The following is a 115,343-nucleotide window of genomic DNA, read 5'->3' as shown; positions in this document are numbered from 1 at the left end:
GCGTGCTATAATATACGATAGGTTTAGAAAGGAATGGTTAGATTGAACGAACAACAGCAATCAAAAGGTGTTCTCTACACGGCAGCATCTTTTACATTATGGGGATTATTCCCGTTATATTGGAAACTGATGGAACATATTTCGTCAGGCGAAATTTTAGCGCACAGAATTTTATGGTCATTTGTTTTTATGTGCGGTATTCTTCTGTATTTAAAACAAGTCCGGCCGGCAATGCAGACAGTGAAGGGTCTCATGCTCGATGGTAAGGCACTTTTTTCATTACTATTATCTGCTATTTTAATATCGGTTAACTGGTATGTGTACATTTGGGCAGTCAACCATCATCTTATGCTAGAAGCTAGTTTAGGGTATTATATTAATCCGCTTGTCTCTGTTTTACTAGGGATCATTTTCTTGAAAGAGCGGCTCAATAAATTACAAACCGTTGCGATTCTAATTGCCGCCGCTGGGGTGATTCTTTCTACGATTCAGTACGGTTCATTTCCTGTCGTTGCAATATTACTTGCCTTTAGCTTCGGTTTTTATGGATTGATTAAAAAAAGAATGAGCTTCACGAGTGCCATTGGTTTGACAATTGAAACGCTGCTTCTAGCCCCGGCAGCTCTTGTGTACTTATTGTTCTTCTTAAAAGAACCTGTGGTGACAATGAATCCTAACAGCTTCGGATCGCTTGGTCTCTTATTCTTTGCAGGGGTCTTTACTGCGGTGCCGCTTCTTTTATTCTCTGAAGGGGCAAAAAGAATTCCTCTTTATCAAGTGGGCATTTTGCAATACATTGCACCAACGATTACGCTGTTTTTGGGGTTGTTTGTGTATCACGAGCATTTATCTTCAGCTAAAATCGTGACGTTTCTTTGTATCTGGGTGGCGATTTTATTGTTTACGACCTCTCAATTACGCATGAAAAAAACAGCGAATTCTCATTAAGTCCTACGAGCAGTTTGCTTTTTTTTGAAGGCGGATCATGTCATAATAAGTTGTTACCAAAACTGTAGAGGTGATTACATGTCATCAGCCAATGAGCTTACAGCTGCTTATCAATCTTTATGGAAAAATCGTCAGCTTGATGTCGATGATATGTCTTCTTTACACGAGGCAATATGTGATGATTTAAGCGATGCGCGCACTCATCCGAGGGCGAGAAAATCATTTCATCAAAAATATGTACTCGCTGTAGAGAGAATATTAGAAAGTGGGCTTCGGCATGATCATCAGCTGCAGCTGATCAGCTTACATACAAAAAAGCTGCGCGAATTAATTCAAAATGAAGGAAGGAACCACTCATGAAACCAATTCAAACGGAAGATGTCACAGCACATCTTGAATCGTTTTTAAATCGTCCAGTCTTCGTTCATCTTGAAACGACCACTGGTTCTTATTCAGCTCATGTAAATGAACAAAATATGACGGTCGTTGCCTATATCCGCAATGCGAAAGTCGTCTATTCACAGGCGAAAATAAAAGGACAAGGTCCGTACCGTGTTGGAATGAAAACAGAAGATGGCTGGATTTATGCAGAAGGATTAACCGATTATGAGTTTGATGACCATGGCCGCCTGCTGTTAGCAGGGCACTTGCCAGACGGGAAACTAGCGATCTCATTACAAATTAGTGAAACACCATTTCAGGTGTAGAAGAAAGGGTGACGAGTCATGAATGAACATGTACTAGTGATGCTGCCTCACCCAGATGATGAATCGTTTGGGGTTGCAGGTCTCATTGCACAAAGCAGAAAACGCGGCATCCCAGTCACGTATGCATGCGGGACACTTGGGGAAATGGGCAGAAATATGGGCAGCCCAACATATGCCAATCGCGAAACACTTCCTGAGTTAAGAAAACAGGAATTAATCAATGCCTGCAAAGAAATGGATATCACAGACTTACGTATGCTTGGACTTCGTGATAAAACATTGGAATTTGAAGACGACGAGTATTTAGCTGATGTGATGGAAACCATCATTGATGAAGTCAAACCGACACTGATTGTGACGTTTTATCCTGGACACGGTGTACACCCTGATCATGATGCGACAGGGGAAGCAGTTATTCGCGCTCTTTACCGTAAGAAAAAAGAAGACCGTCCTGTCACATACTGCATGGCCATTACGAAAAATAGAGAAGAAGTGCTGGGTAATGCAGACATTACGATCGACATTACAGATGTAGCAGATATCAAATTAAATGCACTGAGAGCACATAGAACGCAAACAGAAGGCATGCTGAGAGAGCTTGAACAGAAGCTGAAAAACAAAGAACCTGTTGTTCAAAAATGGTTCGATGAAGAAATTTTCTGGACGTATCAATGGAATGACTAAATAAAAAAGCAGCTGACATCGATCAGCTGCTTTTTTTGTGTCGTATTTAGTGATTGGGCGCTTGCTGAAGCAATCGTTTTTCCATCAATCTGAGACGGATAAAGAGGACAATGGCACCTGCGGCAAGTCCGGCAATGAGACCAATCCAATAGCCAAATGCTCCAAATGAAGTATAGGTGCCAATCAGATAGCCGGAAGGAAGACCGATCACCCAGTATGAAACAAATGCGGCAATGAGCGTATAGTTCACATCTTTATAGCCCCGCAGTGCCCCTTGAATGGGTGCAGCAATGGCATCTGACAGCTGGAAAAAGATCGCATAAATCAAAAAGTGCTGTGTCATTTGTAAAACAGCCGATTCAGCTGTGTATAAACCAGCAATCTCTGGTCTAAATAATAAAATGAGTGCTGCCGTACACAAGGAGAATAATACCGCCGTTCCAATTCCGATATAGCTATAGCTTTGCGCGTCTTTATAACGCTTGGCACCAGCTTCAAACCCAACGACAATCGTTAAAGCCATCGAGATACTGAGCGGTAAAATATATAAGATAGAAGCAAAGTTCATTGCAGCCTGGTGACTTGCAATCGTCACAGTATCAAAGTGACCCATTAATAGTGTGACTGCTGCAAAGATACTCGTTTCAAAAAAGATCGCAAACCCGATAGGAAGACCGATTTTCAGTATTTGTCCCATACGGGAGATATTGATTCGAGGCAGTTTTTGAAACAAACGAAATGAGGCAAATGGTTCTGCTTTCATGACAATACAAATACTCATGATGAAAATCGCCCAATATGTCATCGCAGAAGCAAGACCAGCTCCCGCGCCGCCAAGCTTTGGGAAGCCGAAATTCCCAAAAATAAATACATAGTTTAAAACAAAGTTAATAGGAAGTGCTGTTAACGTGATGAACATCGTTACACGTGTTTTCCCTAATGCATCAATAAATGACCTGAGCACCGAATAACCAAACAGCGGGATGATACCAAAAGCAAGAAAACTTAAGAAATGCCGCGCAATATCTTCTACGGATTGCTCAAGTCCAAGTCCCCCTAATACGTAAGGGATGCTAATTGTTCCAATAGCAATCACACAGATACTTAAAAGAAAGGATAAATAAATCGCCTGAAAGACAGCCTTGGGAACATCCTTTTTATGCCCTGCGCCCATCAGTTGAGCGACAATTGGCGTAACGGCCATTAATATACCAGCAAGCCCTGTATAAACGGGTGTCCAAATACTTGAACCGATCGCAACACCCGCAAGGTCTTCTGCACTCACTTTTCCAGACATCACGGTGTCTAAAAACGTAATAAGCGAAAGACCCGCTTGAGTGATTAAAATCGGAATTAAAATGGTTGAAAATAGTGTCACCTTAGCTCGAATGCTATTTGTTTCTCTCATCATAAGTTCCTCTCTGAACAGAAATAACGAGAGGATTATATCATGCTATGTAAAAAAATCAATTCTCTGTCGGATTATTTTTCTTAGTTGGCTTCGTTTTTTTAAACATTTGGGCATAAATAAAGGAAAGACTGACAACACCTAAAATGCTGCAAGCATATTGAATCACTTTTTGAATGGTCATATTAAGTCACCTCCATAACAATAGAATGCGCATAACTTGTTATTTTATGACAACGAAAAGGAGGAGGGAAAAGATCCAATGATCAATCGTACGAATGAAGAAGTCCAATTTAAAGTGGGCATGAGAACACACTTGATGAAAATTATGAAAGATGCAAGTGACATTATCGATTCCCTTGAAGAGATTGAGCAATGTCTACTTTGTGATCTCGAATCATTACATGATGAGTTTAATGAAATGCATGCAGAGGCTTCCTCGTTTTATTTGCAATCGTATATGGAAGAATTCACACCTGGATTTGCGCAATTTTCGTTAGCCATTGAGAACTTATCAAAACAAAAGCACGGGGCACTGATTGTGATTCAAAGGCGGGATGAGGTCGAGGATTTTATTCAAAAAGGGACAAATCTTCATGCGAAAATTAGTGCTTCATTAATAGAAAGTATTTTCTACCCAGGAAATCCACTTCATGATGGTGCTCTTTTAGTCAAAGAAAATACACTTGTATCTGCGGCAAATGTGCTGCCGCTTACTTCAAAAAAAGTCAGTCCTTCTCTCGGGACAAGACACAGGGCTGCGATCGGACTCTCTGGTATGACCGATGCACTTGTTCTCGTCGTTTCAGAGGAAACGGGAAAAATGTCATTTGCGAAAGAAGGAATCCTTTATCCGCTCACTGTAAAAGAACCTGAAATAAGGAAATAAAAATGAATCGCTGCATTCTTCATTCGGAAGAATGCTTTTTTCATTCAAGGAGAAAAAACAGGCAATTGAGTAAAAAGTCATTTGATACAGAAAAATTTGTCATGTAGAATAGAACTATGAAACTAGCAACGTGCTTGTTTTGACAATTTTCTAAACGTCAACTTAAAAATTCCTTAAAAAATGTTTATAAATAAAGCAAACTGCCGATAGAAACGATATGGCTTTGTTTTAGCATTTTGAGTTGACTGCTTTAGCCTATTTGTTATTGCCCAACGTCTACATGTCTAGTAATATAATAGAAATAAAGATAAAATAGTGCAAGAGAAGCAGAATCATTAAATGCCAAACTTAAAACTAGTACATAAGTCTTATTGAATGAAATCATGAAAGGCGGAGATTCATCTATGAAGAAAAAAGTAGTAACCGGCCTCACAGTTTCAGCGATCGCTGGCTCAGCTGTGTTTGCTGCACCGGCAGAAGCACAGACGATCAAGGTGAAAAGCGGTGACTCACTTTGGAAGATTGCCGAACAGTACAATACAAGTATTTCGGAGCTTCAATCTCTTAATCAACTAAAAACGACGATGATTTTTGCAGGACAAAGCTTGAAAATTCCTGGCGCAAAAAGCAAAAAATCTAGCTCGTCAACTGGATCAAAAGCAACGAAATCAAATGCTTCAACGACATCAAGCTACACTGTAAAGCTTGGAGATTCTTTATGGCTCATTGCAAAAAATCATAAAATGTCAGTCGCAAGTTTGAAAAGTCTAAACAGCTTAAACAGTGACTTAATTCGTCCTGGACAAAAGCTAAAGGTATCTGGAAGCACGAAGACAAGCGGGGGCCAGTCATCAAACTCCTCTTCAAATTCCAGCACAAACAATAAGACAACGAACTCAAATAGTTCATCATCAAGTACATACAAGGTCAAATTAGGGGATTCACTCTGGAAAATTGCGAATTCGCTCAATATGTCGATTGGTGAAATCAAAACATTGAATGGGATAAAATCTGATATGATTTATCCAAATCAAGTATTGAAAGTAAAAGGGACGGCTACATCAAAACCAAGTCAGCCGAAAGCACCTGCTAAACCAAGCAACCCGCCTTCAAATGGGAAAGCGACATCTTATACTGTAAAATCAGGCGATTCTTTATGGAAAATTGCGAATCAATTTAAAGTGCAAGTTCAATCCATCCGTACAGCTAACAGCTTAAAAAGTGATGTGCTTAGAATTGGACAAGTTCTCAAAATTAATGGTGCAGCTTCAGGGTCGAATGGTTCTACGTCTAACGGTTCGACAACGCCGGTCAATAATAACAAAAATGATGTGCCGATGAATGCAAAAATCACGACGATGATCCAAGAAGGGAAAAAGCTGACAGGCATTCCTTACAGATGGGGCGGCAATACACCATCTGGATTTGACTGCAGCGGCTTTGTTTATTACCTCATTAATAAAGTTTCGTCTGTATCCAGATTAAGCACAGCAGGCTACTGGAGTATGATGAAACCTGTGAGCACACCTCAAGTTGGCGATTTTGTTTATTTCACAACGTACAAAGCGGGTCCATCTCATATGGGGCTATACCTTGGCGGAGGAGATTTCCTTCATGCAAGTGACAGCGGTGTGGGGATCTCGAACTTAAGCAACTCATATTGGAAAAAAGCCTACTTAGGTGCAAAACGTTTCTTCTAAAAAAGCCGATTTTCGGCTTTTTTTGTTTGCCTATTGATCAGGTTGTCCATACTGATATCAAAAGGGGGCAGTCATATGAAAAAGTCAATGTGGTTGATCATGATGTGTCTGGTCTTTGTCGCAACAGCATGTCATGCACCGCCGAAAAAAGAAATGACAGAAGAAACCATTGAAGTTGCAGCACCTAAACAAGCACCAGTTACCACGTCACTCATCAATGAAAACGGCCAAAAAATAGGAAGTATCGAAGTAAGAGACTCCTCAGAAAACGGGCTGGATTTACATGTGAAAGCAAAAAATCTGCCGCCAGGTCCTCATGGCTTCCATATTCACGAAACAGGAAGGTGTGAAGCGCCAGATTTTGAAACGGCAGGGGCTCACTTTAATCCAACACACCGGGAGCATGGCTTTGATAACCCAAAAGGCCACCATGCTGGAGATATGCCTAATTTAGAAGTTGGGGCAGATGGACAAATTGATGTTGTCGTGAATGTACCAGATGTGACGTTAAAGGGAGGATCGCACCAATTAATCGATCAAAATGGGCGTAGCTTTATCATTCATGCAGAAGCAGATGATTACTTAAGCAACCCTTCTGGAAATTCAGGGAAACGCATCGCATGCGGAGCGATCACAAAAGAAATGGTAAAATAACAGATGTCTAGCCTTTATGTATTGAGTGCATAAAGGTTTTTTTAGTATACTTGGTGAGGAAAATGATCGAAGAGAGGAATTAATCACTCATGTTTAACGAACAATCACTCCCAGAAGAAATTCAAGCAATGATTGAAGCAAAAGCAAAAGGACTAGAAGAAGAATTCCGTCCGCTTATTGGAACAGACGGCTATGAATCACAGGATACATCTATCATACAAGATGCGATGATTGCACTAGCACTCGGCAAAAACGTTCTTTTAAAAGGGCCGACCGGTTCAGGTAAAACAAAACTAGCAGAAACTTTATCTGCTTTCTTTCAGCAGCCGATGCACAGTGTGAACTGCTCGGTTGATCTTGATGCAGAAAGCTTAATTGGCTATAAAACCATTCACAATGATGGTCAAGTTGCTTCTATTGAATTTATTGAAGGACCCGTAACGAAAGCAATGAAAAAAGGCCATCTTTTATATATTGATGAAATCAACATGGCAAAGCCAGAAACTCTGCCTATTTTAAACGGTGTACTCGACTACAGAAAAATGATGACAAATCCATTTACAGGAGAGGTCGTTCGAGCAGATGAAGGCTTTGGCGTGATAGCGGCAATCAACGAAGGCTATGTCGGCACAGTGCCTCTAAATGAAGCGTTAAAAAACCGTTTTGTTGTCATTGACGTTCCATATATCGGCGGCGGCATCTTAAAGGATGTACTGCAATCTCAATCTGTATTAAAGGATGAACGTTTAATCGATCAATTCGTGCAGCTCTCATCAGACCTCATTACACAGGCGCACAACGGGCAGGTAAGTGAAGAAGCAGCATCCATTCGCGCACTCCTAGACACATGTGATCTTGCGCAATACATCCCGCCGCTTCGTGCAGTTGAACGAGGGATTGTTGAAAAGCTAGAAGATGACCGGGAAAAAGCAGCGGTAAGAAATATTGCCCAAACATTATTCGAGTGAGGTTCTGAGTTTTGAAATTCATCAAATTTAATGACAGCAGAATCGATTCATTTTTATTTATGGAATTAACGGATTTAGCCAAAACGTTAGCAAAAAGTGATGATGTCGAGCTTGAATACGGGGTGCAGTCCTACTATGATCCTTTTGAAAAGAAAATTTTCATCAGTCATTTTTGGGATGACCGTAAACAAGAAGACATGACAGCCGGACTGAAAAGTGATGTATTCCTCCGTGCAGTAGGAACCGTTTATAGTGATCTGACTGTCTTTCAGGAAATCATTCGCTATGCTCATACAATGTCCATTCCTGACCTGTGTAAACAATTGTTTATGCTCTTTGAAGATATCCGGATTGAAGAGCAGATTAAACGAGACCGCCCAGGAACAAAAAAGGTATTTAAACGAAGAAGAGAACTGTACCGGCGTCATTTTAAGACGCAATTAACGATTAACCAAGAGCGGAGCATTTTAACGGATGCACTCTATTGTGCAATGTATGTGAAGCTGACAGCGGATTCACCGCTAGAAGAAATTCCGCCTCTTCACGAGCGGATCAACCCAATGATTCCATTTATTGAATCAAGTCTTGAGCGTGTATATGAAGCGCGTTCAACCGGAGATATCGCGGTCATCGTCAAAGAATTAATGGAAGGCTTTGATGAGCTTCTTGATAAAGATATGCTGAATACGTACTTTTTCTTCCCAGAATTGGACTATGAAAAAGCGGCAAAAGAACCGCTGTTTCATGACTTAAAAAGAAAACCTAAATTAAGTGAAGACATCAAAGTCGACCGGGAAAAAGAGGGCGATGAAGACATCCACCAAGAGTATATGGAAGTGTGGCATCGAGAAACAGAAGCGCCGTCAAAAAGCTTCCTTCAATTTGATTTAGAGCACGGCGGGAAAAGTGATCTCGGGAAGGATGCAGCAAGAGAAGGCGATGACGGAGATCAAGCACTTGGCACTGTCCAAGGCTCTGCCAAGCAGACTCACCGAAAAGATTATTCAAAGCTTGAGGCGCTGGAAGAGGCTGAAGGCGAGGAAAGCGGAGCGGATGCTCATGAGAATGGAAAAGAGAACAAATATGCGTTTCCAGTCATGATTTCACCAGATCCTCCCGCGCCAGAACAAATCGATGTATACAAGCAGCACGCCAAGGAGATTGAGCCTTATCAGAAACGGTTAAAACAGATGATTCAAAAAACGCTCGAACATAAAAAAACATGGCCAAAAACGGATCTTCATGCAGGACGTCTGAGTAAAAAGCTCATTCGTTATTTTACAGAGTCGAATCCGCGTCTTTTCTATAAAAAACAGGCACCTTCTTCGGAGATTGATGCTGTTTTCACTTTATTAGTGGATTGTTCTGCCAGCATGTTTGACAAGATGGACGAGACGAAAAAAGGCATTGTTCTATTTCATGAAGCCTTAAAGTCCGTTCAAGTCCCACATCAAATTGTGGGGTTTTGGGAAGATACAAACGATGCATCAGAAACAAGTCAGCCGAACTATTTCAACACAGTCGTGTCGTTCAAAGATTCTTTATTTGATGCAGGTCCTTCCATTATGTCTCTTGAACCAGAAGAGGATAACCGGGATGGCTATGCAATTCGCCAAATGACAAAAATGATATTAAAACGAAGAGAAGAGCAAAAGTTTCTCATTGTTTTTTCCGACGGAGAGCCAGCTGCATTCAGCTACGAACAAAATGGGATCGTCGATACACATGAAGCAGTTCTTGAGGCGAGGAAAAAAGGCATTGAGGTAATCAATGTGTTTTTATCCAATTCACCGATCGAAGAAGCGCAGATGAAAACCATTCAAGATATGTATGGCAAGTTCAGCATTTTTGTACCAGATGTCGATACATTGCCAGATGTTTTATATCCATTACTGAAGAAATTACTGCATAAAAGCATTGGGGCATAAGGTTTTGCCCCTTTCTTCAAAATATTTTTCGGAATGATTTAAATTTTTTGTTTTTCTGTGAATTTTTTATCTTTAATTGAACAAAGAATGTAGAAAGTAATCCGAAACAGTGGTAGAATATTATTGGAAGCGTTTTATTACATAAATTTGGTCATTGTGTTCTGGAAGTTATATCGAGATAGTGTTCAATCACTTGATGATCAAAGTTGGGGGTAGTGTTCAAAATGTTTCAAAATGATGTGAAACAACCGTTGAGTTGGGAAGAATTTCATGGTCCGAACCTCGGCTATGTGCTCGAGCTCTACGATCAGTATGTCCAGGATCCTACTAGTGTTGATGAAGATCTAAGAGGCATATTTGATGAACTTGGTGCACCACCGAGTGAAATGAAGGAGGAAATTGGGAAAAAAGAAAATAGCGTAGTTACTTCTGAACAAATCCAAAAGATAGCATCAGTCGTTAAACTGGCAGAAGACATCAGAACGTATGGCCATTTAAATGCTTCCGTCAATCCTCTTCGCAAAGAAAAGGAATTACAAGAGCTGTTTCCTTTAAAGGAATACGGTTTAACAGAAGATGACGTCAAGAATATTCCAATCTCTATTATTAGTCCTGACGCACCAAAACACATTTCAAACGGCATAGAAGCCATTAACCATTTGAGAAATACGTATAAGCGTACCATTTCATTTGAGTTTGATCACGTACATGATTTCGAAGAACGGAACTGGCTCTCAAAATCAATCGAGTCTGGTGAACTATTTAAGAAAAAACCAGCCGATAAACTAGTTTCTGTATTCAAGAGATTAACAGAAGTTGAGCAGTTCGAACAGTTTCTTCATAAAACATTTGTTGGGCAAAAGCGCTTCTCGATAGAAGGTTTAGACGCACTTGTCCCAGTACTTGATGAAATTATTTCAGAGTCTGTTACACAAGGGACTTCAAATATTAACATTGGAATGGCACACAGAGGCCGTTTAAATGTATTAGCACATGTGTTAGGAAAACCATATGAGATTATTTTCTCAGAATTCCAGCATGCGCCAAATAAAGAGCTTGTTCCATCAGAAGGCTCTATTGGCATCAGCTACGGTTGGACAGGTGATGTAAAGTACCATCTTGGAGCAGATCGTCAAATTAAAGACGAAGATACAAAGAGTGCGAGAGTCACGCTTGCTAATAACCCAAGTCACCTGGAATTCATTGATCCAATCATTGAAGGAAGCACACGTGCTGCTCAGGAATTACGTACTCAAAAGGGCTATCCAGTACAAGACGTTGAAAAGGCATTAGCCATCTTAATTCATGGTGATGCGGCATTTCCTGGAGAAGGAATTGTGGCAGAAACATTAAATTTAAGTCAACTTGTAGGCTATCAAGTTGGTGGAACCATCCATATCATTGCAAACAATATGATCGGGTTCACAACGGAAAGCAATGAATCTCGTTCGACGAAATATGCAAGTGACCTTGCAAAAGGGTTTGAGATTCCAATTGTTCACGTCAATGCAGATGATCCGGAAGCATGTTTAGCGGCTGTTCAATTAGCTGTAGAATACCGCAAACGCTTTAAGAAGGATTTCTTAATTGACTTGATTGGTTACCGCAGATACGGTCATAACGAAATGGATGAGCCTTCTACAACTCAGCCAATGCTATATGATGCAGTCAGAAAGCATAAAACGGTCAAGAATATCTTTGCAGATAAACTTGTCACAGAAGGTCTTCTGACAAAAGAACAACGAGAAGAAATCGAGCAGGCTGTAGCGACAAGAATAGAAGAAGCCTATCAAAAGGTGCCTTCAAAGAAAGAGCATACGATTCAAGAAATTGAACTGCCAGAACCAGTATCAAATGGCTTCCCAGCAGTGGATACATCCGTAGAGTTTGATGTATTACGAAAGCTGAATGAAGAATTGATCAGCTGGCCGGACGATTTCCAAGTATTTGGTAAGCTTAAACGGATCCTTGAAAAACGTGCAAAAGTGTTTACAGATGACCGTAAAGTAGAATGGTCACTTGGGGAAGCACTTGCATTTGCATCTATATTAAAAGACGGTACGCCAATTCGAATGACTGGACAGGATTCAGAGCGCGGTACTTTTGCTCAAAGAAACCTTGTTCTTCACGACAGTCAAACTGGAGATGAATTTATTGCTCTTCATGAGCTGAGTGATGCAAACGCATCATTTACTGTTCATAATAGTCCACTGTCAGAGGGCTCAGTCATCGGGTTTGAATATGGTTATAATGTCTATTCTCCTGAAACGTTAGTCATTTGGGAGGCTCAATTTGGAGACTTCGCAAATGCGGCTCAAGTGTATTTCGATCAATTTATTTCAGCTGGACGCGCAAAATGGGGACAAAAATCAGGTCTAGTGATGCTCTTGCCTCATGGATATGAAGGACAAGGTCCTGAGCATTCAAGTGGAAGAACAGAGCGATTCCTGCAATCAGCTGCTGAGAATAACTGGACAGTGGCGAACTTGACTAGTGCAGCGCAATACTTCCACATTCTTAGAAGACAGGCGAAAATGCTGCTTCGTGAAGAGATTCGTCCGCTTGTCATCATGACACCGAAGAGTTTGCTTCGTAACCCGAACACATTGTCTGAAGTCCAGGAATTAACGGATGGACAGTTCCAACCAGTTCTTGAACAACCAGGCCTTGTGCATGATCACGAAAAAGTAACTCGACTCGTGCTATCTAGCGGGAAGGTATCAATCGATATTAGTGATCGTTTTACTCAAATGGAAGAGCCGAAAGATTGGCTTCACATTGCGAGAGTGGAACAACTATATCCATTCCCAGCCAAAGATATTAAAGCGATTTTATCAAAACTAACAAACTTAGAAGAAATCGTATGGGCGCAAGAAGAGCCACAAAATATGGGGGCTTGGGGATACATTGAGCCATATTTACGTGAAATTGCGCCTGAAAAAGTAAAAGTACGTTACATCGGCCGAAGAAGACGTTCAAGTACGGCTGAGGGTGATCCAACTGTGCATAAAAAAGAACAAGAACGAATTGTATCTGATAGCTTGACTCGCAAAAACTAAGGGGGAAATGAAAAATGGCGGAAATTAAAGTACCTGAATTAGCGGAATCGATCTCGGAAGGAACGATAGCTCAATGGCTAAAGCAGCCGGGCGATTATGTGGAGCAGGGAGAGTACCTGTTAGAACTTGAAACAGATAAAGTCAATGTCGAACTGACAGCAGAAGAATCTGGTGTACTCAAAGAAGTGCTGAAAGATTCTGGTGACACTGTACAAGTTGGAGAAGTCATCGGAACAATTGCAGCGGGTGAAGCTGGCGGAAGCGAGTCCGCAGCTCCAGCACCTGAGCAAGAGTCTGCACCAGCTCCGAAAGATGAACCGGCAGCTGCTCAAAAAGAAGAAGCAGTGAAAGAAGAGCCGAAATCTAGTAATGGCAGAACTATCGCTTCTCCTGCAGCTAGAAAACTAGCGAGAGAGAAGGGACTAGACTTATCTGAAATTCCAACCGTAGATCCGCTGGGCAGGGTACGAAAGCAGGATGTCGCTTCTTATCAAAAGAATGAAGCACCTGCAAGTGCACCAAAAGCCGCGCCAAAAGCAAATGCTGCGGTGCAAAATGAACAACCAGGAAAGCCAATTGAACGTGAGAGAATGTCGCGCCGCAGACAAACGATTGCAAAACGTTTAGTTGAGGTTCAGCAAACGGCTGCAATGCTGACGACATTTAATGAAGTAGATATGACGGCTGTGATGGACTTAAGAAAACGCCGTAAAGATGCCTTCCTTGAACAAAATGATGTAAAGCTTGGCTTCATGTCTTTCTTCACAAAAGCAGTTGTAGCAGCACTGAAGAAATATCCGCTGCTTAACGCAGAAATTCAAGGTGATGAGCTCGTCTTGAAGAAATTCTATGACATCGGCATCGCTGTTGCTGCTAACGAAGGACTTGTCGTACCGGTTGTCCGTGATGCAGACAGATTGTCGTTTGCAGGGATTGAAAAGGAAATTGGTCATCTTGCGAAAAAAGCACGAGATAATAAATTATCTCTAAATGAGCTGCAAGGTGGATCATTCACGATCACAAACGGCGGAACATTTGGTTCACTGCTTTCGACACCAATTTTAAACAGCCCTCAAGTTGGAATTTTAGGGATGCACAAAATTCAGCTTCGACCTGTGGCAATTGATGAAGAACGTTTTGAGAACCGACCGATGATGTATTTAGCTCTTTCTTACGACCACCGGATTGTCGATGGTAAAGAAGCAGTTGGATTCCTTGTCACGATTAAAAACTTACTTGAAGATCCAGAGCAGCTATTGCTTGAAGGATAATCTTCAATTTGAAAAGCTAGCACCCATTAAGGTGCTAGCTTTTTTTCTTTTCATTTTCAGCATTTCCTCTCTTTGACCAATACGTCGCAAGCCAGGAACCAGATAAATTATGCCACACACTAAAAATGGCACTTGGTACGGCTGCAAGTGGCGAGAAGTGTGCTGTCGCTAGAGCTGCACCAAGTCCAGAGTTTTGCATGCCTACTTCAATCGAGATGGCTCTTCGAGAAGGGATATCCATTTTGCACCACTTTGCAATAAGGTAACCAAATAAAAGACCAAGTCCATTATGTAAGATCACAACGGCCAATATCAGCAGCCCAGATTGAAGAATCTGCTCTTTATTTGCACTAACAACCGCTGCAATGATCACTACAATTCCGGCGACAGATACAAGCGGCAGTGCTTGAACCGCATAGGTCACTTGTTTTTTGAAAAACAATTTAACGATAACGCCTAAGATAATTGGGATCAACACAACTTGTACAATTGACAAAAATAGCGCTTCTGGCGATACAGGTAACCATGATCTTGCAAAGAGTAAAATAAAGACAGGTGTTAAAAATGGAGCAAGAAGGGTCGATAAGGTGGTGACGGCTACAGATAATGCCGTATTTCCTTTCGCCAAAAAGGTCATCACATTGGATGCTGTACCGCCTGGGCAGCAGCCCACAAGAATAACGCCTACTGCAATTTCAGAAGGAAGCTGTAATCCGTAAGCTAATAGAAAGGCGATAAGCGGCATGAGTGTGTATTGCGCTAGAACCCCAATCAGCACATAGAGAGGTTTTCGAAACAGCTCTTTAAAATCTTCAGCAGACAGGGTAAGCCCCATCCCAAACATAATAATACCGAGTAAAAAAGGAATATAAGGTCCAATCTTAGAAAATTCGGCAGGAAAGGCAAATCCAAGACACGCAAATAAAATGACCCAAATTGCAAAGGTTCTTCCTGCAAAGTGACTAATGGTTAATAAAATCTTCATTCATTGCTTCAGCTCTCTTTCCTCACATATCTTTCTTATTTTAAATGAATTTTCTGAAAAAACAACCCGTTCTTTTAGTTTTGATAATAATATTATGTAAACTATAAATACTCCATATAAGCAAATGCCTACATGGAGTAGCGTTTTTAAAAAGGGGCCCATTTCACTTGCTGAGCTTGCTTAAGACGTGCTTCTGGCTCACGCCAGTCAACGACATTCCACCAACGATCTACATATGTCGCTTTTTCATTAAGATATTGCAGATAGTAGGCGTGCTCCCATACGTCAAGAGTTAGAAGAGGGATTACATCCCATTGTGATAAAAATTGATGGCGTTCTGCTTGTAAAATCTCTAATCGCTGAGATCTTGGTGCCCATACGAGAATGGCCCATCCAACACCTTCAACTTGTTTGGCTGCAGCTGAAAATTGGGATTTGAATGCATCATAGCTTTCAAACGACTGTTCAATAAGACGAAGCATTTGCCCAGTGGGCTTTTGTTTCCCTGAAGGACTCATAGAAAACCAAAAAATGCAATGTAAATAGTGTCCCGCACCATTGAAGGCAAGCTCCCGTTCCCAATGCTTGATCATTTTAAAATCATTGGTTCTTCTTGCTCTTTTTAAGGCAAGCTCAGCTTGGTTCAGACCATCAACATATGATTGATGATGCTTCTGGTGATGCAAATACATAATCTCTTTTGAAATAAACGGTTCTAATGCATCATAGCGGTACGGGAGAGGGGGTAATTGATGGCCGCCAACTGCAACATCTCGCATTGCATCTTGTGGAATTATATCCTCTGCAATACTTTCAGCCAATTCGTACCACTCTTCTTCACTGGAATGTTCATCATTCATGATGAACGATAAATGTTCTGCTTTCTGACGGATGTTTTCATCTTGAACTGCACCTTGAATGGAGCTAAGCCAATCTTTAAGCTGCATGCGATATTCTTCCTTATTCATTTTTACGCCTCATTTCTTCTAAAAATGTGGAACAAGCCACCATTGGAAAGACAAATGGATAGCTATGATAGGTGATATAAAATTGCTTTGGAAGACCAATGCCTACTGGATAGTGCAAGGCTTCACTCGAGTGCTGATGTTGAATCAAAAATGAGATGGCTTTTAAAATCACTTTGTCATCTGGCTGCACATATTGTAAAAGTGCCTCAGCAGCCCAAGCCGTTTGAACCACTGTCCCAAATGGAAGCGGGACGTACCTTTTAACCTCTGCACTTTTACACGATTCTCCGAAGCTGCCATCTTCTAATTGAATTGTTTTTAAAAATCGACATGCTTTTTGAACAGCAGGATGCGATGAGGAGATGCCAGCAGCCTTTAGTCCTGTTAACGCAGCCCAAGTACCATAAATATAGCAAACGCCCCATCTGCCGAACCACGATCCGTTTTTCTCTTGATGATCAAGCAGCCATTTCACACAATGATCTTTTTGCCTTTGCATGAGTGGTGACTTGTTGTTCTCTTCAAGAGCGATAAGATGGAGCACACGACCTGTAATATCAGGAGTAGAAGGATCAATGGCCGCATCCTCAGCAGATTCGAGCGGGAGATGACGAAGCAAGAAGTGATTTTGATTTTTTTCAAAAGCTGAAAAGCCGCCATCCCGGTTTTGCATGGAAAGAAGCCAATCAAATCCTCGTTTCCACTGAACGGGAGCGTAAGTTTGAGGAATGGCTTTTAACACAATTTGCGTATCATCACAATCTGGGTTATTTGTGTTCAAATCTGAAAAACCAAAGCCTCCCGGAGCCGCATGCCGGTTATGGATCGCCCAATCTGCTTTCTTCATTTGCTGCCGGTTCAGTAAGTACGTAAAAGACTTTTTGATAACTGGATCATCTTGTGTTCTGCCTGCTCGCTGAGAAGCATAACTGACAAGCGCTGTATCCCAAACAGTGGATGTAGAATTCTCAGCATATTTCCTGCACCCACAGTCAGTGACTAGCTGTTTCATCCCTTTGACTGCTTTTAAAATGAGATGATGGCCCGGAGAGTATCCAAGACTCATGAGTGCATAGACCATAAAAATACTGGCACTTAAATAGCTGTACAGCGTGCCATCTTTTTCAAGGCGGTCAAACATATACCCCTTCGCTGCCTCATACCCGAAAAAGTCGAGCCGGCTGTCGAGTGCAGTATACGACCGCATGTATGCTAGAAAGTGGTGAGTGGAACGTTCTTCTCTTGCCATAAACCAGTCAAAAGGATTTTTAGACATGTTTGCATCAAGATGTGCTAAGTTTGGAAACTGTTCATGAGAGGTATATCGTTTGTTGAGTGCGATCATCATTGGGACAAAATGAATTCTTGCATATGCACTAAGATGATAGAAGTGAAGCGGGAAGTATGTAGGGATGAGTAAAAATGAAAGTGGTGCATAGAAGTATGGCCAAGGGTGCATGCCATTGACAGCAAGCATCCACTTTGTCATAAAATGAACGTTCTTCAAGCCGTCATTTGATCGAATAAAATGTGCTGCTTTTTCCATATGCGGCTCATCTTGTTGATACCTGCCTGACACGAGCATTCCACAATAGCCTTGCACAGTCGCGGTTACATGTCCCGCCTGATCATGATACAAAGAAAAAGAACCATCCTCATTTTGCTTTTCGCGTATAGCTTCTGCCAATTGATGAACGAGTGCCTGATCCGAATCGCCAACAGCCTTTAACAGCATAATCAAAAAAGCATTTGTCATCATTGGCCCTTCAAAGCAGAAGACAAAACCACCATCTTCTCGTTGTCTGCTCTGCAGTTGCATGTGCAATTCATCAATATATTCGTTTACTTTTGTTTTAAAATCTTGCATATTCGGCCATGCTCCTTTCCTTTATTACTATATTCAGGAGCCTGCCTGTCACATGCAATCATAAAAAAGCCGATGACATAGTCACCGGCTTTATAGGCGTCATTAGTCTTGGAGATTAATCCACACACTTTTGACTTCTGTATAGTTGTTAAGAGCGTATGATCCCATTTCTCTGCCTAAACCTGATTGCTTATATCCTCCAAACGGGGAGGCAGCATCAAAGACGTTATAGCAGTTGACCCAAATCGTGCCTGCTTCAAGACGTGCAGCAATATCATGGGCATGCTTTAAGTTTTCTGTCCAAAGTCCTGCGGCTAATCCATAGTCAGACTGGTTGGCTCTTTCGACCACTTCATCAATGGAATCGTAAGGAATCGCAGATAGGACAGGTCCAAAGATTTCTTCTTTTGCGATGGTCATGTCATCTTCTACATCTTTAAAAACAGTAGGGGAGACAAAATAACCAGCCTCATAAGGGCAATCGCCACCGACAACGGCTGTTGCACCTTCTGATTTACCTTTTTCAATATAGCCTAACACGCGCTCGTGCTGTTCTTTACTTACGAGAGGTCCGATTTGCGTATCTTGATGAAGACCGGCTCCTTGTTTGAGGGATGTCGCATATTCAGCCATTTGATCGACAACCTCATCATATTGACTCCGGTGAACAAAGACCCTCGAACCTGCAGAGCATACCTGACCTTGGTTAAACATGACGCCGTTTAAAGCACCTGGAATGGCTTTCTTTAAATCTGCATCTGGTAAAATAATGTTTGGTGATTTTCCGCCAAGTTCTAATGTGACCCTCTTAATGGATTTGGCTGCTTTCTCCATGATGAGTTTCCCAACACTTGTTGACCCCGTGAAGGCAAGCTTATTCACATCAGGGTGATCGGTTAACGCATTCCCGGCTGTTTCGCCAAATCCAGGTACGATGTTAATCACACCTTCTGGGAAGCCGGCTTTATCCACTAATTCAGCTAAATAAAGCGCAGAGAGGGGTGTTTGTTCTGCTGGTTTTAACACGATGGTGCAGCCTGTCGCAAGTGCAGCACCCATTTTCCACATGGCCATAAGCAGCGGGAAGTTCCAAGGTATGATTTGTCCAACAACGCCAACAGGCTCATGACGGGTATAATTAAAGTATCCTTGGCTGACAGGAATGGTTTGCCCACTTATTTTGGTTGTCCAGCCCGCATAATAGCGCATATGCTCGATTGCGAGTGGGATATCTGCATTTGTTGTTTCATTAATTGGTTTTCCGTTATCTAAAGTTTCAAGCTGAGCGAGCTCTTCTAGGTTTTCTTCCATTAAATCAGCAAGCTTAAACATGAGGCGGGCGCGTTCGGCGGCAGACATGGAGCGCCAAGGACCATGAAAGGCTTTTTTGGCTGCTTTTACTGCCTCATCAATGTCTTTTGCACCTGCTTCATATACATCAATAAGGGTTTCACCTGTGGCTGGGTTAGGAGTTGAAAAGGTTTTGTTATCGTGACTTGTGACAAACTGACCATTAATGTAGAGTTTTTTCGTCCCTTGGAGAAAAGATTCGAGTTTTGAACTAATTTGAAGTGTTGTAGAGCTCATAAATAAACAAACCTCCTTAAAGATATGGATTGTTCTGCGAGTTCTAGGTGAAAAAGCGGACCTGAAGCAAATGATCTAGTATACGCACATGGATGTAAACGTATACATTCATCATATTACACCACATGTTCGAAAGCAATCCATAACACTCATTGCATTTCATGAAAAATTGGCTACAATAAATTAAAAAGGAGTTTTTAAATCATGATCCATCAAAACTGGCAAACGGCTCAAACGTTAAAACAAGTAAAATGTATACATACGAATGCGAAAAAATATATGGTCGACCGTGCACTAACGGTTGGAAGCACATATGAAGTGCAAAATGAAACAGAAGAATTCCTGTTTGTCGTTGATAATACAGGTAAAGTAGGCGGGTATTATAAAGAGTATTTCGAAGACTTTTCTGCTGAATGATTTTGGTGATCATCACTCATACTAAGAAAAACAGTAAAGGGTGATGATGATGAAAAAGAAGCAAACAGATGAGCAGAATCAACAAAATGCTTGGCATGATAACGAAGATGCTGATATGGCAATTACGCTTGAGCAGATTTCCGATGTATATGCCGAGGGAACCATTGAAACACCAAAAGACGAATAGTCCAGATTGTTGACAAAGTGCTAAAATGATTTTTATTTTAGCACTTTGTCTTTTTTTTCAGCGTGACATGAAAACCTTTGCAGCCCTAGGAAGGACGAGTACCGGCGCGGAGCGAATTTGACATTCGTGAGCACCGGCTCGCAGGACTGACAAAGAATGCGAGGGTTTGTCTACACGCTGACAGTGATTTGAAAAAATCACTGTTTTTTTATTGGTCACAATTCAACCATTTTTCTCAAAAAGAACTGAAACTTTTTTCCTGCTTTAACTGTCTAAATAAGTAGAGGAAAGAGCATCGAATCAAAAAGAAAAAGTTAAATGAAATTTAATCTATTCGTAATGGAATAACGACTATTTATAGCGTATTCTATAAGTGAGAATAAAACGTACCCACAGAGCGTGTGGCCGTTTTTTCATAAAGGAATTTGATGGAGGAAGAGGGGGTTTACGTGGGTATTTTTTCTGTCAGTAAACAAAATGATAAGAAATTCGAATCCTTACTAATTGAAGGGGAAAGAATTGAAGCTGTTTACAGACTGCGTCACGACCAAATTTGTTTCACCAATAAACGACTGATCTTTGGCGATAACCGCGTATTTTCTAAGAAGAAAGTCAGGGTCTCCTTGCCGTATCGATCAATTGAAAGTTTTGCCATTCAAGAAGCTGGCGTGTTTGATCAGGACACAGGTATGCTGCTTGTCACAAGCTCAAAAGTATTTGAACTCGATTTTTCAAAAGAGACGGATTTGAGTGATGTGCAAGCCATTTTGACAAAACATCTTTGCTGATCAACCTTGCGATTACATAGATCACATGCACTTTTCTCATTCTACTTTTTTTAATAGATCGCACATTGCCTGAGCCCTTCCCCATATTTGCTGGGAGGGGCTTTTTTTGTTTAGGTGTTTGAATGATAGCAAAAAAGGATAAAGATGAAACAGATACAGAAAGGAGAATGAACAATGAAAGTATTAGTTGCTGGAGCAAATGGACATACAGGCAGGCTCGTCATTCGTTATTTAAAAGAAAAAGGACATGAACCTTTTGCTCTAATTCGAGATGAAAAACAAGCGGATGCGCTAAAAGAACTTGGTGCAGCACCTGTCATCGGTGATCTTGAAAAGGATGTGACAGATGCTGTGAAACAAGCAGATGCTGTCATCTTTGCAGCTGGTTCAGGCTCAAAAACAGGTGCAGATAAGACGATTGCAGTGGATCAAGAAGGTGCAAAACGTCTTGTTGACACAGCGAAAAAAGAAAACATTCAGCATTTTGTGATGTTAAGTTCCTATAATGCCGATGATCCAAACCAGGGAAAAGGGCAAGGAAGTATGGAAATTTATTATGAAGCGAAAAGAAAAGCAGATGAACATTTAAAACAGTCTGGGCTTTCCTACACCATTGTCCGTCCAGGTGCTTTGCTGCATGAGGAAAAGACAGGAAAGATCGAAGCAGCGGAGCATATTCAAGATGATCAAAACATTGAGATTTCAAGAGAGGACGTAGCCGCTGTACTTGTGGAAAGCTTAACAGAATCCAATGTGAAAAATAAATCCTTTGACTTAATTAAAGGGGATAAACCAGTAGAAGAAGCACTTCGCACCCTGTAAGAGAAGAAAGCTGCTGCCAAAAAGGCGGCGGCTTTTTTGATGTTTTCATTTCGTTTGCAGCGGGAAGGTAATAAGAAAGGAGTGATTGACCGTGGGCTTAACGAAAGAACAAAAAGCTGATTTATACGAAAGATTGAATCAATTAAAGGAAGATGTAAAAGGGTCAAAAAAGAAAGAAGAATCTATGCTAAGTGAATCCAGCGAGATTTCAAATGGTGTTGGAAACCATATCGCTGATCATGGGAGCATCTATTTAGACCGCATGACTGAACAAACACTGGACCAAGTTGATGGCCAGCTTGAAGACGAAATTGATGCAGCACTGAAACGAATGGAAGACGGAACATATGGGGTTTGTGAGAAAACAGGGAAAGACATTCCATATGAACGTTTAAAAGCAGTCCCATATACACGTTATTCAATTGATGCGAAGAAAAATGAAGAAACCACTCAAGACCCAAACGAGTTTGACCGTAATTTCTCTGATCAAATGCGTGATTTAACAAATAGACAAACAATGGATCAGATGCATTCAGATACGTATGAACGATTAGAGGAAGAGCAGGATGTTGACATAGACGATGAAAAATAGGGAAATAAGTGTAAGTTACATTTTTTTAGAATAATTTTTTCTTATGTGTACAAGGACAAAACTTTTGTATACACGAGTCTTTTATAGAAAAAAGATCTCTTGAAATTTAATAAACTTTCGTGTAATATAGTTTAAAGGCTGCGATGCGCGTAATGTTAATTAAGTTTTAACCTTTAAGCTGTAATAGGGAGTTTTATATTGAAGCCGGAATGTCATGCCTCTTTAGAGAGGAAGACAGGAACGTTTCTGCAAACACCCACTTTGAGGAGTGGTGGTTTAAAACTTTCTTACTTAGATTACGGCATCCGCAGCTTTTCCTAGGATGATTCAAGCCATTTTCCATTTCGGAAAATGGCTTTTTATTTTGTAAAAAGACGAAATTCAACTGATCGCCTGTAGAGGCAAGAATCTATGTTAAAATGGACAAAACAAATGACAGAGAGGGAATTGGATGTTAGAACAAGCAGAAGCACTCCTGAAACAATATTATGGCTTTGATGCCTTTAGAAAAGGACAGAAACAAGCCATTGAAGCGATTGTAAATAAACAAAAGGATACCGTCTGCATTATGCCGACAGGCGGAGGGAAGTCAGTTTGCTATCAGATCCCTGCACTAATGATGGAAGGTACAACGATCGTGGTATCTCCGCTTATTTCTTTAATGAAGGATCAGGTTGATGCGTTAAATGAGATGGGCATACGTTCTTCCTTTTTAAACAGCACTCTGTCCGCAGCTGAAATGAATGAAAGGCTGAAAAAATGCGAAAAAGGGGAATATGAACTGCTTTATATCACACCTGAACGCTTACAAAATGAACGTTTTTTTCAGCTGTTAGATCGGTTAACGATTCCTTTAATTGCGATTGATGAGGCGCACTGTATCTCCGAGTGGGGACATGATTTTAGGCCAAGTTATCGCTTCATTCAAGAATGCTTGAACAAGCTGTCAAAAAGACCGGTGATTGTCGCATTAACAGCTACAGCGACGAAAAAGGTCCATCAAGATATATGTGAACAGCTTGGTATCAACGAAGAAGAAACCATCTTTACTGGGTTTGCTAGAGAAAATTTGTCCTTTCAAGTGATCAAAGGAGAAAACAGTGAACGTTTCATCACACAATATATGAAGAAAAACAGTCTTGAGTCTGGCATTATTTATACCGCCACTCGTAAAGAAGCGGATAACATTTATCATCGACTGAAAAAACAAAAGATCAAAGCTGGTGTTTATCATGGTGGATTGGATGATCATACGAGAGAAGAGCAGCAAAACCTCTTTTTAAATGATGATATCCAGGTGATGGTCGCCACATCAGCATTTGGCATGGGAATCAATAAGTCGAATGTACGTTTTGTGATCCATCATCAAATTCCAAGGGATATTGAAAGCTACTATCAAGAAGCTGGCCGTGCCGGCAGAGATGGGCTTGAAAGTGAATGCATCTTACTGTTTTCACCTCAAGGAGTAAGAGTGCAGCGCTTTCTCATTGAGCAGTCAATAGAAGATGAGACGCGCTACCAGCATGAGCTGCTTAAATTAAGGCAAATGGTGGATTACTGTCATACTGAGCAATGTCTGCAGCAATTTGTGATGGATTATTTTGATCAAACAGCTAGTTCGCCTTGCGGTAAATGCAGCAACTGCCTTGATGAAAGAGAGCGTGAAGAGGTCACAAGAGAAGCACAGATGGTGTTATCTTGTACAGTGAGAATGAATGAGCGATTCGGTAAAATGATGATCGCCCAAGTATTGGCAGGCTCTAAAAACAAAAAAGTGCTAGAGCTAGGTTTCGATCGTCTCCCTACATATGCTTTAATGAAACAACATTCGGCTCAGCAAATCAGTGACTTCATTGAATTTTTAATTACAGAAGAATATTTGCACATGTCTGAAGGTGCTTACCCAACACTGAAGGTGACCCATAAAGGGAAGAAAGTGTTAGTTGGACAAGAGGCTGTGTATAAAAAGCAGGCGATCAAAGCAGAGGCTATTCAAGAAAACGATGCATTATTTGAGCGATTGAGATCGCTGAGAATGAAGCTAGCTAGAGAGCAAGGTGTCCCGCCGTTTGTTGTTTTTTCTGATCAAACATTGAAGGAAATGTCAGCGGTAGAGCCTAAAACAGATGATGAATTACTCCAAATTAAGGGGATTGGCGCTCAAAAAAGAGAGAAATACGGAGATGTTTTTTTAGAAGAAATTCGTTTTTTTATAGAAAAAGAGAAAAAATAAAGAGTTTGAAGAAGAAAAATAAATTTTTTTCACTGCACTTGGACACGTTTTCATCAGGCCGTTTTTGATCCTTTTAAAACCTTGATATGGCGGGGAATCAAGCCGTTTTGTGGTCTGATTTACCAATGGAGAGAGATGTTTCATGTAAAGGAACTGTAATCTAAAACATATCGTTTTGTTATTGAATTGACATTTACATGTGTTACGATAGCACTCGTTAGCCGCCATAAAAAGCTAACAAGGGAGGATTTACTTTATGAAGAAGACTATTATGTCCTTGGTTGCTGTTGCAGCAATCTCAACAACAGCATTTGGAGCGCAGCAAGCTTCTGCAAAGGAAATCACTGTACAGAAAGGTGATACACTTTGGGGAATCTCACAAAAAAATGATGTGTCTCTAAAGGACCTAAAGGGTTGGAACAATTTATCTACTGATATGATCTATGTAGGTGATAAATTGACAATCTCTTCAAAAGAGAAAACTCAGGAGCAGTATAAAGTCCAGAAGGGGGACAGCCTCTGGAAAATCGCTCAAAAATTCAATGTGTCAATTAGCGATATTAAGTCTTGGAATAACTTAAACTCAGATATAATTATGGTTGGTTCAACACTAAGTGTTGCTGGCCAAAGCTCGGCTCCGGTAAGCTCAGAACCTGTTCAAAAACAGGAACCTGTCCAAAAAGAGCAAACAACGAAAAAAGCTGCTCCTAAAAAGGAAACAGCTAAAGCAGAATCATCTTCTGCTAGTCAAAGTGTACAAAAAGAAATGACTGTTACGGCTACGGCTTATACAGCAAATGATGGTGGCATCTCAGGTATCACTGCAACAGGGGTAAACTTAAACAAAAACCCAAATGCAAAAGTCATTGCAGTAGATCCTAATGTCATTCCATTAGGAAGTAAGGTTTATGTTGAAGGCTACGGTGAAGCCATCGCAGCAGATACTGGCGGCGCAATTAAAGGTAACAAAATTGATGTACATGTACCAAGCAAATCCCAAGCGAAAAATTGGGGCGTAAAATCAGTCAAAGTAAAAGTACTTAACTAGTAAACAATTGTTTTTTGGAAGAAAGCATCAGGTGGCGGCCTGATGCTTTTATTGTACCCTTTTTTTGGTCAAAAATACACATATTTTTCTGAAAAATTTGCATTTTCGACAAAAAAACCAGCGCATATCTTATGATACACGCTGGTTTTTTGTCGTTAGCTGTCCACCCAATAAATTTCTCCGCTTTGTTCTTTCCAATTGATCTGGACATCAAATTGATGCTTTTCATAAAAATGAATCAAGCGGTCCACGTGATCCCAGTCTCTTTTGACGAGGTCGCCAGTAATCACGGGGATGTTCTGATCTCTTGCGATTTCTTTTAAATGCTTCATGCAGATGGAGCCATACCCATTATCTGGCGGACCTTTAATATCGGCAATATGAATCTTTCCTTCTTCAGGATATTCCGCAATTAAGGAAAAATCAGATTGTCCGCGAAAAGCTTTTTCACAATCGCTGAGCATAATTTTACATGTATCTGCACTTTCAATGGCAGAGACGATCAGCCACTCATCTTCTTTCGCTTGATCGATGCCAATGATTTTTGCTTTTTTCGAAATATCTTTCATATTTTCTTGCATTCGATACATTTGGAACTGCAATTGCTGTAATTCTTGCTCTAACGTCTTCACATCTTTGGCTGTTTCCTGTAAGATTGACAAGTCCATTACTCCTTTCCTATCAGAAATGATAAAAATCACATAAATTCCAATTTTAAAGGAAGTGGATGGATCTTTCAAGCCGTTAGAACGCCTGCAACCTGCAAGTTTGTCTAAAATTCGACGAAGACAGCGAATTCATTGACTTTATAGAGAAATTTAAATAACATACTCTTAGTCGGAACTAATAAAGAGAGGTTTTCAAACATGAACGAACAGAATCAAAAACCGAAAAATTTTACTGGTATTGTGATCATTTTAACAATTGCCATAAACGGATTAATCGCTTTATTATTTTTAATGCCAAAATCAGATAAATTTAGCCATCTGGATATTACATTTTTGCCGTTACTTAATGCCGTGATGAACAGCTTTACGTTTATATTTTTACTTTCAGCACTCATCATGATTAAACAAAAGAACATTAAAGCGCATCGACGATTTATCTTTGCTGCATTTTCAACGACACTTGTCTTTTTAATTTCGTATGTGACCTATCACTCAATGGCAGCTGATACCCATTTCGGAGGAGAAGGGATCATCCGTCCAATTTACTTCTTTATTTTAATCACACATATTGTCTTATCAGCAGTCATTGTACCGCTTGCCCTGATTACGCTGTTTAGAGGTGCACAGATGCAAGTCGAGCGTCACCGTAAAATTGCTCGCTGGACCATGCCGCTATGGCTTTATGTCAGTCTCACTGGCGTCATTGTGTATATGATGATTTCTCCATACTACAGCTAACGTATGTCCAACTGGACATACGTTCTTTTATTTACAAGATGCAGTGCTTTGGATAAAATGGGAATTGGGTATCCGACTTGCACGGTATCTTCCCATCTATAGATTCACATCATTTCTGGCCGTTTGCTCGTTTGGAGAACAACAATTGAACGAAACGGGGGTTATATGATGACTGAACAACTGCAGTATAAACCGGGGCTTGAAGACATTGTGGCAAGCGAAACGTCTATCTCATACTTAGATGTGCAGCAAGAAGAGATTGTAATTCGCGGGTATGACCTCATCGAGTTGGCACAAAAAAAGACCTATTTAGAAACAGCCTATCTGCTTATTTATGGAAGATTGCCAGATGCGATGGAATATCACCAATTTCAGCAAGACATTTCCTCACAAACCAACTTACATCCAACCATTCAAACCATTTTAACAAAGCTGCCAAAAACCACCCATCCGATGGATGCCATGAGAACATGCATATCTGCTCTTAGTGGGTACGATGATGCATTACAAGATCGATCAGAAGCATGCCAGCAAAAGCGTGCTGTTCGATTACTCGGCCAGCTGCCGGCCATTGTCGCTGGAAGCTACCATATTCTCACAAAAGACGCCGCTATTTCTCCAGATCAGACCAAATCCTACACTGAAACCTTTTTAACCATGCTAACAGGACGCACGCCAACCCAAGACGAAATCACCGCTTTTGACCAAACACTCACATTATATAGTGAACATGAGCTGCCTAATTCAACGTTTGCCGCTAGAGTCATCGCATCCACACATTCTGATATGTATGGTGCTTTTACTGGAGCAATTTCTTCATTAAAAGGTGACTTGCACGGAGGAGCGAATGAAGCTGTCATGCATATGCTTCTTGAAGGGAAAACCACGGAAGGCTTCCTTGCGCTGATTGAGCGAAAATTAGCAGCAAAGGAAAAAATGATGGGCTTTGGCCATAGGGTATACATGAGAAAAATGGACCCAAGAGCCGCTCTTTTAAAACGATCATTGAAAACGCTTACGGAATCAAAGGGAGATACAGCGCTTTATGACATGTGTGTAGCAGGAGAGGCATACATGAAAGAGAAGAAAAACCTCTATCCGAATCTTGATTATTACGCCGCACCTATTTATTACGAGCTCGGGATTCCAATTTCACTTTATACACCGATTTTCTTTGCTGCAAGGGCAAGTGGATTAGCTGCTCATGTCATTGAACAGCATTTGCATAATCGCATTTTCAGACCGAGAGTTCGTTATTTAGGGCCAAGAGGATTAAAAGTTTCAGATGATGATGGAAAAATGGGGGAATGAACATGAATAAAACAGCAGTCGCCAATCAAACGGATCAGCTATTAGAAGAAATCGCAGCCTATGCAGTAGACGGGGAAATTACGAGTAAAGAAGCCATTGAAACGGCACGCTATGTGCTCATAGACACACTTGGCTGCGGAATGCTGGCGCTCAATTTTCCTGAATGTACGAAGCATCTTGGACCGATCGTACCTGGAACAGTTGTACCTAATGGAGCAAGAGTTCCAGGTACTTCCTTTGTGCTAGATCCTGTTCAAGCGGCTTTTGATATAGGCTGTATGATTCGCTGGTTAGATTATAATGACACGTGGCTTGCAGAGGAGTGGGGACATCCGTCAGATAACTTAGGCGGAATATTAGCTGTAAGTGATTACATCAGCAGAACACGGCTTGCAAACGGAGAAGAGCCGCTTTCGATGAATGACGTACTGCATGCGATTGTCAAAGCACATGAAATTCAAGGCGTGCTGGCTTTAGAAAATTGTCTGAATCGCAATGGTTTGGATCATGTGCTATTTGTCAAAGTAGCAACAAGTGCTGTTGTATGTGCATTGCTTGGCGGAACAAAGGAAGACGTGCAGCATGTTTTATCGCAAGCGTTTGTTGATAATTCACCGCTTAGAACATACCGTCATGCCCCGAACACAGGATCAAGGAAATCATGGGCAGCGGGTGATGCAACAAGCCGCGGGGTGAGACTCGCAATGATGACACTCAAAGGGGAAATGGGCTATCAAACACCGCTTAGTGCAGAGAAGTGGGGCTTTGAAGATGTTCTGATGAAAGGGAAATCTCTCACACTTGCTCAGCCGCTAGGATCATACGTCATCGAAAATGTGCTTTTCAAAATTGCTTATCCTGCTGAGTTTCATGCCCAAACGGCTGCAGAGGCTGCTATGATCCTGCATGACGCTGTAAAAGGTCGATTAGATGACATTGACCGAGTAGAGATTACAACACATGAATCAGCGATTCGGATTATCGATAAGAAGGGACCGCTGTATAATCCAGCAGACCGCGATCATTGCTTGCAATATATTACTGCGATTGGATTGATCTATGGTGAGCTCACAGCTGACCATTATGAAGAAGAAACGGCGCAAAATCCGGTCATTGATCGTCTCCGGGATCAAATGGTCATCAAAGAAGATAAACAATATACAGCGGATTATTTAGATCCGAAAAAGAGATCCATTGCAAACAGTGTGCAGATCTTCTTTAAAGACGGGACGATGACAGACCGAATCGAAATTGAATATCCACTTGGTCATCGCAGAAGAAGGCAGGAAGGCATTCCTCTGCTTGAAAAGAAATGGCTCTATCATTTGAAAACGAGATTTCCACAAAAACAAGTGGATCAAATTGTGTCACTCTGTCAAAATCCAAATCAATTAAAAACAACAACCGTACCAGCATTTATGGACCTATTCGTCATATAAGGGGGGAACTAGTGTGTGGATCGTGAATGATGAATCAAGTCAAGCAGAATTAGCCGCAGCCTTTCAAGAACAAATGCACAAATCAGCTTTATTTCAAATCCCAGGCGTTCACGATGGAATGTCTGCGCTCTATGCAAAAAAAATGGGCTTCCAAGGGCTCTATTTATCCGGAGCCGCTTTTTGTGCCAGCAAAGGATTGCCTGATCTCGGCATGATCCATTCAACGGAAATGGCTGAAAAAGCGAAGGAAATCATTCGAGCTTCTCAGCTGCCGCTTTTGGTCGATATGGATACTGGCTATGGCGGTGTATTGAATGCTGCAAGGGCTGCAAAGGAAATGGTAGAAAGTAAGGTGGCAGCTGTTCAAATTGAAGATCAGCAAATGCCAAAAAAATGCGGACATTTAAACGGAAAATCGCTCGTTCCAGTAGAAGAAATGGTCGCAAAAATCAAAGCCATCAAACAAGCGGCACCAACGCTTTTGGTGATTGCGAGAACCGATGCAAGGTCCGTAAATGGGATGGAGGATGTCATCCGCAGGGCCAATCTTTACGTAGAAGCAGGAGCTGACGCTATTTTTCCTGAGGCACTCATCACAGCAGAGGACTTCACGCATGCGTCAAACAATATTAAAGGACCGCTTCTTGCAAATATGACGGAGTTTGGTAAGACGCCTTATTATCATGCAGACGAATTTTCTGTATTTGGCTTTCAAATGGTCATTTACCCTGTGTCATCACTCAGAGTTGCTGCAAAAGCGTATGAGCGTTTATTTACAGAAATCATGGAGAAGGGGACGCAGCAAGGAATGCTAAAGGACATGCAAACGAGACAAGAGCTATATGAAACGATTCATTATGATGAATATGAGGAAATGGATCAGCATTTAGCGAAAACGATCCTGCCGGAAATCGGAAAAGAACAGCGATAAAATGAAAAGCACTTCCATTTAGGAAGTGCTTCAGCATGTAGACAAACCCTCGCATTCGTTGCCAGTCCTGCGCTCCGGTGCTCACGAATGTCAAATTCGCTCCGCTCCGGTACTCGTCCTTCCTAGACTTCAAAGGTTTTCATGTCACGCTGAAAAGAAGACAAAGTGCTAAAATAAACATCATTTTAGCACTTTGTCCAATCTAAGCACTTCCATTTAGGAAGTGCTTTTTTTACGATGATGGTGAGGATGACGAAGCCAATTTCATCTTTTCTTCAACTGTTTTCGTTTTTTCTTTAACTTTTTCAGCATATGTGAAGTCACCGAAGCAATATGGGTAGCGGAAGTTATCTTTGTTGCCTCCGCACGTATAGACTTCTGGGTTTCGTTTCACTTGCTTTTTAGAGTATTGCTTTGCCAATTTCTCGGAATGTTTTCCCCCGTTTTTTGCAACAAAATCAATATAGCCAATTCCCATATTATAGCTTTGGATAATGGTTTCCAAATCAACGCCTTTTTTCTTCCCATGCTTGTACATAGTAGAAAAATGATGGACTCCTTGTCTAATGCTTTTCTGAGGGTCATTGATTTCATTTCGTTTCAAACCAAGAGATTCAGAGGACTGCATTGGATCTCCGCCTCTGCCTTTTGATTCTTGATACATCATACCGAGGATTAACGCGGTATATTGATCTAAATCTTGATCTCTTAACTCTGTTTCTACAAGCGGTTTGAAATCATCCAATCTCGACAAAACAATTGATTCCGTATCAATCGGCAGCTTTTTTAACTCCTTTTGATTAAAGGACATGACAATGGCTACTAATACGAAAACAAACAGAAAAATCGTGAAGCAGCCTGAAATGGCAAAACATCCTGTTTTTTTCTTTTTCAAGGTCAGTTCACCCCTGTTTTGCCCCGCTTTTAAAAGGGAAGTACAGCCTTTTTATTATGCCATATCCTGCACAAGATACCAAGTGAAAACCTTATAATCAATCGTACCCAAATGTAAATTCGGGTCTTGTTTTCAGTCTGTAGCAGAAATAAACAAAACCGATAATCAGCCAAAGCAAACCAATGATTAATGCATTTGTACTGATGCTCGTTAACAGCCATATACAAAAGGCCGTCCCGCACAGAGGAATCACTGCGTATCTCAATGTATTGAGTACACCTCTTTGTTTTTGTCTAATGAAATAGTACGCAAAAACCGATAAGTTCACTAATGTGAATCCAATCAACGCGCCGAAGCTGATAAAGGAATAAATGACTTCAAGTTCGCCAACGACTGCGGTTAAGGAGAAAGCACCAATTAATAAAATGTTAAAAACAGGGGTTTTTAATCTCGGATGAATATATCCGAAGAAACGCTTCGGTAACGACTCATCTCTACCCATTGCATATAATAGCCTTGCTGCACTTGCATGTGACGATAAGGAAGAAGAGATAACAGCGACCATTGTGCCAGCTAAAAAGAACGAGTGGAGAAAGGCGCCGCCCACAAATTCCGCAATTTCAAGTGAGGCCGCATCGGGATGCTTGAACTGCTGAAAATTTGGAAATACTTGCTGCAAAAAATAAGACGTCAAGGTAAACAGTACGCCTCCAATGGCGACGGTTAAAAAGATGGCAAGTGGGATCGTCTTTTTTGGCTTAATGGTTTCCTCAGAAAGGGTCGAAATCGCATCAAATCCTAGAAACGAAAAACATAAAATGGTTGCTCCTGAAAAAATAAGCGCTGGATCTAAGCTCGCCGAATAAAAAGGCCGGGCGGACAATAATTCTCCGCTGCCTGCATTTTGCGTGAGCCTATACATAATAAACCCAACAAAAGTGACGGCGACAATGACCTGAAAGGTCACAAATAGTGCCGTGATGTTGGCTGTAAGCCGGATACCGATTACATTGACAGTCGTTATGGCGATAGCAAGTATGATGATCCAAATGTAATGAGGTACATCAGGAAAGGCTGCGGTTAAATAAGCACTTCCAATCGCAAAATTCACCATAGGCAAAAATAAATAATCCAGTAAAAGTGTCCAGCCTACAAGAAAGCCAACATGAGGATGTATACTTTTTTGCGCGTATGTATAAGCAGATCCTGCTTTTGGAAAAGCCTTCACCATATTCCCATAGCTAAGCGCTGTCAATAGTAATGCAAGTAACGTAAATATATAAGCTGTAGCGACGTGTCCTTTCGTCAGTTGAGCCACAATGCCGTATGAATCAAATACGACAAGTGGATCCATATAAGCAAGCCCGATCACAACAAGTGGAAAGACAGTCAGGCTGCGTTTTAGTCTTGGCTCTTCAGTCAATTTGCCTATCAGCTCCTCTAAAAAAATGAATAAATAATGCTCATTTTAAAAAGAATGCTACCAAGTGTCAATGCTATTTGAGTAAATCTTTTTTCTAAAGTGTGCTCTCTTTGCACGCCGGACGTTTTGGTATATGATGATACATAGAATAAGTCGTGATTTGACGGACAAGAAAGGTGAAGAAAAATGAAGGAAGAACTGAATACAAATCAAGAACAGGAACGGATGGAGCTGGATGAAGAAAGTCTATTTCTTGTCTCCCAAACCTTTAAAGCTTTATCTGATCCGACACGTATTCGAATTCTGCACCTGTTGTCTCAAGGTGAACACTCGGTAAATGATATAGCAGAAACACTGAATCTCATGCAATCAACCGTTTCTCATCAGCTGCGCTTTTTAAAAAACCTTCGTCTCGTGAAATCTAGACGAGCAGGGACTTCGATTTTCTACAGTCCTGAAGACCAGCATGTGATGGAAGTGCTTGAACAGATGATTCACCATGCACAGCACGATTGATAAAAAACCTTCCTACTTTCATATAGGAAGGTTTTTATGCATGATGCACATGAGTTGATCTTTTATTTGCTTTCATCATGTGATAAGAAAAAACAATATAGTAAGCAGCTAGCAGAAAAAAGCTGAGCATGGTCAAGGCATCATCACTCACTATATGCTGATACAATTCAATGACATCGATCTTTGTCATTGAATGTTTTGTCAGTTCAACCAATTTAAAGGCAAATCTAGATAAAAACAAACATAAAATGAAGCTTTCAATCCATTTACTCGTTTTCATATACAGCCGGCCATTTTCTTCTTTCATGCGAATCGTCTGATAGGCATGAACAGCGAGGCTGCTTCCAAAAAGCATACCAATAGCGGCATAGATGATGATACTATGATTTTGCCATCCTTCTGATAGGAGAATAAGGGCAGAAAGTCCAAAGAGATACATTCTCATCAAAAGCCTGATAGGGCGTACAAGCTGATAGCGTCTCATTCGATTCATTCGAATGATCATGCAGATCAATATGATGAGCCCAATCATGAACAACTGCCACACGTTATGTGTCATGATGCAACCTCCTCCTGCACGTGCAGGGATGTAAACGAATGCTGGCTGTTACTTATCTTTACCATTCTTTCTTTTTTTATCAAATCAAAACCTACATTTATGAAAAAGAGGAAAAGTCATGAAAATTGATCGCATTTTGTCTATTGTGATGCTGCTCATTAGCAAGAAGCAAGTTCAAGCGAAAGAGCTCGCTGAACTTCATGAAGTGAGCGTGAGAACCATTTATCGTGATATTGATACCATCAATCAAGCCGGGATTCCTGTTGTGACAACGCAAGGAGCAGGAGGGGGCATTTCACTTGTTGAGGACTATCGTTTAGAGAAAAAATTATTTACTGATGATGACATCGAGGTCATTTTAACAGCCCTCGAAAGCATGACGAGTGCGTACTCCTTTAAAGAAAGCGAACATGTACTGAAAAAAATCAAATCGCTTATTCCCACGCATACGGATGAAAGCGAAAAGCAGCACCATATCTTCATTGATTTAAGCTCCTGGGGAAAAGACAGCCAGGCAGAGAAGAAGCTCCAGCTCATTCATACAGCTGCGGCAGCGCACCAATACATTCAGTTTACTTACCGCAATGCGAAAGGTGAAACACTTCCACGCAAAGTGGAGCCTTATACACTCGTTTTAAAAGGGAGACATTGGTATTTGTATGCGTTCTGTTGTGTGAAAAAAGCTTTTCGTCTGTTCAAGCTGACTAGAATGACGGGTCTTGTCACCATTTCAGGGTATTTTCAACCGAAAAGAATCAAAAACGAAGAAAAGCCTTGGAATGATTCATGGCAAAAACAACCGTCGGTCAGCTTTGTCACGCTCAGGTTAACGGAAGCATCAGTGGGGAAAGTGAAGGAATGGGTAGATGAGAACGAATTGAATGTTTGTTCAGACGGCACTTACCTTGCCACCATTACCGTACCTCTTGATGATTGGTTAAATAGTTTCCTATTCCATTTAGGTCCAGATGTTGACATTCTTTCCCCGAAGCATGTCAAAGAAGCGTTTGACATTCAGTTGAAACAATTTCTCAAACGAATAGAAACTTGACACAATGTTGTCAGGTTTCTTTTTATATGATAGAAAAAAAGGAGATGAGAATGTATGTACGATATCGTGACATTAGAGAAACAATGGATGAAAGGATTGTCTGTTCGAACAACAAACGAAATGGAGCAAACAAAAGAGCGGAAGATTGCTCCACTCTGGCAACAATTTTTTGCGCAGCAGCTTCACGGAGGGCAAGCGCCCGTCATAGGATTATATTCAGATTATGAAAAAGATGAGCATGGCTCTTATTTATTTACTGCTGGGCAATTCGTGGATCAGCAGTTAGAACATATCATAGAGATTCCTGCATCCACCTACGCAAAATTCCGAACGAGAAAGGGACCAATTGAGGAGGTTGTGTTGGAGACATGGCAGCAGATTTGGGCGTGGGATGAGCGACATTACCGCACATATACAGGCGACTTTGAATGGTATGATGAAAGATCTATAGATCCAAAAGAAGCGCAAATTGATATTTATATTGCGGTTGATGAAGAAATGCTCGCTAAAACTAATAGCATTAGTTAATATAAAACTAACAACATTAGTTTTAGGAGGACATATGATGAGATTGACAACTTTTGATCGCCTGCACCAGCTCACATTGATGCCGCGTCTATTTCCGGTAAATTGCTATGTATTTGAGGAAGAGAATGGACTGATATTAATTGATGCTGCTTTAAAAATGGCAGCAAGCTCGATCATTGAATTTGCGCACAAAAAAGACAAGCCAATCGATAAGATTATTCTCACTCATAGTCATATGGATCATATCGGTGCACTAGATGAAGTGAAAAAGGCTTTTCCAGAGGCAGTCGTTTATTTATCAAAACGCGATGCCCTCCTTTTTGAAGGTGATTTTTCCTTGCTTCCTGGTGAACCTCAGCAAAAAATTAAAGGCAGTTTTTCAAAAGACATTCACACAAAACCAGATGTGCTTGTCGAAGAAGGGGACGAGATTGGGTCACTTAAAGTCATCGCAACACCAGGACATACACCTGGAAGCATTTCTTTATACGATGAAAGGTCAGGGGTTGTCATTGCAGGAGATGCACTTGTGACAAAAGGCGGTTTATTCGTAACGGGTGAGTTTCGCTTGACCTTCCCGTTCCCGGCTTTTGCCACTTGGGATGCAGAAACAGCACTCAAAAGTGCCGAAAAATTGCTGGCACTTCCCTTATCTTGTCTTGCAGTAGGACATGGTGATCTTATCATGGAACCTCATGCAAAGCTTCAAGCTGCCATTACAAAAAGGCAACATCAGTTAAAGAAAGGGAGGCAGTAAATCGTGTCTCCAAGAATGGGTATCACGCAAGAAAAAATCATCGATACAGCTGCTGAATTTGTTGATGAAGAGGGATTTTCCGCTTTGACAATTGCTACATTGTCTAAAAAGCTGAACATCAGACCACCTTCTCTTTATAATCATGTATCTGGTCTTCATGAGATTCAGGCGGCTCTCTCAGTCAGAGGGCTGTCAATGCTTTGTGAAAAAGGAATTCAGGAAACGGAAGGGCTAGAAAAAGAAGTCGCCGTTTTAGCCTTTGCAAGACAATATGTTCAATTTGTCCGTGAACATCCAGGTCTTTATGAAGCCGCCTTTTCACAGATGAATGAAAAAGAAGTGAGTGTTGCTGCCGAGCGCCTTACTGAGTTTGTCCAATCCATCATGTCACGATTTGGTGTAAAAGAAGATGAAATGACGCATGTAGTAAGAGGACTCAGAAGCTTACTGCACGGCTTTGGAGACATTTCAAATAAAAAGGGATTTCAACGAAAAGAACAGCTTGAAGATAGTGTGAGTTATGCGGTCCGTCTTTATATCGCAGGCGTACAGCAAAAAGAAGATCTGTCTCATTGACAGGTCTTTTTTATGTAGTGAACCGATATCATGAAGGGGACGGCAATGTGGAGACCAAATTCTTTTGACAGAAAACCAATAAAGATTTGACAGTTTTGTGAAACATGGTATGCTTGTTATGTGAAATAATTCACATAGAGGAGTAGAGGCAGATGAAAAGAAAGCCTGTTTATGTGGAAACAACCATTCATGCACCGATAGAGAAAGTATGGGAATATACGCAAAATCCAAAGCTTCATGAACAATGGGATTTGCGCTTTTCAACCATTTCATTAAATGAACCTCAAAATGAACAGCCCCAATCCTTTTTGTATGAAAAGCATCTTGGGTTTGGTTTAAGTGTCACAGGGACAGGAGCTTATCGAACAAGAATGATGGATGAACGGAATGAGAGGGCATCCTCACTTCATTTCAAATCGTCACACCCATTGTCTTTTATCAAAGAAGGCAGTGGCTACTGGAAGTATATGAAAACAAGCGACCACATTGTGTTTCAAACTCAATTTGATTACAAAACGAAAGAAGGAAAAGGATGGACATGGGCAGACCGGATTCTTTTTCGCCCGATGATCGGGTTTATGACAGCCTTTAGTTTTGGTGCATTAAAGACGTGGCTTGAAAAGGGAACGCATCCTCGGTTATTACTAGAGAGAACACTTGCTCATTACGGGATTTGTTTGCTGTTTGCCATCGTCTGGCTATGCCAAGCGGTCATTCCTTTTTCACATTCGGCTTTTGATCATAGCACGAGTTTTCGATTGTTTTATGCGCTTTTAGGCGTATTATGGCTAATTCCCAAGCTATCAAAGAAATATCTCTACATTTTACAAAGTTTGTTTCTTCTCATTATGCTTTGTATAGGCATCCTATCCCCGCAAACGACGCTTCATGAGCCGCTTGTGATGAGTGCATTTTTCATTTTGTCGATTGCAGGTATGATCAACCTAAAAGATTGTGTAGATGTATTTTCTATCAAACGAAAAAGGGGAGGTAGACATGGTCGTTCATCGTCATCAAGTAAAGGATTACGATAAACTGCATCCAAAACTAAAAGAGAGATACAACTGCGCGTTTACTGCCGAAGGTACGATGGAGGAAATAGGCGGCGGGTCAAGACTCATTCGATTGATCTTCAGAATGGGTCCACTGTTTCGTTGTTTTTTCCCCGAGAGAGGGAAAAACATTCCTTTCCAAATTGTCAACGAGCCCTTTGTGACAAATAAGGGGGAGGAAGGGATGCACTGGTATCGAACGTTTTATTTCCCAAAGAAGGAGCGGCACTTTGATGCTGATATGATCATTGATCAGAAGAGTCATACAGTACTAGACTACTTTGGAAAGCCTAGACTTCTTGTGTCAGAGCTTCATTTTACAGTAACAAAGCATGGTTTCTTGCACATCCAATCCGGCCGGCAGAAGTTTTTGATGTTCGGCATGGAATGGCCGCTGCCTTCATGGCTTTATGGTGTGTCAGCTGTAACGGAAGGCTACGATGAGCATGCAGGTGAATATACCATTGATGTCCACGTGGAAAATCGACTGTTTGGTACTCTTTTTACATATAAAGGCCGTTTTACAGAAAGGGTGTCTCATGATGAATAAGTGGCATTTGACATCCAGTCTGATCTTCATGTCTTGTTTTATCGCCACCCGTTTCATGACAGGTTCGATAGCAGAATTTTTTGTTCTCATGGCAATTCTATTTTTTCTTCCCGCTGCCTTACACTTTTTTGAGAAAGAAGGGAAGAAACACAAGCCAGAGAGGCTGATCGGCTTTTTAATGAAAGCCTTTCCACTAGCAGCTCTTTGTGCAACCACTGCTTTTATCTATCATTCTGCTTGGTTTGCATCGGGATGGCTTTTATATACAATGTTATTGGCGTTATTTGGCTTTTGTCGTTTGCTGAAAAGAGGAATCTTTCCGCTTCATGAGCTGATGATTGATGGCGCATGGATGTATCTCGCTTTAGGCGGTCTGTGGTTTTGGCTGTACACAGCAGATATACAGGTGATGACATTTTCGCCGATCATTGTTCTTTTGACCGCTATTCATTTTCATTACTCTGCTTTTTTTATCCCGCTTTTTTATGGATTATTAGGAAGGCAGCAAGCAAAAGAGACAGCTTTATACAAAGCGGCGGGCTGGGTGATTTTGCTGTCGCCTGTGATGATTGCTGTGGGGATTAGCTTTTCCCGTCTATTTGATACGTTCAGCGTCATTCTTTATGTGATGGCCCTCTACATATATGGCATCCTTTGTATGAAAACAAGATTTCGGTCGACTTTGGCAAAAGGACTTGTTGTGTTTTCTAGCTTAGTTTTAATGGGGACGATCGTGTTATCACTTCTTTATTCCGCTGGTATGCTGATGCGTGTGACCTACATCAGCATTGATCAGATGATTTGGTTTCATGGCAGTATCAATGCTTTTTTTGTGATTTTGCCGGGTTTGATTGGCTGGCTGATTGAAGGGCCGAAGGATCAATTAAAGCAGAAGAACTTTCCGATTTCGAAAGTGCATGGCCGGTTTCAAATGATCTCTTTTCAAGAGGAAAGCGTGCATAACCCTGAGAAGCTGGGTTTAGTCGATTCGCTTGATGAATTAAATGGAACGACGTTTTCAGCTGATAGGGTCTCACCTGTGATTCGCAGATTTTATGAAGACCCTATGGCTTTTACATTAAAAGCAGCCGTCAGCTTTCATTGGTGGGTAAGGCCGTTCGTCTTTTTACTTCAGCCACTGTTTAAGAAAATAGGTCAGCTATATTTGGGGTTTTCTCGTCATCCATATGAGATGAAGGGACGTCTGACTAGATTTCAACATCCGAAGGAAGAAAGGGAAAATGTTCGGGCTTGGATACGTCACAATGTAAAAGGAGAGCAAGTCTTTTTTGCACTTTATGCTCTTCATTACGATGCAGCTGCGGGTTATATGAATATTACGCTGCCACTTCCGTATTCTCAGCTGACAGCTATTTTAAAACCTTTTAATGAGAAAGAAGATTTTCTATTAAAAAGCGCATGTCCAAAAGGCAGTACCGGTGACGAAGGATTGTATTTGCATACGCCTTTTATCACCATGAAACTGCCAATGGAAGAAAGCTTTCATATGAAGCCGGAGACGGATCAAAGTCTCACAGCGGTACATCAAATGAAGCTGTTCAGTATTCCTTTTTTAACGATTCATTATCATATTGACAGTGAAAGTCATCATGTTAGTCAATGATGTCACATGGTTCACCGTGCCGAATGATGTTCACAATCGCTTGCCCATCACTCGGATGATGATCTGCATACTGGACTGGCAGCAGTGCAAAAAATACATAGTAGACTGAGAAATAAGCAAATTGATAGAAAAATTGGTGCTCTGGCAGGAAATCATTGGCGATCATTGTATTCAGTATGAGAACACTGAGCAGGTTGCATAATGAACCGCCTAAGTAGACAAGAATGTGCGACAATCGGTTATTTTTCCTCATTTCTTCATAGTGGCAAAATGCATCTAGAAAATAGATTCGTCTAATTTCAACGACGCCTACTTTCAACACTTTTTTCCCTCTGCCAAGCGCAAAGGATACCTTTGCTCCAAACATCCACGCGACCACAATATGGCCAAGCTGATGAAGGATGGCAACAATAGGAAGAATGACAAAAAACGACCAGCAAAACGTCCACATATCCGATAATGTAAACAAGTGTGAACCCTCCCCAATATATTTGGGAGGAAGCAGTAGGATTATTTGCCATTTTACTGAATTCATTTTCAGGATGCAAACATTTAATACATGACAATAAATTTATTATGTAAACTATAAAGGCGATTTTAACGCTGTATAGGCTTTTTGAACCTCCTCTATGACAAAATGAATGTGCTACAATGGATAATCAATAGATGACGTTACCTTTTATGAAGGGGAGAGAGTCAGATGGCAGATATTGAACAGTTTTTGGCGTTAGATATTCGCGTTGGGACGATCATAGAAGCAGAATTTTTTGCAGAGGCAAGAGTGCCTGCGTTGAAGCTCAAGATTGATTTTGGTGAAGAAATTGGTGTAAAGCAATCTAGTGCTCAGCTGACAAAGCGTTATACTGCGGAGAATCTTATCGGCAAACAAATCGTAGCGGTCGTTAATTTCCCGCCAAGAAGAATTGCAGGGTTCAAATCAGAAGTGCTTGTCTTAGGAGGCATGCCGTCAAAAGAAGACGTGGTGTTGTTAGCGACAGATGAACCGGTTGAGAATGGAACAAAAATAGGGTAAGAAAAAAGACATCTTCCTAAGAAGATGTCTTTTGCGTATTGAGGCGGAATAACCACACGCCACATTCGTGTGTGTCTCAAAGAGACATGTTACCCGACTTACACAATTCAGCTCATCGCTTGATTAATATAGCATGGGATGAGCTTGAATGCAACCTTTAAATGAATTCTTTCAGATTTTCTTATCATTTAACAAGACGAATGACAAGAAATCAATTATTTGGATTATTTTTTCAAAATATATTGAAAAGTCAGATCAGATTTTATAAAATGAATTCATCTTAGTTTGTTTGGTCAATAAACTAAGATGAATTTCAAGTATTGATCCCTATATTGAAGGAGATGATTCTGTCATTCGACTGTTTTGCTGCGTATTTGGGCTAAGCTGAAAGGAAGAGATGTTCAGCTACATTTTTATAACAAATTGAAAGCGCTTTATATTTCCTGTATTGATTGCTGCTGCCCTCCATCATCTGTTCGTTAGAAGAGGTTAAGTGAAGAAGGGAGAAAGCTCATGGTTAGTGAGAATTTAAAGAAGATTCGTATGTCTGAAAAAGTGGGATATGCTTCAGGGGATTTCGCATGTAATTTGATTTATGCAACTGTCTCTACGTATCTATTATTTTTCTATACAGATGTGTACGGTTTATCAGCGGCAGCAGCAGGGACGATGTTTTTGGTTGTTCGCGCCATCGATGCGCTTGCAGATCCATTTATTGGTGCAATGGTGGACCGGACGAACAGCCGTTTTGGTAGATTCAGACCTTATTTGTTATTCGGTGCCTTTCCTTTTGTCGTACTTGCCATTCTTTGCTTTACAACACCTGATTTTTCCGAAATGGGTAAACTCATTTATGCCTACATCACGTATGTTGGTTTATCGCTTACATACACATTCATCAACGTTCCTTATGGTGCTTTAACTTCTGCAATGACAAGAAATAACCAAGAAGTTGTCAGTATTACGTCCGTTCGTATGGTGTTTGCCAATCTAGGCGGTCTAGTTGTGGCTTTTTTTGTACCTTTTCTTGCGACCTTTTTAAGTGATACGACAGGAAATACAGCACTTGGCTGGCAGATGACGATGGCTTTTCTCGGCGTTCTTGGCGGCGCATTACTGATTTTCTGTTTTAAAAGCACGAATGAACGTGTCACGCTTCAAAAGCCAGAGGAAAAGATTAAATTCAGTGATATCTTTGTCCAGTTACGAGTGAATCGCCCGCTTGTTGTATTAAGCATTTTCTTTATTATTATTTTTGGTGTGAACTCGATCAGCAACTCTGTTGGGATCTATTATGTGACGTATAACCTTGGCAGAGAAGATTTAGTGAAATGGTACGGACTCATTGGCAGTCTGCCAGCTTTAATGGTGCTGCCGTTTATTCCGAAGCTGCACAAGCTGTTAGGAAAGAAAAAGCTGCTGAATTATTCTTTATCGCTGAATATCGTAGGTCTCCTTGCTTTACTTGTGATACCGCCGAGTCAAATCACTTTAATACTGATTTTCAGGCTCGTTGCTGCTGCTGGGAGTATTACAGCCGGTGCTTACATGTGGGCACTCATTCCTGAGACTGTTGAATATGGCGAATATAAAACTGGAAAAAGGATGGGCGGACTGATCTACGCAGTCATTGGATTTTTCTTTAAATTTGGAATGGCATTAGGCGGAATTGTTCCGGGGCTTGTACTCGATCGATTTGGCTATGTTGCAAACCAAATACAGACGCCAGAAGCATTGCTTGGCATTTTAATCACGGTAACAGTGATTCCTGTATGCTTACTGATTTTAGCGATGATTGATATTAATTTTTATAACCTAGATGAAGAAGAGCACCAAAAAGTCGTGAGGGAGCTTGAGAATAGGGATCAAGTATATATCGATCATATGGACGATTTTAAAATGTAGGTCGTGAAAGAGGAGGAAGTTGAATGAAAATTACCAATCCAGTACTCAAAGGATTTAACCCAGATCCAAGTATTTGCCGTGTAGGAGAAGATTATTACATGGCGGTCTCTACATTTGAATGGTTTCCAGGGGTGCAAATTTATCATTCGAAGGATCTCGTCCATTGGCGGCTTGCTGCGCGTCCTTTGCAAAAAACGTCGCAGCTGGACATGAAAGGGAATCCTGATTCTGGCGGAGTATGGGCACCGTGCCTAAGCTATGCAGATGGTCAGTTTTGGCTCATTTATTCAGATATTAAAGTAGTGGATGGTCCTTTTAAAGATGGTCATAATTATTTGGTTACGGCAAGTGAAGTTGACGGTGATTGGAGTGAACCGGTTAAGCTTAATAGCTCTGGCTTTGATCCCTCTTTATTTCATGACCAAAGCGGGAAGAAATACGTCTTAAATATGCTGTGGGATCATAGGGAAAAGCACCATTCCTTTGCGGGTATTGCTCTGCAGGAATATAGCGTGACGGAAAAGAAACTCATTGGTGAGCGGAAGGTCATTTTTAAAGGCACACCGATTAAATTGACAGAAGCACCGCATCTTTATCACATCGGTGATTACTATTATTTATTAACAGCAGAAGGAGGCACCAGGTACGAGCATGCGGCAACAATTGCCCGTTCCCCGCAGATTGAAGGGCCTTATGAGGTTCATCCTGATAACCCAATTTTAAGTGCTTTTCACACGCCTGAACATCCGCTTCAAAAATGTGGGCATGCTTCCATTGTTCAAACGCATACAAATGAATGGTATCTCGCCCATCTGACTGGCCGCCCTATTCAATCAAGCAAGGAATCTATTTTTCAACAGAGAGGGTGGTGTCCTTTAGGAAGAGAAACAGCGATTCAAAAGCTTGAATGGAAGGATGGCTGGCCGTATGTTGTGGGCGGAAAAGAAGGAACGCTGGAGGTTGAAGCGCCAGCGATCAACGAAAAGGTTTTTGCTCCTACCTACCATACAGTCGATGAGTTTAAAGAATCAACGTTAAATAGACACTTCCAAACATTAAGAATTCCTTTTACTGAACAGATCGGTTCATTAACGGAAAAACCTCAGCATTTAAGGTTATACGGTCAGGAATCTCTAACATCTAAGTTTACTCAAGCTTTCGTTGCAAGGCGCTGGCAAAGCTTTTATTTTGAAGCAGAGACAGCTGTGTTGTTCTTTCCAGAGAATTTTCAGCAAGCCGCTGGTCTTGTGAATTATTACAATACTGAAAATTGGACAGCGCTTCAGGTGACATATGACGAAGAACTTGGCCGCATTCTTGAATTATCTGCCTGTCAAAACCTTTCCTTTTCTCAGCCATTGACACAAAAAATCGTCATTCCAGAGGAGGTCACCTATGTGTATTTAAAAGTGACCGTTCAGAAAGAAACATATACCTATTCTTATTCTTTTGATCAAAAAGACTGGAAGGAAATTGATGTGATATTTGAATCTAGCCATCTATCTGATGACTTCATTCGAGGAGGAGGATTTTTTACAGGGGCATTTGTCGGCATGCAGTGCCAGGATACAAGTGGTGAGCGTCTTCCTGCTGATTTCAACTATTTCCGTTATGAGGAAACAGATAAATAAAAAAGACAACACGGTAAGAGCTGTCTTTTTTATCTATGAATCTGTCACGGTGAGAGGGTGGCATCTTGCAGAAAAGCTTCAATGACGAGAGATGTCATCCCTAATACCGGTGCGTTGTGTCCTAATGACGAAGGAAGCAGCTCGACATGTGAACTGAATAGAGTGTCTATCCTTGAGGATACCTCCTCTTGAATCACACGTAGAACCGTCGGCTGCGCTTCAATCACTTTGTTTCGTAAAATAATCGCTTGCGGGTTAAAGGTATGCAGGACGTTTGTGAGGCCGACTCCAAGATAAAAACCAAAGTTGCGCAAGGCATTGAGCGTTTTCATGTCATTTAACATTGCCAGCTGTTCCACATCTTGGTGAGAGATGGGCTGATCATTTGTTTGAAGGGACTGAAACAAGGCTTTCTCAGATGCATACAGCTCCCAACATCCACGGTTTCCGCAGCTGCAAGTTGGTCCATTAAAGTCGATGGTCATATGTCCCATTTCACCAGAAAAGCCGTATGCACCTCTGTATAAATGATGATTGATAATGATCCCGATTCCAATGCCAGTGCCGATGCTGGCATAGATCAAATGATCATAATGTTTAGCGGCACCAAAGATTTTTTCACCATATGCACCAGCATTTGCTTCATTTTCAATGAATATGGGTACTTGGAATGCGTCTTGGAGCGTTGTTTTTAGGTCAACATTTTTCCATTTAGAATGCGGCGTAAACACGATTTGTTGATCGGCATCCACTAGCCCGGGTATACATAGGCCAATACCTATGAGCCCATATGGGGAAGAGGGGATTTGTGCCATCAACTGCTGTATTAATTCAGTTAATATGCGTATGGTCACATCAGGAGCGCTTGATGGGAGCCTGATCTGCTCTTCTTGAAGGATGGACCCTTCAAGGTCGGTTAAAATGCCATTGACATAATCAACGCCGACATCAATCCCGATGGAGCAGCCAGCACGTTTATTAAACATCAGTAAAACCGGTCTTCTCCCGCCGCTAGACTCACCTTGGCCGATCTCATAGACGAGTTGCTCTTTCATTAATGTACTCACTTGAGAGGAAACAGTCGATTTATTTAACCCAGTGCGTTCAGATAATTTGGCTCTAGAAATTGGCGCATGCTGGAGAATTTCTTTTAATAATAGCTTTTGATTTATTTTTTTCACAAAGTTCTGATCAGCGATATCCATGTTATCCACTCCATTTGTTTCGTCTTTAGATTAAGTGAAGAAAAAAGCTGTTTTTCTTCGCCTGTAATCTGTAAGAAGGATGATTTTAACTTTATTATAACGAAAATATTTCTAAAAAACTAAAAAATGTGGAAAATTCGAAGTGAATTGATCATCAATTGAACATTAGTTTGTTGAATCAACTTACTAAGATATTCATAGGAGGAATAAAAGATGGCCAACTCAAATATGAAAACGTTACACAGCTTAGAAGGAATCGGAAAAATACAATTTGAAGGAAAACAATCAAAAAACCCACTCGCTTTTAAACACTATGATCCAAGCGAAGTGATTGGCGGAAAAACTATGAAAGATCATCTGCGCTTCTCAGTCGCTTATTGGCATACATTGACTGCTGATGGAACAGACATGTTTGGAACTGGTACGATGCAGAGGGCCTGGGACTCCTATAGCGGGATGGATTTAGCAAAAGCTAGATTGGAAGTAGCCTTTCAACTGTTTGATCTATTGGATGTTCCGTATTTTTCCTTCCATGACCGTGACATTGCACCGGAGGGAGATACGCTTCAAGAGACGAATCAGCAATTAGACATCATTTTAGAAAGAATGAAAGAATACATGCGTGATAGCGGAGTCAAGCTGCTGTGGAATACGGCCAATATGTTTAAGCATCCTAGGTTTGTACACGGCGCAGCGACATCTTGTCATGCAGATGTCTTTGCTTATGCAGCCGCACAGGTGAAAAAAGGCATCGAAACAGCTAAAGAACTTGGCGCAGAAAATTACGTTTTCTGGGGAGGACGAGAAGGATACGATACTCTGCTGAATACTGATATGAAAAGAGAGCTTGACCACATGGCGTCATTCTTGCATATGGCTGTTGATTATGCAAAGGAGATTGGATACACTGGCCAATTTTTAATTGAGCCTAAGCCAAAGGAGCCAACCACTCATCAATACGATGCAGATGCAGCGACATCTATTGCCTTTTTAAAGCAATATGGACTAGATTCACATTTTAAATTGAATATCGAGGCCAATCATGCGACGCTTGCTGGTCATACGTTTGAGCATGAATTACGCGTCTCAAGAATACATGGATTGCTCGGTTCTGTAGATGCGAACCAAGGGAACACGCTGCTTGGCTGGGACACTGATGAATTTCCAACCGATTTATATGCCACAACTCTTGCCATGTATGAAATTTTGCAAAATGGCGGACTAGGAACTGGCGGTCTCAATTTTGATGCAAAAGTGAGAAGAGCTTCTTTTGAGCTTGAAGATATTTTGTATGCCCATATTGCGGGTATGGATGCATTCGCAAAAGGACTGCGGGTCGCTCATAGACTCATAGAAGATCGTGTGTTTGAAGATGTGATCAAGCACCGGTATCGCAGTTTTTCTGAAGGGATTGGCCGTGACATTTCAGAAGGAAAGGCAAACTTTCATACATTAGAAGAGTATGCGCTCAAACACCCTTTAATCAGAAACGAATCGGGAAGAGAGGAACAGTTGAAAGCCCGGTTAAATCAATACTTGTTAGAAGATTGATTGAAGAAGCGGACCTGTTTTGAAGGAGTGAAGACATGAAGTATGTGATGGGAATTGATCTTGGAACGAGCGGAGTCAAAGCCATATTAGTCGATGAGAATGGAAAGGTGTGCGGCGAGGCCACTAAGCCTTACCGCCTCATTCAACATAAACCTGGATATTGTGAACAGAACCCAGAGGATTGGGTTGAGCAGACAGTGGCTGCGATGAAAGAACTGATGGCAAGACAGCCTGTTCTTTCAAAGAAAGTAGAGGGCATCAGCTTTTCTGGACAGATGCATGGTCTGGTTCTTTTAAATGAATCCCGCGAGGTGCTCCGCCCTGCGATTTTATGGAATGATACACGAACGACTGCACAATGTACACGCATCACAAAAAAGCTGGGGAAACAGCTGCAAAAGATCACGAAAAATCAGGCGTTAGAAGGATTTACACTGCCAAAATTATTATGGGTAAAGGAACATGAACCAGAAATTGATCAACAAATCGACATGTTTTTACTCCCAAAAGATTATGTCAGATTTCGTTTAACAGGGACTGTTCATATCGATTATTCTGATGCGGCTGGCACATTGCTGTTAAATATTGGAGAGCAAGCGTGGAGTAAAGAAATTTGTCAGGCATTTAATATTCCTCCTCATATTTGTCCGCCGCTTATCTCATCAGAGGAAGAGGTTGGTACACTATTTCCGCACATTGCACGTGAGACGGGGATCGAAGAGGGGGCAAAAGTCTTTGCTGGCGGGGCAGACAATGCTTGCGGAGCAATTGGTGCTGGTATTTTATCCTCTGGCCGCACGTTATGCAGCATTGGTACATCTGGCGTCATTCTCTCTTACGAAGAGGATCATGAAAGAGAGCTTAAAGGAAACTTGCATTTGTTCCATCATGCAAAAAAAGATGCTTTCTACACAATGGGTGTCACCCTTTCAGCAGGATATAGCCTTAATTGGGTAAAACATTTACTGGCTCCAGAGGAATCGTTCCAATCACTTTTAGAGGGTGCAGTTGATGTCGCGCCAGGAGCGAATGGATTGCTCTTCACGCCATATTTAGTAGGGGAGAGAACACCTCATGCGGATTCTACCATTCGTGGAAGCTTGATTGGTTTAGACAGCCGACATGAAAGGGCGCATGTCGTCAGGGCTGTGCTAGAAGGGATTACCTTCTCGTTAAATGAATCTATTGCCTTATTCCGGCAAGCAGGAAAACACATAGATTCTATTGTGTCCATTGGGGGCGGTGCAAGAAGCCGGACATGGCTTCAAATGCAAGCAGACATTTTTCAGGCTGAGGTCATCCAGTTAGAAAATGAACAAGGGCCTGCTTTAGGTGCAGCTATGCTGGCCGCCGTTGGTTGCGGCTGGTATCCATCGCTTGAGACATGTGCAGATCAGTTTATTCATCAAGCTGCTGTCTATGAGCCAGAGCAGCAACATGCAAGTATATATGCTGATCTATTTCATCTGTATCAAAAGATCTATACACAAACAAGAGACATCCATGCCGGGTTAGAACAATACCGTTCCGTCTAGCAGAGAATGGTGATATGAAAGGAGGTGATGAGCTCGCTTCATCTTAGAGAAGGCAGAACAATTTTAATGAAAAAAGGAGAGGGATGGAAAATGAATTTGAAAAGATTGAGGCTGTTGTTTGTGATGTGTATTGGGTTTGTGTTGACACTAACTGCTGTACCAGCTTATGCGAAAACGATTTATAATAATGAAGTAGGTACACATAGCGGGTATGATTACGAATTATGGAAGGATCATGGAAACACCTCGATGACACTTAATAACGGCGGGGCATTTAGTGCAGGCTGGAACAATATTAATAATGCTTTATTTAGAAAAGGAAAGAAGTTTGATTCCACTAAAACTCATCATCAGCTTGGCAACATCTCTATCAATTACAACGCAAACTTTAACCCAGGTGGGAATTCCTACTTATGTGTCTATGGCTGGACACAATCTCCATTAGCAGAATACTACATTGTTGATTCATGGGGCACCTATCGCCCAACAGGAACGTATAAAGGATCATTTTATGCAGATGGGGGCACGTATGACATTTATGAAACGACCCGTGTCAATCAGCCTTCCATTATTGGAATTGCGACCTTCAAGCAATATTGGAGTGTACGTCAATCGAAACGTACGAGTGGAACGGTATCTGTCAGTGCACATTTCAAAAAATGGGAAAGCTTAGGGATGCCAATGGGCAAAATGTATGAAACGGCATTTACTGTAGAAGGCTATCAAAGCAACGGAAGTGCGAATGTAACGACCAACCAGTTGTTTATTGGTCAATAGAAAGCATTAAAAAGCCAGCAGTTTTTGCTGGCTTTTCTTCTGTCTATGATCATTTTTCAACTTCCACTCTGCCAGAAAAGAACGTCGCACCGCCGCCCATATCTGCTAGCCGATCAGGTGTTAGTCCGTTGACTAGCTGTTTTTTGCCTTTTTGATCTGCCCATAATCCTTGACTGACCACAACACCAGGTAATACATTGTGACCGACTGACACGACAAGCTCGCATTCTCCTCGGTCATTCAGCACACGCACCATGTCACCATCTTCAATCTCTCTTGCCTTTGCATCAACTTCATTCATGTGAAGCTTAGGAAACTTCTCGAGCTTTTGATGCTTTTCATGAAGTGAGAAGGTCGAGTTAAGGAAATTATGATTCGGTCCCGGTATAAAGGTAAGCGGATATTCGCTTTCCTGATAAAGGGGCACGTAGGTTGGCAGTGCTGGATATCCGTCTTTTTTCATTTGTTCAGAATAAAGCTCAATTTTGCCGCTCGGGGTAGAGAGCTTTAAGTCTTGGAAAGGTCCTCGTTTTGCTTTGATCCATTTCTTTTCTTTTAATGCCTCGTATGAAATGTCCTCATAATGCGGATTTTCTGGATGATGAAGGGCTTGTTCCATGAGTTCCGCATCTGTCTCGCGGAAGGCTTCATCTTCAAAGCCCATCGCATGGGCTAACAAGCGGAACACTTCCGTATTGGATTTGCTTTCTCCATAGCGTTCAATCACTGGCTCTTGAATTTGAATATAATGGTGCCAGTATGATGTATAGAAATCCTCATTTTCAAAAGCGGATGTGGCCGGCAGGACAATGTCTGCATACTTAGCTGTCTCTGTCAGAAATAGATCATGAACGACTGTAAATAAGTCATCTCTCAGCAAACCTTCTCTTACTTTATTTGCTTCAGGCGCGACAACGGCTGGGTTAGACGAGTAAACAAAGAGTGAATCAATGGAAGGCGCTGCATTTGTCAGCACACTGCCCAGCTGATTCATATTAAATGATCTTGGCGTGCGTTCCTTTAATAAATCCGGCCGCTGAAGAGCTGTTTCATTATAGCTGAGAAAAGAAGAGTTTGATTTCATCGCACCGCCGCCCTTGTGGAGCCACTGACCAGTTAGGGCAGGGAGGCAGGAAATGGTTCGAATACTCATCCCGCCATTATCATGGTGCTGCAAACCATTGCCAATACGAATAAGAGATGGCGATGTTTCTGCGTACATTCTTGCAAGTGTAAGGATATCCTCTTTAGAAACCCCCGTGATGCCCTCAACAGTGTCTGGATCATACTGCTTCACATGCTCACGCAGCTCCTTATGACCGGTTGTATAAGATTCTAAAAAGGCTTCATCTGTCAGTCCTTCTTTAAAAAGGACATGCATGATGCCAAGGGCAAGTGCACTGTCAGTACCAGGTCGAAGCGGAATGAACCAATCTGCCATCCGTCCAGTTTGGTTCTTGTGAACATCAATCACGACAATCTTTGCTCCTTGCTTTCGCGCTTTTTGTGCAAGGGTGATTTGGTGCATATTGGTCGACACGGCATTGATGCCCCAAAAGATGAATAGTTTCGTATGAATGGTCTCTTCTGGATCTGTCCCAATGCTTGCACCCATTGTATATTTATAGCCAGTCGTTCCTGCTGACTGACAGATGGTCCGGTCTAATTGACTTGAACCAAGACGATAGAAAAAGCGGCGGTCCATGCCTTCTGCATTCAGATTGCCCATATTCCCATAAAAGCTGTAAGGCAGAATACTTTCTGGACCTTTTTCTTCAATCAGTTTTGTCCATTTTTGCCGAATGGTTTCAATGGCTTCTTCCCACGTAATCGGGGCAAATTGTCCATCGCCTTTGCGGCCAACACGCTTCAAAGGAGTGGTCAGTCGCTTTTCATCATATAAACGGGCTGTGACATTCCGCACTTTGTTACATATGTTGCCTTGGGTGACGGGGTGGTCTGGATCTCCCTGCACTTTTACGATCTTTCCATTTTCTTTATGTATCAAAAGACCGCACTGATCCGGGCAATCTAACGAACAAACTGATTTGAATATTCCGTCTTTCATTGCTGTATAATCGGTCATGAATTTTTGGCTCCTTTTCTGAAATCCGTTATCACTTTATATGGACTTTATTTTAGCATGTTCGGAGGTGGAAGGTAAGAAAGAGATGATGAATTGAAGAAAATGAAAAAAAGCCCCTCAAAAGGGACTTTTAAAAACGGGTGACCTGTACAGGAAATTCTTTTACCCCAAAAACAAATGTGCTTTGAATAGGTTTTAGCTGATCTGCCGCACAGGTGATGTCTTGAAACGTCTGGAGTAAAACCTCAAGGGCAATGTTGCTCTCAAGGCGGGCAAGCGGTGCACCGAGACAAAAATGAATGCCAAAGCCAAAGCTCATATGTGGGTTTGATTTCCGGTCAAGACGGAACGTATCCGGATCGTCAAATTTCTGTTCATCACGATTTGCTGAAGCGACCCAGCTAATGAGATAGTCTCCTTTTTTAATTTTCGAGCCTGCAATCTCAACATCCTCGGCCGCGATTCGCCCAATGGCTTGAACAGGCGGGTAATAGCGTAACGTTTCCTCGGTCAATTGAGGAATAAGAGAAGGATCTTGCCGTACTGCTTCGGCGATATGCGGCTGCTCTGTTAGCAGTCTTACTGCATTTGTAATCAAATTGGTCGTTGTCTCATTACCAGCAACAAGTAATAGAATACAAAAACCAAGTAGTTCATTCTCGGTTAAACGCTCACCGTCGATTTCTGCTTGAATAAGAAGTGAGATCAGGTCATCAGCAGGGGATTCTTTTCGTTTTTGGATCAAGTGAGCAAAATAAGTGGACAGCTCTTCCTCTGCGCGTTTCTGCATATCGACTACTGCTTGAATGGCTTCTTTTGATTCATCCTTTGCACCTGCTACTAGGGCATCAGAATGTTTCTTAATGAACGCTCTATCCTTTACCTCTGCGCCGAGAAGCTCAGCAATAATCATGACAGGCAGGGGAGCTGCTAGATCTTCCGCGATATCAAACGTACGCTGATCCTTGACTTGTTGCAGCAGGTCATGTGTCAGGTCTTTAATGTTATCTTCTAATTGTTTAATCGCTTTTGGCGTGAATGCTTTATTGACGAGTGCTCTCATTTTTGTATGCTTTGGTGGGTCCATCGTTAAAATACTCGTTTTTGTCGTGCTTCTTCCTCGCTGTGATGAGAACACTTTTGGCTGCTTCAGAACAGACTGGATATCCGCATATCGAAAGAGATCCCAGCACTTTCTTGTTTCATCATATCTAATATCACTCTGCGCACGTAGCTCATTGTAAATAGGGAACGGGAAAAGAAGGTCATCGGTCGAACGGATTTCTTTCATTGGAATGACATTGATATAGTTTTCTTTCACTTTCATTATGAACGCTCCTTTTTCACTTAGTTTCCCTTTCACGGTATCACCCGTAAAATATCATTTCAACGGACATGTTTTCTAAAATATGTCAATAGTCTAATCGGAAGATTCAAGCACATTCGTCATATAGGAAAATAGAAATCCATTAGAAATGATAGCGCTTTCTATAAAATAGAATTGAAGTCACCGAAACCAAAAATAAAATGGGGAATTCAGTCGAACGAAAGGGTACTATGATGCAAATGCATATAGTTCTTTAGATCTAAAATGTTGTTTTGCAAAAGCGCAGTCAGTATACATACAGCAAGCGGTTGAACGCGTATTCGGGACTTTTGAAAAGCGCTGGCTCTTTCTTGACACGATTTCTCATCATGTTACGATAACTTACGTGCGAAAAACACGAACAAAAAGCGAACAAGGGAGAGGATCAATATCATTGATCAAAAGAAAGTTGCTTTCATTGGAGCAGGTTCTATGGCGGAAGGAATGATTGCAGGGATTGTACGATCAGGACAAATGCCGCTAGGCCAAATTTACGCAACAAACAGACAAAATCAACTTCGATTGAATGAACTAACGACACGTTACGGAATACAAACAGCCACAATGGATTCTTTTCCTTTTGAAGAAATGGATATGTTGATCCTGGCCATGAAGCCAAAGGATGCTGAAACAGCACTTGAATCGTTAAAACCTCATATTCAGAGAGACCAGCTGATCTTGTCTGTCCTTGCAGGCGTGAAGCAATCGTATATTGAAGATATGCTGCATGAAGGGCAGCCCGTGATGAGGGTCATGCCGAATACGTCAAGTACGATCGGGGCTTCAGCGACCGCTTTATGTGCTGGACGTTATGTGAAAGACGACCATATCAGCATGAGTCAGGCTCTTTTATCTGAAATGGGCGAAGTGTATACCATTCAGGAAGAGCAAATGGATATTTTTACTGGAATTGCCGGAAGCGGACCAGCCTATTTTTATTTCTTAATGGAAAGAATCGAAGAAGCAGGAGAAGAAGCAGGTTTATCTAAGGAATTGTCTCGCCAAATTGGCGCGCAGACACTTCTCGGTGCTGCGAAAATGCTGCAAGAAACAGAGGAAAACCCTTCTACTCTGAGAGAGAAAATTACGTCACCAAATGGAACAACAGCTGCAGGACTGAATGCATTAGATGATTTTGGCGGAGGAGAAGCAATCAAGCAGGCCGTCAAACATGCTACCAATCGATCAAAAGAGATCAGCAAACAGCAAAAACAAAAAGTATCTATATAAATAGAGCTTAGGTACAGGAGTGATAAGGTGTACGCAGATAAAGAGAGAAAACGAATTGTTGTAAAAATCGGAAGCAGCTCTCTTACTAGCTTTCAAGGAGAGATTAGTTTAAAAAAACTAGAAAACCTCGTCAATCAAATTGTGAAACTCAAAGATGAAGGGCACGAAGTCATTTTGGTTTCATCTGGTGCGGTTGCAGCTGGCTACCGAAAACTAGGATTTATCGATAGACCCAAAACACTGCCGGAAAAACAGGCATCTGCCTCAATCGGGCAAGGCCTTTTAATGGAATCATATTCTACTTTATTTTTATCACACGGTTATATTGCCTCACAGCTTTTAATCACAAGAAGTGATTTTTCAGATGAAACACGCTATCAAAATGTGCGCAACACGATGAATGTGTTATTAGATCGAGGCATTATTCCGATTATCAATGAAAATGATACAGTGACGATTAACCGCTTGAAGTTCGGAGATAACGATACATTGTCTGCAAAAGTAGCTGGACTCATTGATGCGGATTTCCTTGCCATTTTATCTGATATTGATGGCTTGTATGAAGATAACCCGCATACAAACCCAAATGCGAAGCGAATTCTGGAAGTCACAGACATCACAGAAGACATCGAAGCAGCGGCTGGAGATGCAGGCAGCAGTGTGGGCACAGGCGGAATGAAATCAAAGCTCGATGCGTTTAAAATTTCAATGGCCGCTGGTATCAATGGCTTTTTAGGAAAAGCGGATACGCCTCACATTTTAGACAAAGCCATTAATGGAACAGAGGACGGCACTTATTTTACTGCTGATGAAAATTTAGCACCGCTGAATTACAAGAAGCAGTGGATTGCCTTTCATTCTGGACCAAAAGGCGAGATCGTCATTCGTGAGAAAACACAGGAACTCCTCATGCACCGTGAGAGAAGCCTCGATTCCGATGGCATTGTCAATGTGAAGGGTTCGTTTAAAAAAAGGGATGTCGTCCGTATTTTAGATCAAGATGAAAGAGAAATCGGACTGGGCATTGTGAATTATTCGTCAGATGAACTCATCCAAAAGCGTGACTTCTTGCAGGATGAAGTAGTGCATGTCGTCGATCTTGAAGCATTTGTTTGTCATTTAGATCTATCGATACCAGTTTGCTAACCAAAAGGGAGGAATTCCATGACACTGACAGCTGAAGTTGTCACATCGGTCAAAGAAAAAGCAAAAAAAGCAAAGTACGTTTCAAAAAAACTAGGTTTACTTCATACAGAGGATAAAAACGAGGCACTGCTGAAACTAGCAGAAGCGTTAGAACAAAATAGCACGTTCATCTTGCAAGAGAATCAAAAGGATATAGATGCCGGGAAGGAAAAGGGCTTTTCAGAGGCACTCTTGGATCGTTTAATGTTAAATGAAGAAAGAATTCATGAGTTTGCCGAAAGCTTGCGGCTTGTGACGAGATTAACAGATCCTGTTGGAGAAATATTGGATGAATGGACTCTTGAAAATGGCTTGTATGTGAAAAGCCGAAGAGTACCGCTCGGCGTGATCGGGATGATCTATGAAGCGAGACCGAACGTCACTGTCGATGCAGCAGGGCTTGCCCTCAAGGTAGGCAACGCAGTGATTTTAAAAGGCGGTTCCTCCGCTATTTCTTCCAACAAAGCCATTGTGAGTGTGATTCATGAAGCATTGGATCAAACAAAGATCCCGCGTGATGCGGTGCAATTGATAGAACAAACAGACCGTTCATCGGTTCAAGCGATGCTTCATCTAAAAGAATGGATTGATGTCTTAATTCCGCGAGGCGGAGCTTCTTTAATTAAAACAGTGGTTGAACAATCTACCATTCCCGTCCTTGAAACAGGAACAGGAAACTGTCATGTCTTTATTGATCAAACAGCCAATGTGAAAAAAGCCATTGAGATTGTCATCAATGCAAAAACGAATCGTCCAGCTGTATGTAATGCACTTGAGACGCTAATCATCCATCGCGATTGGCTGAAAGAAAATGCGGCATCGCTGAATGAAGCCCTGCTAGAGCACCATGTCACCGTACATGGCGACGAGGCTGCACTGCCTCATTTTTCAAACGCCATTCCTGCTGTGGAAGTGGACTGGACAGATGAGTATTTAAGTCTTGATCTTGCCGTAAAGGTAGTCGATTCCATCGAGGAAGCGATCCACCATATTGAAAAGTACGGTACAAAACATTCAGAAGCCATCGTGACAGAGGATGAAGAGCAAGCACTCATGTTTTTAAACGAAGTCGATGCGGCGGCGGTTTATCATAACGCATCTACTCGGTTTACAGACGGCGGTGCACTTGGATACGGGGCTGAAATTGGTATCTCCACTCAAAAACTGCACGCCAGAGGTCCAATGGGGCTTCCAGCACTCACAACAACGAAGTTACTTCTGTCTGGAGACGGTCAGATTAGAAGCTAGATGAGATTCAAAAAACACTACCTTTTTTCATGGGGTAGTGTTTTTTTGATGCAGATATTTATTGGCTAGAGCAGGTTTTCTTCATCACTTTCTCAAACTTAAAAAATTCAAATTCCTCAGGTGCAGTATGCTGATTTTCTTGATCAGTTTCATGAGGTGCGTTCGGATCTGGATGTTTCATATGATAAAACTCCACAATTTGAAAGCCGCACTTATTGACATAGAAATGAATGTTGCGTTTTTCAAAATACGGAGTCACAACTTCCCAAACAATCGTTTCTGGATATTGCGCCTCGATGGCTTTCCATGCTGCCTGACCAATGCCTTTTCCGTGTGAGGATGAAGAGATGTATAATAAGTCAACTGAGTTGTGGTGGGTCTCGTGGTTGATTTTAATGACAACGCCGCCTGCTTTTTCGCCATTTAGCATAATATGATAAACAATGTGTTCATTCGAATGAAAAGATTCATCAATCACTTCACCTGGAGGAATCGGTCCATCATGCGCATCGCCAAATGCATCGATCACGCCAGCTGTAAAAGCTTTCTGCAGCTCTTTTTTCATTGAAGGGAAGTCCTCTTTTTTTGCCAGTTCTAATGTCACTTCATGTTGAGTGATGTTGTTCATGTTTTTATCCTTTCCAAGCGTAGTAGTGTTCTGCATGTTATCATAAAGGGTGGAGTAACTCCATAGTCAAGAGAGGAGCCTTAATGATGATGAATGATGTGCAAAAAACATTTTTCACTGGAGAATTTGCCAAGCTATTTGATGTAAAGAAAGATACCTTGTTTTATTACGATAAAATTGATTTATTTAAGCCAGCTGGTGTTCATGAAAATGGGTACCGTTACTATACACTTGAGCAATTTGATCATTTTATAGCGATTCAATCCCTTCGAGCTGTGCAATTTCCGATAAAAGAGTTAAAACAATATTTCACTGAGCCGTCCCGCGAAAGGCTCCAAAGCCTAGCAGCAGAACAAATAGACAAGGTCAAACAAGAGATTGAAAAACTTCAAGATATCCAGTCTTTTCTTATGCGGGTCATGGAGACGACGCATGAACTATCATCTGTGAAAATAGGGGAGGTCTTGTTTCAAGAGCTCCCAGAAGAACCAGTTGTATTAAGTGCACCGAACCCGATTGACATGAATACATCCGTAGAAGAAATATCTCGTATTGTTGGACATTTTCTAAAAGAAATTGGCATAAAAGGGGCTGCGGCAAATGGTGCTGTCTTAAAAAAGGAGCAGTTTCTTCAGCGCCACTATCATCAGTCAGATCAGCTGTTTTGCCGAATGGAAGCGCCGGGAGCAGTTAAAAAACCTGCGGGCCTTTATGCGGTGATGTATGATCAAGGATCATATGAAGAGATTGAATCTGCTTATTCGCGCTTGTTAGATGTAATCGAGAAAGAGGACATGATGCTGGATGGAGATGTCTTTGAGGAGTATTTGCTTCATTCACTCTTGTCTAAAAATGAAGCAGAGTATATAACGAAACTCAGTGTAAAAGTGAAAAAGCGTTTAGATTAACCAAAAAAGGATAGACCGCATGGATGCGTGTCTATCCTTTTTTATATTTAACCGACTTGATTCTCCGTAAATTGGCTCATATATAAGTCTGCATAGAAACCATTTTGTTTTAAGAGTTCTCTGTGCGTTCCTTTTTCAATGATGGTGCCATCTTTCATGACTAGAATAAGGTCGGCATCCTTAATCGTCGACAGTCTGTGTGCAATGACGAAGCTCGTTCTGCCTTTCATCAATTCATTCATCGCTTTTTGAATGTGCATCTCTGTCCGTGTATCCACACTGCTCGTCGCTTCATCTAATATTAAGATTTTTGGATCAGATAAAATCGCACGGGCGATGGTTAACAGCTGGCGCTGACCTTGGGATAGATTGCCGGCATCTTCTGTTAAGAGTGTGTCATATCCGTCTGGAAGCGTGCGGATGAAGTCATCAGCATAAGCATGTTTGGCGGCTTTGATGACATCCTCTTTTGAGACGTTCTGCCTGCCATAGGCAATATTATCATGAATCGTCCCTTCAAAAAGCCACGTATCCTGAAGAACCATTGCAAATAAGTCGCGTACTTGCTGACGGCTGAGATCAGTTGTTTTGACGCCGCCGATACGGATCGAGCCTTGATCTAATTCATAGAAACGCATTAAAAGATTGATGATGGTTGTTTTTCCAGCGCCTGTTGGCCCGACAATCGCAACCGTTTGACCTTCTTTGACATCTAAAGTCAAATCTTTAATAATTGGATGGTCTTTTTCATATCCGAATTGAACTTGTTCAAAGCTCACATCACCTGAAAGTGATTCAAGATCAATTGCTGCATCTTCCTCGGGACTTTCTTCTTTCTCATCCAGGATTTCAAACACCCTTTCAGCAGAAGCAATCGCTGATTGAACCAAGTTGGCGACGCTTGATGCTTGCACGAGCGGTTGAGACATTTGCTGCGTGTATTGGATAAACGCCTGCACATCTCCGACACGAATATTCCCGTTAATCACAAGAATACCGCCGGCTACACTGACTGCTACATAGCCAAGGTTCCCGATAAACGTCATCAATGGCATCATTAAACCGGATATGAACTGCGCTTTCCTCGATGATTCATACAGCTGTTCGTTTAATTGATCAAATGTATCGATCGCTTTCTTTTCGTAGCCATACGCACGAACCGTTTGATGCCCTGTGAACATTTCATTAATATGTCCATTGATCATCCCCAGCTCTTTTTGCTGCGCTTTAAAATGCTTTTGAGAAAATGACGTAATGCCGCGAATCGCAAACAGGCTGAGCGGCAGTGTTAAACAAACAAGCAAGGTCAACAGCGGACTAATCAATAGCATCATGACGACAATCCCAATGACCGTAATGACAGATGTAATCACTTGGGTGAGTGCCTGCTGAAGCGAAGTATTAATATTATCGATATCATTCATTACACGGCTCAGCGTGTCCCCGTGGGTTGTTTTATCAAAATACCGAAGGGGGAGACGTGTGAGCTTGTCATTTGCTTCTTGCCGTAATTCAGCAATGGTCTGTTGGGAGACACCCGCCATGACATATTGCTGTACGAATGAAAAGAGGGCAGCAACGACGTATAGCACGACAAGCAGCAATAAGATTCGTGAAATGACATCAAATTGTACAGCTGTTCCTTGTGTAAAGCTGTCAAACAGGGAAGAGGTGGCATCCCCTAGCAGCTTTGGACTAATGACGTTAAAGACGGTTGAACCGACTGCTGCAATGAAGACAATGATCAATTGAATCTTTCTTGGTTTTAAATAGCCAATCAAACGAAGCAGTGTTTTCTTAAATTCCTTTGGTTTTGCGACAGGTCCTCTAGGGTGGCCGCCTTTATGGCCCATGCCGGAAGACATTTTTTTACTCATCCTCGCTCCACCTCCTGACCTTCCTGTGATGCAACAATCTCTTGATAGACAAGGTTGTCCTTCAGTAATTGTTCATGTGTTCCGATACCTGCGATTTTCCCATCATCTAGTACGATGATTTTATCACTATGCTTCACTGTGCTGATTCTTTGCGCCACAATGATGAGGGCTGCATGCGCTTTTTCAGCTTCTAATGATGCCCGAAGCTTCGCATCTGTTTTGTAATCAAGTGCTGAGAAACTATCGTCAAACAGATAGAATGACGGTTTTCTCACTAGCGCTCTTGCAATAGAAAGACGCTGCTTTTGACCGCCAGATAGATTCGATCCGCCCTGGTCAATTTCCGCATTGATTCCGCCATCTTTTTGCAAAACAAATTCTTCTGCCTGCGCCGTGCGCAGCGCCTGCCAGACGTCTTCATCGCTTGCATTCTGCCTGCCGAAGCGTACATTATCGGCAATGGTTCCACTAAATAAAACCGCTTTTTGAGAAACGTAGCCCATCTGGCCTCTTAGTTTCTCCTGAGGCAGCTTTCTAATGTCTACACCATCTAGTGTAATCCGGCCTTCAGTTGCTTCGTAGAAGCGCGTCATTAGCTGGAGAAGAGTGGTTTTCCCTGAACCTGTACTTCCGATAATAGCTGTCGTTTCGCCAGTTTTGGCTTCAAACGAAATGTTTTGAACTGCCGGCTTTTCAGCATTTGAGTAATAAAATGACACATCCTCAAAGCGAATGGATTGTGCGGGCGCGTGCAGGTCAGTAACCGTTCCTTTATTGTCTTGAATTTTCGGTTCCATGTTTAACACTTCATTCATCCGTTTAGCTGATGCTTGTGCTCTTGGGACCATAATAAAACTCATCGACAGCATAATCAGTGCCATTAAAATCATCATCGCATATTGGATAAAGGCAATAAGATTCCCTACTTCCATCTCTCCGGCATCAATTCGGTTTGCACCTAGCCAGACAATGCCGATATTTGTGAAGTTCATGATGATGAGCATAAATGGAAACAAGTAAGCCATTAAACGGTTGACTCTCAGACCAGTATCCTTGTAGGATGTGTTGGCTTCTTGAAAACGCTCCTTTTCATTATCTACACGGTTAAAAGCACGAATGACCCGGATGCCTGAAAGAGATTCTCGCATAATTAAATTCAGCCGATCTGTTTTTTTCTGAAGCTGACCGAATAAAGGAATGGCTTTTCTCGACACCAAGTAGATAAATCCGCCAAGAAGGGGAAGAGCAGCTAGAAAGATGAGAGACAGGACAGCATCTCGGGATACAGCCAAAATAATTCCGCCCACAAGCATGAGTGGTGCTCTCGTCATCATTTGTAAGATCATGATCGTGACATCTTGGACTTGTTTCACATCATTTGTTGATCTTGTAATAAAGGAAGACGTCCCGATCCTTTGAAATTCTTCTAGTGAAAATTGTTCGACATGCACAAACAGCTGTCTTCTCATATCACGCCCGAAGCCAAGTGCAGTCTTTGATGACAAGTAAGACTTCCAGATCGTGAGTAAGATGGCAAGTAAAGAACAAGCCACCATCCAGCCGCCAACCTTCCATATGTAAGCAATATCTCCTTGGACGATCCCGACATCGACGATATCTGCCGTAAGCGTCGGTAAATACAGCTGGAGCATACTGCTTAAAAAGGTGAGGATCACAATGGACACAACGGATAGCCGATACGGCTTTAAAAACGATAAAATTGATTTCATACGAATACCTTTCTTCCATATAGTGTGTTGTTCTGTAACCCATCATATACAAAGAGGGATTATTTCCACAAATGAAATGTCTTGTTTTAATGAATTATTTATATTGTTCAATTTTAGAAAAGAAATCCTTCACGAACACATAAAAATCATGAGCAGAAGGTGACATTTCTCGTGATTTAGAAGCAATAATTCCAACAGTTCTTCTCACTTGCGGAAAATCGATCGGAATCTTCGCTGTAAAGCGCGGTGTGGTTTCATAAAAGGCACTTTCGGGTAATAAGGTAACGCCCATACCCGCTGATACGAGACCTTTAATAGCGTCTAAATCTTCTCCTTCTGATGAAATGGTTGGCTCATAGCCTGCCTGCTTACAAGCATCAACCGCAATTTGTCTCAGCACATAACCTTCTGGAAATAACACGAAATGATCTTTTCTTAAATCACTTAAATGAATACTCCTTTGTCCGCTAAAGGGGTGACTGACAGGCAGCAAGGCATAAATGCTTTCTGAAAACAAAATATTTCCTTCTATTTGAGGATCGTTTGTCGGTACAGGTCCTAAAAAGGCGAGATCAATATCTCGATTTTTTACAGCTTCAATGAGAAATTTATAGGATCCTTGACGAAGTAAAAAATCGACCTCTGGGTATTCATGCTTAAAGGCGGAAATAACAGAAGGTAGCACTTGGCTTGCTAGGCTAGTAGGAAAGCCGATATTGACGGTTCCTTTGTGCGGATCTAAATATTCATCAATTTGCTCTTTCGCATAATCAATGGCTTTTAGTGCCGTTCTGACATGATCTAAAAATTGTCTGCCGATCTTCGTTAATTTGATATTTCGTCCTTCTCGTTCGAATAAGGCCACTCCAAGTTCTTCTTCTAAATTCGCAATCTGCCGGCTGATCGCAGATTGGGCAACATGTAAGTTTTCAGCCGCTTCTGACACGTGTTCACGGTCTGCGACTTCTACAAAATAACGCAACTGACGAAGCTCCATTTTTACACTTCACACCCATCTATCTCAAAAAGAGATTGTTTTCATCTAAATTATATATTGTTTATATTAATTTGAAAACTTAAAATAAGTTACAGAGTTTGTGAGATTTTATTACTGTGAAAAAACGGATCTTTTAAACGGGGGAGAGAAACGATGACTTATAATCAACTACCACAACCACAAGGTCTCTACCGTCCTGAATTTGAACATGATGCATGTGGGATCGGACTGTACGCTCATTTAAAAGGGGAAGCGACACACAGCATCGTCAAAAAGGGATTACAAATGCTGTGCCAGCTTGATCACCGCGGTGGGCAAGGCAGTGATCCGTATACAGGTGATGGTGCCGGCTTAATGGTACAACTACCAGACGCTTTCTTTAGAAAAAGCTGCAAAGACTTTGCACTTCCTGAAAAGGGCCGTTACGGGGTAGGAATGGTCTTCTTTTCAAAAGAGGATGACGAGAAAACGCGCCAAGCCATCGAGCAAAAAATCAACGGGTTCATTAAACAAGAAGGTCAAACATTAATTGGCTGGAGAACAGTTCCTATTGATGCAGGGAAAATTGGTACTGTCGCAGCGAAGAGCTGTCCGGTTGTGAGGCAAGTCTTTATCGGGGCAAATGACAAGATCACAGATCGTTTGTCATTTGAAAGAAAATTATATGTCATTCGTAAACAGGCTGAGAACTGGGGGACAGCAGAGGAAAAACAATTTTACTTTGTCAGCCTGTCGAGTCAAACCATTGTATACAAGGGGCTTTTAACATCAGATCAAGTCGATGCTTTTTATCTTGATCTTCAGGATGAAACATTTGTTTCTGCATTTTCACTTGTTCATTCACGATTTAGTACAAATACATTTCCTACATGGGAAAGAGCCCATCCAAACCGCTATTTGATTCACAACGGTGAAATTAACACATTAAGAGGAAACATCAATTGGATGAGAGCAAGAGAACAACAATTCGTATCTGAAGCTTTCGGAGACGATTTAGACAAGATTTTGCCAGTGCTGAATGCAGACGGAAGTGATTCATCCATTCTAGACAATGCCTTTGAATTCTTTGTGCTTGCAGGCCGTACACCTGCTCATACAGCCATGATGCTGATTCCAGAGCCATGGACTGAAAACACGCACATGTCGAAAGAAAAACGGGCATTTTATGAATACCATAGTTCTCTCATGGAACCGTGGGATGGGCCAACAGCTATTTCCTTTACTGATGGTAAACAAATCGGAGCCATCTTAGACCGAAACGGATTAAGACCGGCAAGATACTATGTCACAAATGATGATCATATCATTTTCTCTTCTGAGGTCGGTGTGATCGACACAAATGAAGAGGATGTGAAGTATAAAGATCGTCTTGAGCCAGGTAAAATGCTCTTAATTGATTTAGAAGAAGGGCGAATTATTTCTGACGAAGAAGTGAAATCGACGATTGCCAATGAACTTCCTTATCAAAAATGGCTTGATGAAGAAATGGTGCACGTCAATCGCTCGGAAGAAAATTCAGAAAATTCTAGTATAATGGATGATTTATTGACGCGCCAGCGTGCCTTCCATTATACGTACGAGGACATTCAAAAGTATTTAATTCCTTTACTAGAAGAAGGCAAGGACCCAATCGGTTCAATGGGAAGCGACACTCCGCTTGCTGTGTTATCAGATCGTGCGCAGTCTCTGTTTTCTTACTTCAAGCAGCTGTTTGCACAAGTGACGAACCCGCCGATTGACGCCATTCGTGAGCAGCTTGTGACATCTACGATGACGTGGTTAGGTGCTGAAGGAGATATTTTACATCCGAATGAATATTCATGCCGACGAATTAAACTGTATACACCCGTCTTAACAAGCGGACAGTTTAACGGTTTGAGAACAATTGTTCATAATGCCTTTAAAAGCAAAACGATTCATACTCTTTTCACCGATGATTTAAAGCGCGGGCTGGATGCGATGTTTGAAGAGGCGGAAAAAGCGATCCGTGAAGGTGTATCTTTATTAATTCTTTCCGATCGTGAAATGACGGAAGAAAAAGTGCCGATTCCACCACTTCTGGCGCTAAGTGCACTGCATCAGCATCTTGTGCGTCAAGGCTTACGGACAAAGGTGAGTCTGATCGTTGAATCTGGAGAAGTCAGAGAGGTTCATCATTTTGCCGCACTGATTGGCTATGGAGCAGATGCAATCCATCCTTACCTTGTCTATGAAACGTACAAACAGTTGATTGCAGAAGAAGCGATCTCTTTCAGCTTTGATGAAGCAGTCACAAAGTTTGGTAAAAGCGTAACCGAAGGTGTCGTCAAAGTCATGTCTAAAGTGGGAATCTCCACTGTGCAAAGCTACAGAGGAGCGCAAATCTTTGAAGCCGTCGGCATTAGTGAAGACGTCATTCAGGCGTATTTCACGGGAACAGCTTCTCAGCTTGGCGGGATTGACCTTGAGACCATTGCACATGAAGCAAAACTTCGTCATGAAGCAGGGTATCAGGCAGCGACTGACCAAACACTCGAATCAGGAAGTGACTTCCAGTGGAGAAAAAATGGTGAGCACCATGCCTTTAATCCAAAAACGATCCATACGCTTCAGTGGGCATGCCGCAATGAAGATTACGATCTATTTAAGCAATATACAAAGGCAGCGGACGAAGAAAGAATCGGCTTCCTTCGAAATTTATTTGCTTTCCAGCCAAAACAAAAACCAGTTCGTTTGGAAGACGTTGAATCTGCTGAATCCATCGTGCGCCGATTCAAGACAGGCGCCATGTCATTTGGATCTTTAAGTAAAGAAGCGCACGAAGCACTTGCCATTGCCATGAACCGAATTGGCGGTAAAAGTAACAGCGGAGAAGGCGGAGAAGATCCTGCTCGCTTTACAGTTGATGAGCGCGGCGATGATCGCAGAAGTGCGATTAAACAAATTGCTTCTGGACGCTTTGGCGTAAAGAGTCATTATTTGGTCAATGCAGATGAACTGCAAATTAAAATGGCACAAGGGGCAAAGCCGGGAGAAGGCGGGCAGCTGCCAGGAAATAAAGTATACCCTTGGGTCGCCGATGTACGCGGATCTACACCAGGCGTCGGATTGATTTCACCACCGCCGCATCATGATATTTATTCCATCGAGGATTTAGCGCAGCTGATCCATGATTTGAAAAACGCGAACCGTGATGCCCGCATCAGTGTCAAGCTTGTGTCTAAAGCAGGTGTTGGTACGATTGCAGCAGGTGTTGCAAAAGGGACGGCGGATGTCATTGTCATCAGTGGATACGACGGCGGTACAGGAGCTTCGCCGAAAACGAGTATTAAACACACAGGACTTCCTTGGGAACTCGGTTTGGCAGAGGCGCATCAAACCCTTGTGTTAAACGGCCTTCGCGAAAGAGTCGTTCTTGAAACGGACGGAAAGTTAATGACTGGCCGCGACGTGGTCATGGCTGCGATTTTAGGAGCAGAAGAATACGGCTTTGCGACAGCTCCACTTGTCGTATTGGGCTGTGTGATGATGAGAGCATGTCATTTAGATACTTGCCCAGTCGGCGTTGCTACACAGAATCCAGAGCTTCGCAAAAAATTCATGGGGAACCCTGACCACATTGTGAATTTCATGATGTTTATTGCTGAGGAAGTAAGAGAAATCTTAGCGGAACTTGGCTTTACATCAATGGATGAATTAATTGGACGCACGGATGTTCTAGGAGTTAGCGAACGAGCAAAAGCTCACTGGAAAGCAGGCCAGCTAGACCTTGAAACACTGCTTTATCAGCCAGAAGGAGCTCGTACATTCAGAACACCGCAAAATCATAAAATTGATGAATCACTGGATATGAATGAAATCCTCCCTTATGTACAGGAAGCGCTGAATCATCAAACACCGGTTGATCTATCATTGAATATTCGCAATATCAACCGTGTGGCCGGAACCATTACTGGAAGTGAAGTGTCTAAGCGCTACGGGGAAGAAGGCTTGCCAGAGGATACGATCACACTAAGGTTCACTGGTTCCGCAGGACAAAGCTTCGGTGCTTTTGTGCCAAAGGGCATGTCTCTCTATTTAACAGGTGATTCAAATGACTATATCGGCAAAGGACTCTCTGGAGGCAAAATTGCAGTCAAAACATCTGATCACTTTGTACAAAATGGACATGAAAATGTGATTGTCGGAAACGTCGCATTCTACGGAGCGACAAGCGGAAAAGCCTTTATTAACGGGCGTGCAGGTGAGCGCTTTGCCGTTCGTAATTCAGGCGTGCAGGTGGTTGTTGAAGGAATCGGTGATCATGGATGTGAATATATGACTGGCGGACGTGTCGTCATTTTAGGAGACGTCGGGAAAAACTTTGGCGCAGGCATGTCTGGCGGCGTAGCTTATGTCCATACATCCGATGCGAAACAGTTCAAAAGAATGTGCAACATGGAAATGATCATGTTTGAAAAACTCACAGATCACGATGAAGAGCAAGAAGTGAAACAGCTGATTCAAGAGCACCTTCACTATACAAACAGCGCAAAAGCTTCGGCACTTTTAGAAAACTGGGCGCAAGAAAAGGATCAATTCATCAAGGTCATTCCGAGAAATTACAAAATGATGCTTCAAAGCATTGAAGAACAAAAACAAGCGGGCCTTAGTCATGAGGAAGCGGTCATGTATGCCTTTGAAGCAAACACGAAACCGAAAAATCAAGAAACGGCAAACGGGCAAAAAGCAGCCCTCGCTCATTAAGAAAGGGGAGAGGACAATGGGCAAAGCAACAGGTTTTATGGATTATAAAAGAGAAAAGCCAAATGAACGTGACCCTCTCACTCGTCAAAATGACTGGAAAGAATATTCAGCTCCTTATACAGATGACGTATTGAAGAAGCAGGGCGCTAGATGTATGGATTGCGGCACACCGTTTTGTCAAATTGGGATGGAGATCAAAGGCGGCGTGTCAGGCTGCCCGATCTACAATTTAATTCCAGAATGGAACGACCTTGTGTATCGCGGGAGATGGAAAGAAGCGCTCGAAAGACTGCAAAAAACAAATAATTTCCCTGAATTTACTGGGAGAGTATGTCCAGCGCCTTGCGAAGGGTCATGTACAGTCGCCATCAATGATCCAGCTGTTTCAATTAAAAATATCGAACGCACGATCATTGATAAAGGCTTTGAAAATGGATGGATCACACCGAGAATTCCTTCAAGCCGTACAGGCAGGAAAATTGCCATTGTCGGCTCAGGACCAGCAGGACTTGCAAGTGCTGATCAATTAAACCAAGCAGGTCACGCCGTCACAGTGTTCGAACGGTCTGACCGCCTTGGCGGACTGCTGACATACGGTATTCCAAACATGAAACTGGACAAAGAAGTAGTGGAGCGAAGAGTCAAACTGCTGAGACAAGAAGGCATTGATTTTGTAACGAACACAGAAATCGGCGTGGATGTCACTGCCGATGAACTGAAAGAACAGTTTGATGCGGTCATCCTGTGTACAGGTGCACAAAAGCAGCGTGACCTGTTGATTGAAGGCCGGGAAGCTAAAGGGATTCACCTTGCGATGGATTATTTAACCCTCGCAACAAAAAGCATGCTGGATTCAGGATTTAAAGACAAAAACTTTATTGATGCAAAAGGAAAAGACGTGATTGTCATTGGCGGAGGAGATACAGGTGCGGATTGCGTTGCAACTGCCCTTCGCCAAAAAGCAAAAAGTGTTGTTCAGTTCGGGAAGCATCCGAAGCTTCCGGATACACGTGTAGGGGATAACATGTGGCCTGAACAGCCTTACGTCTTCTCACTCGATTATGCTTATGAAGAAGCACAAGCTAAATTCGGGGAAGATCCGCGTCAATATTCCATTCAAACCACAAAAATTGTGGCAGATAAAAATGGAAAATTAAAAGAGCTTCATACGATTCAAATGGAAAAGGTGAAAAACGAACATGGGAAGTTTGAATTTCATGAGATTCCAGGGACAGAAAAAGTATGGCCGGCTCAGCTAGTCTTTATTGCAATTGGTTTTGAGGGAACTGAACAGCCACTCGTGAAACACTTTGGCGTGGACAGCAAAAACAATCGCATTGACGCAAAGTATGGGGAGTATACAACAAATGTAGAAGGCGTATTTGCAGCGGGAGATGCAAGACGCGGGCAAAGCTTGATTGTCTGGGCAATTAATGAAGGCAGACAAGTGGCGCACGAGGTAGACCGTTATTTAATGGGGAGTTCGGTTCTGCCAAAATAGGTCAAACAAAGGGTGTTTATGATATAGAAAAGCCATGATCCAATAGTGATCATGGCTTTTTATGATTCAGATATGGTTTGATTTACTATCACTTTTTCCCGCTCTAGTGGAGATGCAGCTAAAAGAACGAACTAAAGGCAGCGTGCTGGCTGAAGGAAGGGTGAGCTGATTGGAAAATCTATCTTTCATTAGGTAACGTTCAAGCACTAGATTTACGGGTATGTCAAAACGTGTGACATATTGGTTAGGAAGACGACGTTTTGATTTTACTGCCTTTGTATAACCGGTTTAGATCCTTCCTTTCATGTACATGCTGTAGATAAATGCAGTAAGAAAGGAAGGTAAGCTTGTGCCGTTTTTTAACATTTTGATTGAACTGTTTATCGGGTTTTTCGCCTTATTTTCTATTACAAAATTATTAGGAAAAACACAATTCGCACAAATCACGCCATTTGATTTTATTTCTGCGCTGATTTTAGGGGAAATGGTCGGAAACGCCATTTTTGACCCAGAAGTCAAGATTCAGCATATTTTGTTTGCTGTTGCGGTATGGGGCATTCTCATCTATACAGTTGAATGGTTTTCACAGCGCTTTAAAGGTATTCGAGCCTTTTTAGAAGGAAGACCGACACTTGTCATTGATCAAGGGAAGATTCACTACAATCGCTTGAAGAAAAATATGCTTGATCTCAATCAACTGCAGACACTGATTCGTGCGAAGGGTCATTTTGCCTTGAATGAAATTGAATATGCCATTTTGGAAACAGATGGATCGGTGAGCGTTCTTCCGAAAATGAAATACGCAACAGCCACCGCAGAAGATGTGAACGTGAAGGGAAAAGAAGTCAAATTGCCCAGAACGTTTATTATTGATGGTGAAATTTTAAAAAAAGATTTACAAGAAGCTGGCTTCGATGAAACATGGCTGAGTGAGCAATTAAAAAAGCAGCACATTTCTTCTTATCGAGACGTTCTATTTTGTGAATGGATTGAAAATGAAGGGATTTATGCAATGAAATATGAAAAGTCTAAAAAACATCCATAACATCTATAAGTGGGTGTTTTTTTGTGCGTGTCATGAATAGGATCAAAAAGAATGTTTGATTGAAAACGTTCACAAAGAGGAGGAGATGTACGATGAAGTATGGAAAGGTATGGCTTGTAGTCGTCTTGTCTTTATTACTATTGAACTCAGCAGCTTCACTTCAAGCAGCCGGACATCAGAATCAAACAAATCGCGTCCTTGTGGTCGATCAAAAGGGAAATGGCTCGTTTCGAACCGTTCAGTCTGCCATTGATACGATTCCAGTGAACAATCAACAGCGCGTAACGATCTATATTAAAAATGGTGTGTATAAAGAAAAAATCCTGCTTCCGCAAAATAAACCTTACGTGTCCTTTATCGGGGAAGACCAACACAAGACGATTCTGACGTATAATGATACAAATGCAAGTACTGGTAGCACAACAAATAGCTCAAGCACAATGATTCGTGCGAACGACTTTTACGCAGAAAATATCACCTTTCAAAATACGGCCGGCAGACATGCTGGTCAGGCGGTTGCACTATACGTGTCCGGTGACCGGGCTGCGTTCAAACAAATACGGGTCTTAGGCTATCAAGATACGCTTTATGCAACAGGTACAGGCCGGCAATATTATGAAAACTGCTATATCGAAGGCACGGTCGATTTTATTTTTGGATCAGCTACAGCCGTGTTTAAAAGAGCTGAAATAAAAAGTCTTGGAAATGGGTATATTACTGCAGCATCCACAACAGAAGCTCAAAAGTATGGATATGTATTCATCGATTCTACGCTCAAAAAGGGGACGGCTGCTGTTCAATCAGTTTATTTAGGACGTCCGTGGCGGCCTCATTCTGCTGTGACATTCCTCTATACAAAAATGGATGATCATATAAAGGCAAATGGATGGCATAACTGGGATAACCGTGATAACGAAAGAACAGCTAGATATAAAGAATACGGATCGACAGGGGCAGGAAGCAATTCGACAAACCGCGTAAAATGGTCCAGCATTTTAACGAAAAACGAAGCAAGTCAAATCACAGTGCAAGCTGTTCTTAGCGGAACCGATGGCTGGAATCCAGAAAAAAGGTAAAGAGCTTGTCAGTTTTCGTCAAAGAAAGCTGACTTTTCTGTTTAAAAAACCTTTGAGAACAAACGTTCTTTTGTGTATAATGAACATATTCTTCTAAAATTAGCTGCGACAAAAAAGGAGGGATTGGGTGAAGCGTTTTTCACAGATCTTGTTTTTACAAATATGCATCCTGTCGATTTTATTTCTCCCTTTTTCAGCAAAAGATGATCAACTTACAGCTCGTGACGACTCACTGCCGTGGGTAACAGCTTTAGATGAATTTATACGAACAGTACCTGATTTAGAGGGCGCGATCTCTGGCATTAGCGTCCGCAATACTTCTGACTCCTCTCTTCTTTATGAACATCAAGCCGATATTCGTCTTACTCCTGCTTCTAATATGAAACTGCTCACTTCAGCCATCGCTCTTGATATACTAGGAGAAACACACACATTTCCGACAGACATCTGGATAGATGGTTCTATTCAAAAGAAAACGTTACATGGCAACCTGTATCTTCGCGGCACTGGAGATCCGACTTTATTAGATGAGGATTTTGCAAAACTTGCCAAACAAGTCAAAAAGGGTGGAATACATACAGTTCGCGGGCAGCTTGTGGCAGATGACACTTGGTTTGATGACACGAGATATTCTATTGATCTGCCGTGGAGTGATGAGGATCAATACTACGGCGCACAAATATCTGCTCTCACAGCTTCACCGAATCAAGATTATGATGCAGGAACCGTGATTCTCGAAGTAAAGCCAGGCAAAAAAGCAGGGCAAAAAGCGACCTATGACATGATTCCGAAGACTTCTGTCCCTCAAGTTATCAATCAAGTAAAAACCGTGCCAGAAGGAGGGAAAAAGAAGATTTCTTTTAAGCGCTCTCACGGCACAAACAAAATCACTTTAACTGGCACCATTCCGGTGAAAGCTAGTGTATCTAGACAATGGGTAGCGTTATGGGAGCCATCCTCTTATGCGTTAGATTTAATGAAACGAGCGTTAAAGGCGGAAGGGATTCATGTAAAAGGATCGCTGAAAACAAAACAAGTCCCTAAAAAAGCCAAGAAAATTGCCACCCATTCATCGATGCCTTTATCAGAGCTCCTTGTTTCCATGATGAAACTCAGCAACAATACCCATGCAGAAATATTGCTGAAGGAACTTGGAAAACAAGTGAAGAATAAAGGGAGCTTTGACGATGGACTGGATGTCATGAATGAACGGCTTCCCGCCTTTGGCATCGATTCTTCCCATACTGTGCTGCGAGATGGGTCGGGCATCTCACCTATTAACCTTGTTTCTGCCAATCAGTTCACGTTATTTTTGACAAACATTCAAAAGGAAAAATGGTTTAAGACCTATGAACATGCGCTTCCGTTAGCAGGGGCAAGTGACCGAATGGTCGGAGGGACGTTAAGGAACAGATTAAAAGAACCTGCTACACTAGAAAAAGTTCGTGCAAAAACAGGTTCATTAACTACGGTCAGTACACTTTCTGGATATATTGACACAAAGAGCGGAAAGACGGTCGCTTTTTCCATTTTATTAAATCATCTTGTTGATGACGAGAAAGGGAAAGAGATAGAAGACCACATTGTCAGCATTTTAGCTGAGAATCTTTAGATAGAGAAGGAGAACCATCATGACGTTAGATAACAATCAATCTTTAGTAAAAACCATGTCCATTTTTCTCGTCCCGCTTTTGCTTAGCAATATTTTGCAATCAATCGGACAACTTGTATCCATCGTCCTTGTCGGCAGATGGATTGGAGAGGATGCAGTAGCTGCCATTTCTGCATTCTTTCCGCTTTTCTTTTTACTCGTTTCTTTTTCCATCGGAATTGGATCGGGAAGTTCAATCCTTATTGGACAAGCGTATGGAGCAAAAAATGAACAAAGATTAAAAGAAATTATTGGCACAACACTTTCATTCACTTTTTTGATCGGACTTTCTTTAGCAATCATTGGAGGTTTTTTTGCAACAGATATCTTAAATCTCATGGGAACACCTGCGAATATCGTGGAGGAAAGTGCGGCTTATGCCAGAATTCTATTCATCTCAATGCCGATCTTATTTCTTTATTTTGTTTACACGACTTTCCTGCGAGGGACAGGGGATTCAAAAACGCCTTTTTATTTCTTAATGATTAGTACGGCAACGAATATTTTAATGCTGCCCATTTTATTATTTGGCTGGCTGGGGCTGCCGGCATTTGGTTTATACGGCGCTGCGTATGCTTCTGTGATATCAACAATTGTGACATTTATCATTCTACAAATCTACTTATATAAAACAAAACACCCGCTTCGCATCGATGCATCGGTTAGAAAGCATTTTTTAATGAAAGGGGATCTACTAAAAACATTATTAAAGCTCAGCATTCCATCGAGCATTAATATGATCCTTATTTCTTTATCAGAAATTGCTGTTATTTCCTTTGTCAATGATTATGGATCACAGGCGACTGCTGCCTATGGTGTTGTCAATCAAGTTGTGAGCTATGTGCAGATGCCGGCAGTAAGTCTTGGCATCGCGGTCTCTATCTTTGCAGCACAATTCATCGGCGCAGGGAATATCAACCGATTGAAAGATGTGATAAAAATCGGGTTAGGGCTCAATTTTGCCATAGGCGGATTCATTATTATCATTGTTTATCTCTTCGCACCGCAGATTTTATCTATCTTTTTAACAGATTCTAAGACGATCGACATTGCCTATAGTTTAGTCGTCATTACATTATGGAGCTATCTTATTTTTGGAACAGCCCAAATTGTCGCAGCCACGATGAGAGCAAGTGGAACAGTTTTATGGCCAACAATCTTTAGTATTTGCTCGATTTGGCTTGTAGAAGTGCCAGTCGCTTATGTGCTATCGCACTACACAACCCTTGGCATCAAGGGCATCTGGATTGGCTATCCTGCGGCTTTCTTTGTGAACTTACTCCTTCAATACGGCTACTATCAGCTCGTATGGAAGAAAAAACAGATTGTAGCGCTAGTGCAGTCATAATGTAAAAGTGTGAAGCAGCATATACATACGAAGATCTATCACTTTTAAGGAGGTATGATTTTCTATGTATTTGAATCAAAGAAGTGAACTGAACTTGTACAATATCGGTGATTTTTCTTATGCCGGACCAGATTTCCAAGTGCTAACGTGGGGGGAAGGAACGACATTAAACATCGGAAAGTTTTGTTCCATCGCAAACGAAGTAAAAATTTTCCTTGGCGGTGAACACCGTACAGATTGGGTCACAACGTATCCGTTTAATCAAATTTTCAAGGAAGCTGCCCACATTAAAGGACATCCGAAATCGAAGGGAGATGTACACATAGGGCACGACGTATGGATTGGGTATGGCGCGACGATTATGTCAGGAGTATGTATAGGGAACGGAGCAGTGATCGGAGCAAATAGTGTAATCACAAAAGATGTGCCGCCATATGCAATTGCCGCAGGAAACCCTCAGAAGCTAATGAAATATCGTTTTTCTTCTAACACAATTGAAAAACTCCAATCATTGGAATGGTGGAATCTAGAGTTTTCAAGCATACAGTCCATTTTTCAGCTCTTACAATCAAATGATATCGAAACCTGTATAAACGCAATAGAAGAAATAAAAATGAAAGGCTAAAGTAGCTTTTCCAGATTGTTGACAAAGGGCTGAAATGATCTTTATTTTAGCCCTTTGTCTTCTTTTCAATGTAATAGAAAACTAAGAAGGACGAGCACCGAAGCGCAAGACTGACAGCGAATGCGAGAGGTAGTATACGTCCTGAAAAAGCCCGAGATGGGCTTTTTGTATTTATTCCAATCGTATGATGGTTAATGCCGCTCCTACCGATCCTCCGCCAAGTAATACAACTGCTGCGATCAATCCGAATATTTGGAGAGAAAGTTGGTTACCTGCTACAAGTGTTGTGATGAGAGATACGTTGTAGCTAGACGCAGATAAAGCGGGCGTTAAAATAGATCCAGGAATGGCAGAACCGTTGTTAATCACCCTTGTTCCAGCAAGAAGTCCTGCACTTGCATTGACTTGATACGTGATGAAATACCGACCTGAGACAGGTACAGTAAACACCGTATTTCCACCACCTACTGTAAATCCATCTAAACTTTGATTATTGGGTAAAGAAACTGACGTTCCACCTAATACAACTAGTACTGTACTTCCCGATGTATTGGACGCGTACATCGAATTAGCAGTTAAACTGGTACCTGTTGCACCCGTAGGGCCAGTTGCACCAGTGATACCCGTTGCGCCAGTAATACCTGTAGCTCCAGTGATACCCGTTGCACCAGTAATACCCGTAGCTCCAGTGATACCCGTTGCACCAGTAATACCCGTAGCTCCAGTGATACCCGTCGAACCAGTGATACCTGTAGCTCCAGTGATACCCGTCGAACCAGTAGGACCTGTTGGTCCCGTGCTGCCTGTAGCACCAGTAATACCGGTTGCGCCAGTGATACCCGTGGTTCCAGTAATACCTGTAGCTCCAGTGACACCCGTGGCTCCAGTAGGTCCGGTTTCTCCAGTAATACCCGTTGCGCCAGTAATACCTGTCGCACCAGTGATACCCGTTGCGCCAGTAATACCTGTCGCACCAGTAATACCCGTTGCGCCAGTAATACCGGTTGCGCCAGTAATACCTGTCGAACCAGTAGGACCTGTTGGTCCCGTGCTACCTATCGCACCAGTGACACCCGTTGCTCCAGTAGGTCCGGTTTCTCCAGTAATACCCGTTGCTCCAGTAGGTCCGGTTTCTCCAGTAATACCTGTAGCTCCAGTGATACCCGTTGCGCCAGTAATACCTGTCGCACCAGTGATACCCGTTGCACCAGTAATACCCGTAGCTCCAGTGATACCCGTTGCGCCAGTAATACCCGTCGAACCAGTAGGACCTGTTGGTCCCGTGCTGCCTGTAGCACCAGTAATACCGGTTGCGCCAGTGATACCCGTGGTTCCAGTAATACCTGTAGCTCCAGTGACACCCGTGGCTCCAGTAGGTCCGGTTTCTCCAGTAATACCCGTTGCGCCAGTAATACCTGTCGAACCAGTGATACCCGTTGCGCCAGTAATACCTGTCGCACCAGTAATACCCGTTGCGCCAGTAATACCAGTTGCACCAGTAATACCTGTGGCTCCAGTAGGTCCGGTTTCTCCAGTAATACCCGTTGCGCCAGTAATACCGGTTGCGCCAGTGATACCCGTTGTACCAGTGATACCCGTTGCGCCAGTAATACCTGTCGAACCAGTAGGACCTGTTGGTCCCGTGCTACCTATCGCACCAGTGACACCCGTTGCTCCAGTAGGTCCGGTTTCTCCAGTAATACCCGTTGCACCAGTGATACCTGTAGCTCCAGTGACACCCGTGGCTCCAGTAGGTCCGGTTTCTCCAGTAATACCCGTTGCGCCAGTAATACCTGTCGCACCAGTGATACCCGTTGCGCCAGTAATACCTGTCGCACCAGTAATACCCGTTGCGCCAGTAATACCGGTTGCGCCAGTAATACCTGTCGAACCAGTAGGACCTGTTGGTCCCGTGCTACCTATCGCACCAGTGACACCCGTTGCTCCAGTAGGTCCGGTTTCTCCAGTAATACCCGTTGCTCCAGTAGGTCCGGTTTCTCCAGTAATACCTGTAGCTCCAGTGATACCCGTTGCGCCAGTAATACCTGTCGCACCAGTGATACCCGTTGCACCAGTAATACCCGTAGCTCCAGTGATACCCGTAGCTCCAGTAATACCCGTTGCACCAGTAATACCCGTCGAACCAGTGATACCTGTAGCTCCAGTGATACCCGTTGCGCCAGTAATACCTGTCGCACCAGTGATACCCGTTGCACCAGTAATACCCGTAGCTCCAGTGATACCCGTTGCGCCAGTAATACCCGTTGCACCAGTAATACCCGTCGAACCAGTGATACCTGTAGCTCCAGTGATACCCGTCGAACCAGTAGGACCTGTTGGTCCCGTGCTGCCTGTAGCACCAGTAATACCGGTTGCGCCAGTGATACCCGTGGTTCCAGTAATACCTGTAGCTCCAGTGACACCCGTGGCTCCAGTAGGTCCGGTTTCTCCAGTAATACCCGTTGCGCCAGTAATACCTGTCGCACCAGTGATACCCGTTGCGCCAGTAATACCTGTCGCACCAGTAATACCCGTTGCGCCAGTAATACCTGTTGCTCCAGTAATACCAGTTGCTCCAGTAGGTCCGGTTTCTCCAGTAATACCCGTTGCGCCAGTAATACCAGTTGCACCAGTAATACCAGTTGCTCCAGTAGGTCCGGTTTCTCCAGTAATACCCGTTGCGCCAGTAATACCTGTAGCTCCAGTGATACCGGTTGCGCCAGTAATACCTGTAGCTCCAGTGATACCGGTTGCGCCAGTAATACCGGTTGCGCCAGTAATACCCGTTGCGCCAGTAATACCTGTTGCACCAGTAATACCTGTTGCTCCAGTAGGTCCGGTTTCTCCAGTAATACCCGTTGCGCCAGTAATACCTGTAGCTCCAGTGATACCGGTTGCGCCAGTAATACCCGTTGCGCCAGTAATACCTGTAGCTCCAGTGATACCCGTTGCGCCAGTAATACCTGTCGCACCAGTGATACCCGTTGCGCCAGTAATACCTGTCGCACCAGTAATACCGGTTGCGCCAGTAATACCTGTTGCACCAGTAATACCTGTTGCTCCAGTAGGTCCGGTTTCTCCAGTAATACCCGTTGCACCAGTGATACCTGTAGCTCCAGTGACACCCGTGGCTCCAGTAGGTCCGGTTTCTCCAGTAATACCTGTCGCACCAGTGATACCCGTTGCGCCAGTAATACCTGTCGCACCAGTAATACCGGTTGCGCCAGTAATACCTGTTGCACCAGTAATACCTGTTGCTCCAGTAGGTCCGGTTTCTCCAGTAATACCCGTTGCACCAGTGATACCTGTAGCTCCAGTGACACCCGTGGCTCCAGTAGGTCCGGTTTCTCCAGTAATACCTGTCGCACCAGTGATACCCGTTGCGCCAGTAATACCTGTCGCACCAGTGATACCCGTTACACCAGTAATACCCGTTACACCAGTAATACCCGTAGCTCCAGTGATACCCGTTGCGCCAGTAATACCCGTTGCACCAGTAATACCCGTAGAACCAGTGATACCTGTAGCTCCAGTGATACCCGTCGAACCAGTAGGACCTGTTGGTCCCGTGCTGCCTGTAGCACCAGTAATACCGGTTGCGCCAGTGATACCCGTGGTTCCAGTAATACCTGTAGCTCCAGTGACACCCGTGGCTCCAGTAGGTCCGGTTTCTCCAGTAATACCCGTTGCGCCAGTAATACCTGTCGAACCAGTGATACCCGTTGCGCCAGTAATACCTGTCGCACCAGTAATACCCGTTGCGCCAGTAATACCAGTTGCACCAGTAATACCTGTGGCTCCAGTAGGTCCGGTTTCTCCAGTAATACCCGTTGCGCCAGTAATACCGGTTGCGCCAGTGATACCCGTTGTACCAGTGATACCCGTTGCGCCAGTAATACCTGTTGCACCAGTAATACCTGTGGCTCCAGTAGGTCCGGTTTCTCCAGTAATACCCGTTGCACCAGTGATACCTGTAGCTCCAGTGACACCCGTTGCTCCAGTAGGTCCGGTTTCTCCAGTAATACCCGTTGCGCCAGTAATACCTGTCGCACCAGTGATACCCGTTGCGCCAGTAATACCTGTCGCACCAGTAATACCGGTTGCGCCAGTGATACCCGTTGCGCCAGTAATACCTGTCGAACCAGTAGGACCTGTTGGTCCCGTGCTACCTATCGCACCAGTGACACCCGTTGCTCCAGTAGGTCCGGTTTCTCCAGTAATACCCGTTGCTCCAGTAGGTCCGGTTTCTCCAGTAATACCTGTAGCTCCAGTGATACCCGTTGCGCCAGTAATACCTGTCGCACCAGTGATACCCGTTGCACCAGTAATACCCGTAGCTCCAGTGATACCCGTAGCTCCAGTAATACCCGTTGCACCAGTAATACCCGTCGAACCAGTGATACCTGTAGCTCCAGTGATACCCGTTGCGCCAGTAATACCTGTCGCACCAGTGATACCCGTTGCACCAGTAATACCCGTAGCTCCAGTGATACCCGTTGCGCCAGTAATACCCGTCGAACCAGTAGGACCTGTTGGTCCCGTGCTGCCTGTAGCACCAGTAATACCGGTTGCGCCAGTGATACCCGTGGTTCCAGTAATACCTGTAGCTCCAGTGACACCCGTGGCTCCAGTAGGTCCGGTTTCTCCAGTAATACCCGTTGCGCCAGTAATACCTGTCGCACCAGTGATACCCGTTGCGCCAGTAATACCTGTCGCACCAGTAATACCCGTTGCGCCAGTAATACCTGTTGCTCCAGTAATACCAGTTGCTCCAGTAGGTCCGGTTTCTCCAGTAATACCCGTTGCGCCAGTAATACCAGTTGCACCAGTAATACCAGTTGCTCCAGTAGGTCCGGTTTCTCCAGTAATACCCGTTGCGCCAGTAATACCTGTAGCTCCAGTGATACCGGTTGCGCCAGTAATACCTGTAGCTCCAGTGATACCGGTTGCGCCAGTAATACCGGTTGCGCCAGTAATACCCGTTGCGCCAGTAATACCTGTTGCACCAGTAATACCTGTTGCTCCAGTAGGTCCGGTTTCTCCAGTAATACCCGTTGCGCCAGTAATACCTGTAGCTCCAGTGATACCGGTTGCGCCAGTAATACCCGTTGCGCCAGTAATACCTGTAGCTCCAGTGATACCCGTTGCGCCAGTAATACCTGTCGCACCAGTGATACCCGTTGCGCCAGTAATACCTGTCGCACCAGTAATACCGGTTGCGCCAGTAATACCTGTTGCACCAGTAATACCTGTTGCTCCAGTAGGTCCGGTTTCTCCAGTAATACCCGTTGCACCAGTGATACCTGTAGCTCCAGTGACACCCGTGGCTCCAGTAGGTCCGGTTTCTCCAGTAATACCTGTCGCACCAGTGATACCCGTTGCGCCAGTAATACCTGTCGCACCAGTGATACCCGTTACACCAGTAATACCCGTAGCTCCAGTGATACCCGTTGCGCCAGTAATACCCGTTGCACCAGTAATACCCGTAGAACCAGTGATACCTGTAGCTCCAGTGATACCCGTCGAACCAGTAGGACCTGTTGGTCCCGTGCTGCCTGTAGCACCAGTAATACCGGTTGCGCCAGTGATACCCGTGGTTCCAGTAATACCTGTAGCTCCAGTGACACCCGTGGCTCCAGTAGGTCCGGTTTCTCCAGTAATACCCGTTGCGCCAGTAATACCTGTCGCACCAGTAATACCCGTTGCGCCAGTAATACCTGTCGGTCCAGTAGGTCCGGTTTCTCCAGTGGTACCCGTTGCGCCAGTGATACCTGTTGCACCAGTAATACCTGTAGCTCCAGTGATACCCGTCGAACCAGTAGGACCAGATGGGCCTGCTGGACCTCTTCTTCCAATCGTATGCCTTGGGTCATTTTCTTCTTTTGCAATGTGACAAGGGTGATTAACTTGAGGAACGCTTTGTTTTGGGTGTTTTTGTTTAACAAATGGACAGTCTCTTCTTTGATGACGGTCATGACGTGATCTTTTGTAATGAGGCTGTTCATGATATTTACCGCAAAAGGGACATTTGTGATCGAATTGATTGTACAAATTGCCCATCTCCTAAAATTGATATTTCATTCTATGAGCAAATTTTTAAATTGGAAGTAAAACCTAGAAAATCATCATTTCGAAAATCATCGAATCAAATCATTTAAATGTTTGATGATTTTATGTTATGGTGTTGAAAGTATGGAACTAGTATGATTTTTGACAGAAATGGGGACATCATTTATGAGTCAATCAGTTTTACAGCGCACAGCTTATTCCGTTTTAAATTTATCCTCTGTAACAGAAGGAGGCACCATCAAGGAGTCTTTTGAACATAGTATGGATTTAGCAAAAAAGGCGGAGAAGTGGGGTTATCATAGATACTGGCTGGCAGAACACCATAATATGGAAGGTGTTGCGAGTTCTGCAACGTCCGTTTTAATTGGGTATATTGCTGGCGGAACCGAAAAAATTCGAGTAGGATCTGGCGGAATTATGCTGCCAAACCACTCTTCACTTGTCATTGCTGAACAATTTGGGACACTTGAGACATTATATCCGGGGAGAATTGATTTAGGTCTTGGCAGAGCACCAGGGACAGATCAGTTAACGGCAAGGGCGCTTAGACGTAATCTTCATAATGGAGAAGATTTCCCTGAGCAGCTAGAAGAACTTCGGCAATATTTTAAACCAACCGGACAAGTCAAAAAACATGTAAGAGCCGTTCCGGGAGAGGGTCTAAACATCCCGATTTGGCTGCTTGGTTCAAGCGGTTTTAGCGCAAGACTTGCAGGAGAACTTGGATTGCCATTTGCCTTTGCGGCACATTTTTCACCTAAAAATACAATTCCTGCTTTAGAGTTGTATAGACAGTCATTTAGACCTTCTGATGTGTTAAAAGAGCCTTATGCCATGGTGGGGGTGACAGCTTTTGCTGCAGATCAAACAGAGCGGGCTGAATATTTGGCAACCTCTCATTATCAGCGGTTTTTGAGTCTCATTCGAAATACTCCAGGAAAACTCAAAGCGCCTGTCGACAGTATGGACGGCCTTTGGAGTCCATATGAAAAAGCGATGGTGGATGAACAATTAAGTTCGACAATGATCGGGGATAAAGAAAAGGTGAAAAAAGAATTGGAAGCCTTTATTGAAACCACTCAAGCAGACGAAGTGATGATTAATTCGGATATGTTTGACCATCAAGAAAGAATGCGTTCATATGAAATCATCGGCGAGATCTTCCAAGAAGCACAAGAAAAATAAACATAAAAAAGAACTGCACAAAGCAGTTCTTTTTTTACTTATGCTTTTGTAAAAATACGAAATGGTTGTCCAATTGGCAGTACAGTACGGCCAAAATGAGTATTGAGCACAACTGCTGCTGAACCATAAAATGAAAGTAGGGAAATGATCAATTCTGCAATGCCGGCAATGGTATGAGTCACGTCGTACATCACACCAAATGAGCTTAGGGAAAGACCAAGGAATAAGAAATCAATAAAGACGAAAATCAAAAATAATACTTTATGTGTTTCCATTGCACCAATCGTCATAAACAAGCTGAAAATTAAATACCCGATAAACGCAAAACCTAGTTGTTTTGGATCTGCTGCTCCCGCAAGCGTTTTCCCAAAAACGCCCGCTTGAATGAGCCAAGTCGTTCCAACGCCCATCCAAAAAAGACCGAATGCGCCAAAGGCAGTGGCTCCAAAAATATTGTGGTGCTTTGAATCTTGTATGGACGCGATCAGCTGCGCGATGCCTCCAAGGAAGATAGCCCAAGGTAAAATAAGGGAAGTGCCATCTGTAATTCCTAGTTTTTGTGAGGACGCAACGAGCGTCACCATTGCTAAACCAAACAAACCAAGTGGTGTTGGGTCTGCAATTGATAATCGATAAGCTTGAACATTCTGTTTTTCCATAATGACCTCCTACAATTTGCACTTACAAAAGATACTCGAATTCCACCGAAACGTCAAGCTCTTTTTTAGTAGACACTTGCAACGTCTTCCAAATAAATCTATATTTAATACATATCAAATGTGATAGAAAAAGAGGGATAAAATTGAGTAAAGGCTTAGCTGGAAAAACGATTGCCATTTGTGGAACGAGAAAAACAGAAGAAATGCGTACACTTGTCGAAAAACAAGGGGGACAAGCCGTTATTCGTTCTCTTCAAGGAACCGTATTTTTAGCCAAAGAGGAGTTAAAGCCAGGCATTGAAACCTTTGTGAAAAAAGGCGCCGATTGGGTGATTTTAACAACGGGTATCGGGACTGATACATTAATTGAGAGTGCAGAAGAGCTTCATTTAGGGGAAGAATTTATGCACATTCTATCAAATGCCCAGATTGCTTCAAGAGGATACAAAACCTATGCTGCACTCAAAAAACGCGGAATTCAGCCAGACGTGTCTGATGAAGATGGAACGGTGCGTGACCTAATCTCAAAGCTTGAAGGCAAAGAGTTTCAAGACAAACGTGTCATGGTGCAGCTGCACGGAGAAAACGCTCCGGCTCTCATGAAGTTTTTACATGACAAAGGGGCAGATGTATTGCAGCTTTTACCTTATCAGCACACACCACCTGAACCAGAAGCTGCAGAAACATTACTTCAAGAAATGAAAGATGGAAAAGTCCACGCCGTCTGTTTTACAACCGCTGTTCAGGTGCACGCCTTTTTCACACTAGCGGCAAAATGGGAAAGAAAAGAAGAACTCCAAGCGCTATTTGAGCATCACGTACTGGCAGTAGCTGTTGGAAAAGTCACAGCTGAAGCTTTAAAAGAAGAGGGAATTGAACGGCTTCTTGCCCCGTCACTTGAGAGAATGGGTGCAATGATTATGGAATTATCCCAATATATGAAAAAACAATCCTTACACTCATAGAAAAAACGCCTTTCACTAGATCAGTGGAAGGCGTTTTTCATTAGATTGTCCTTTTTCGGTTCGTACGAATTTTTTTAAAGACGAAATAGAGAACGATCAGGCCGATCGCAATGGCCATAATAGGGGTTGTATAAGCGTGAGCAACACTTTGAATGTGATCCCATTTTGTCCCGAGCTGCATGCCAAGATAAATAAACAAGATAGACCAAGGGATGGCAGCTAATCCCGTCAAGAGAACAAATTTCAAAAAAGGCATTTTGGCAATACCCGCTGGAATGGAGATGGCATGGCGCACAACAGGAATAAAGCGTGCTGTAAACACTACACCGGTACCATATCGATCAAACCAGCGCTCTGCAGTGGCGATATGATGCTCATGGATGAATAAGTATTTTCCGTACTTTGTTAAAAAAGGTCTTCCGCCATAAAGACCGATCCAGTATATAAAACACTGTGCGAGCGTACCTCCGATGACGCCAGCGATAACAGCTCCAACAAAACCGATTGTTCCTGTCGACACCATATATCCGCCATAAGCAAGAACAATTTCACTCGGAATGATTTCAATCATCAGACCTAGTGCTACACCTACATAACCAAGGCTTGTCAGCCAAGTTAAAATTTCATTAAACAAGGTTCCCATTCATTTCACTCTGCCTTTAAATACGAATTTTCTTCAAGCATCCTTTTAAAAGCCTATGCTTGTTTTACTTTTCTCATGAGTCTGCTTTCCGCTTACCTCTCTGAAGGTCAAACCGAAAAACGCCCATCAAGCAAACTTTATCATACCATATTTGCTCGCACCTAGACGATCTACTTGCTGAACACTTGTTATCATGATATCAGGAAAGAAAATATGAACAGGCGGCTTCCGTTTTTTTCAACAGATCATGATATAATTTGTTAGATGAAACGAACGGGTGGTGCATAAACATGTATTTAACAATCGAAGAAACAGCTGAATACTTAGAAGTATCAGAGGCGTATATTGAGAAATTAATTCAGCAAAAAAAGATCCGCTTTGTATTTGACGGAGAATCATATCTCATTTATCAAGGACAGTTTCAAACGCATATGAAGCAGCTTGAACAATACAAAGAGCTCGTCCAAGAGATTTTAAATGAACCGATTCCTGAAGATCTAGATGTAAAGGACGAAGATTAGATTCAAAGGAAGTGAATGGAGTGGAAAAAGTCGTCTTATGTGAAGCCTGTCAAAAAAACGCAATGGATTTGGTAGAAGATACTGATGAACCGAAACAACCTTATCAATTATGTCAGCCGTGTCACAAGAGACTACTCAACAATTCTTTACGACCGATTGAATGGTATAACTTAGCCGTTCTCCATTCTCCTAAACAATTTTTACTGCATGATGACTTTTATGGAGAGGATGGACAGGCTTTCCAATCAGAGGATGATGTCATCGTCACCAAAGAAGATAAAGCCCCCACATTACAAGACGTGCGGCAAGATTTGGCGTCTTTAATAAACTTCTCAATTACTAGGTGGTTTCTTGAGGATGATGTCATTGATGCGCTGAAACAGCATGATCAGCAAAGGACCTTAGACTCTGTTCAAAGCCAGTTTGATGAGACTCAGCATATCGAAGTGAAATCACGCATGTTAGAAATTGTGGCTGATGTTTTAGGTACATCTGCCGCTGGGTGGGTAAGGGAACTGGTGAATCAGGCTGACGAAGAATTTCTTTATCCACTTTCATGGGCAGCGGCCAGCAGTTTGCCAGAAGATGAAGGTTTACAACATGTAATAGAAAAATTGAAGTCGATCAGTGAAAAAGAATTACCGACAGCTGCTTTTATCTGTCTGTACCGTTTCCACTCTAACAAAGTATTAAATTGGATGGAGGTCACTTGCACTCATTTTCACGTTCATTGGGGAAGGCTGGCAGCCTTAAGCTGTCCAACCTGGGATAGAATGAAAACATGGCTAGACAAAGGAAGACCTTTCAGTTTAATTGCCCTTGAAACAATGACACACTGTGCTAAAGGGAATAGACCGGTCCTTGTGGAACAATGTTCACCTAAGATCCTTCACACAGATAAAAGTGAAGTAGAGAACACTTTAAATGACTATCTTCAAAAAGATGGCGTTCCAAGAGTCAAAACGAACGTGTCTACCATATTGAACAATAAAGAAGATATTTTTGAATAATTTTCAATTCCTTTATTGACTGACACCAGTTTGCACAATTTTCATATGGCATTTAACTTGTACATCCGCATCAGGATAGATTTCCTGCCATTTTTCTGGTGTCATGGATTTGTCTTTTGATCGATACCTTAAGCCTAGCCCAAGCGGATCAATATGTTGCTTTTTAAAGGACTGAACAAGGTCTTGTCCTTGCTGAACGACACGTTTTTCTACTTCTTTTTCGACTTGGTCCAATATATTCGGTTTATCAATTTTCTTGGACTTCATGAATTCTTTTAATTCGCCCTTCAGCTTGATATCAATCGTGATATGAGGCTTTTTTGTTAGGTTATTCGTTGGTTTGACCTGGTAGGACACATGTGATTTGATATTTTCAATGACGACATGGGTCTTTTCTTGATCAGCCAATTGAAACTCGTAGATACCATTTTTATGATTTTCAATCATCGCTTTAAATGTGAACGTGTCTTCTCCAGGGATATGACCGACCATTTTTTCCTGATCAAACAGAGCAACTCCTGTGACTTTAATGGCATTGCTCGTTTTCTTGATGTAAGGCAGGTAAGCATCGACTCCTTTTGCCAGCATCTGATTCATGAAAATATGCTGATTAGTGACAGGTTGATTGCCATTTCGCATATTTTGGGACAACAGATCAGAGAGATACACACCTATATTTAAGTTCGTTTGATTCATTTTTGTATATAATAAGTCTTCAACTTCTCCGCCTACAATCGCAAACACTTGGCGTGAACCAATGATAGGATCACGATAAATGTAATTCATTAAATCGATCATTCCGACTTCCTTTGCTAATTTTTCACTCACTAAAATAACCAGCACTTGACCCATGACGACTGGAAAAGGTGATTTTTCTGATACGAGAAACTGAATATTACTAATGGTATTTGACCTTGCGCTTAATATTTGATAACTTCCTTGTTCCTCACTTTTAAAGACAGGAAAGACAAAGAAGCCCTTCATTTCTCCATCTTCGATTAAATCAAATCCTGCCGCCTGAGAGATATTTAATTCATCTAAAAGGCGAGGCTGTGCACAGCTAGTTAAGAATAGACTAAACAACATGAGACCCGTGAGTATATAACGTTTCATGCTCGTTTTTTCACCCACCTTTTTTTCAGCATCAGTCCAATAACCATACAGACAATCAAGCCATATACAAGAAAGTATCCGCTATATTCCACCCATTGGTTAAAGGTTTCAAAAGAAGTTGCCCCCGTAAAAAATGAAAACATGACCAGAATGAGGATGCTGAGCCCGATGAACGTGACGCGCTGGCTTGTATGAAGCACTTGTTTTGCCATTCGGCTCGCAGCCCATAGTGGAATCGCGATATTCGGAATGATTAATAGCAGCCAAAGAGACACTTCGATAAATTCAAAGCGCTGGATAAACGGGAGCTTCACAATACTTGTTAACGTTAACGTCGGCCATTTTGTTAATTTAAGCTGAGCACTTGAGTAATACGCAATGGAGACGAGAAAGACGAGTAAATTTAAGCATGTCGTAAATAATGCCCCCATGTGAGCAAATTTTTGAGACGTCTGCGCATGTTTAATAAAGGGATAATAGACAAGCAGTGTGCCAAAACCAAACATGGATAATGAAGCATCTTTGACTCCCATCAACAGCTGCGAAAAAGTATGATCAAACATCGGGAACATGAAACGAATGTGACTATATTTCATGGCATAAAAACAAATAAACGTCATCCAATACGTCAGTACAATACTAAAAAATGCCCATCCAGCAATCGTTCTAAACCCGCCGGTATGAATGTAATACACGAGCAGCAGAAGTACAGACGCAAACAATAGACCAGGAATTTCTTTAAACAGCCATACATGGATCACATCCATATAGTGGACGAGAACGGTCAACGACAAAGAAGCAAAATATAAGATATAGAGAATGTTGAATAATTGCCCAACCCACTTGCCAAATACATATTGCGTGATATCACCAAATTCATCCGAAGGGGCCTTTTTAAACATCATGTACATAAGAAAGATCATGACATTGACACTGAAGCCAGAAATCAGAATGGCGATCCATCCATCATTATTCATAGAACGAACAAGGTTTGTTTGAAAGTTTAAAATGCCGACACCAACTTGATTGGCATTAACGAGAAAAAACACAAAAAAAGGGGAAACTTGAAATTTCTCTTTTACAGAAGAAGAACTCATGCTTTCACTTCCTTATTCATAAAAATCATTTTTCCCCTTACGGCCTTGCTTAGGCTTTTGTCGATGGATGGTTTCATTTTCCGGGCGTAAATTTTCCGGTCTTTTATTCAAAAATCGAAGCTGAGGACGAATCAAGCTGCCTTTTAAATCAGCTAGACGCAATGGGAAAATAGGCTCTAGATACGGACGTCCAATAGACGTTAATTTCATTAAATGGGTGAGAAGGAATGATCCCATCACTGCAATACCTAATGCGCCCCACACCTGTGCCGCAAGTAGAAATGGAAATCGCAGCAGCCGAATGGCACTGCCCATTTTGTATATAGGGGTGACAAATGAGGCAAGAGCAGAAAGGGCAACAATAATGAGTAAAATATTACTTGTTAATCCTGCTGCCACAGCAGCCTGTCCAATGACAATCCCTCCAACAATCCCGAGCGTTTGACCGACTTTAGCTGGAAGCCTTGAACCTGCTTCTCTTAGTAATTCAATCGAAACCTCTAAAAACAGAGCCTCAATGATTGGAGGAAATGGAACAAGATAGCGGGAGGACACAATGGTTTCTAATAAGTCTTTTGGAATTAGCTCATAATGAAACGTTAAAACGGCTACATATAAAGGTGTCGCAAAAATGGAAAATATCACAGCAAATATGCGTAACAGTCTAAAGCAAGAAGCCGCAATCCACGACATATTGTAGTCTTCCATAGTGGAAAAATACTCAAGTAAAATCGTCGGGGCAAGTAAGACATGAGGCGAGCCATCCACTAATATGGCAATTTTCCCTTCTGATAAACCTGAAGAGACGCGGTCGGGTCTTTCTGTATTTAAAAACAACGGAAAGATCGTATTGGACACATCATAAAGCATCTGTGCAAGGTAATTTGCATCTAAAATTTGATCAAAATCAATGTCTTCAATACGCTGGAGAACGGTTTCAATGTTTGCCGGATTAGCAATCTCTTCAATATATAACACCGCTACTTTTGTTTGCGAAAGCGTGCCAACCATCTTTTCTGACACTTTCAGGTTCGGTGTCGGCAGCCGCCGTCTGACCAAATTTAAATTGGTATCCAAAACCTCCACAAATGCTTCCTGTGCACTAATAATGCCAAATTCTATCTCGGGCGGACCTACTTGTCTGCCTTTCTTTTCTTCAATCGGGATCAGAAGCGCTTTACCCCAGTCCGTTTCAAGACGAATGGCCATATTCCCTTGATGAAGCGCTTTTTCCACTTCCTGAAGATCGGTCGTGATGACAGACTGTTCAATGGGAATTCGTTCTTTCAGCTCCTCAAGAGTGGGGGTGAGATGTAATTCTTTCATGCAGGGCAAAATTTGTTCATGGAGTAGATGCCCATTAATTAAAGAACGAAAAAAAGAAATTCGATAAAAAAAACCTTCACTTCGTGACAACTCGTTTGTAAAATCAGAGGAACGTGACAATGCCTCAAATACTGAATTTGGGTCCTTTTGATGTTGGTTGTTTTTCTTCAGCACTTGAACCATCTCCTTCCGCAATTTGCCTCTATTATCCAACCAATTGCCGGAAGATATGCATGAAAAAAAAGCGTTCAGCTTGATGTGCTGGACGCTTCTTTTCCATATTGAACCGCTTCTAATAATAAATCTACGAGATGAACAGCACGCATGCTGTTCGATTGTCCTGAACGTTTGATACCTGCTGCCATTTGCAGCTGGCAGCCTGGATTGGACGTGACAATAGCAGCCGCAGCTGTTTGACTAGCTTCTGTCATTTTATGATCTAAAATTTGCATCGACATTTGTGGCTGCAAGATATTATAAATTCCGGCGGATCCGCAGCAGCGGTCGGCATCCTTCATTTCTTTAAATGATACCCCTTGAATTGCTTTCATGAGCACCCTTGGCGCTTGCTGTACACCCATTCCGTTCCGCAAATGACAGGAATCTTGATAGGTGATGACTTGCTCTGGCAAAGCAAGCGGCGTACGGCCGTGAAATTCCAGCTCCACGAGAATGTCTGATATATCCGTGATTTTCTGTGAGAAGGCTTCACCTCGCTTTTGAAAAGACGGATCATTCTTTAGTAAATGATCATAATCACTTAAAAAGGCACCACATCCGCCCGCATTCATGACAATGGCATCTGCCTCAATCTCCTCAAATGCTTCAATATTCCGCCTTGCTAGCTCTTTCGCTTGCTCTTTTTCTCCACTATGACCATGAAGTGCACCGCAGCACGTCTGAACAGGAGGGACGACAACGTCACAGCCGGCCAGTTGCAAAAGCTGGATGGTCGCTTCGTTTGTGCTGGAAAAAACGGTATCCATTAAACAGCCAGTAAAAAAGGCGACACGTTTTCTTGCTGTGCCAATGGCTTTGTATTCTAACGCACGGCTTTTTTGTTGACGCGGCACCTTTGGAAGAGCCTCTTCCATCAGCTGTAAATGCGGCGGAAGTACCTTTAGCATGCCAGACTTGCGGGCGGCCGTTTGCAGACCAGAGGTTTGATAAAATCGCAGTAGTCCAGCCGCTTGACGCATCCGGCTTTGGGAAGGAAAGAGTCCTTTAAACACAACACGTCTCACAAATTTGACAGGAAGGGATTGTTTTTTGTGCTGCTGAATGATGTCTCTTGCATCCTCAAGTAAACGTCCATATTTGACGCCTGAGGGGCAGACCGGTTCACATGCACGGCAGCCAAGACAAAGGTTCAATGAATGTTCGACATCTTCATCAGGCTCAATCACGCCGTCTCTTACAGCCTTCATTAAAGCAATTCGGCCGCGGGGCGAGTGTGTTTCTTGTTGACCCGATTCAATATAAGTAGGGCAGGAAGGAAGGCAAAAGCCGCAGCGCATGCAATTGAGCAGCTCCTTTTCATCCATTTGCTGTTGAAATGTTTGCTGAATCTTTGTTTGTTTAGAGGAATTCATGAGATCACCACTCGCTTCCTTGCTGCTTTTCCAAACACCTTATCAGGATTCATGATATTTGCCGGATCTAGCGCTTGTTTGATCGCTTTCATTGCAGCGATTCCTTCTTTTTTGACCTTTAGCTCCAAATAGGGGGCTTTCATTAGACCCACACCATGCTCACCCGTAATGGTGCCGCCGAGGGAGACTGCTTTTTCAAAAATGGCCTGAAAGGCTTCTTCAACCCGCTTCATTTCTTCTTCATTTCTTGCATCAGTTGCACAAGTAGGATGCAGATTTCCGTCACCTGCATGACCAAATGTACAGATTTTCACGTCGTACTCTCTCGCAATGTCTTCGATCGCGCGCACCATGTTCGCAATTTCAGATCGGGGAACTGTGGCATCTTCTAAAATCGTCGTAGGGCTTAAACGGGCGAGGGCAGATAAAGCGGCTCGCCTCGCTGTTAAAAGGGCACTTGCTTCTTCTTCAGAGTGTGCGATATTCACTTCTTTTGCACCGTGCTGCTGACAAACCTTTGCAATGCTTTGCATATCACGGGAAACAGCCTCAGGATTGCCGTCCTGTTCAATTAATAGCACCGCTTGAACGTCAGTCGGCAGGCCGATTTTGGCGAAGTCTTCGACGACTTCTAGTGTCGGCTGATCCATAAATTCTAATGTGGCGGGGATGATCCGCTCTGCAATAATCGCCGAAACTGATGCAGCTGCTTCCTCAAGGCTTTCATATAAGCAAAGCATCGTTTGTTTGGTTTCTGGAAGCGGTAAAAGCTTCAGCGTCGCTTCTGTAACAATGCCGAGTGTTCCTTCTGATCCAACGAATAAGCGGGTCATATCATACCCTGCCACGTCCTTTGCGAGCTTACCGCCCGTTTTGATGATGTCACCGTTTGGAAGAACCACTTCAAGTCCAAGTACATAATCTCTCGTCACACCATATTTTAACCCCCGGAGCCCACCTGAATTTTCATTAATATTGCCGCCTAACGTCGAAATTTTCATCGAGCTTGGATCTGGTGGATAGAAAAGGCCTCTTGCCTCTACTTGGTGAATGAGTTCCTGTGTGATCAAACCAGGCTGGACCGTTGCGGTCAGGTTTTCTTCGTCTATTTCGATGAATTGGTTCATTCTTGTAAACAACATCACAAGTCCCCCTTGTGTAGGACTGGTTCCTGCACAAAGGTTCGTTCCGGATCCTCTTGGCACAATTGGCACCTTATATGAGGCGCAGAGCCGAACAATTTGCTGGATCTCCTCAGCCGTCCGCGGGCTTACGATAACATCTGGCATATGCTGAAAATTAGGCGTTGCATCATAAGAGTAGGCAAGCCGATCGGCTTTACTGCCCTGTACATGAGACGCACCGACAATCTTTTTTAATTGACTAAAAAATTCAGAATTTAACATACGCATTCACTCCTACTGATTAGACATACCGTTTCTTTCAGTATAAAAAAAGAATCGCCTCATGCCTATGGACGATTCTACAAAATATTGGGCTTCTCGCCTCGTTTATTTGGATGATGATCTAATAGCATCAAGGCTAAATAAAAGAGCATCGCATCTTGCATGCGTTTCGGATCAAGTGTTGTTAAATCTTGGATACGTTTTAGCCTGTAATGCAGTGTATTGATATGTACGTGCATCGCTTCCGCAGTATATTTCAATGAGCAATCTGACGTCATGAGTACACGCAATGTTTTCACTAGCTCAGGGTAGGGGAGAAGCGGGACAATCGTTCGATCAAGGAACACTTCTTTTGTTTCCTGACTCACTTCTTCTATAAAAAGTTCAAGTGTTAAATCTTCATCAAACACAATCGGTGTATCTGCATTCGCCATTTTTAAGGCACGAAAGGCTTGATGAAATGATTGCTTCATCATCTGTCCAGCTGCAGGTTTTCCCGCACCTATCAAAACCTTTGACTTAGGACGTGCGGTGAGCGCAGCATGGATGTGAAAAAGACGCTGCCGCAAAGTATCACGATCATTTGCCGAAGTTTGCAGCATGAGCAAAAAGCGGGCATGTCCCCAGCGGACGATCATTTCCTGATTGGTGAGATGCAGCATTTCCTTCACTTTTTTATATTGATCCTGCTTCACAAATGATTCATCGTGACAATCAATGAGGACGACCACACGCTGCTTATTGACATCAAGCTGAAGCCGCGCTGCTTTTTCAGTGAGATCGATGGCTGTCTCTGGCAGGTGAAGCCAGTCGAACACAAACGCTTCAAGCTGCCGTTCATCGGTTTCCGTTTCTAGAAAAAATTCATGTTCTTGAATGAGCAATTCGGTCATTTTTCGTAATATTTCGCCAAATGGAGAGACATGGACGGGATTTCCTGTCATCCCAATCACACCAATGACCTCTTGCTTAAAATAAATAGGCAGATTGATGCCAGCTTTGACCCCTTTCATTCGTTGCTCATCATCCTTTGTGAGGATTCGTTTTTGTCCTTCAAAGGATGTCAAATATGCCCCTTCATGAAATTGACCAATGCGCGCTGGATCTGTTGCCGCTATGATGGTGCCGTTTGTTTGTGTAATGATGATTTCCTCAGTCAGCACCTTTTTGACCTCGTCTACGATTTTTTCTGCCAATGTCATTGTGAGCAAAACGTACCCCTCCGAGATGTATCTTTTGACACTATCATACCATCATATGCTGAGTCATATCTTTCTTTTCATGAGTTATGCTAAAATAATACACGCACGTGAAGGAGAAGAAAGGAGACATAGCCATGTCGCTACAAAATCGCTTACAAGATCTATTGAAAGAAGGACAAGCGCTGACAGACTTTGAATATGACGAAGCAGCGCGCTACAATTGGCCTTTAGAGGGTGCAAAAATAAAGGAAGAGGCACGCTTTATCGATGTATATATAGAGCGTGTAGACAAAGAATCCGAGGACATGATTCAATCAGAGGGCGCCTCATTTCTAAACACACCGCTTACATATGTAAAACAACATCAAAAAGAATTCATTTATATCGAATCAAAGTGGTTTGATGTGGTGAGAGTCGATGGATTAGCCATTGAATGGGACGAAGTATTTCAAACGTATACCGTGTTATTCGGCTTCAAACGTCCTAAAAAAGACACAGGCATTCTAAAGGACATGCTGGCTTCATTAAATGGTGCGCAGCTTCAATTTAATGGACAAGACGGCTTATTCGATGTGAATATACAGCTTCTTGAGCTTGAGGACATCTATGAAGATATGCCTTTCATTGAAGTCGTCTTAGCCGTGTACCGCTTTTTATTCCGCTTGATCATGCAGCTTGAAATGAATGAATCAAAAAACGGCTCAAATTCCTGAGCCGTTTTTTTTGTGATCCATCTATTTTGATGAAGGCGCGACAAACTGTACATCATGCTCTTTTCCATATTGAAGATAGTCTTCACTTGGCTGTTTATTCGTCACGACGACATCAAGATCTTGCAAATGACAAAATGTGGTCAAAGCGTAATGATTAAATTTACTATCATCCACTAATAAAAACGTTTTGGCACTTTTTTCAACAACCGTCTTTTTAATATCCGTTTCAAGCGGGGACGAATTCGTGACGCCGTGATCAATGGATAAACCAGTTGATGCGATAAAGGCTTTATTGACATTGTAGGCTTTCAAACGCTCTACACTTTGATAGCCAACGAAAGAATTCGTTTTTCTCTCAAGCATCCCGCCGGTGGAAAAGATAGTGAGATTCTCATAAGGCATCGCCTGTGTAATAAAATCTACATTATTGGTCACAACAGTCACCTGTTTCTCAGTCAAATAGGGAAGCATCTCAAGTGTTGTTGTACCAGAATCAACAAAAATCATATCCCCATTCTCCACAAAAGCAGCAGCCGTTTGACCAATCAATTGCTTTTTATTCAGCTGACGGGTCTTTCGCTCCTGATATACTACTAATGTTGAATGATTCACAGCCACTCCGCCATATACTTTTTTGAGCACGTCGGACTCGACCAATGCTTGTACATCTCGGCGTATCGTGTTTTTTGAAACGCCAAAATGCGCCACAAGCTCATCCAGTGAGGCAGATTCCCGGTCAAACACATACTCTTTGATTTGCTGAATCCGTTTTGTTTTGATCATGCTACATATCTCCAATCCAACCGTATGTCCTTTTTCCATTATACCAAATGGCTTTTCTTTTCCCCATCTCGATAAAAGCGTATGATAGAGAAAAGAACGTAACGGAAAGGACTTTTACTTCTATGAATCAATCAAACAACCCATTTTCAAAGCTTGCGAATTTTAGAGAAGTAGGGGGACTTCACACAACAGATGAAATGGTGATCAGGGAGGGGATGATTTATCGATCCGCAGATTTGTCTCGCCTGACAAAACAAGATATCGAGACATTTTCAACCCTTGGCGTTCAAACCGTTTGCGATCTTCGTACAGCCTCAGAACGCAAATCACATCCGCCAAAAATCAAGGAACCTGACAAAATCGTCCATATCCCCATGCATCCTGACAGTAAGATGCCAAGTAAATGGACCATGTTTCGTATGCTGGTAGCAGAAGGGAAATCTTTCACTTTCACACCGATTATGAAAGATTTATATCAAAGCATGCTCACAGAGCGTAAAGAAGAAATTCAGCAGCTGTTCACTCTGCTTTCAGATAAAAGCAATTACCCGCTGATGCTTCACTGCACAAGCGGTAAGGACCGGACAGGCTTTTTATCTGCCCTCATTCAATTAGCAGCAGGTGTACCGGTATCTGCCGTTTTAAGTGAATACATGCGCTCTAACGAAGGGGTGAAAATGCTTGTCAGAAGGCAGCAGCGATTTGTCCGCTTGATGAGTTTATACCGGGTGTCAAAAAAGCAAATTCAGCCGCTTCTCGGTGTGCAGCAAGATTATCTGGAAGATGTGCTAAACGAGATGATGGAGACATACGGGAGTGCACAGCGGTATTTAATCGAGGCTTGCGACATCCCTGAAGATCAGCTCAAGGAAATGAAAAAAATCTTGCTGACACCATCTGCTGGCATTCGATCTCAAAAAGCGGAATAAACTGATGATGAGGTGATGCAAAAAATGGTGAAAAAGATCAGTATGACGTGTCTAACAATAATTTTGATGTTTGTATTCTTATTGATTCCTTCTAGCAGTCTAGCTCGTCCAATGCCAAAAGGGAAGCTTGAAAGCACAAGAGAGATGCGCGCGGTATGGATCGCATCGGTTTATAATTTAGATTGGCCTTCAAAGAAAGGACTGCCTGTCAAAGAGCAGAAAGAAGAGTTTATTCATTTGTTAGATGAGATCAAAGCGATGAATATGAATGCCGTGATCATGCAAATTAAACCGACAGCAGATGCCTTTTATCCTTCGGCATACGGTCCGTGGTCCGAATATTTAACCGGCACGCAAGGGAAAGATCCTGGGTATGACCCGCTTGAGTTCATGATCGAAGAAGCTCATAAACGCGGCCTCGAATTTCACGCTTGGTTTAACCCGTATCGTATCACAATGAATCATACAGACCTCAGCCGTTTATCAGCCGATCACCCAGCAAAAAAGCATCCTGATTGGACCATTGCATACGGAAATCAGCTTTATTACAATCCAGGCATTCCTAAAGCTCAGGAGTTCATTGTCGGCGGTATAGAAGAAGTCGTGAAAAACTACGATATTGATGCAGTGCATATGGATGATTATTTTTACCCGAATAAAATAGCTGGTGTGCCGTTCCCAGATCAAGAAACGTATGAAACATATGGAAAAAAGGCATTTACGCATATAGAGGATTGGCGAAGAGATAATGTGAACCAATTGGTCAAGCAAATCAACGACACCGTGAAGAAAGTAAAGCCGTATGTGAAATTTGGTATTAGCCCATTTGGAGTCTGGCGCAATATAAAGGATGATCCGACTGGTTCAAACACCACAGCAGGGATGACCAATTACGATGATTTGTATGCTGATACAAGAGAGTGGATTCAGCAGCACGATATCGATTATGTTACCCCGCAAATTTACTGGAGCATCGGTTTTCAGGCAGCCGCCTATGATGTGCTCACGAAATGGTGGTCAAATGAAGTGAAGGGAGAGCCTGTTCACCTGTACATTGGTCAGGCAACGTATAAAATTAATCAAAACAGTGATCCTGCTTGGTCTGATCCAGATGAATACTTTCGACAGATCAAGCTGAACAGACAGTCACCTCTTGTGCAGGGAAGCATGCACTTTAGCCTAAAAGATATCAACCGTAACCCTTTGAATGTCAAAAATCGATTGATAGAAGACGCCTACCGTAAACCGGCTCTCATTCCAGAAATGCCTTGGCTTCATCAGAAAGCGCCAAAAAAACCAACCATTCAATCTATTAAAAAAACAGCAGATGGTGCGGCTTTACAGATCAAAAATGATCCGCACTCTACCGCATCCTATTATGCGGTCTATCGCTTGACGACGAAAGGAACATACGAATTGCTTCAAACTGTAAGAAAAGAAACCGGCACGCTGACATCTGTCAAAGATCTTTCAGTTCACCAGAATAAGAGTGATACTTACAAAGTAACGGCTCTCAATCGACTACATCACGAAAGCAAGCCTTCTACAAAAAGAGTGAGATAACGAAAAAGCATGAATGAGGATTTTCTTCGTTCATGCTTTTTTTCTATTATTTTTGTTTTAATTTTCTGAATTCACCCAAGCTTGGCATGAAGCAGCCACTTGATTAATAAATATGATAGAAAAGAGCCAAAGGGGGAAATATGATGGATTTTGAATTAACGAAAGAACAGCAAATGATCCGCCAGATGGTCAAAGAATTCGCCAAGGAAGAAATTACACCACTCGCTCAAACCATTGATGAACAAGCTGTATTCCCAGCCCAAACTTTTCAAAAAATGGGGGAGCTCGGCTTGATGGGCATTCCTTTTCCAGAGAAATACGGAGGCTCAGGAGGAGATACAATCTCATATGCGCTCGCTGTAGAAGAAATCGGAAAACAGTGTGCCAGTACAGGTCTTAGCTATGCCGCGGCCGTTTCCTTAGGCGCAAGCCCGCTTTATTACTTCGGTACAGAGGAACAAAAAATGGATCACCTCGTCCCGCTGGCATCTGGAACAGCACTCGGTTCCTTCGGATTAACGGAGCCAAATGCAGGATCAGATGCAAAAGGGACGAAAACAAAAGCGGTCAAAGACGGACAAGAATATGTGATTAGCGGGGAGAAATGCTGGATCACAAATGCCAATTTTGCCAGAACCATTATCGTCACAGCGGTCACGGATCATGATGAGCACGGCCAGCCGATCATCTCCGCCTTCATTGTAGAAAAAGGGCAAAAAGGACTGACCATTACAAATCCATACGACAAAATGGGGGTGCGCGGTTCAGATACAGCTGAAATCATTTTAGACAACGTACGTGTACCAGCGCATCATATATTAGGAGACCCAGCCAAAGGCTTCAAGCAATTTTTATATACATTAGACGGGGGACGCATATCCATTGCTGCCTTATCAGTTGGCATCGCGCAGGCTGCACTTGATGCCTCACTATCCTATGCTAAGGAAAGGAAGCAATTTGGGCAGACTCTTTCTTCCTTTCAAGCCATTCAGTTTAAGCTGGCAGATATGGCGATGCAAATAGAACTCGCTAGACAAATGGTGTGGAAAGCGGCCTGGCTGAAAGATCATGGCAAGCCATTTACAAAAGAAGCTGCCTACGCCAAGCTTTTCGCTTCAGAAATGGCGACAAAAGCAAGTCTTGATGCTGTCCAAATTCACGGAGGAACAGGCTATATGAAAGAGTGCGGGGTAGAACGGCTTGTGAGAGATGCCAAGCTCATGGAAATCGGAGAAGGCACCTCTGAAATTCAGCGTTTAGTCATCGCAAGACAATTGTTAGCTTAAACCTGTTATGAAAACGCTTACTAATGATGGAGGAGGAAAATCATGATGTCGATTCATCCGCAAACGATTGGCTCCCTATTAAAAGAGAAAAAGGAGCAGCACCCAGCACATGAAGCCATTGTGTATCCAGAACGTTCATTACGTTATTCATACGAAGCGTTTTTTAGCGAGGTCAAAGAAACAGGAAAAGGTCTTATGGCATTAGGCGTTCAAAAAGGAGATCATATCGCCATCATGGCACCCAATGTACCTGAATGGCTCATGCTGCAATTCGCCTGCGCCTCCATTGGAGCCGTTCTTGTCACCGTGAATACGAACTTTCAATCACAAGAACTCGCATACTTACTAAAGCACTCTGATAGCAGCATGCTGTTTATCGTTGATGGGTTTAAAGAGACATCATATGTCAGGATGCTTGAAGACCTCATCCCAGAGCTTCAAACTGCTCATCAGGGCGAAATCACTTCAACAGCATTTCCATATTTAAAAAGTGTCGTCTATATTGGCGAGCGCACGCCAAAGGGCATGCGCAGCTGGGACAGTATTCAAGCTGCTGCCAAAAGAACGGAGGATGATGAATGGGAGAAACGAATGGAGAAGCTGACGCCTGATGACGTCATTAATATGCAATATACGTCAGGGACTACCGGCTACCCAAAAGGCGTCATGCTCAGCCATACAAACATCGTCTGCAATGCCAGTCAAATCGCAGATTGCATGAAGCTCACCCGTGAAGACCGCATGTGTATCCCCGTTCCGTTTTTTCATTGCTTTGGGTCTGTTCTTGGCGTACTTGCTTGTCTCACAAAAGGTGGCACGATCATTCCAATTGAATCTTTCCACCCAGAGCGAGTCCTTCAAACAGTGGAAAAAGAGAAGTGCACGGTTCTTCACGGCGTCCCGACAATGTTCATTGCAGAGCTTGATCATCCGAATTTCCACAAGTACAATCTGTCTTCATTACGCACCGGCATTATGGCAGGATCTCTCTGCCCATCCCATGTGATGAAAGCCGTCATTGAACAAATGGGTCTGAAGGAGCTCACGATTGCCTATGGCCAGACCGAAAGCTCACCTGTCATTACCCAAACGAGAACGGATGATTCATTTGAAAGGCGGGTTCAAACAGTCGGCCGGGCGCTTCCTCACATCGAAGTGAAAATCACCGCCCCAGGTACCCCATATGAAGTACCAAGAGGAGAACAAGGCGAGCTGTGCACGAGAGGCTATCACGTGATGAAAGGCTACTATAAAAATGAAGAAGCCACAAATGAAGTCATTGATGAGGACGGGTGGCTTCATACAGGAGATTTAGCGGAGATGGATGAGGATGGCTATGTGAAAATCACAGGACGGCTGAAAGATATGATCATTAGAGGCGGAGAAAATGTTTATCCAAAAGAGATTGAAGACGTTCTTTACACGCATCCAGCCATTCTTGATGCACAGGTCGTCGGTATTCCTGACGAGACTTACGGAGAAGAAGCCGCCGCATTCATTCGGCTCAAACAAGGTTGCGCGGTGACGATTGAGACATTAACCAGCTACTGTCAGTCACAAATGGCACGCTACAAAATTCCGAAATATTTTTTCATCACAGACGAGTATCCGATGACCGCCTCAGGGAAGATTCAAAAATTTCGTCTGAAAAAACAGGCGCTTGATCTAATAAAGGAGTGAGGGCAGCGATGTTCAAAAAAGTATTGATTGCCAATCGAGGCGAAATTGCTCGTCGAATTATTCGGACTTGTAAAAGGCTCGGGATCAACACCGTGGCTGTTTATTCAGAGGCAGATCAGCATGCGCTTCATGTACAAGAAGCAGACAGCGCCTATCTGATTGGAGGTGCAAAAGTATCTGAAAGCTATTTAAACATGGAAGTGATCATTGAGGTAGCCAAGCAGACAAATACAGACGCCATCCACCCTGGGTATGGCCTTTTATCAGAAAATGCCGCCTTTGCTGAACGGTGCCGCAGCGAAGGAATCGCTTTTATTGGTCCATCTGCACAGGTCATTCAGCGCATGGGGAATAAAATTGAAGCGAGAAAAACGATAGATCATACGGGAATCCCCATTGTACCTGGCGTTTCAGCACCTCTCCATGACGCAGAAGAAGGAGTCAGTAAAGCGCAGTCACTCGGTTATCCGATCATGCTCAAGGCATCCAGCGGAGGCGGAGGTATCGGCATGCAGCTTGTCCGAAATGATGAGGAGCTGCGTAAAGCTTTTGAGGGAAATCAAAAAAGAGCGCAAAGTTTTTTTAACGACGGGACGCTTTATATGGAAAAGGTCATTGAAGACGCGCGGCACATTGAAATCCAGGTCCTCTTTGATTCATTCGGCCACGGGGTTCACTTATTTGAGCGCGACTGTTCACTCCAGAGAAGACACCAGAAAATCATCGAAGAAGCACCAGCTGCCTGTCTCGATGAATCCGTAAGACAAGAGATGGGACGGGTGGCGGTGAAAGCAGCCAAAGCCATCGGTTATGAAAATGCAGGGACAATTGAATGTTTAGTCGATCAAAATCAACAATTTTACTTTCTAGAGATGAACACGAGATTACAAGTAGAGCACCCTGTCACAGAAGAAATTACAGGTATTGATCTTGTCGAGGAGCAACTGAAAATCGCTGCATCAGAGCCGCTTTCCTTCAATCAGGAGGACATTCATCAAATCGGGCATGCCATCGAGGTCAGAATCTATGCGGAGGATCCCGTCACCTTTTATCCGTCACCAGGAACAATCACTCGGCTGTCTATACCAGAAGCTCCCTATATACGCCATGAATCAAGTGTGACAAACGGGAGCGTCATTACCCCATATTACGATCCAATGATTGCGAAGATGGTCGTTTACGGTGATACACGAAAACTTGCAATAGAACGATTAAACGCTGCGTTACAAGCATATGAAATAGAAGGGGTCAAAACCAACTTACCGCTTTTGAGGGAAATGGCTGGATCATCTGCTTTCTTACGTGGCAGCATCACAACCGATTTTCTCATGAAAAAAAGGGAGGGGAACCGTTCATGAAAACGGTCACGATACAAATGGCGGGAAACTTATGGAAGCTTCTTGTGAAACAAGGCGATGAAGTGCAAAAAGGGCAGGAGGTCGCTATCTTGGAATCAATGAAAATGGAGATTCCAATAGTGGCAGAAGAGGCAGGTGTCATCAGCAAAGTGTATAAAGCAGAGGGAGAATTTGTCGATGAAGGGGAGGTTCTTTTAGAGCTGACAGAATAGGAGGGAGCGAGATGGCATTACCAAAACGTGTACTTATTAGGGAGGTCGGCCCGCGGGACGGATTGCAAAATGAATCCACTTGGCTGGACACAAGTGAGAAGCAAAGATGGATTGAACTGCTCACAGCAGCCCGGCTCCCTTATATTGAAGTCACCTCATTTGTTCATCCTAAATGGGTCCCAGCCTTAAAAGATGCCAAAGAATTAGCCCAATCCTTACACAAAAAAGGCGACATCACCTATGCAGCACTCATTCCTAACGAAAAAGGCTTAGCTCACTTTTTTGAAGCAAATCTTGACACAGGCGCTATGTTTATCTCTTCGAGTGAAACGCATAACAAAAAGAATATGAATCAATCCATCCACGAAACACTTCCTGTCATCAAACAAATGACAGCTGATTTAAAAGCAGCCGGAAAACACACACGCGCATATATTTCCACCGTGTTTGGCTGCCCTTATGAACATCAAGTGCCAATGGATCAAGTATTGCGGTTAACGGATATACTGCTCTCTTATGGCATTGATGAAATATCACTCGGCGACACCATTGGAGAAGCCCATCCGCTTCAAGTAGAAAGGCGCTTAGACATTTTACTTGAACGTTTTCCTGCTGATAAAATCGCTCTTCATTTTCATGATACGAAAGGGATGGGTCTTGCCAATATTTATACGGCATTAAAAGCGGGAATCACCACATTTGACGCCTCTAGCGGCGGGCTAGGCGGCTGTCCATATGCGCCTGGCTCTAGCGGAAATGTCGCGACAGAAGATGTAGTGCATATGCTTCAAAAACTAGGAATCGAAACCAATATCGATTTTCCAGCATTGATAAAAGCGGCAGAATGGATCGAAACAAAAGTAAATCGAACCCTGCCTAGTCATTGTTTACGTGCTTTTCACTCTCATACTACTTCATAAAGGATGAATGTGACATGACATCATTGGTCAATTTTACGATACAAGATGAACAGATTGGGATCATGACCTTAAACAGACCAGAACAAGCAAATTCCCTATCTGCTGCGATGCTTGAGGAGATCAATCAACTCATTCAAGAAATCAAACATGATGAAAGCATCCGCTGCCTGCTCATGACAGGAGCTGGTTCTAACGTTTTTTGCGCAGGTGCTGATTTAAAAGAGCGACGATTGATGACAGAAGAAGAAGCAAAAGCGGCAGTTCTGTCAATTCAGCAAACCTTTACAGAAATTGAATCCCTTCCTGTACCTGTTATTGCCGTCATGAATGGACACGCACTTGGCGGAGGACTTGAGCTCGCGCTAGCTTGTGATATTCGCATCGCACGAGCCGGAGCAAGACTCGGTCTGCCAGAAACAGGACTAGCTATCATACCAGGGGCAGGAGGGACGCAGCGGCTTCCGCGTGTCGTCGGACTTGGTAAAGCAAAAGAACTGATTTTTACAGGTGCTTCATTACAAGCTGAAGAAGCCATTCAAATTGGACTAATTGAGCACCTCTCTTTAGCAGATTCCCTTATGAATGACGCCATTTCCCTCGCAAAACAAATCGCCAAAAACGGCCCAATTGCTTTAAAAGAAGCGAAACGAGCGATTCAAATGAGTCTTGATCACGATCTGCGTACAGGTTTGATGAAGGAATACGAAGCCTATGTACGGCTCATTGATACAGAAGATCGAATGGAGGGCCTTCAAGCTTTCCAAGAAAAACGAACGCCTCAATACAGAGGCAACTAGCAAGAAAGGGGAATGGGCATGATTGAAGAATACGAAGTGAAAAAACAGCGGATTGTCAAAGGAGGAGCGGAACGATACCATCAAAAAAACAAAGAAAAAGGAAAATTGTTCGTCCGTGACCGGCTCCAGTTGCTATTAGATCAGGATTCGTTCATTGAGGATGCGATGTTTGCCGAGTGTAAAGATGAGCATTTACCAGCAGATGGTGTTGTCACAGGGACAGGGCGGATGAATGGGCAAACCGTATGCGTTATGGCAAATGATTCTACTGTCAAAGCTGGATCATGGGGCGTCAAAACGGTAGAAAAAATCATTAGAATCCAAGAAACAGCGGAAAAGCTCAACTGCCCGATGCTGTATTTAGTCGACTCTGCGGGTGCAAGAATCACCGATCAAATTGCAATGTTTCCAGGCAGAAGGGGAGCGGGACGCATTTTTTATAACCAGGTGAAGCTGTCTGGACGTATCCCGCAAGTTTGTTTACTATTTGGTCCTTCTGCGGCAGGAGGTGCTTACATTCCTGCTTTTTGTGACATCGTTGTGATGGTCGAAGGGAATGCCTCGATGTATTTAGGCTCTCCGAGAATGGCCGAAATGGTGATTGGAGAAAAAGTAACACTTGAAGAAATGGGCGGAGCAAACATGCACTGCAGCATATCAGGATGTGGTGATATTTTAGCCAAAACCGAGGAAGAAGCGATTCAAATCGCTCGCGACTATTTAACCTACATGCCTGCCAACTATACAGAGAAACCAAAACCGGCAGCCGCAAAAGCACCTAAAGCATCTGAGATGACCATCCAAGGCCTTATTCCTAAAGGGCAAAATACCCCTTTTGATATGTATCAGCTCATTGATTTACTCATTGATGAAGGATCATTTTTTGAAATCAAAAAACTGTTTGCCGCAGAGCTCATCACAGGCTTTGGCCGAATGAACGGGCAGCCTGTCGGTCTTATTGCTAACCAGCCGAGGGTAAAAGGCGGGGTGCTGTTCCATGACTCAGCTGATAAAGCCGCTAAGTTTATTCAGCTATGTGACGCCTTTCATATCCCGCTCCTTTTCCTTGCGGATATACCGGGATTTATGATCGGAACAAAAGTGGAACAAGCTGGTATTATCAGACACGGGGCGAAAATGATCTCCGCTATGTCAGAGGCAACCGTTCCGAAAATATCAGTCATTGTGCGTAAAGCATACGGTGCAGGTTTATATGCAATGGCAGGACCAGCGTTTGAACCAGACTGCTGTCTCGCTCTTCCATCGGCACAAATTGCTGTCATGGGGCCAGAAGCGGCTGTAAATGCTGTCTATGCAAATAAGATTACTGAATTGCCTGTTGAAGAGAGAGCTGCATTTATCCATGAGAAACGCAAGGAATATCAAGAAGATATGAATATATATGAGCTTGCTTCTGAAATGATTGTCGACGGCGTCATCCCGTTCGACCACTTGCGAGACGAGCTTTGTCATCGCTTCCAAGCCTATTCCTCAAAAGAGATGACATTTACAAGACGAAAACATCCGGTCTATCCGGTCTAAAGGGGGCATCCTCATGATGAACCTGAAACCAGCATGGATACCGGAAGAGCAAATGATCAAACAGACACGTCTTTACAAATGGATGCACTCACTTGGTTTTTCTACTTATGATGCATTCTATAAAGCTAGTATCGAGCGTACCGATTGGTTTTGGAGAGAAGCTGAAAAGGCGGTCGGTATCAAGTGGAAAATGCCGTACGAAGCCGCATTAGGTCAAGATTCATTCATGTGGCCGAACTGGTATAAAGGCGGTCAACTCAACATAACCGAAACGGCCGTGGACAAATGGGCAGAGAACGAAGAAGCGCAGCAACAGCCAGCCGTGATTTGGAAAAACGAGACGGGAGAAGAGAGGAGATGGACGTATCTCGAACTTCAGAAAAAGGTGAATCGCCTCGCTGCTGGCTTTTTGAAGAATGGGCTTCAAAAAGGAGATGTGGCAGTCATTTATATGCCGATGCTTCCTGAAACGGTCGCTGTCATGCTAGCCTTTGCAAAAATTGGTGTCATCTTTAGCCCCGTCTTCTCCGGCTATGGAAGCGAGCCTCTTGCCGTGCGTATTCGTGCGGCAGGTGCAACCATTGTCGTCACAGGCTCAGGCATGACGCGCCGCGGGAAGACGATCAATATGCGGGAATGTGCAGCAGAAGCCATAGGCAAAACCACGACCGTCAAAACCGTCATTGTACACACCTCCTCTCATACTGAATATGAAGGAGATATCAGGCTAAATGATTTGTTAAAAGAAGAGCCGATAAGTGAAACGACCTATCTCTCAAATGAAGAGCCTCTCATGATCTTATACACTTCTGGAACGACTGGTACGCCAAAAGGAGCAGTCCATACACACGCAGGATTCCCTGTAAAAGCAGCTTTTGATGCCGGTCTTTGTATGGACGTTGCAAAAGGAGACCGCTTGTTTTGGCTCACAGACATGGGCTGGATGATGGGGCCATTTCTCGTCTTTGGGGGCTTGATCAATGGAGCTGCGATTGTTTTATATGACGGCGCACCCGATTATCCAGATGAACAGCACCTCTGGTCATTCATTCACGAGCAAAAGGTCACCCACTTTGGGCTTTCTCCTACGTTTGTTCGATCTGCGATGCAGCAAAATCTTGCAGGTATAAAGTTGCCGCATGTCAAAGCCATCATTTCTACAGGTGAGCCGTGGAATAAAGCACCATGGCAATGGCTTTTTGACAAAATCGGTCAAAAGCACATTCCGATCCTAAACTATTCAGGAGGAACAGAAGTCTCTGGCGGAATTGTAGGAAGTACGCTGCTTCGCCCAATTAAGCCAGTCGTTTTTAATGCGGCGATTTTAGGAATGGCAGCTGATGTATATAATGAAGCAGGTCAGAGCGTCATAAATGAAGTAGGAGAGCTCGTTGTGAAAAAGCCATGGGTTGGCATGACATGTGGGTTTTGGAAAGATCCTGAGCGTTATGAAGATACGTATTTCAAACGATTTGATGGGGCATGGACACATGGGGATTGGGTGGTGCAATCAGAGGATGGCACGTTTCATATCACTGGCAGATCAGATGATGTCATTAATACAGCAGGAAAACGAGTCGGTCCAGCAGAAATTGAATCCATTCTTGTCGGACACCCAACTGTACACGAGGCAGCAGTGATTGGGGTAAAGGATGAGGTGAAGGGGGAGGCACTCGTGTGCTTCATCGTGACCAGCCCGCAGTCTTGTGACGAAACAAAACTGATTCAAGAGCTCAAAACTCATGTTGGTTCATATGCAGGAAAAGCGCTCACGCCAAAGGAAATTCATCTTATTTCAGCTTTACCGAAAACAAGAAACGGAAAAATCGTCCGGCGTTTATTAAAAGGAGCTTATGAACAGCAGCCTTCACTAGATCTTTCTTCTTTAGACAATCCTCATGTGTACAAAAGCATTTGCGAGTACTTGAAACGGAAACAGAACAGCATGTAAACAAGCCCTTATATCGGTGTTCAGGTCTGCGTGCCGGTACTCGTTCTTCCTAGGGCTGCAAAGATTTTCTATCACACTGAAAAAAGACAGGAGAGTGTCCTGTCTTTTTCTATTGCACATGAAAATTCGTGCCATCTGTTGTTTCTTTGACAATCCCTGCACGAACGACAAAATCACCGAAATGTTCTTGATCTTCTCGTTCTTTTGCATAGCGGGGGAGAAGAGAGCCAAGCTCGTTTAAAATCTCTTCCTCACCAACATTTTCACGGTACAGCTTACTTAATCTGCTGCCATCAAATGCAGCGCCAAGATACATGTTGTATTTGCCAGGTGATTTGCCGATAAAGCCAATTTCACCTAGCGCATGACGGGCACATCCATTTGGACAACCAGTCATACGAATCGTGATTTCTTTATCACTCAAGCCGTTTTCTTCAACAATCTCTTCTATTTTATCAATCAAGCGCGGGAGGTAGCGTTCTGCTTCTGCCATCGCTAAGCCGCATGTTGGAAGAGAAACACAGGCCATTGAACTGCGGCGGAGTGCAGAGTGCTGCTGACCATCTGATAAGCCGAACTCCTGAATGAGCTGCTCGATTTGTTTCTTTTTATGAGAAGTGACATTTCCAATGATCAAATTTTGATTCGCTGTTAAGCGGAAGTCACCTGAATGAATCTTTGCGATTTCACGAATACCTGTCATCAGCGGATAATCATCATAATCTATGATGCGTCCGCCTTCTACAAACATCGTATAATGCCATCTGCCATTGATGCCTTTTACCCAGCCATAGCGGTCCCCATTATGATCAAAGTGATAACCTCTTGCGTCTAAAAGGGCAAACCCGAGGCGGCGCTCCAGCTCTTCTTTTACATTCTCAAGACCAAGGCGGTCCACTGTATATTTAAAACGGGCATTTTTTCGCACCGAACGGTTTCCATAGTCACGCTGAATGGTAATCACTTGTTTCGCAATCTCTACAACTTGTTCAGGTGTACAAAAGCCAATCACCTTTGCAAGCTGAGGATAGGTCGCTGTATCCCCATGAGTCATGCCCATTCCGCCGCCAATTGCGACATTAAAGCCGATCAATTGCTCATTTTCGATGATCGCAATAAAGCCTAAATCCTGCGAAAAGACATCAATATCATTAGCAGGAGGGACCGCCACACCAATTTTGAATTTCCTTGGTAAATAAAGCGGGCCATACATCGGTTCAACTTCCGTATCTGGCGTTGCCGCAACCTTTTCCTCATCAAGCCAAATTTCGTGATACGCCCTTGTTTGCGGGAGCAGGTCATCACTTAATTTTTTCGCCAGCTCGTAGACATCATGGTGCACTTCTGATTGATAGGGGTTTGATGTACACATGACATTCCGGTTCACGTCGCCGCAAGCAGCAATTGTATCAAGCATAGTAGAATGAATGTCTTGTATGGTTTTTTTCATGTTCCATTTTAAAATACCGTGAAGCTGAAAAGTTTCACGAGTAGTCAGCTTTAACGTACCGTTTCCGTATGTGTGAGCAAGCTCATCCATCACAAGCCACTGCTTAGATGTGGCGATTCCGCCAGGCAGGCGTACGCGCAGCATAAATTGATAGGCTGGCTCAAGTTTTTGTTTCTGCCGTTCATTTCTGAGGTCTCGATCATCCTGTAAATAGCTGCCGTGATGCTTCATCAGGCGATTGTCATCATCAGGAATTCCCGCTGAAATCGGATCAAGCATTACTTCTTTTAACGTACCCCGTAAATAATCACTTTTTTCTTTGATTTCTTCTACGTCGCTCGGAGGTCCATCCGGCGCTGTTAATGCTGTCTTCACCATGTAAGTAAAAGCTCCTTTCTTTCAAGCATCAAGTCCATTAATATACGTCGCGCTGATAGCGTTTTTGCTGCTGCAAGTTAGCTAGATAGCTTTCTGCTTTCTCTTTGCTCATCGCTCCTTCTTCTTGGATAATCGATAGAAGGGTATGATGAACATCATGCGCCATATGCTTTTCATCTCCGCAAACATATACATAGGCACCTTGCTCCAGCCATTCGAATAATTCTTTACTTTGCTTCTTCATTTGATGCTGAACATATACTTTTTCCTCTGAATCTCTTGAAAAGGCCACATCCATTTTCGTTAAGACGCCATCTTTTAACCACTTTTGCCATTCGGTTTGATATAAGAAGTCCGTCACAAAGTGCTGATCGCCGAAGAATAACCACGATTTTCCGCTTGCACCGATTTCTTCTCGTTCCTGCATAAACGAACGGAAAGGGGCGATACCTGTACCTGGTCCCACCATAATGATCGGTGCATCAGGGTTTTCAGGAAGCTTAAAGTTTTGATTGTGCTGAATATAAACAGGCAGCGTATCACCTGGTTCTAAGCGCTCTGCGCATAGAATGGAGCAGACACCTTGACGTTCTCTCCCGTGCGCATCATATCTCACAGCACCGATCGTCAAGTGAACTTCTTCTTCATTCGCTTTCAGACTGCTTGCAATCGAATAAAGGCGGGCAGGAATTTTTCTTAAAATCGCAGTAAAGTCTGCGGCTGTTCCTTCAAAAGGACCGAAGTCGCGTGCAGCATCGACTAAATCTCTTCCTGCTAAATACGCTTTTAACTTTTCTTCATTTCCTTCTTCAAAAAGGGCATGGAGTGCTTCATTTTTCGTCAAGTCCGCCAACTTTTGAAGAAGGGGTTTTGTTAATACTGTAATCTCAAAATGTGAGGTAAGTGCTTCTTTTAAAGGAAGAGTGTCACCGTTTTTATGAACAGTTACGGCTTCTTCCACGCTCCATCCACATGTCGTGATCAGTTCATCAACAAGCGCAGGATCATTTGTTGGATAAATTCCAAGGCTGTCACCTGGTTCATAAACAAGTCCTGATCCTTCTAGTGAAAGCTCCAAATGGCGGGTCTCTTTGTTAGAGCCGCGGCCATTTAGATTGATATTTTCAAGAACTTCCGCATAAAAAGGATTCGTTCTTGAGTATTCAGAAGCTGCTGTTTGGCTGTATGCTCCTGCTGAATCTTGCGGGAATGCTGCGGCTTCTCCTTCGCTAAGTGACGATGCCACCCCTTGAAGCCATTCAGAAAACGGCTCATCATAATCAAGGTCACAATCCACTCGATCTGTCAGGCGCGTTCCGCCAAGTTCTTTGAAGCGCTCATCAAATTCTTTTCCAGTCTGACAGAAGAATTCGTAGGAGCTGTCGCCTAGCGAAAGAACAGAAAAGTTTAAATGATTAAGCTTTGGCGCACGTCTACCATGGACATATTCATGGAAAGAAAGGGCATTATCAGGCGGATCTCCCTCGCCATGTGTGCTGACGATCATCAGTAAATTGTGTATTTTTTTCAGATTATTTGGTTTAAAATCTGACATAGAAGAGAGCGTCACTTGAAAACCTTTCTCCTCAAGATGCTGCGCTGTCTTTTTCGCTAATCCTTCAGAATTGCCTGTTTGTGAGCCATAAATGACGGTCACATCTTTACTGACAGGCTGCGCAGGTGCTGCGGCAGAAGGAGAAGGGGCTAGAGTAGCTGTTTCTGATCCGGCTAGAGCTGCTTGTGCTGATAAATAACCGGTAAGCCAAATTTTTTGTTGATCTGTTAAAGTCGGAAGCAGCTGATTGAGCAAGTCTGCCTGCTGCTGACTAAACGGACTGTTTAATACATGAAGTTGCAACGATATCCACCTCACAAGGAATATAAACATAGATTAATTCGATAGGAATTATATATATAGGTTCAATTTGAACTTTACCGAAAGTTTGCCATTAAGTAAAATATATAATATTGATTGTCATGATTAAGATTTCTAATACCTTTACAAGATGAATGAGCTTGAGGGTAAATTATCTTAAATGTATAAAGTATCTTAAGAAAATGCGCTGTAATATAAGCCGTTTTGATCTAAGAATGCTAGACTTGAAGAAGCATTGAAGGGGCGTATAAAGTTGATGCAATTTAAATTTAAAAAAATAATAAGTGTTCGATTTGTCATCGTGATTTTTTTCATTTTATTAGGAGGGTGCCACTCTACAACAAAGGACAATATAAAGAATCCACACAATCAAAATAAAATAGCAACGCCTTTTTCAAAAAAAGGCATAGTGCTATATAAAGGGGAGACTGGTTTACTTCTTATTAACAATAAAACTCCTATAAAACGCGATTATTCATTAGATACTCCTCTTCTTGTCGATAAATATAAACACGATCTCATCATAATGGATTTAACGAAAGTTGATACTAAAGAGCTGTCACAGGGGCAAACGATTGAGATTTGGTTTGATGAGTTACAAGAATCGTTTCCTCCAAAAGCAACAGTCGAAAAATACAACATCCTTATGGATAAGAATAAATAAGGGAGTAGTAAGCAGTTCTTAAAATTCGAAATGGGTTCTTATTAATTAAATAAAAAGGGGAGAAAAACCCTAGAGTTTTTCTCCCTTCTCAATTTATGCCGTTGGAAGTCCCATCACAGCTTTCACTTCTAAATATTCCTCGATGCCGAAGTCTCCCCATTCTCTTCCGATACCTGATTGCTTAAAACCGCCAAATGGGGCAAAGTAATCTGTTTCGGCATTGTTAATGGTGATTTGGCCAGCGCGAATATGTTCAGCGACATATTTTAATGTTTTTTCATCTTTTCCAACAACATACCCGGCAAGACCATACACTGTATCATTGGCGATCTCAAGGGCATGATCGAGATTCTGATACGTGATGACACTCATGACTGGTCCAAAGATTTCTTCTTGTGCAATGCTCATGTCATTTTTCACATTGGTGAAAATGGTATGCTTGGCGAAATATCCTTTATCGATTCCGTCTGGCTTTCCAGTTCCCCCAGCAAGAAGGGTAGCACCTTCTTCGATTCCTTTTTCAATATAAGATTGCACGGTATCCCATTGTTTTTTAGATACAAGCGGGCCTGTAGCATGATCTTCTCTTGGATCACCAACTGTAAACTTCGGCAGGGCATTCAGCAGCGCTTTTTCAAACTTGTCTTTCATTGATTCTGAAACAAGCACACGCGTAGCTGCAGAACACACTTGCCCTGTATTCATCGCAATATGCTGAATGGCAGTTTCAGCAGCCACATCCACATCTGCATCATCTAAGACGATAAGAGGGGATTTCCCGCCAAGCTCAAGAGCCACTTTCTTCACATTGTCCGCTGCGTTTTCCATAATTTTAGAGCCAACAGCACCTGATCCAGTAAATGAAACAAAGTCAATATCAGGATGTGAGCTAATGCCGTCACCAATCACGTCACCCGTTCCGTTTACTAAGTTGAAGACTCCTTTTGGTACACCAGCTTCATCAATAATTTCTGCAAGAATCATCGCAGCAAAAGGTGTAATTTCCGCTGGCTTTAAGACAACTGGTGAGCCTGCCGCAATAGCACCTGCGATTTTAAGAGATGTTTGATTCGTCGGGAAGTTCCACGGTGTAATCAATCCACTGACACCAATCGCTTCTTTTATAATGGTATGTCCGCCGCGGTCCTCGGTAAATGTATAAGATTTAAGTGCTTCCGCTGCTTTAGAAAAATGTTCATAGCCCATTTTGTAATGAACTTCTTCTGATACTTTCAGCGGTGCACCGAGCTCTTGTGTCATCACTTCTACAAGTTCATCTTTGCGTTTTTCGTAGCCGCGCACAATGTTTTCCAGCATCTTCACTCGGTCATTTCGAGATGTTTTGGAGAAAGAAGGGAAGGCGGCACGAGCTGCTTTCACTGCCTTATCTAAATCTTCTTTTGTTCCTAAGCTAATGGTGCCAATGACTTCCTCCGTCGCAGGATTGATGACCTCTGTCGTTTCGTTTCCTGTTGATGCAACCCATTCTCCGTTAATAAAATGTTTCTCTTGATTTCTCATTATGACATGTCTCCTTTTTATATGTGATTCATTCAATATTCTGTTTTCAGCTGATATAAAACTGTACCCACTGTGAAAAATCTAAAACGAACAAACTGCAAAAGAAAAAGTTTCTGATATAATACGCAAAGTGGGACATATGTCCTTTTCAACCGACGGGCATGTATCATTTAATGGAACTAGACTGAAAAAAGAAGGAGCTTTTGAACGAATGAAAGGTGTTATTTTCGCTTTATTAGGAGGCGCTTGTATTACACTGCAAGGCGTAGCCAACGCAAGAATTAGCCAGGATATCGGTACATGGCAGGCAGCCACCATCACGCAGCTGACCGGCTTTATCATCTCGCTCGTCATTTTACTCATCGTACGAGACGGACACTTCAGGGAATATCGAAAGGTGCAGCCACTTTATTTAATAGGCGGCGCATTTGCAGCGATTATTATTTTTAATGAAGTCACCGCGATTCAAATCATCGGTGTGACACTCACTATCGCAGCGTTACTCATTGCACAGCTTGCTTTTACCTTTGCAATTGATGCAAAAGGATGGTTTGGTGTACAGAAGAAGAAAATGAAATGGCCACATTACGCAGGAATTTTATTGATGGTCACAGGTGTGATCATTTTAAAACTATAAAGGAGGGCGTCAGATGGAGGAACTTCAAGATGAATCTCTTTTTGCCTCATATATGAAGGCACATCAATTAGAAAGTGTCTTTCATCAAAAGCTCATATCACACGTGAGTTTGTGGCGCTATGAGCAAGGGGAGCTCATTTGTTCAAAAGGGGATAAGAGGGAGTACCTGTACTTGTTAGTGAAAGGAAAATTAAAGATTTTCACGACAACAAAAGAAGGGAAAACCTTTATTCTTAGCTTTAAACATCCCCTTGAAGCGATTGGAGATATTGAATACGTTCAGCAGACTGACATGGTCAATACAGTCGAAGCGGTCACAGAAGTACATATGTTAAGGGTTTCTCATCAAGCGCTCATGCGTCATGCGAAGGAGGACCCACGCGTGTTAACCTTTCTGCTAAAAGGGATCACAAACAAATTTTATACAAAATCAAACGATTTGAGTTTCCACCTGTTATATCCTGTGGAGGTCAGGCTTGCAAGCTACTTATTGTCTGTTGTCACAGATGATGACAGCGCGAGCGCCCTTCGTCTCGTTGATGCAGCAAGCTTAATCGGTACGAGCTACCGTCATATTAACCGAGTCATTCAGCAATTTAGTGAAAAAGGATTGATAGAAAGGCAGAGAGGAAAGATTACGATTTGTGACCGCAAAGGGCTCCTAGAAATAGCAGAGCACAACATTTATGAATAGAAGAAATGAAGGGATTTATATATGATCATAGGAATAGTATTAGCCATCACGGCTGGCGCACTCGTCAGCTTACAAACCATTTTTAACAGTAAGGTCAATGAGCAGACAGGCTCTTGGTCAACGACAACCCTCGTTCTTGGAATGGGCTTTATTGCTTCTCTCCTGATGGGGCTCTTACTAGAGGGGACTGGCATGTTTCGATTAAGACATATGGAAGCCTGGTACTGGATCAGCGGGGCCATTGGGGTAGGAGTGGTCATTTGTCTTGTTCAGAGTATCAAACGTCTTGGACCGACTTATGGCATCTCGATTGTCCTCACGTCACAGCTGGGCTGCGCGCTTTTGTTTGATTCGCTTGGCTGGCTTGGGTTAGAAAAAGTAGAATTCTCTTTGACAAAACTATTAGGTGT

The 115,343-nt window shown here is 42.6% G+C and carries 97 protein-coding genes and 1 other RNA gene (1 of these 98 only partly in view); 67 read left to right on the top strand and 31 right to left on the bottom strand.

The window, feature by feature from the left end; translation table 11 throughout:
• The first annotated feature begins 33 nt into the window (after positions 1–33).
• The 4 genes from rarD (at position 34) to bshB2 (ending at position 2,339) form a co-directional block, all read left to right on the top strand.
• On the top strand, positions 34–948 hold the full coding sequence (gene rarD / locus MKY83_RS10070) for an EamA family transporter RarD (protein WP_044141205.1): 915 nt from the start codon (positions 34–36) through the stop codon (positions 946–948).
• A 78-nt stretch (positions 949–1,026) separates the two neighbouring features.
• Entirely contained in the window at positions 1,027–1,308 is a 282-nt protein-coding gene (locus MKY83_RS10065; RefSeq protein ID WP_003215525.1) for a hypothetical protein, read from the top strand.
• Positions 1,305–1,655: a YojF family protein gene (locus tag MKY83_RS10060; protein WP_044141206.1), complete on the top strand. Its 351-nt coding sequence runs from the start codon at positions 1,305–1,307 to the stop codon at positions 1,653–1,655. The genes MKY83_RS10065 and MKY83_RS10060 overlap by 4 nt, the downstream gene beginning before the upstream one ends.
• An 18-nt stretch (positions 1,656–1,673) precedes the next feature.
• Positions 1,674–2,339: a bacillithiol biosynthesis deacetylase BshB2 gene (gene bshB2, locus MKY83_RS10055; protein WP_012010261.1), complete on the top strand. Its 666-nt coding sequence runs from the start codon at positions 1,674–1,676 to the stop codon at positions 2,337–2,339.
• A gap of 46 nt (positions 2,340–2,385) precedes the next feature.
• On the opposite strand, the gene MKY83_RS10050 is transcribed toward bshB2, so the two are convergent.
• Complete coding sequence (locus tag MKY83_RS10050) at positions 2,386–3,747, bottom strand: MATE family efflux transporter (RefSeq protein ID WP_065098199.1); 1,362 nt, start codon at positions 3,745–3,747, stop codon at positions 2,386–2,388.
• A 58-nt stretch (positions 3,748–3,805) separates the two neighbouring features.
• On the bottom strand, positions 3,806–3,931 hold the full coding sequence (locus tag MKY83_RS10045) for a hypothetical protein (RefSeq protein ID WP_258395179.1): 126 nt from the start codon (positions 3,929–3,931) through the stop codon (positions 3,806–3,808).
• Between the two features lie 78 nt (positions 3,932–4,009).
• Here MKY83_RS10045 and cdaS point away from each other — a divergent pair, with 78 nt between their 5' ends.
• The 7 genes from cdaS to odhB all read left to right on the top strand — a co-directional run bounded on the left by cdaS (position 4,010) and on the right by odhB (position 14,216).
• A complete protein-coding gene (gene cdaS / locus MKY83_RS10040) occupies positions 4,010–4,636 on the top strand; it encodes a sporulation-specific diadenylate cyclase CdaS (protein ID WP_065098198.1) in 627 nt (208 codons plus the stop codon).
• 404 nt (positions 4,637–5,040) lie between these two features.
• Positions 5,041–6,336, top strand: a complete 1,296-nt coding sequence (locus tag MKY83_RS10035) for a peptidoglycan endopeptidase (RefSeq protein ID WP_185108864.1) — start codon at positions 5,041–5,043, stop codon at positions 6,334–6,336.
• 75 nt (positions 6,337–6,411) lie between these two features.
• Complete coding sequence (locus MKY83_RS10030) at positions 6,412–6,990, top strand: superoxide dismutase family protein (RefSeq protein WP_342487255.1); 579 nt, start codon at positions 6,412–6,414, stop codon at positions 6,988–6,990.
• Between the two features lie 89 nt (positions 6,991–7,079).
• A complete protein-coding gene (locus tag MKY83_RS10025; protein ID WP_265208224.1) occupies positions 7,080–7,958 on the top strand; it encodes a MoxR family ATPase in 879 nt (292 codons plus the stop codon).
• A gap of 11 nt (positions 7,959–7,969) precedes the next feature.
• Positions 7,970–9,886, top strand: a complete 1,917-nt coding sequence (locus MKY83_RS10020; RefSeq protein ID WP_106065438.1) for a VWA domain-containing protein — start codon at positions 7,970–7,972, stop codon at positions 9,884–9,886.
• Positions 9,887–10,110: 224 nt separating this feature from the next.
• The gene (gene sucA / locus MKY83_RS10015; RefSeq protein WP_044141305.1) at positions 10,111–12,945 is read left to right on the top strand and encodes a 2-oxoglutarate dehydrogenase E1 component; all 2,835 of its coding nucleotides are present in this window, start codon (positions 10,111–10,113) and stop codon (positions 12,943–12,945) included.
• A 14-nt stretch (positions 12,946–12,959) separates the two neighbouring features.
• Positions 12,960–14,216: a 2-oxoglutarate dehydrogenase complex dihydrolipoyllysine-residue succinyltransferase gene (odhB, locus tag MKY83_RS10010; protein ID WP_065098194.1), complete on the top strand. Its 1,257-nt coding sequence runs from the start codon at positions 12,960–12,962 to the stop codon at positions 14,214–14,216.
• Between the two features lie 34 nt (positions 14,217–14,250).
• On the opposite strand, the gene MKY83_RS10005 is transcribed toward odhB, so the two are convergent.
• The 4 genes from MKY83_RS10005 to MKY83_RS09990 all read right to left on the bottom strand — a co-directional run bounded on the left by MKY83_RS10005 (position 14,251) and on the right by MKY83_RS09990 (position 19,623).
• Entirely contained in the window at positions 14,251–15,201 is a 951-nt protein-coding gene (locus MKY83_RS10005; protein WP_106067071.1) for a bile acid:sodium symporter family protein, read from the bottom strand.
• A 146-nt stretch (positions 15,202–15,347) separates the two neighbouring features.
• Entirely contained in the window at positions 15,348–16,169 is an 822-nt protein-coding gene (locus MKY83_RS10000; protein WP_065098192.1) for a superoxide dismutase, read from the bottom strand.
• Positions 16,162–18,036 (bottom strand): prenyltransferase/squalene oxidase repeat-containing protein, encoded by a 1,875-nt coding sequence (locus MKY83_RS09995; protein ID WP_106067070.1) that lies wholly within the window; start codon positions 18,034–18,036, stop codon positions 16,162–16,164. Before MKY83_RS09995 ends, MKY83_RS10000 begins: the two co-directional genes overlap by 8 nt.
• A gap of 102 nt (positions 18,037–18,138) precedes the next feature.
• Positions 18,139–19,623, bottom strand: coding sequence for an aldehyde dehydrogenase family protein (locus MKY83_RS09990; protein WP_065098190.1), 1,485 nt, complete (start codon positions 19,621–19,623; stop codon positions 18,139–18,141).
• Positions 19,624–19,827: 204 nt separating this feature from the next.
• Here MKY83_RS09990 and MKY83_RS09985 point away from each other — a divergent pair, with 204 nt between their 5' ends.
• The 8 genes from MKY83_RS09985 to MKY83_RS09950 all read left to right on the top strand — a co-directional run bounded on the left by MKY83_RS09985 (position 19,828) and on the right by MKY83_RS09950 (position 25,710).
• Positions 19,828–20,040: a DUF6501 family protein gene (locus MKY83_RS09985; protein ID WP_342487254.1), complete on the top strand. Its 213-nt coding sequence runs from the start codon at positions 19,828–19,830 to the stop codon at positions 20,038–20,040.
• Between the two features lie 49 nt (positions 20,041–20,089).
• The gene (locus MKY83_RS09980) at positions 20,090–20,227 is read left to right on the top strand and encodes a DUF4025 domain-containing protein (RefSeq protein WP_223250615.1); all 138 of its coding nucleotides are present in this window, start codon (positions 20,090–20,092) and stop codon (positions 20,225–20,227) included.
• A 449-nt stretch (positions 20,228–20,676) separates the two neighbouring features.
• Positions 20,677–21,015: a PH domain-containing protein gene (locus tag MKY83_RS09975; RefSeq protein WP_024422682.1), complete on the top strand. Its 339-nt coding sequence runs from the start codon at positions 20,677–20,679 to the stop codon at positions 21,013–21,015.
• Between the two features lie 174 nt (positions 21,016–21,189).
• Entirely contained in the window at positions 21,190–21,837 is a 648-nt protein-coding gene (locus MKY83_RS09970; protein ID WP_065098189.1) for an SDR family oxidoreductase, read from the top strand.
• A gap of 91 nt (positions 21,838–21,928) precedes the next feature.
• Positions 21,929–22,429, top strand: coding sequence for a TraR/DksA C4-type zinc finger protein (locus MKY83_RS09965; RefSeq protein ID WP_065098188.1), 501 nt, complete (start codon positions 21,929–21,931; stop codon positions 22,427–22,429).
• 132 nt (positions 22,430–22,561) lie between these two features.
• A non-coding RNA gene (gene ssrS / locus MKY83_RS09960) (6S RNA) lies at positions 22,562–22,747 on the top strand.
• A 133-nt stretch (positions 22,748–22,880) separates the two neighbouring features.
• Positions 22,881–24,662: a DNA helicase RecQ gene (gene recQ, locus MKY83_RS09955; RefSeq protein WP_342487253.1), complete on the top strand. Its 1,782-nt coding sequence runs from the start codon at positions 22,881–22,883 to the stop codon at positions 24,660–24,662.
• 256 nt (positions 24,663–24,918) lie between these two features.
• Positions 24,919–25,710 carry a 3D domain-containing protein gene (locus MKY83_RS09950; protein WP_003216022.1) on the top strand — a complete coding sequence of 264 codons (792 nt, stop codon included), beginning with the start codon at positions 24,919–24,921 and terminating at the stop codon, positions 25,708–25,710.
• A gap of 155 nt (positions 25,711–25,865) precedes the next feature.
• Here the strand turns inward: MKY83_RS09950 and MKY83_RS09945 are convergent, their stop codons facing one another.
• Entirely contained in the window at positions 25,866–26,372 is a 507-nt protein-coding gene (locus tag MKY83_RS09945; RefSeq protein ID WP_080773011.1) for a hypothetical protein, read from the bottom strand.
• 204 nt (positions 26,373–26,576) lie between these two features.
• On the opposite strand from MKY83_RS09945, the gene MKY83_RS09940 reads away from it, so the two are divergent.
• From MKY83_RS09940 to prpB, 4 genes are all read left to right on the top strand, one after another.
• Entirely contained in the window at positions 26,577–27,116 is a 540-nt protein-coding gene (locus MKY83_RS09940; protein WP_003215636.1) for a DUF420 domain-containing protein, read from the top strand.
• A 168-nt stretch (positions 27,117–27,284) separates the two neighbouring features.
• Positions 27,285–28,427, top strand: coding sequence for a citrate synthase (gene mmgD / locus MKY83_RS09935; protein WP_044141296.1), 1,143 nt, complete (start codon positions 27,285–27,287; stop codon positions 28,425–28,427).
• Between the two features lie 2 nt (positions 28,428–28,429).
• Positions 28,430–29,866 (top strand): bifunctional 2-methylcitrate dehydratase/aconitate hydratase, encoded by a 1,437-nt coding sequence (locus MKY83_RS09930; RefSeq protein WP_044141295.1) that lies wholly within the window; start codon positions 28,430–28,432, stop codon positions 29,864–29,866.
• A 13-nt stretch (positions 29,867–29,879) separates the two neighbouring features.
• Positions 29,880–30,797 (top strand): methylisocitrate lyase, encoded by a 918-nt coding sequence (prpB, locus tag MKY83_RS09925; RefSeq protein ID WP_044141294.1) that lies wholly within the window; start codon positions 29,880–29,882, stop codon positions 30,795–30,797.
• A gap of 232 nt (positions 30,798–31,029) precedes the next feature.
• Here prpB and MKY83_RS09920 read toward each other — a convergent pair whose 3' ends face one another.
• Positions 31,030–31,692 (bottom strand): lysozyme family protein, encoded by a 663-nt coding sequence (locus MKY83_RS09920; RefSeq protein ID WP_044141293.1) that lies wholly within the window; start codon positions 31,690–31,692, stop codon positions 31,030–31,032.
• A 97-nt stretch (positions 31,693–31,789) separates the two neighbouring features.
• Entirely contained in the window at positions 31,790–33,115 is a 1,326-nt protein-coding gene (locus MKY83_RS09915) for an APC family permease (protein ID WP_342487252.1), read from the bottom strand.
• A gap of 186 nt (positions 33,116–33,301) precedes the next feature.
• On the opposite strand from MKY83_RS09915, the gene czrA reads away from it, so the two are divergent.
• On the top strand, positions 33,302–33,631 hold the full coding sequence (gene czrA, locus MKY83_RS09910; protein WP_007500691.1) for a Zn(II)-responsive metalloregulatory transcriptional repressor CzrA: 330 nt from the start codon (positions 33,302–33,304) through the stop codon (positions 33,629–33,631).
• A 34-nt stretch (positions 33,632–33,665) separates the two neighbouring features.
• Here czrA and MKY83_RS09905 read toward each other — a convergent pair whose 3' ends face one another.
• Positions 33,666–34,190, bottom strand: coding sequence for a hypothetical protein (locus tag MKY83_RS09905; protein ID WP_044141291.1), 525 nt, complete (start codon positions 34,188–34,190; stop codon positions 33,666–33,668).
• A gap of 118 nt (positions 34,191–34,308) precedes the next feature.
• Between MKY83_RS09905 and MKY83_RS09900 the strand changes: the two genes are divergently transcribed.
• The 7 genes from MKY83_RS09900 to MKY83_RS09870 all read left to right on the top strand — a co-directional run bounded on the left by MKY83_RS09900 (position 34,309) and on the right by MKY83_RS09870 (position 40,328).
• A complete protein-coding gene (locus tag MKY83_RS09900) occupies positions 34,309–35,241 on the top strand; it encodes a YafY family protein (RefSeq protein WP_044141290.1) in 933 nt (310 codons plus the stop codon).
• Between the two features lie 54 nt (positions 35,242–35,295).
• Entirely contained in the window at positions 35,296–35,769 is a 474-nt protein-coding gene (locus MKY83_RS09895; protein ID WP_065098181.1) for a GyrI-like domain-containing protein, read from the top strand.
• Between the two features lie 37 nt (positions 35,770–35,806).
• Entirely contained in the window at positions 35,807–36,526 is a 720-nt protein-coding gene (locus MKY83_RS09890) for an MBL fold metallo-hydrolase (RefSeq protein WP_065098180.1), read from the top strand.
• A gap of 3 nt (positions 36,527–36,529) precedes the next feature.
• Positions 36,530–37,102 (top strand): TetR/AcrR family transcriptional regulator, encoded by a 573-nt coding sequence (locus MKY83_RS09885; protein WP_065098179.1) that lies wholly within the window; start codon positions 36,530–36,532, stop codon positions 37,100–37,102.
• Between the two features lie 152 nt (positions 37,103–37,254).
• Positions 37,255–38,136 (top strand): membrane protein, encoded by an 882-nt coding sequence (locus MKY83_RS09880; RefSeq protein WP_044141286.1) that lies wholly within the window; start codon positions 37,255–37,257, stop codon positions 38,134–38,136.
• Entirely contained in the window at positions 38,099–38,704 is a 606-nt protein-coding gene (locus MKY83_RS09875; protein ID WP_342487251.1) for a DUF4166 domain-containing protein, read from the top strand. Before MKY83_RS09880 ends, MKY83_RS09875 begins: the two co-directional genes overlap by 38 nt.
• The gene (locus MKY83_RS09870; protein ID WP_342487250.1) at positions 38,697–40,328 is read left to right on the top strand and encodes a YndJ family protein; all 1,632 of its coding nucleotides are present in this window, start codon (positions 38,697–38,699) and stop codon (positions 40,326–40,328) included. Before MKY83_RS09875 ends, MKY83_RS09870 begins: the two co-directional genes overlap by 8 nt.
• Here the strand turns inward: MKY83_RS09870 and MKY83_RS09865 are convergent.
• Entirely contained in the window at positions 40,318–40,797 is a 480-nt protein-coding gene (locus MKY83_RS09865) for a site-2 protease family protein (RefSeq protein ID WP_003216048.1), read from the bottom strand. The two genes, MKY83_RS09870 and MKY83_RS09865, sit on opposite strands and share 11 nt — an antisense overlap.
• 231 nt (positions 40,798–41,028) lie before the next feature.
• On the opposite strand from MKY83_RS09865, the gene csaA reads away from it, so the two are divergent.
• The 3 genes from csaA to MKY83_RS09850 all read left to right on the top strand — a co-directional run bounded on the left by csaA (position 41,029) and on the right by MKY83_RS09850 (position 44,897).
• On the top strand, positions 41,029–41,361 hold the full coding sequence (gene csaA, locus MKY83_RS09860) for a chaperone CsaA (protein ID WP_113768470.1): 333 nt from the start codon (positions 41,029–41,031) through the stop codon (positions 41,359–41,361).
• Positions 41,362–41,874: 513 nt separating this feature from the next.
• The gene (locus MKY83_RS09855; protein ID WP_065098176.1) at positions 41,875–43,266 is read left to right on the top strand and encodes an MFS transporter; all 1,392 of its coding nucleotides are present in this window, start codon (positions 41,875–41,877) and stop codon (positions 43,264–43,266) included.
• Positions 43,267–43,289: 23 nt separating this feature from the next.
• The gene (locus MKY83_RS09850; RefSeq protein WP_126741841.1) at positions 43,290–44,897 is read left to right on the top strand and encodes a glycoside hydrolase family 43 protein; all 1,608 of its coding nucleotides are present in this window, start codon (positions 43,290–43,292) and stop codon (positions 44,895–44,897) included.
• Between the two features lie 44 nt (positions 44,898–44,941).
• Here the strand turns inward: MKY83_RS09850 and MKY83_RS09845 are convergent, their stop codons facing one another.
• Positions 44,942–46,102 carry an ROK family transcriptional regulator gene (locus MKY83_RS09845; RefSeq protein WP_126741843.1) on the bottom strand — a complete coding sequence of 387 codons (1,161 nt, stop codon included), beginning with the start codon at positions 46,100–46,102 and terminating at the stop codon, positions 44,942–44,944.
• 213 nt (positions 46,103–46,315) lie between these two features.
• Between MKY83_RS09845 and xylA the strand changes: the two genes are divergently transcribed.
• From xylA to MKY83_RS09830, 3 genes are all read left to right on the top strand, one after another.
• The gene (gene xylA, locus MKY83_RS09840) at positions 46,316–47,653 is read left to right on the top strand and encodes a xylose isomerase (RefSeq protein WP_106065419.1); all 1,338 of its coding nucleotides are present in this window, start codon (positions 46,316–46,318) and stop codon (positions 47,651–47,653) included.
• 35 nt (positions 47,654–47,688) lie between these two features.
• The gene (gene xylB, locus MKY83_RS09835; protein WP_342487249.1) at positions 47,689–49,188 is read left to right on the top strand and encodes a xylulokinase; all 1,500 of its coding nucleotides are present in this window, start codon (positions 47,689–47,691) and stop codon (positions 49,186–49,188) included.
• A gap of 90 nt (positions 49,189–49,278) precedes the next feature.
• A complete protein-coding gene (locus MKY83_RS09830; protein ID WP_113768509.1) occupies positions 49,279–49,965 on the top strand; it encodes a glycoside hydrolase family 11 protein in 687 nt (228 codons plus the stop codon).
• A 49-nt stretch (positions 49,966–50,014) separates the two neighbouring features.
• Here the strand turns inward: MKY83_RS09830 and MKY83_RS09825 are convergent, their stop codons facing one another.
• Both MKY83_RS09825 and MKY83_RS09820 read right to left on the bottom strand, forming a co-directional pair.
• Positions 50,015–52,051 (bottom strand): molybdopterin oxidoreductase family protein, encoded by a 2,037-nt coding sequence (locus MKY83_RS09825; protein WP_342488631.1) that lies wholly within the window; start codon positions 52,049–52,051, stop codon positions 50,015–50,017.
• Between the two features lie 130 nt (positions 52,052–52,181).
• Positions 52,182–53,378: a cytochrome P450 gene (locus MKY83_RS09820; RefSeq protein ID WP_044141276.1), complete on the bottom strand. Its 1,197-nt coding sequence runs from the start codon at positions 53,376–53,378 to the stop codon at positions 52,182–52,184.
• A 423-nt stretch (positions 53,379–53,801) separates the two neighbouring features.
• Between MKY83_RS09820 and proC the strand changes: the two genes are divergently transcribed.
• From proC to MKY83_RS09805, 3 genes are read left to right on the top strand one after another with little or no spacing between them, the layout of a single operon-like run.
• Positions 53,802–54,647 (top strand): pyrroline-5-carboxylate reductase, encoded by an 846-nt coding sequence (gene proC / locus MKY83_RS09815; RefSeq protein WP_080550335.1) that lies wholly within the window; start codon positions 53,802–53,804, stop codon positions 54,645–54,647.
• 27 nt (positions 54,648–54,674) lie between these two features.
• Positions 54,675–55,793 (top strand): glutamate 5-kinase, encoded by a 1,119-nt coding sequence (proB, locus tag MKY83_RS09810; RefSeq protein ID WP_044141275.1) that lies wholly within the window; start codon positions 54,675–54,677, stop codon positions 55,791–55,793.
• An 18-nt stretch (positions 55,794–55,811) separates the two neighbouring features.
• Positions 55,812–57,080, top strand: a complete 1,269-nt coding sequence (locus MKY83_RS09805) for a glutamate-5-semialdehyde dehydrogenase (protein ID WP_342488629.1) — start codon at positions 55,812–55,814, stop codon at positions 57,078–57,080.
• A gap of 58 nt (positions 57,081–57,138) precedes the next feature.
• Here MKY83_RS09805 and MKY83_RS09800 read toward each other — a convergent pair whose 3' ends face one another.
• The gene (locus tag MKY83_RS09800) at positions 57,139–57,708 is read right to left on the bottom strand and encodes a GNAT family N-acetyltransferase (protein ID WP_065098426.1); all 570 of its coding nucleotides are present in this window, start codon (positions 57,706–57,708) and stop codon (positions 57,139–57,141) included.
• Between the two features lie 86 nt (positions 57,709–57,794).
• Between MKY83_RS09800 and MKY83_RS09795 the strand changes: the two genes are divergently transcribed.
• Positions 57,795–58,616 carry a MerR family transcriptional regulator gene (locus MKY83_RS09795; protein ID WP_065098168.1) on the top strand — a complete coding sequence of 274 codons (822 nt, stop codon included), beginning with the start codon at positions 57,795–57,797 and terminating at the stop codon, positions 58,614–58,616.
• 47 nt (positions 58,617–58,663) lie between these two features.
• Here the strand turns inward: MKY83_RS09795 and MKY83_RS09790 are convergent, their stop codons facing one another.
• The 3 genes from MKY83_RS09790 to MKY83_RS09780 form a co-directional block, all read right to left on the bottom strand.
• Positions 58,664–60,493: an ABC transporter ATP-binding protein gene (locus tag MKY83_RS09790; protein WP_065098167.1), complete on the bottom strand. Its 1,830-nt coding sequence runs from the start codon at positions 60,491–60,493 to the stop codon at positions 58,664–58,666.
• A complete protein-coding gene (locus MKY83_RS09785) occupies positions 60,490–62,223 on the bottom strand; it encodes an ABC transporter ATP-binding protein (RefSeq protein ID WP_065098166.1) in 1,734 nt (577 codons plus the stop codon). Before MKY83_RS09785 ends, MKY83_RS09790 begins: the two co-directional genes overlap by 4 nt.
• A gap of 94 nt (positions 62,224–62,317) precedes the next feature.
• Positions 62,318–63,220, bottom strand: a complete 903-nt coding sequence (locus MKY83_RS09780; RefSeq protein WP_342490530.1) for a LysR family transcriptional regulator — start codon at positions 63,218–63,220, stop codon at positions 62,318–62,320.
• A gap of 153 nt (positions 63,221–63,373) precedes the next feature.
• Here MKY83_RS09780 and gltB point away from each other — a divergent pair, with 153 nt between their 5' ends.
• From gltB to MKY83_RS09745, 7 genes are all read left to right on the top strand, one after another.
• A complete protein-coding gene (gltB, locus tag MKY83_RS09775) occupies positions 63,374–67,945 on the top strand; it encodes a glutamate synthase large subunit (RefSeq protein WP_065098165.1) in 4,572 nt (1,523 codons plus the stop codon).
• Positions 67,946–67,961: 16 nt separating this feature from the next.
• On the top strand, positions 67,962–69,446 hold the full coding sequence (gltD, locus tag MKY83_RS09770) for a glutamate synthase small subunit (protein WP_065098164.1): 1,485 nt from the start codon (positions 67,962–67,964) through the stop codon (positions 69,444–69,446).
• Between the two features lie 349 nt (positions 69,447–69,795).
• Positions 69,796–70,491, top strand: a complete 696-nt coding sequence (locus MKY83_RS09765; RefSeq protein ID WP_044141266.1) for a DUF421 domain-containing protein — start codon at positions 69,796–69,798, stop codon at positions 70,489–70,491.
• Positions 70,492–70,583: 92 nt separating this feature from the next.
• Positions 70,584–71,567: a pectinesterase family protein gene (locus MKY83_RS09760; protein WP_342488624.1), complete on the top strand. Its 984-nt coding sequence runs from the start codon at positions 70,584–70,586 to the stop codon at positions 71,565–71,567.
• Positions 71,568–71,694: 127 nt separating this feature from the next.
• A complete protein-coding gene (gene dacB, locus MKY83_RS09755) occupies positions 71,695–73,179 on the top strand; it encodes a D-alanyl-D-alanine carboxypeptidase/D-alanyl-D-alanine-endopeptidase (protein WP_342488622.1) in 1,485 nt (494 codons plus the stop codon).
• A 19-nt stretch (positions 73,180–73,198) separates the two neighbouring features.
• Entirely contained in the window at positions 73,199–74,566 is a 1,368-nt protein-coding gene (locus MKY83_RS09750; protein ID WP_065098161.1) for an MATE family efflux transporter, read from the top strand.
• A gap of 64 nt (positions 74,567–74,630) precedes the next feature.
• Positions 74,631–75,191: a CatB-related O-acetyltransferase gene (locus MKY83_RS09745; protein ID WP_126741856.1), complete on the top strand. Its 561-nt coding sequence runs from the start codon at positions 74,631–74,633 to the stop codon at positions 75,189–75,191.
• Positions 75,192–75,362: 171 nt separating this feature from the next.
• Here the strand turns inward: MKY83_RS09745 and MKY83_RS09740 are convergent, their stop codons facing one another.
• Entirely contained in the window at positions 75,363–81,251 is a 5,889-nt protein-coding gene (locus tag MKY83_RS09740) for a hypothetical protein (protein ID WP_342490529.1), read from the bottom strand.
• A gap of 174 nt (positions 81,252–81,425) precedes the next feature.
• Between MKY83_RS09740 and MKY83_RS09735 the strand changes: the two genes are divergently transcribed.
• On the top strand, positions 81,426–82,445 hold the full coding sequence (locus MKY83_RS09735; RefSeq protein WP_340911106.1) for an LLM class flavin-dependent oxidoreductase: 1,020 nt from the start codon (positions 81,426–81,428) through the stop codon (positions 82,443–82,445).
• Positions 82,446–82,483: 38 nt separating this feature from the next.
• On the opposite strand, the gene MKY83_RS09730 is transcribed toward MKY83_RS09735, so the two are convergent.
• A complete protein-coding gene (locus MKY83_RS09730; RefSeq protein WP_044141318.1) occupies positions 82,484–83,104 on the bottom strand; it encodes a GPR1/FUN34/YaaH family transporter in 621 nt (206 codons plus the stop codon).
• 143 nt (positions 83,105–83,247) lie between these two features.
• On the opposite strand from MKY83_RS09730, the gene MKY83_RS09725 reads away from it, so the two are divergent.
• Positions 83,248–84,069: a uroporphyrinogen-III synthase gene (locus MKY83_RS09725; RefSeq protein WP_342488619.1), complete on the top strand. Its 822-nt coding sequence runs from the start codon at positions 83,248–83,250 to the stop codon at positions 84,067–84,069.
• A gap of 40 nt (positions 84,070–84,109) precedes the next feature.
• Here MKY83_RS09725 and MKY83_RS09720 read toward each other — a convergent pair whose 3' ends face one another.
• Positions 84,110–84,712 carry a DedA family protein gene (locus tag MKY83_RS09720; RefSeq protein WP_003211157.1) on the bottom strand — a complete coding sequence of 201 codons (603 nt, stop codon included), beginning with the start codon at positions 84,710–84,712 and terminating at the stop codon, positions 84,110–84,112.
• A 290-nt stretch (positions 84,713–85,002) separates the two neighbouring features.
• On the opposite strand from MKY83_RS09720, the gene MKY83_RS09715 reads away from it, so the two are divergent.
• Positions 85,003–85,233 carry an excisionase family DNA-binding protein gene (locus MKY83_RS09715; protein WP_065098157.1) on the top strand — a complete coding sequence of 77 codons (231 nt, stop codon included), beginning with the start codon at positions 85,003–85,005 and terminating at the stop codon, positions 85,231–85,233.
• Positions 85,234–85,253: 20 nt separating this feature from the next.
• The gene (locus MKY83_RS09710; protein ID WP_223252890.1) at positions 85,254–86,243 is read left to right on the top strand and encodes a hypothetical protein; all 990 of its coding nucleotides are present in this window, start codon (positions 85,254–85,256) and stop codon (positions 86,241–86,243) included.
• A gap of 12 nt (positions 86,244–86,255) precedes the next feature.
• On the opposite strand, the gene MKY83_RS09705 is transcribed toward MKY83_RS09710, so the two are convergent.
• From MKY83_RS09705 to MKY83_RS09680, 6 genes are all read right to left on the bottom strand, one after another.
• Positions 86,256–87,356: a Ger(x)C family spore germination protein gene (locus MKY83_RS09705; RefSeq protein WP_065098156.1), complete on the bottom strand. Its 1,101-nt coding sequence runs from the start codon at positions 87,354–87,356 to the stop codon at positions 86,256–86,258.
• A complete protein-coding gene (locus MKY83_RS09700; protein ID WP_065098155.1) occupies positions 87,353–88,453 on the bottom strand; it encodes a GerAB/ArcD/ProY family transporter in 1,101 nt (366 codons plus the stop codon). Before MKY83_RS09700 ends, MKY83_RS09705 begins: the two co-directional genes overlap by 4 nt.
• 12 nt (positions 88,454–88,465) lie before the next feature.
• Positions 88,466–89,953, bottom strand: coding sequence for a spore germination protein (locus tag MKY83_RS09695; protein ID WP_185108766.1), 1,488 nt, complete (start codon positions 89,951–89,953; stop codon positions 88,466–88,468).
• A 74-nt stretch (positions 89,954–90,027) separates the two neighbouring features.
• Positions 90,028–91,371, bottom strand: a complete 1,344-nt coding sequence (locus MKY83_RS09690) for a (Fe-S)-binding protein (RefSeq protein WP_044141326.1) — start codon at positions 91,369–91,371, stop codon at positions 90,028–90,030.
• Positions 91,368–92,777 carry a glycolate oxidase subunit GlcD gene (gene glcD, locus MKY83_RS09685; protein ID WP_342488618.1) on the bottom strand — a complete coding sequence of 470 codons (1,410 nt, stop codon included), beginning with the start codon at positions 92,775–92,777 and terminating at the stop codon, positions 91,368–91,370. The genes MKY83_RS09690 and glcD overlap by 4 nt, the downstream gene beginning before the upstream one ends.
• Before the next feature lie 77 nt (positions 92,778–92,854).
• Positions 92,855–93,988 (bottom strand): sugar diacid recognition domain-containing protein, encoded by a 1,134-nt coding sequence (locus MKY83_RS09680; protein WP_326848235.1) that lies wholly within the window; start codon positions 93,986–93,988, stop codon positions 92,855–92,857.
• Positions 93,989–94,113: 125 nt separating this feature from the next.
• On the opposite strand from MKY83_RS09680, the gene MKY83_RS09675 reads away from it, so the two are divergent.
• The gene (locus MKY83_RS09675; RefSeq protein WP_342488616.1) at positions 94,114–94,692 is read left to right on the top strand and encodes a branched-chain amino acid aminotransferase; all 579 of its coding nucleotides are present in this window, start codon (positions 94,114–94,116) and stop codon (positions 94,690–94,692) included.
• Positions 94,693–94,713: 21 nt separating this feature from the next.
• Here the strand turns inward: MKY83_RS09675 and MKY83_RS09670 are convergent, their stop codons facing one another.
• Positions 94,714–95,475, bottom strand: coding sequence for a DeoR/GlpR family DNA-binding transcription regulator (locus MKY83_RS09670; protein ID WP_342488615.1), 762 nt, complete (start codon positions 95,473–95,475; stop codon positions 94,714–94,716).
• A gap of 122 nt (positions 95,476–95,597) precedes the next feature.
• Here MKY83_RS09670 and MKY83_RS09665 point away from each other — a divergent pair, with 122 nt between their 5' ends.
• The 10 genes from MKY83_RS09665 (at position 95,598) to MKY83_RS09620 (ending at position 107,713) form a co-directional block, all read left to right on the top strand.
• Positions 95,598–96,404, top strand: coding sequence for a tyrosine-protein phosphatase (locus MKY83_RS09665; RefSeq protein ID WP_065098150.1), 807 nt, complete (start codon positions 95,598–95,600; stop codon positions 96,402–96,404).
• A 24-nt stretch (positions 96,405–96,428) separates the two neighbouring features.
• Entirely contained in the window at positions 96,429–97,967 is a 1,539-nt protein-coding gene (locus MKY83_RS09660) for a family 10 glycosylhydrolase (protein WP_342488614.1), read from the top strand.
• A gap of 143 nt (positions 97,968–98,110) precedes the next feature.
• Positions 98,111–99,253, top strand: a complete 1,143-nt coding sequence (locus MKY83_RS09655; RefSeq protein ID WP_342488612.1) for an acyl-CoA dehydrogenase family protein — start codon at positions 98,111–98,113, stop codon at positions 99,251–99,253.
• Between the two features lie 42 nt (positions 99,254–99,295).
• Positions 99,296–100,933, top strand: coding sequence for an AMP-binding protein (locus MKY83_RS09650; protein WP_342488611.1), 1,638 nt, complete (start codon positions 99,296–99,298; stop codon positions 100,931–100,933).
• Positions 100,934–100,941: 8 nt separating this feature from the next.
• Positions 100,942–102,291 (top strand): acetyl-CoA carboxylase biotin carboxylase subunit, encoded by a 1,350-nt coding sequence (locus MKY83_RS09645; protein ID WP_340911075.1) that lies wholly within the window; start codon positions 100,942–100,944, stop codon positions 102,289–102,291.
• On the top strand, positions 102,288–102,503 hold the full coding sequence (locus tag MKY83_RS09640) for an acetyl-CoA carboxylase biotin carboxyl carrier protein subunit (protein WP_034322699.1): 216 nt from the start codon (positions 102,288–102,290) through the stop codon (positions 102,501–102,503). The genes MKY83_RS09645 and MKY83_RS09640 overlap by 4 nt, the downstream gene beginning before the upstream one ends.
• An 11-nt stretch (positions 102,504–102,514) precedes the next feature.
• Positions 102,515–103,423: a hydroxymethylglutaryl-CoA lyase gene (locus MKY83_RS09635; protein ID WP_106065391.1), complete on the top strand. Its 909-nt coding sequence runs from the start codon at positions 102,515–102,517 to the stop codon at positions 103,421–103,423.
• A gap of 14 nt (positions 103,424–103,437) precedes the next feature.
• A complete protein-coding gene (locus tag MKY83_RS09630) occupies positions 103,438–104,220 on the top strand; it encodes an enoyl-CoA hydratase (RefSeq protein ID WP_111913530.1) in 783 nt (260 codons plus the stop codon).
• Between the two features lie 18 nt (positions 104,221–104,238).
• On the top strand, positions 104,239–105,762 hold the full coding sequence (locus tag MKY83_RS09625; RefSeq protein ID WP_080773012.1) for an acyl-CoA carboxylase subunit beta: 1,524 nt from the start codon (positions 104,239–104,241) through the stop codon (positions 105,760–105,762).
• A 13-nt stretch (positions 105,763–105,775) separates the two neighbouring features.
• Positions 105,776–107,713 carry an AMP-binding protein gene (locus MKY83_RS09620; RefSeq protein ID WP_342488610.1) on the top strand — a complete coding sequence of 646 codons (1,938 nt, stop codon included), beginning with the start codon at positions 105,776–105,778 and terminating at the stop codon, positions 107,711–107,713.
• 109 nt (positions 107,714–107,822) lie between these two features.
• On the opposite strand, the gene cysI is transcribed toward MKY83_RS09620, so the two are convergent.
• Positions 107,823–109,541, bottom strand: coding sequence for an assimilatory sulfite reductase (NADPH) hemoprotein subunit (gene cysI / locus MKY83_RS09615; RefSeq protein ID WP_003211384.1), 1,719 nt, complete (start codon positions 109,539–109,541; stop codon positions 107,823–107,825).
• 37 nt (positions 109,542–109,578) lie between these two features.
• Positions 109,579–111,399: an assimilatory sulfite reductase (NADPH) flavoprotein subunit gene (locus MKY83_RS09610; RefSeq protein WP_342488609.1), complete on the bottom strand. Its 1,821-nt coding sequence runs from the start codon at positions 111,397–111,399 to the stop codon at positions 109,579–109,581.
• A gap of 274 nt (positions 111,400–111,673) precedes the next feature.
• Here MKY83_RS09610 and MKY83_RS09605 point away from each other — a divergent pair, with 274 nt between their 5' ends.
• On the top strand, positions 111,674–112,081 hold the full coding sequence (locus MKY83_RS09605) for a DUF3221 domain-containing protein (RefSeq protein WP_223252893.1): 408 nt from the start codon (positions 111,674–111,676) through the stop codon (positions 112,079–112,081).
• 93 nt (positions 112,082–112,174) lie between these two features.
• On the opposite strand, the gene MKY83_RS09600 is transcribed toward MKY83_RS09605, so the two are convergent.
• Complete coding sequence (locus MKY83_RS09600) at positions 112,175–113,602, bottom strand: aldehyde dehydrogenase family protein (RefSeq protein ID WP_342488608.1); 1,428 nt, start codon at positions 113,600–113,602, stop codon at positions 112,175–112,177.
• A gap of 211 nt (positions 113,603–113,813) precedes the next feature.
• Between MKY83_RS09600 and MKY83_RS09595 the strand changes: the two genes are divergently transcribed.
• The 3 genes in view from MKY83_RS09595 to MKY83_RS09585 are tightly spaced (at most 21 nt apart) and all read left to right on the top strand, a layout consistent with a single transcriptional unit that may run on beyond the window.
• Positions 113,814–114,239 carry a DMT family transporter gene (locus MKY83_RS09595; protein WP_012010174.1) on the top strand — a complete coding sequence of 142 codons (426 nt, stop codon included), beginning with the start codon at positions 113,814–113,816 and terminating at the stop codon, positions 114,237–114,239.
• Positions 114,240–114,252: 13 nt separating this feature from the next.
• Positions 114,253–114,933 (top strand): Crp/Fnr family transcriptional regulator, encoded by a 681-nt coding sequence (locus tag MKY83_RS09590; protein WP_268484223.1) that lies wholly within the window; start codon positions 114,253–114,255, stop codon positions 114,931–114,933.
• Positions 114,934–114,954: 21 nt separating this feature from the next.
• A protein-coding gene (locus MKY83_RS09585) for a DMT family transporter (protein WP_044141344.1) crosses the window boundary here: on the top strand, positions 114,955–115,343 show its 5' portion. It continues 97 nt past the right edge of the window; 389 of the gene's 486 nt are visible here — the first part of the coding sequence; the start codon lies at positions 114,955–114,957; its stop codon lies beyond the right edge, outside the window.

This window comes from Bacillus sp. FSL M8-0266, from assembly GCF_038613425.1.
Lineage (GTDB): Bacteria > Bacillota > Bacilli > Bacillales > Bacillaceae > Bacillus > Bacillus pumilus.
This window is presented reverse-complemented; position numbering and strand designations above follow the sequence as displayed.

Coding starts and splice junctions, on each gene's coding strand:
- MKY83_RS09790 (WP_065098167.1), bottom strand. CDS start 60,493: ATGAGTAAAAAAATGTCTTCCGGCATGGGCCATAAAGGCGGCCACCCT.
- recQ (WP_342487253.1), top strand. CDS start 22,881: ATGTTAGAACAAGCAGAAGCACTCCTGAAACAATATTATGGCTTTGAT.
- MKY83_RS09805 (WP_342488629.1), top strand. CDS start 55,812: ATGACACTGACAGCTGAAGTTGTCACATCGGTCAAAGAAAAAGCAAAA.
- MKY83_RS09600 (WP_342488608.1), bottom strand. CDS start 113,602: ATGAGAAATCAAGAGAAACATTTTATTAACGGAGAATGGGTTGCATCA.
- MKY83_RS09880 (WP_044141286.1), top strand. CDS start 37,255: ATGAAAAGAAAGCCTGTTTATGTGGAAACAACCATTCATGCACCGATA.
- MKY83_RS09740 (WP_342490529.1), bottom strand. CDS start 81,251: ATGGGCAATTTGTACAATCAATTCGATCACAAATGTCCCTTTTGCGGT.
- MKY83_RS09850 (WP_126741841.1), top strand. CDS start 43,290: ATGAAAATTACCAATCCAGTACTCAAAGGATTTAACCCAGATCCAAGT.
- gltB (WP_065098165.1), top strand. CDS start 63,374: ATGACTTATAATCAACTACCACAACCACAAGGTCTCTACCGTCCTGAA.
- odhB (WP_065098194.1), top strand. CDS start 12,960: ATGGCGGAAATTAAAGTACCTGAATTAGCGGAATCGATCTCGGAAGGA.
- MKY83_RS10045 (WP_258395179.1), bottom strand. CDS start 3,931: ATGACCATTCAAAAAGTGATTCAATATGCTTGCAGCATTTTAGGTGTT.
- MKY83_RS09645 (WP_340911075.1), top strand. CDS start 100,942: ATGTTCAAAAAAGTATTGATTGCCAATCGAGGCGAAATTGCTCGTCGA.
- gltD (WP_065098164.1), top strand. CDS start 67,962: ATGGGCAAAGCAACAGGTTTTATGGATTATAAAAGAGAAAAGCCAAAT.
- MKY83_RS09940 (WP_003215636.1), top strand. CDS start 26,577: ATGAACGAACAGAATCAAAAACCGAAAAATTTTACTGGTATTGTGATC.
- MKY83_RS09970 (WP_065098189.1), top strand. CDS start 21,190: ATGAAAGTATTAGTTGCTGGAGCAAATGGACATACAGGCAGGCTCGTC.
- MKY83_RS09875 (WP_342487251.1), top strand. CDS start 38,099: ATGGTCGTTCATCGTCATCAAGTAAAGGATTACGATAAACTGCATCCA.
- MKY83_RS09690 (WP_044141326.1), bottom strand. CDS start 91,371: ATGAATTCCTCTAAACAAACAAAGATTCAGCAAACATTTCAACAGCAA.
- MKY83_RS09855 (WP_065098176.1), top strand. CDS start 41,875: ATGGTTAGTGAGAATTTAAAGAAGATTCGTATGTCTGAAAAAGTGGGA.
- MKY83_RS09870 (WP_342487250.1), top strand. CDS start 38,697: ATGAATAAGTGGCATTTGACATCCAGTCTGATCTTCATGTCTTGTTTT.
- mmgD (WP_044141296.1), top strand. CDS start 27,285: ATGACTGAACAACTGCAGTATAAACCGGGGCTTGAAGACATTGTGGCA.
- MKY83_RS09985 (WP_342487254.1), top strand. CDS start 19,828: ATGATCCATCAAAACTGGCAAACGGCTCAAACGTTAAAACAAGTAAAA.
- cdaS (WP_065098198.1), top strand. CDS start 4,010: ATGATCAATCGTACGAATGAAGAAGTCCAATTTAAAGTGGGCATGAGA.
- MKY83_RS09930 (WP_044141295.1), top strand. CDS start 28,430: ATGAATAAAACAGCAGTCGCCAATCAAACGGATCAGCTATTAGAAGAA.
- MKY83_RS09655 (WP_342488612.1), top strand. CDS start 98,111: ATGGATTTTGAATTAACGAAAGAACAGCAAATGATCCGCCAGATGGTC.
- MKY83_RS09635 (WP_106065391.1), top strand. CDS start 102,515: ATGGCATTACCAAAACGTGTACTTATTAGGGAGGTCGGCCCGCGGGAC.
- MKY83_RS09735 (WP_340911106.1), top strand. CDS start 81,426: ATGAGTCAATCAGTTTTACAGCGCACAGCTTATTCCGTTTTAAATTTA.
- MKY83_RS09670 (WP_342488615.1), bottom strand. CDS start 95,475: ATGATCAAAACAAAACGGATTCAGCAAATCAAAGAGTATGTGTTTGAC.
- MKY83_RS09990 (WP_065098190.1), bottom strand. CDS start 19,623: ATGAGCTCTACAACACTTCAAATTAGTTCAAAACTCGAATCTTTTCTC.
- MKY83_RS09590 (WP_268484223.1), top strand. CDS start 114,253: ATGGAGGAACTTCAAGATGAATCTCTTTTTGCCTCATATATGAAGGCA.
- MKY83_RS09890 (WP_065098180.1), top strand. CDS start 35,807: ATGAGATTGACAACTTTTGATCGCCTGCACCAGCTCACATTGATGCCG.
- MKY83_RS09760 (WP_342488624.1), top strand. CDS start 70,584: ATGAAGTATGGAAAGGTATGGCTTGTAGTCGTCTTGTCTTTATTACTA.
- MKY83_RS09620 (WP_342488610.1), top strand. CDS start 105,776: ATGATGAACCTGAAACCAGCATGGATACCGGAAGAGCAAATGATCAAA.
- MKY83_RS09640 (WP_034322699.1), top strand. CDS start 102,288: ATGAAAACGGTCACGATACAAATGGCGGGAAACTTATGGAAGCTTCTT.
- MKY83_RS10060 (WP_044141206.1), top strand. CDS start 1,305: ATGAAACCAATTCAAACGGAAGATGTCACAGCACATCTTGAATCGTTT.
- MKY83_RS10025 (WP_265208224.1), top strand. CDS start 7,080: ATGTTTAACGAACAATCACTCCCAGAAGAAATTCAAGCAATGATTGAA.
- MKY83_RS09845 (WP_126741843.1), bottom strand. CDS start 46,102: ATGGATATCGCTGATCAGAACTTTGTGAAAAAAATAAATCAAAAGCTA.
- MKY83_RS09665 (WP_065098150.1), top strand. CDS start 95,598: ATGAATCAATCAAACAACCCATTTTCAAAGCTTGCGAATTTTAGAGAA.
- MKY83_RS09715 (WP_065098157.1), top strand. CDS start 85,003: ATGTATTTAACAATCGAAGAAACAGCTGAATACTTAGAAGTATCAGAG.
- xylA (WP_106065419.1), top strand. CDS start 46,316: ATGGCCAACTCAAATATGAAAACGTTACACAGCTTAGAAGGAATCGGA.
- MKY83_RS09630 (WP_111913530.1), top strand. CDS start 103,438: ATGACATCATTGGTCAATTTTACGATACAAGATGAACAGATTGGGATC.
- cysI (WP_003211384.1), bottom strand. CDS start 109,541: ATGGTGAAGACAGCATTAACAGCGCCGGATGGACCTCCGAGCGACGTA.
- MKY83_RS09825 (WP_342488631.1), bottom strand. CDS start 52,051: ATGACCGATTATACAGCAATGAAAGACGGAATATTCAAATCAGTTTGT.
- MKY83_RS09820 (WP_044141276.1), bottom strand. CDS start 53,378: ATGAAAGTGAAAGAAAACTATATCAATGTCATTCCAATGAAAGAAATC.
- MKY83_RS09730 (WP_044141318.1), bottom strand. CDS start 83,104: ATGGAAAAACAGAATGTTCAAGCTTATCGATTATCAATTGCAGACCCA.
- MKY83_RS09895 (WP_065098181.1), top strand. CDS start 35,296: ATGTACGATATCGTGACATTAGAGAAACAATGGATGAAAGGATTGTCT.
- czrA (WP_007500691.1), top strand. CDS start 33,302: ATGAAGGAAGAACTGAATACAAATCAAGAACAGGAACGGATGGAGCTG.
- bshB2 (WP_012010261.1), top strand. CDS start 1,674: ATGAATGAACATGTACTAGTGATGCTGCCTCACCCAGATGATGAATCG.
- MKY83_RS09750 (WP_065098161.1), top strand. CDS start 73,199: ATGACGTTAGATAACAATCAATCTTTAGTAAAAACCATGTCCATTTTT.
- MKY83_RS09900 (WP_044141290.1), top strand. CDS start 34,309: ATGAAAATTGATCGCATTTTGTCTATTGTGATGCTGCTCATTAGCAAG.
- MKY83_RS09980 (WP_223250615.1), top strand. CDS start 20,090: ATGAAAAAGAAGCAAACAGATGAGCAGAATCAACAAAATGCTTGGCAT.
- xylB (WP_342487249.1), top strand. CDS start 47,689: ATGAAGTATGTGATGGGAATTGATCTTGGAACGAGCGGAGTCAAAGCC.
- rarD (WP_044141205.1), top strand. CDS start 34: ATGGTTAGATTGAACGAACAACAGCAATCAAAAGGTGTTCTCTACACG.
- MKY83_RS09705 (WP_065098156.1), bottom strand. CDS start 87,356: ATGAAACGTTATATACTCACGGGTCTCATGTTGTTTAGTCTATTCTTA.
- MKY83_RS09905 (WP_044141291.1), bottom strand. CDS start 34,190: ATGACACATAACGTGTGGCAGTTGTTCATGATTGGGCTCATCATATTG.
- sucA (WP_044141305.1), top strand. CDS start 10,111: ATGTTTCAAAATGATGTGAAACAACCGTTGAGTTGGGAAGAATTTCAT.
- MKY83_RS09785 (WP_065098166.1), bottom strand. CDS start 62,223: ATGAAATCAATTTTATCGTTTTTAAAGCCGTATCGGCTATCCGTTGTG.
- MKY83_RS09780 (WP_342490530.1), bottom strand. CDS start 63,220: ATGGAGCTTCGTCAGTTGCGTTATTTTGTAGAAGTCGCAGACCGTGAA.
- MKY83_RS09605 (WP_223252893.1), top strand. CDS start 111,674: ATGCAATTTAAATTTAAAAAAATAATAAGTGTTCGATTTGTCATCGTG.
- MKY83_RS10065 (WP_003215525.1), top strand. CDS start 1,027: ATGTCATCAGCCAATGAGCTTACAGCTGCTTATCAATCTTTATGGAAA.
- MKY83_RS10035 (WP_185108864.1), top strand. CDS start 5,041: ATGAAGAAAAAAGTAGTAACCGGCCTCACAGTTTCAGCGATCGCTGGC.
- MKY83_RS10050 (WP_065098199.1), bottom strand. CDS start 3,747: ATGAGAGAAACAAATAGCATTCGAGCTAAGGTGACACTATTTTCAACC.
- glcD (WP_342488618.1), bottom strand. CDS start 92,777: ATGTTAAATTCTGAATTTTTTAGTCAATTAAAAAAGATTGTCGGTGCG.
- MKY83_RS09720 (WP_003211157.1), bottom strand. CDS start 84,712: ATGGGAACCTTGTTTAATGAAATTTTAACTTGGCTGACAAGCCTTGGT.
- MKY83_RS09595 (WP_012010174.1), top strand. CDS start 113,814: ATGAAAGGTGTTATTTTCGCTTTATTAGGAGGCGCTTGTATTACACTG.
- MKY83_RS09625 (WP_080773012.1), top strand. CDS start 104,239: ATGATTGAAGAATACGAAGTGAAAAAACAGCGGATTGTCAAAGGAGGA.
- MKY83_RS09675 (WP_342488616.1), top strand. CDS start 94,114: ATGTCGCTACAAAATCGCTTACAAGATCTATTGAAAGAAGGACAAGCG.
- MKY83_RS09660 (WP_342488614.1), top strand. CDS start 96,429: ATGGTGAAAAAGATCAGTATGACGTGTCTAACAATAATTTTGATGTTT.
- MKY83_RS09795 (WP_065098168.1), top strand. CDS start 57,795: ATGATGAATGATGTGCAAAAAACATTTTTCACTGGAGAATTTGCCAAG.
- MKY83_RS10030 (WP_342487255.1), top strand. CDS start 6,412: ATGAAAAAGTCAATGTGGTTGATCATGATGTGTCTGGTCTTTGTCGCA.
- MKY83_RS10000 (WP_065098192.1), bottom strand. CDS start 16,169: ATGAATAAGGAAGAATATCGCATGCAGCTTAAAGATTGGCTTAGCTCC.
- csaA (WP_113768470.1), top strand. CDS start 41,029: ATGGCAGATATTGAACAGTTTTTGGCGTTAGATATTCGCGTTGGGACG.
- MKY83_RS09800 (WP_065098426.1), bottom strand. CDS start 57,708: ATGAACAACATCACTCAACATGAAGTGACATTAGAACTGGCAAAAAAA.
- MKY83_RS09650 (WP_342488611.1), top strand. CDS start 99,296: ATGATGTCGATTCATCCGCAAACGATTGGCTCCCTATTAAAAGAGAAA.
- MKY83_RS09745 (WP_126741856.1), top strand. CDS start 74,631: ATGTATTTGAATCAAAGAAGTGAACTGAACTTGTACAATATCGGTGAT.
- MKY83_RS09995 (WP_106067070.1), bottom strand. CDS start 18,036: ATGCAAGATTTTAAAACAAAAGTAAACGAATATATTGATGAATTGCAC.
- MKY83_RS09830 (WP_113768509.1), top strand. CDS start 49,279: ATGAATTTGAAAAGATTGAGGCTGTTGTTTGTGATGTGTATTGGGTTT.
- MKY83_RS10005 (WP_106067071.1), bottom strand. CDS start 15,201: ATGAAGATTTTATTAACCATTAGTCACTTTGCAGGAAGAACCTTTGCA.
- MKY83_RS09700 (WP_065098155.1), bottom strand. CDS start 88,453: ATGAGTTCTTCTTCTGTAAAAGAGAAATTTCAAGTTTCCCCTTTTTTT.
- MKY83_RS09950 (WP_003216022.1), top strand. CDS start 24,919: ATGAAGAAGACTATTATGTCCTTGGTTGCTGTTGCAGCAATCTCAACA.